Raw genomic sequence first — 114,698 nt, 5'->3', positions numbered from 1 at the left:
CGGCCGGCTGGGCCGCGCCCGACTCGACCAGGATCTCGCCGACCGGCTTGCGCTGGTTCTCCACCGGCTCCGGCGCGGGCCGGACCGGCGTCTCGGCGATCGGCTCAGGCGCCTCGGCCTCGGCTTCGGGCGCGGCTTCCGCGGCTTCCGCGGGCTCGGCGGCCGGTGCGGCGGCGGCCGGCTCGGCGCCGGCGTTCATCTGCGCGTGGACCTGCGCGATGATGCTCTCGATGTCGACGTCGCCCTCGTTGCTGTTCTCCTCGATGGAGGCGAGGATCGAGCGCACACCGTCGATCGTGGCCAGCAGCGTGGTGATCGTCGACGGGGTGACCGGCATGACGCCGTCGCGCAGCTTCGACAGCAGCGACTCGCCGGCGTGGGCGAGGGTCTCCAGGCGCGTGAACGCCAGGAAGCCACTGGTGCCCTTGATCGTGTGAATCGCCCGGAAGATTCGGGAGATCAGATCGCGGGAGTTGGGCTCCTGCTCCAGATCCACCAGGTCACGGTCGATCTGGTCCAGGTTCTCGTGGCTCTCCATAAGGAATTCGCCGACGATTTCACCAAGGTCTTCCACGCTTACTACCTCCTGCTCGCCTTCCCACAGCCCTCATCGACGGTTAGCCGCGTCACCTGAGGACACCCGGAGGTCGACCGAATGGGAAATTTCAGCCCTCTCCGCCCGGACGGCGGTAGCGGTAGCCGAACCCGCGAACGGATTCGATGGGTGAGTCGTCGGGATCGGACCAGCCGAGCTTGCGGCGCAGCCGCAGCACGGCGAACTTCACCCGTTCCTGCCCGATGCCGGTGGGGTCGTCCCACGCCTGCGTCAGCAGCTGATTGGGGCTGAGGACCGCGCCGGCGTGCCGGACCAGCGCGTTCAGCAGCCGGAACTCGGTCGGCGTCAGGCGCTTCTCGTCGCCCTTGACATAGACCCGGCGCTTGGTCGGGTCGAGGTGCACCAGCCCGTCGTCGTAGACCTGGCTGGCCCAGCTGTTCTGCCCGCTCGAGGAGCGGCGCAGCAGGGCCTCGACCCGGGCCAGCAGCTCGTTGTTGGCGAACGGCTTGGTGAGGTAGTCGTCGGCGCCGCCGCGCAGACCGCGCACCTTCTCGGCCTCCTGGCCGTGCGCGGTCAGCACCAGCACCGGGACGTCGGAGACGTCGCGCAGCCGCTCGAGCACCTGCCAGCCGTCCATCTCGGGCAGGCCGACGTCGAGCACCACCAGGTCGGGGTGTTCGGCGTACGCCTCCTTGAGACCGGTCCGGCCGTCACCGGCGTGCGCCACCTCGTAACCCGCACGGCTGAAAAGCAGCCGCAGGGCGAGCGCGATGTCCGGATCGTCCTCGACCACGAGTAGGCGACTCATGCTGTGCTCACCCTGCCCCCACTCCTCGCTCGCGCTCTCGTCCGGACACGACCGACCGACCGGGCACGCCGGGTTCGGCGTCCGGGGACAGATCGATGTCTTGCTCGGCGTCACTCGCGACCGCGAGCTTCGGAATCAACCGCGCAAACCCACGATAGCGTGATGTCACGGCCTATTTACGGACAGTGACAGTTTAGCGGGCTAATCGCCCGCCGGGGCGGGTTCTCCGCGCGATCCGGACGACCCGCGCCGCCCCCGCCCACGCTCGCAATCCCCTCAGCGTGACACGGAATCCGACGTGCATTCCCGTTTCGGGCAAATAAGGGACGTACGCCCGATAACCGGATGCGATAGGCCTGGTGGGCGACTCGGCCCGCGCATTCGGGGATTGGGGGCAACCGTGCCGCGACGTCTCTTACCGCTCGCCGTCACTCCGGCTCTACTGCTCGCGACGGCCGGCGCGGCCCACGCGGTGGAGCCGGCACCCCCGGTGGCCCCGGCCGTTCTGATGTCCCAGGTGGTCACCATGACCAACCAGCAACGGGCGGCCAACGGCTGCGGGCAGCTCGCGGTCGACCGGGAGCTGATCGTCGCCTCGGTGCGGCAGAGCTGGTACATGGCCCGGACCGGCCGGTTCAGCCACGTCTGGAACGACGGGACCACCTTCGTGCGCCGCTCGCACCAGGCCGGATACGAGCAGCCGTCCGGCGAGAACATCGCCTGGGGATACCGGACCGCGAGCGAGGTCGTCGGCGCGTGGATGGCGAGCCCGCGGCACCGCGCCAACATGCTCAACTGCGGCGCCCACTCGATCGGCACCGGCGTCGTCTACGCCGCCAACGGAGTCCCGTACTACACCCAGGTCTTCGGCTGGGAATAGCTCCTAGATCGCGCAGTTGACCAGCACCGGCTCCGGATGCAGCTCCACCCCGAACTTGTCGCGGACGCCGTCGCGGACCGTGCGCGCGAGGTCGAGCAGCGCCGACGTCGTGCCCGTGCCGCGGTTGGTCAGCGCCAGCGTGTGCTTGGTGGAGATCGAGACGCCGTCGCCGGCGAACCCCTTCGGAAAGCCGGCGTTCTCGATCAGCCAGGCCGCCGGGATCTTCACCGAGCCGTCGGCGGCCGGCCAGTGCGGCGCCTCCAGCCCGAGAGAGGCCCACTCGGCCGCGCTCACCACCGGGTTGGTGAAGAAGGAGCCGACCGACCAGGTGTCCCGGTCGTCGGGGTCGAGCACCATGCCCTTGCCCGCGCGCAGCTTCAGCACGGTGTCGCGAGCCTGGCGCAGCGGCACCCGGTCGCCCGCCTCGACGCCCAGGTTGCGGGCCAGCTCGGCGTAGCGGATCGGCGCCGACTCGTCCGAGCGCTCCAGGCGGAAGTCGACCTCGAGCACCACGTAGCGGTCGTTGTGCTTGAAAACGCTGGCCCGGTAGGCGAAGCCGCACTCCTCGGGCGTCATCGCGCGGACCGTGTCGCTCTTCCGGTCGTACGCGTGGACGGCGACGATCGTGTGCGCGACCTCCGCGCCGTACGCGCCGACGTTCTGGATCGGGGTGGCGCCGGCCGAGCCCGGGATGCCGGAGAGGCACTCGAGACCCGAGTAACCGTTCTCCACGGCGTACGAGACGAAATCGTCCCAAGGCTCGCCCGCGGCAACCCGCAGCACCGAGGGCTCCACCTCGCGAATGCCCCGTGTCCTGATGAGCACGACCGGGCCGTCGAAGCCCCCGTCGCCGATGACGACGTTGCTGCCGCCCGCCAGAAGGAGGATCGACGCGGCATTACGCACCGAAGCCACCAATTGGTCCGTTTCAGTGGCCACCGTGAGGTCGCCGGGTGGCCCGCCGAGGCGTAGCGTCGTGTACGCCGACAGGTCGGTTTGCGGTGCGGCACTAAGGTCATGCACGGCACCAACCCTAGGCTCAACGGTTTCGGGGCATCTCATCGGCGGTCCGGTGGAGCGGAGAGCATCGCGATGAACAGGCTGCACGCGACGAAGGACTTCTGGCTCGCGGCGCTGCGGGCGGACAGCCCCGCGCTGCAGGACGCGGTCGCCCAGGCGGGCCCGGAGGCAGCGGCGCCCCTGGTCGAGCAGGTGACCTCTTTCCTGCGCTTCGTCCGCGACTACACGCCGCGCGGCGTCACCACCCGGCCCGAGGAGCTGCCGCTCCCGCCCCGGCCCGACTGGGAGACCCAGCTCGACGGCCTGCGCCGCGAGCTCACCGGCACGATCGAGACCCTCGACGCGCTCGAGGCCGACCTGCCCGCCTGGAACTGGGCGCCGCAGGCCAAGACGGCCGGCTTCTGGCACCGCCGCACGGCGCACGAGATCTCGCTGCGCCGCTGGGACGCCGAGACCGCAGCGGGCCGGCCCACCCCGATCGAGACCAAGCTGGCCGCCGACGGCATCGGCGAGGTGCTCGACACCTGGCTGCCGGCCGGCCGCCGCCAGGGGCCGACCGATCTGCACGGCGTGGTCCACCTGGTCGCCGGCGACGCCGGACATGAGTGGTTCGTCCGGTTGCGCGGCATGGGCGTGGCGTTGCTCGACACCAGCACGATCCTCGACGACGACGATCACCACGCCCGCGCTCAGGCCACCGGCACCGCCAGTGACCTGCTGTTGGTGCTGATGGGGCGCCAGCGCACGGACCGCCTGGTAGTGACCGGAGACCCTCGGCTGATCTCCGCACTCCAAGCTGGGTAGCGGCTTAAATTCGACTTACGGGCGATCCAGGGACCGATTCCGTCCCTATGATGAACCGGTTAAGTTCGGATTTCGAGCACACCCAGGAAGCGGGGAACGCATGACGGCCACCGTCACCTCCACGTCGGCCCAGCCGGCCCTCGCCGGGATCACCTTCCCCGACGGCTTCATCTGGGGCGCCGCCACGGCGTCGTACCAGATCGAGGGCGCGGCGCGGGAGGACGGTCGCGGCCCGTCCATCTGGGACACCTTCAGCCGTACGCCGGGACGCGTCTACCGCGGGCACACCGGCGACGTCGCCTGCGACCACTACCACCGCTACCCCGACGACGTGGCGCTGATGGCGGATCTCGGCCTGAAGTCCTACCGGTTCTCGGTCGCGTGGCCGCGGATCCAGCCCGACGGCAGCGGCCCGGTCAACGCCGCCGGCCTCGACTTCTACGACCGCCTCACCGACGAGCTCCTCGGCAAGGGCATCGACCCGGTCGTCACGCTCTACCACTGGGACCTGCCGCAGACCCTCGAGGACCGCGGCGGCTGGCCCAACCGTGAGACCGCGGAAGCCTTCGCCGAGTACGCCCAGATCGTGTACGGCCGGCTCGGCGACCGGGTCGGCACCTGGACCACGCTGAACGAGCCGTGGTGCTCGGCCTACCTCGGATACGGCAGCGGCGTGCACGCCCCCGGACGGCAGGAGCCCACCGCGGCTCTCGAAGCGGTGCACCACCTGCTGCTCGGCCACGGCCTGGCGGCCCGGGCCCTGCGCTCGGCCGGCGCGCGCAACGTCAGCATCACCCTCAACCCGGCCGTCGTCTTCCCGGTCGACCCGGAGAACCCGACCGACCGCGAGGCGGCCCGGATCATCGACGGCCTCTCCAACCGGATCTTCTTCGACCCGCTGCTCAAGGGCGAATACCCGGCCGACGTGCTCGAGCACATCTCCCGGTTCACCGACCTGTCGTACATCAAGGACGGTGACCTGGAGACGATCAACGCACCGATCGACGTGCTGGGGATCAACTTCTACCAGCCGGCGTACGTCTCGGCGAAGCCCGGCACCCCGGCCTCGCTCGACCAGCCGGGCAGTGAGGGCATCGCCTACCGCGCGCCGGACGGCCCGGTGACCGACATGAACTGGCTCATCGAGCCGGCCAGCCTCACCAGCCTGCTCGAGCGGATCCACCGGGACTACCCCGGCACCCCGGTGATGATCACCGAGAACGGCGCCGCGTACCCCGAGGGACCGTCGGCCGACGGCGAGGTTCACGACACCCGCCGCGTCGAGTACCTCGACGGCCACCTGCGTGCCTGCCATGATGCCCTGGCGGCCGGCGTCGATCTGCGCGGTTACTTCGTCTGGTCGCTGATGGACAACTTCGAGTGGGCCGAGGGGTACCGCAAGCGCTTCGGGGTCGTGCACGTCGACTACGCCACCCAGCAGCGCACGCTGAAGGACAGCGCGAAGTGGTACCGGGAGGTGATCCGGCGCAACGGCATCGCGGCGCCGGGTTCTGACGAAGGGTGATCTTTTGTGGTGACGCGGGAGCGGCCGACCCTGGAAGCAGTGGCGCGCCGCGCCGGGGTGTCCCGGGCGACCGTCTCCCGCGTCGTCAACGGATCGACCTCGGTGGCCGCCTCCATCCGTGAGGCGGTCAACCGGGCCGTCGACGAGCTCGGCTACGTGCCCAACCAGGCCGCCCGCAGCCTCGTCACCCAGCGCACCGAGTCGATCGCGTTGATCCTGCCGGAGACGGCGAACCGGGTCTTCTCCGACGACCTGTTCTTCCCCGCGATCATCCGCGGCGCCGGCGTCGAACTGGAGGCGGCCGACAAACAGCTCGTGCTGATGATGGCCGGCTCGGCCCGCAGCCACGACCGGGTGGAGAGGTACGCGGTCGCCGGCCACGTCGACGGCGTCATGTTCGCCTCGATGCACGGCGCCGACCCGCTGCCCGGCACCCTGGTCCGCCTCGGCATCCCGGTGATCTGCAGCGGCCGCCCGATCGGCGCCGCCGATGTGCCCTATGTGGACGTCGACCATTTCGGCGGCGTCGCCGCGGCCGTACGCCACCTGGTCGCCCAGGGCCGCAAACGCATCGCCACCATAGCCGGCCCGCAGGACATGGTGGCCGGCATCGACCGGCTGGCCGGCTACCGGGCCACATTGGAGGAAGCCGGCCTCCCCCAGCGCACGGCCTTCGGCGACTTCACCCGCGAGTCGGGCCTGGCCGCGATGCGCTCACTGCTCGAGGCCGACCCGACCTTGGACGCGGTCTTCGCGGCCTCGGACATGATGGCCCACGGCGCCCTGGTCGCCCTGCGCCAGGCCGGCCGCCGCGTCCCCGGCGACGTGGCCGTGATCGGCTTCGACGACTTCGAGATCAGCCGCTACAGCGACCCACCCCTGACCACCGTCCGCCAGCCCATAGCCGACATGGGCCGCACGATGGCCCGCCAGCTCCTCGGCCTCATCAACGGCGACCCGGCCCTCCCCGACGCCGTGGTCCTGCCGACCGAGCTGATAGTCCGCGACTCCGCCTGACGCCGCACGATGAAGTCACTGGTTCGGCTTTATCGCGTGTTCCGCCGGCAGCGGAACAAGTGACGTCCGATCCGGACCGACGGCCCTCCCGGGCGCTCCCCGTTCCACTCCATCACCAGGCCCGGACGCAGCCCGGAACGGTCACGTGAGCTCGTCGTCCCGGGATCAACGCCCGGGCTGGTGGCCCGCGAGTCCACGGGAGGGCGCCACGGCTGATGTGGGATGGCCCAGCACCTCGCGGGAGAGCAAAGTGGCGCCGGCGATGGCGGCGGGCATGAGGAGGATGGCGCCCAGCGGGATCAGGAAGCAGCAGAAGACGGCGACGCCGAAGCCCAAGGCCAGGGCCTTGTTCTGCTTCAGGATCGCTCGGCGGTGACGCAGGCGCCGGCCCCGGCGCTGGAACGGGACGCCGGTCAACTCGACCGCCAGCAGCCAGCCGCCGACCGCGCCGCCCAGGACCGGGATCACGGTCTGGCCGACCAGCGGGAGGAAGCCGAGCAGGAACAGCGGGATGCCGACCAGGATGGACAGGCCGATCAGGCGCAGCGAGTCGACCAGGCTGCGGGCCAGCGACGGCCAGAAGCCGGCCTCGACGCCGTCGGGGACGCCGCCGAACTGGTCCTCGACCAGTTCGGAGATGCGCTCGTAGAACGGGTCGCCGATGAGCAGCGTGACCGCGGTGAAGGAGAGCACGCCGATGACCACGGCCACGCCGAGCAGGCCGGCGCCGGCGAGCACCTGCACCAGGTCGCCCCACGTCTCGCCCCAGTCGTCGGCGAACCAGGTGACCGCGTCGGAGAGCTGGGGCAGGAAGTCGATGAGGAAGAAGAGCGCGGTCGCGTAGAGCACGCCCGCGATCAGGGCCGGGATCAGGCCGAGGGCGAGCAGCTTGGGGCGGCGCAGCAGGATGCCCAGGCCGCGGGCCAGCAGCCCGGCCCCGATCAGGAACCTGCGGGCCGCTCCGAGGGGCTTTCCGGCGTCAACGTTCACGACCCGGCATTTTAGGGCCTGCGATCACGTCGCGCCCGGGCCGGCGATCACGTCGCGCCCGGGCCTGCGATCACGTCGCCGCCGGACTCGGGCTCTCGCTCGGGCCGCCCGACTCGGTGGGCGGCGGCGTCGTCGTGGTGATCTCGGTCGGGGTCGGCACCGGCGGCAGCGTCAGGGGCGGCAGCGGCGGGTCGGACGTGACCGTGGCGGGCGCGGGCGTCGTCGTGGTGGCGGGGACGACGGTGGTCGCGCTGGGCGGCGCCGCGGCGGAGGCCGTGGAGGCGGACGGGGTGACCGTCGCCGACGTGGCCGGTGCCGGGCGGTTCGGCCGGGGCGAGTAGCGGACCGTGGTCATCGGCGTGGTCTGCGCGGGCCGGGGGGCCGAGCCGAGGGCGCCCTCGCCGCCGGGGAGGCCGACCGCGGCCGGGCGCTTGGCCGGGGCGGCCAGGGACCACCCGATCGACACGGCGATCGGCAGGCCCAAGGCCACGAGTCCGAAAAAGACTGATTTAGGGGATAACCGCACGCTGTGAACAACAGGCGCACAGGCGCGAAAGGTTACGGCCCAGCAGCCAGAACAGGGTTGATCAATACCGGTCGGTGCCGGTACTGTCCGCTGGCTCCCCTCTGTCGAGACGGGAGAGCACGCCCACGGGGGTACACATGAAGATCGCATCACTCCTCTCCCTGACCCTGGCCGCCGGCATCGTCGGCGTGGCCACTCCCGCGCTCGCGGCCGGCGCCGCGCCCGTCGGCAGCTACACCCTGGACAGTCTGGCGATCTGGCCCGGCCAGACGGTCACGCTGACGCAGACCGCGCTCGCCGACGACGACGTCACCGACCCGGCCCTGCTCACGCAGACGATCAACTGGGGCGACAACACCACGACCGTCGCCACCGGCGCCGTCACCTCGTGGACCCACACGTACACCACCGCCCGGAGCTACCCGGTCGAGGTCGCGCTGACCGACGGCGAGGCGACCGGGACCGGCACGTTCCCGGCCGGCTCGACGGTCGCCGTGGCCGCGCCGACCGGCACGTACTCCTGGAAGAACTCCACGGTCTGGACGTACGAGTCCTATCAGAACCTCGCCGTCTGGAACGCCAGCAACGTGCCGGTCAACTCCGACGCCACCTGGACCAGCTGGGGCGACGACACCCGGACGCTGCTGCGCGACGGCACCTCGACCACGGTCGAGCACTGGTTCGGCCCGGGCACCTGGCGGCCCCAGGTCACCGTGAAGAACAAGCAGGGCAAGGCGACCCCGACGACCGCGCCGGCGCTTTCGGTGGTCACCGACGCGACCCCGCCGTCGATCGCGCTGACCTATCCGGCCAGCCCGAACAAGGCCAGCTCGTGGGCGACGATCCGGGGCACCGCCGGCGACACCCAGTCGGGGGCGGACATCGCCGCCGTCTTCCTGTGGAAGTACAACACCTCGGGCGTCGAGTACTACTACAACTTCGGCGCCCGCAGCTGGGTCCGCTACACGGGACAGAACCTGAACACGCTGCCGGACAGCGTCTTCGGCATGTCGGCCGTCTCCGCGTCGGGCACCTGGTCGGTTCCGGTCACGGGCCTGACCAAGGGCTGGATCATCGAGCCGCAGTACCAGGCGGCCGACAAGGTCGGTAACTGGAGCGACCTGAGCTGGCGTCAGATCACGCTCAACAGCTGATCTTCCGCACGGAGGAAGGGGGCCCTCGGGCCCCCTTTTTCTATGCGTTCAGGAACTGGGAGATGCGCTCGCGCAGCTCGCGGCGGTTGTTCCAGAGGACCGCCGGCCGGTCGTAGACGTGCAGCTCGGCGCCCGGCAGCAGCTCCGCGACCTGCGACGCCCAGGCCACCGGGTGCACCTCGTCGCCCAGACAACCGATCACCAGCGCCCGGCCGGAGAACGCGCGCAACGTCTCGGGAGCGGCGACCGCGGGCTCGTGCCACAATGTCGTCAGCTCGGCCGCCAGGCCGTCGCGCTGCAACTGCTCGACCCGCTGGCGAAGGTACGACCAGCCGGTCGGTGTGTTGCGCACCGACGGCGGCAGCTCGCTCTCGGCGGCCGCGGCGATCGACGCCGCCTCGCCCGACTCCACGGCGGCCAGCAGCCGCTCCACCCGCTCCTCGGCCGCGGCCGGTCGGGTGCCGTCGAGCGACGCCGGAAGGTAGAGGACCACCCGCTCGAAACGGTCGGGGGTGTCGCTCAGCAGCCGGCAGAGCGCCGCCGCGCCCATGCTGACGCCGACCGCGCGGGTCGCGCCGGAGAGATCGGCCACCGAACGCAGGTCGCTGGCCAGGTCGGCGAAGCTCCACGGGCCCGCCGGCGCATCGGACCGGCCGTGCCCGCGGAAGTGGAAGAAGACCCGCCGGCCCGCGACCGCCGAGCCCAGCGGGCGGGTGCCGGAGATGTCACCGGCCAGCCCGTGCGCGAACACGGTGACCGGGTCGCCGACGCCCGTGGTGAGCAGCTCCAGGCGTACACCGGAAGGGGTTGAAATGATCTCGGTCGGCGGACCGGGAAGCGTCGGGCGGCCGGAGCGCGGACCCGTCGAATCGGCACGCAGCAGGCGAGGCCCGCCGTCGGGCGGGGGCGGGCCGAACCGCCTCACCAGAAGCCTTTGCCGTCCGACAGATCCTTGAGGCCGGGACGGACGTCCAGCAGGTAGATCAGGGCGGCGGCGATGCCGATCAGGCTGAAGATGCCGGTCGCGCCGCTGCCCAGCAGCAGAGTCAGCACGATGCAGACGGCCAGGATCGCCGCCCAGGCGCCTTTCGGCAAGGTCCCGATGGCCTGGAACCCGTCACCGCGCTGGGTCAGGCAGTGAATCAGCGCCACCGCCTGCACGACCAGCGAAAGGATGAGCAGGAGCAGGCCGAGATAGACGAGCACGTCGTCGTAGAAGATCGGCGCGGAAGAGGCCATGAGGAGAAGTCTATGCCGCGGGGCCCAGCATCTGCCGGGCCCCGCGGATCATGTCGTGCTGGAAGATCACTCGGCCGGCTTCGCCTTGGGGGCGCGCTTGCGCGGCTTCGGCGTCGCGGCCGCGATCTCCTTGGTGGCGTCGGCGGCCTCCACCTTGGGCTGCTCGGTGGTCTCGATGTCGGCGTTGACCACGTCGGCGGCCTCGACGACACCGGCGCCGACGACGCGCTCGCCGCGGGCGACCAGGGCCGTGTACGCCGCGAGGGCCCGGTCCTGGGCGATCTGGGCGAACGAGGTGGCCACGCTGGCCGCGTTGCCCCGCAGGGCGTCGAAGTCGGTGGTGGCGGCCTTGTCGCGCAGCTCGGCGGCCTTGGTGCCGGCCTGCTCGTTGTAGGTGCGCAGCGAGGCGGCGGCGCGCTCGCTCAGCACGTTGACCACGGCCGGCAGCTTGCGGAGCTGCTGGTAGGCCAGGTCACCGGCGCCGGCGGCGGCGTAGACGGGGGCGGGGAAGCGGGTCTTGGTCTGCTCGGTCATTTCGTCTCCTCGACGGTCTCTTCGGCCGGCGGGTTCTCTTCGGCCGGCTGGTTGCGCAGGTTCTCGTTACGGAACGTCTCGTAGATCTGTGACAGCGACTGCTTCTGCGCGATCGTGAGCTCGGGATCGGCGGCGATGGCGGCCAGCACCCCTTGCTGGCCCTCGCTGTCCAACAGGCCGGCGCGCAGGTACATCGCGGGCGTCGACACCCGCAGCGCGCTGGCGATCTGCTGCAACACCTCGGCACTGGGCTTGCGCAGGCCGCGCTCGATCTGGCTCAGGTACGGGTTGCTGACGCCGGCCTTGTCGGCGAGCTGCCGGAGCGAGATCTTGGCGGTCTGCCGCAGGTCACGGATGAAACCACCGATGTCCTGAGGCAGGTCCTTGGGTGCGGCCATGCGTTCGAAGGTAGCGCGGAGTGCTAGCTCTTGCAAGCAAAGTGCTAACAAGAGCTAGCGTGAACTCGCTCACCGAACGGCGCGAACCTCGCCGACCGGCTCCCCGCCGCCCAGAACGAGCTCGGTCATCACCGGCACCGTGACGCCGAGCCGGCGCAGCTCGTCCAGCAGGACAGGCGTACGGGCCCGCATCCCGCCGTCGTCGACCTTGATGGCGATCGCGCCGGCACCCGGCACGGCGGCCGCCACCACACCCTCGGCGCCGCCCTTGGCCAGCAGACCCGGCACGGCGCCCATCAGCACGGTGTCGTCGGCCCCGGTGCCGGCGACCAGCTCCGGATGGGCCCGCATCTCGTCGGCCACCCGGCGCTCCGCGCTGCCCGGCTCGGCCTCGACCAGCCGCTGGAACGCCCGGGCCAGGCCGGTCAGCGACACGGCCAGCACGGGCGCGCCGCAGCCGTCGACACCGGTCGCGGCGACCGGCTCGCCGGCCAGGTCGGCCACCGCCTCGGCGATCGCGACCTGCAACGGGTGCTTCGGGTCGAGGTACGTCTCCAGCGGCCAGTCGTTGGCGGCGCAGGTGGCGAGCATGCCGGCGTGCTTGCCGGAGCAGTTCATCAGGACGCGCTCGGGGCCGCCGCCGCTGCGTACCCAATCATCGCGGTCCTTCTCGGCGATCGGCAGCGCTGCCGGGCAGCGCAGGTCGGCCACGGTCAGGCCGGCGCCCTCGAGGATCTCCCGGACCCGCCGCGCGTGGAACGGCTCGCCGTAATGGCTGCCGCTGATCAGGGCCAGGTCGGCGCCGTCGCGCGGCACGAGCCCGGCGCGGAGCATGCCGACGGTCTGCATCGGCTTGTTGGACGACCGGGGAAAGATCGGGCTGAGCACGTCACCGCGGCTCTGACCAGTGAGAACAGCGACCGATCCGTGGTGCACGCTCTCGACGAAACCGGAGCGCACTACTTCGGCGATGATCATTTCAGCCTTTAGTCCGATCAAGGGCGGCGGCGGGGTGGTTGGACGGGGGGACTCCCAGCAGCTCGCGGGTCTCGGCGGTGGTCAGCGGCGGGCGCTGCGCGAGCTGGGCGAACGCGGCCGCCCGAGCCACCAGCTGCATGTTCGACTCGACGGGACGGCCCTTGGCGTACGTGACGGTGTCCTCCATGCCGACCCGCAGGTGACCGCCGGCCGACAACGAGGCCAGGATGACCGGGATCGCCGTACGGCCGATGCCGGTGGCCGAGAACGTCGTGCCCGCCGGCAGATCACGGAGGGCCTGCTCGCAGGCGACCAGCGCGGCCGCCGTGCCCGGCATCCCGCCCGGCACACCCATCACCAGGTCGACGTGCACGTGACCGCCGAACGGCAGGCCGTGCTGGGACAGCAGGCGCTGCAACGTGGTGAGCTGGCCCAGGTCGAAGATCTCGTACTCGGGCACGATGCCCCGATCCTGCATGCGGGTGTGCAGGTCGACGATGAACTCCCAGCGGTTGAGGAAGACGCCGTCGCCGAAGTTGACCGTGCCCATCGTGCACGAGGCCATCTCGGGACCGGCGTCGAGCACGGCCAGGCGGTCCGACTCCGGATCGGTGACGGCGCCGCCCGAGGAGAGCTGCACGATCAGGTCGGTCGATTCGCGCAACGCGGCGACGGTCGCGCGGAGCCGGCCCTGATCAAGGGTCGGCTCGGCGCGGTCGTCACGGATGTGCACGTGGATGATGGAGGCGCCCAGCGCCTCGCACTCCTTGGCGGTCGCCACGAGCTCGTCGAGGGTCACGGGCAGCGCGGGTACGGCTGCCTTGCTGCTCTCGGCGCCGGTCGGAGCGACGGTGATCACGGTACCGGTCATGGCACCGATCCTGCCTCAGGCGACGTCGATGGCGACGGCGGACTCCCCTACCGTCAGTTCGGCGTCGTCGGCGACGTTGCGCTTGAGCACGGCCAAGGCGATCAGGCCGAGCTCGTGGTGGCGGACGGCGGTGCCGACGAAGCCGACCTCACGGTCGCCGCTGACCACTGGCGTGCCCTTGGCCGGCGGCTGGTCGGTGGCGACGCCGTCGAAGTGCAGCAGGACGAGGCGGCGCGGCGGGCGGCCGAGGTGGTGCACCCGGGCGACGGTCTCCTGACCGCGGTAACAGCCCTTGTCGAGGTGGACGGCGGCGGCGATGAAGTCGGCCTCGGCCGGGATCGTGCGGTGGTCGGTCTCCCAGCCGAGCCGGGGCATGCGGTGCTCGACCCGGATCGCCTCATAGGCCCACAGGCCGGCGAGCGGCACCCCAAGTTTCTCGATGACGGCGGTCTTCTCGGCCTTCGGAACCAGAAGATCGATTCCCAGGGGTACGCGTCGAGCCAGGCCCCCGGCGTAAGGCGTCACCGCGTACACACTCGTGGAATGACCCGGCACCTCACCGGCGGCGAATTTCGCGCCCGGAACTTCGCTGATCTGTGCCGCCGCCAGCGTGGGGAACAGGTCGGCGGCACCCGGGCCGACCAGCGACAGAACGGCCATCTCTTCACCGGCGTCGCGCGGCTCGACGCGAGTGAAGAACCGCATCATCTCCAGGTATTTCAGCAACCCGGCGCCGGCGCCCGGCTCGGTGTCGAGCCAGGCGGTGGTGCCGTCCTCCGTCACGTACGCGTGCTGCTCGACGTGGCCGTTGGGCGAGAGGACGAGCAGTTCGGTGCCCTGGTTTTCCGACAGATCCGACAAATGCTGAGTTGTCAGGGTGTGGAGCCAGGAGGCGCGCTCCTCGCCCGGCACCGCGATCACATCACGGTTGGACCGGTCGACCAGGCCCACGGCGGTGGCCAGGGTGCGCTGCTCGCGCATCGGGTCGCCGTAGTGCACGGGCACACCGGCATCGGTGGACGTGGGGTCGAGATCCTCGGCCATCACGACGGTCATCTCACAGCTCCTTGCAGTCCCCGCAGACCCCGAAGAGCGAGACGTGGCCGACATCGACCCGGAAATCCCGCTCGGCGAGCAGCCGGTCGGTGACCGGCCTCATCACCGACGGGTCTACCTCAGAAATCGACCCGCATCCACGGCAGACCAGGTGAACGTGCTGATCCTCACCCGCCGTGTGGTAGGTCGGCGACCCGTGCGACAGGTGGGTGTGGTTGACCAGCCCGAGCTCCTCGAGGAGCTCGAGCGTGCGGTACACCGTCGTGATGTTGACGCCGGCCGCCCGCTCGCGCACATGGTTGTGCACCTGCTCGGGGGTGGCGTGGCCGAGCTCGTGCACCGCTTCCAGGATGAGCTGGCGCTGCGGGGTGAGCCGCAGGCCGCGCTCCCGGAGCATGGCGGCTAGCGAAGTGGCGGACACGTTACGAAGATTACGCCCTTTTCTCAACCACCTATGCGCAGCAACCGCGCCGACATGTGCGGGCGCAGACCGCTCTGGCCCACCGCCTGCTCGTGCGCGTAGAGCAGCGCACCGTCGACGATGCCGAAGAGCCGCTGGCCACCGGTGACGGCCAGACCGGACGGCACGTACGCGATCGCGTCGGCCTCCATCTCCAGCCGCGTGGTGCCGATGACCTTGCCGACGTAGAGCTCCGCGACACCATCCGCGGTGATCATCGTGGCTTCCATCTCGTCGGTGGCCCGGCCGTCGTCGAGCACCGGCCGCCAGAAGCCCGACTCGACGATCCACTCACCGGTCGCCTCGGACGCGTCGTTCAGCAGCCACGACCGCGAATCCCAGCGCAGGAACGGACGGCCGTCATGGCTGATCCGCACCTCCTGGGCGAAGTCGTAGTCGTTCTCCTCGGGGAAGCCGCCCTGCCCGCGACCGCGCCACAGGCCGATGAAAGGCAGCAGGCCCAGCAGGGCGGGGTGCAGGTCGGGGCCCGAACGCAGGTCGTGGGTGTCCTCGTAGGGATAGGCCTCGACCGGAGGGGCGTTCAGCCAGGGCGGCGGGCCCAAAGGATTCTCACTCACCAACGCCCCCTAGAAACGCGCATGGCCAAATAGCCGAAACCGCCCGCCAGGCCGCCCAGACCGGCGACCAGCAGGCTCACGAACCCGATTTCCGTAAACATGACCGGCCCATCTTATGCTGGCGCTCATGGCACGCTTGTTGGTCGTCAAGGCAACCGCCGGGGCCGACGCCCCCGAGCGCTGTTCGCAGGCATTCACGGTGGCGTCCACGGCCGCCGCGTCCGGCGTGGACGTCTCGTTCTGGCTGACCGGCGAGTCGGCCTGGTTCGCCCTGCCGGGCCGGGCCGCCGAGTTCGAGCTGCCCCACGCGGCCCCCCTGCCCGACCTGCTCGACCTACTGCTGGAAAGCGGCAAGGTGACAGTCTGCACGCAGTGCGCCGCCCGCCGCGACATCACCCCGGACGACGTCCTCCCCGGCATCCGCATCGCCGGCGCCGCCGCCTTCGTCGAGGAGATCATGGGCGAGGGCGCCCAGGCCCTCGTCTATTGAGCGACGGTACGTCTCCGGCCTGCACCGCCGGCGGCCACGCTCCAACCCGCGCGGGCGGCACGCTCCTACCCCCGCGCAGGCCACGCTCCTATCCCGCGCAGGCGGTGGTGACGCTGACCCGCAGCAGATCGCCGTCCGGGCTGACCACCAGCGAGTCGGCGCCGATCCGGTAGGCGCGCACTGACTTGTCGGCCCGGATCACCTCGGCGCCGTCGGTGACCGTGGCGAGCGCGGCGGCCAGATCCTTGGACATCGGCACACCCGCGGCAACATGAGTCGCCACGATCGATTTATCCGGACATAGGGCGGCGAAGGTCTCCGGGGTGTCGCCCTGGCCCAGCGCCTGCACGGCCCGTTGGAAGATCGCCGGGGCCGGCCCGGCCTGCGGATCTTCGCGATCGAGGTCATCCGATCGAGGGCGGCAGCCGGTCGACAGCCGCAGTGTCAGCGCCTGGGCGGTCGCCTCGGCCGTCCCGTCGACCCCGATGAAGTCGCCGGCGTCGGAGTGGAACGACAGCCGCGTGCCGCCGCGCCCCTCCCCCAGCTCGGTCCGGTAGCCGCCGGGCAGCGCCTCGCTGATCGCCTCCATCGAAGCTTTCATCTCGCCCTGCGGCACGTACACGGTCACATCCCGGGCCCCGGCCACCCCCTCGCGCACCGGAGTCACCCGGCAGCCGTCGACCAGCTCCAGCTCGCCGAGAACAACCGCGCGCCCCGGCCCTTCGGCCGCCGCCACCACGGCACCGGCCGCCCGCTGAAGATCGGTCACGGCCAGCGCGATGTCCCTCTGCTCGGGCACGGTCGCCCGCTCATGCCCCACCGACCAGACCGCCAGCACCGCAACCACCACGATCCACGCAGCCACCGCCCCGATCAGCCACCACCGCTTTTTCGCCCGCTCACCCGAAGGAAAATCACCCCTCGGATAAGGGTCGCCGCCCGCAGGAAGGCCACCTGACGGAAGCCCGCCCATTGGAAGGCCGCCCGGCGAAAGGCCGCCCGGCGAAAGGCCGCCCGGCGAGAGGCCGCCCGGCGGAAGCCCGCCCGGCGAGAGGCCGCCCGGCGGAAGCCCGCCCGGCGGAAGCCCGCCCGGCGGAAGCCCGCCCGGCGGAAGCCCGCCCGGCGGAAGCCCGCCCGGCGGAAGCCCGCCCGGCGGCTCGGCCCCCAGACTGAAGCCTGCCCCTTGCGCACCGGCCCTCGAAGAGGAAGAAGGCTCGTAAAGAGCGCCAGCACCCGAAGAAGGCGAAGGCTCTGGATGGGAGCCAGCACCTGAAGAAGGCGAAGGCTCTGGATGGGAGCCAGCACCTGAAGAAGGCGAAGGCCCTGGATGGGCGCCAGCGCCCGAAGAAGGCGAAGGCTCCGAAGGACGGTCGGCGCCGAAAACAGGCACAGACCTCGGGAAGGGAACGGACTCCGAGGAAAGGTCCCTCGCGGAAGAGGCGAGATCCGCAGAAGTAGCGAAATCCGCGGAAGAAATGGCATCCGCAGAAGAAACAGGCCCGGTCGAAGAAGCGGCATCCGCAGAAGAGCCAGAACCGGAACCTGCAGAAGAAGCACGCCCCGCGGAAGAGGCGGGATCCGCGGAAGAAGCCGCGCCCGCAGAAGAAGCCGCGCCCGCAGAAGAAGCCGCGCCCGCAGAAGAAGCCGCGCCCGCAGAAGAGCCCGCGCGAGAGGCCGCCCCCGCGGGGGAAGCGGGATCCGCGGAAAGGCCATCCCCGGGTGGGGAACCCATTGTCGGCGGCTCGGTCATCGGCGGAGGGCCGCGTATTCGGGGGAGGCCAGGAAGCGGTCGAGGATCTCCGCCGTGCCGGGGGTGAACGGGCGGGCCAGGGCCTCGGCCGCCGGGATGAACAGCATTGCCGCGCCCTCGCCGAGGACCACGTCGGCCTGGGTGGCGTCGGTGGGGGCGTAGAAGTAGTTTTTCACCCTGCTCTCGGAGGGCAGCTCCTGGCGGGCGAAGAGCCGCACCGGCGACGACGGGCTGATCGACGCCTCCTCCCACAGCTCGCGCACCGATGCCTCGGCCGGTGTCTCGCCCTCTTCGACCGAGCCGCCGGGCAGGCCCCAGACGTTCGGGTGGTACGGCGCCTTGTCGTCCCGCAATTGCAGGAGCAGGGCGCCGGTGGCGTCGACGACGAACGTGCAGGCGATCTGGATCATTTGCCGGCCAGCCTTTGCAGGGCGCCGACGGCTACGTCGGTGCGTGTCGTGTACCAGAACGGGGGCAGTGACTTGCGCAGGAAGGCGCCGTAGCCCCGGGCCGTCTCGAGCCTCGAGTCGAGCACCGCGACCACGCCCTTGTCGCCGGTCGCGCGGATCAGGCGGCCGACGCCCTGTGCCAGGCGGATCGCGGCGATGGGCACGCTGACCGAGGCGAAGCCGGAGCCGCCGTTCGCGTCGACCGCGGCCGAGCGGGCCGCGGCCAGCGGCTCGTCGGGGCGCGGGAACGGCAGCCGGTCGATCACCACCAATTGGCACGAGTCGCCCGGCACGTCGACGCCCTGCCAGAGCGACATCACGCCGAACAGGCAGCTTTCCTTCTGCTCCCGGAACTTGCGGACCAGGATCGGCAGCGACTCCTCGCCCTGGAGCAGGATCGGCAGGTCGGTGCGGGCGCGCAGCAGCTCGGCGGCCTGGGTGGCCGCCTTGCGGGACGAGAAGAGGCCGAGCGTGCGGCCGCCGAGCGCCTCGACCAGCTTGACCAGCTCTTCGCCGGCGGCGTCGGGCAGGCCGGACATCTGCGGCCGCGGGAGGTGCGCCGCCACGTACAGAATGCCCTGTTTGGGGTAATCGAAGGGTGATCCGACGTCGAGCGAGGTCCAGCCGTCGCCCGAGGCCGAGGGTGCCTCGGCGGCCGGTGTCGGCGCCGAGGCGGCGACCGGCAGGCCGAGCGAGCGGGCGACCGTGTCGAAGCGGCCGCCGAGGGTCAGGGTGGCCGAGGTGGCGACGACCGTGCGGTCCGCGTAGAGGCCCTGTGAAAGCGTGCCGGCGACCGAGAGCGGGGCGACCACCAGCGCGCGGCGGCCGGAGCCCATGTCGGATTTCTCGACCCACGCGACGTCGAAGGCGTCCTCCTCGAGAAGGCGCTGTGAGGTGTCGCTGAGGTCGCCGATCGCGGCCTTGGCCTGCTGCTTGCGCACCGGGTCGGAGTCGTCGGACTTGACGTCGCCGATCGCGGTGAGCGCGGCCCGGGTGGCCGACTCGAGCAGGGTGAGCGCGTGTCGCAGCGGCTGGGGCAGGCCCGACGTGATGCGGCCGGCCGGCACGTCGGCCAGGCCGACGGTCAGCGCGTCGGCCGCCTCGGCCAGCGACTCGGCCACCGCGGGCGGGATCAGGGTGCGGGCCCGGCGGGCCGAGCGCTCGACCGCGTCGGGGGTCAGCTCGGCCTGTGAGGCGGCCGAGACCCGGTCGGCCAGCTCGTGGGCCTCGTCGATGACCAGCAGTTTGTGCGGCGGGACGATGTGGCGCTCGGCCAGCATGTCGACCGCGAGCAGGCTGTGGTTGGTCACCACGATGTCGGCCTCGCGGGCCCGGGCGCGGGAGGCCTCGGCGAAGCACTCCGCGCCGTACGGGCATTTGGCCGCGCCGACGCAGTCGCGGGCCGGCATCGAGACCTGGCGCCAGGCGGTGTCGTCGACGCCCGGGTCGAGCTCGTCGCGGTCGCCGGTCTTCGTCTTCTCGGCCCAGGCCTGCAGCCGCTGGATCTGCTTGCCGAGCCGGCCCGCCTCGCCGAGCCACTGGGTGGCCCGCTGGGGCGGCGCGTCGTCGAAGAGCGTGTCGGTCGGCGCCTCCTCGTCGGCGTGTTCCATCTTGGCCACGCACAGGTAGTGGTGGCGGCCCTTGAGCACGGCGAAGGTGGGCTTGCGGCCGAGGACCGGCTCGACCGCGGCGGCCAGCCGGGGCAGGTCGTGCTCGACGAGCTGGTTCTGCAGGGCCAGGGTGGCGGTGGAGACCACCACGGGCCCGTCCACGAGCAGCGAAGGGGTCAGGTAGGCCAGGCTCTTGCCCGTGCCGGTGCCGGCCTGGACGAGCAGGTGCTCACGGTCGCGTATGGCTTTGTCGATGGCCGCCACCATGGCCTGCTGGCCGGGTCGGGCGGCTCCGCCGGGTACCGCCCCGACGGCTGCGGCGAGGAGTTGCTCGGCGGTGGCCTTCTTCTTCGTAGCTGCGGGCACGCGGAGACGGTACCCGCCACCACCGACAGAAGCCGACCACCGTTAGGGTTCTCGCATGCCGAACGAGACGGTCCGGGTCGTCTACACGAAGTACGACGGTTCGGCCCACCGGGACTATCCGGCCCGCCGGTTCGACGAGGACGACCTCGGCGTGTGGGTGGGTGTCACCCGCGGCACGTCGTCGGTCTACCACGGCCGGCCGAGTGTCGAGCAGATCCCGTTCGTCCTGCTCATCCCCCATCACGCCTGGTGGACGGGCATGTTCAACCCGCCGCCGCGGACCAGTGAGGTCTACTGCGACATCACCACGCCGGCGCGGTGGGAGGGCGACACGGTGCACATCGTCGACCTCGACCTCGACGTGGTGCGCCGTCGCTCGACCGGCGTGGTCGAGCTGCGCGACGAGGACGAGTTCGCCGAGCACCGCGAGCTTTTCGGATACCCCGATGATCTCGTACGGGAGGCCCGCGCGGCCGCCGACAAGCTGCTGGTGGCCCTGGGCGACGGTAGCGAGCCGTTCGCCCACCACTTCCACAAATATCTACAGAAGGTCGCTGACTAGCACCTTCGTGGGGTTGAGCTGCTGGAACATGCCGGTGATGCGCCCGCCTTCGACGGTCAGCCCGAGGGCGGCCCGCAGTGGCCGCCCGTCGGCGTACCGGCCGGAGGCGTAGACGCCGGGCATCCCGTTGACCAGGGCCGGGGTGAAGACGGCGTCGTCGCCGAGCCGCTTGCCGGTGATGACGCCGAGGAAGAAGCGGGCCACGTGGTCGGCGCCGACGACCGGGCGCCGGGCCGTGTTGAACCAGCCGCCGCCGTCGCTGATCGACACCACGTCGGGCGCCAGCAGGGCGGCCAGCTCCCGCACGTCGCCGCCGTCGACCGCCTCCAGGAAGGCGGCCAGCACCCGGCGCTGCTCGGCCTGGTCGGTGGTGTGCCGCACCTGCCCCTCGGCGACCGCCCGCCGGCCGCGTGAGGCGTGCTGGCGCGCGGCCGCCTCGGTGCTGTTGAGGACGAAGGCGATTTCTTCGTACGGCATGGCGAAGGCGTCGTGGAGCACGAGGGCGACCCGCTGCTCGGGGGTGAGCCGCTCGAGCACCACGAGCAGGGCCAGGCCGACCTGGTCGCGCCGCTCGGCCTGCCCGGCCGGGTCGCCGTCGGGGTCGACGAACAGTTCGGGCAGCCACTGTCCCGGATAGGCCTCGCGGGACACCCGGGCCGATTTGAGCACGTCGAGGCATAGCCGCCCGGTCACCGTGGTGAGCCAGCCGCGCGGATCGCGGATGTCGTCGGCGTTTCTCGCGTAGCGCAGCCAGGCCTCCTGCACCACGTCCTGCGCCTCGGCCGCGCTGCCGAGCATCCGGTAGGCCACCGAGAACAGGTGCGGACGGTGGGCCTCGAACTGCTCGGCGGACGGCATGGGGGAATTCTCACGGAGATTGCCCGGCGGCGGGTAGCACATGTGACACAGTAAAAACGCACATTTAGGACTAATACGGATGGTGCGCTGTGAACGACGCCGTGACGATCGCGAGTGGCCTCGTCGGGGTCGCGGCCGTGGCCGGAGCGGTCACGGCCGCGGTACGCCTCCGCCGGCCCCGCCCGTACCAGGCCACCGGGCACGCCCTGGCCCGCCCGGCCGACCTCGACCCGCTCCCCGCGGTGCTGCGGCATGGCCTGGGCGGCCTCACGGTGCCGGTCACCCCGGGGCCGCACGGCGAGCTCTTCCTCGGCCCCGGAGCGCCGCAGCCCGGCCGCACGCTGCGCCGGCTGGTGCTCTCCCCGCTCTTCGGGCGGATCCGGGCCCACGGCGGCCGGCTCGCCCGCGGGCAGCAGGTGCCGTTCCGGCTCGTCGTGGAGTTCACCGGGGCCAACCGCGACGCCGAGACGCTGCTGCAGGCCTATCGCATGCTCGACCAGCAACTGCGGGACCACGCCGCCCTGCTCAGCCACTGCGACGGCGAGGAGCTGACGCCCGGCGCGGTCACCGTCTCGATCGCCGGCATCGTCGACGTGCGCGAGCTGCTGGCGGCCGACCGGGTGCGGTACGCGTTCGCCGAGGGGACGTTCGACGACATCGGCTCCCAGGCCGCGCCGCCCGGACTGGTCCCGATGATCAGCGAGCCGTGGAGCCGCCGGTTCGGGTGGGACGGGCGCGAGCCGATCTCGGCCGAGGAACGCCATCTGCTGCACGCGATGGTGCGCTCGGCCCACGAGGACGGCCGTACGGTGAGAATCTCCGGTCTGCCCGAGGGATCAGCCAAAGCCCGGCGGGCAATCTGGACAGAGCTGGCCGACGCCGGTGTCGATGTCATCGCCGACAGTGACCAGCGCGGGCTCGCACGGCACCTGAGCCGCCACCCGGTCAGCGAATGGGTGGCCCGCGAGCCGCTGCCGACCCGGGCCGTGCGGCGCGGCTCACCCCGGCCCACCGCACCCCGTGGCGATCGTCGCCACGAGCCCGTTTAACAGGCGAACGAAAGGTAAACCACGGGAGGCCTTAGCATTCCTGGAGATCCATCCCCAGCTTGCCGATCGAGGTCGCCGCGTGAAGTTCTCATTCCGTCCCGTCGAGGGAGCCTTCTACGAGCTGTTCACGAAGGCGGCGCACAACCTCGTGAAGGGCACCGAGCTGCTCAACGAGCTGGCGCTGCCCGGTGTGGACGTGCAGTCGGTGAGCGACCGGCTCACCGACGTCGAGCACGACAGCGACCAGATCACCCACGATCTCTACAAGAAGATCAACTCCACCTTCATCACGCCGTTCGACCGCGAGGACATCTACTCGCTGGGCTCACAGCTGGACGACGTGATGGACCATCTCGAGGCGGTCGGAAATCTTCTTTACCTGTACGGGCTGACCGAGCTCCCGTCACTGCCACGCGAGATGCACGAGCTGGTGAACGTGCTCGACCAGCAGGCGAAGATCACCGCCGAGGCGATGCCGAAGCTGCGCGCCATGAAGGGCCTCGACGAGTACTGGATCGAGATCAACCGCCTCGAGAACGAGGGCGACCGGGCGTACCGCATGCTGTTGGTCCGGCTCTTCTCCGGCGAGTACGACGCGCTGACCGTCCTCAAGATGAAGGAGGTCGCCGACGAGCTCGAGGCCGCCTGCGACGCCTTCGAGCACGTGGCCAACACGGTCGAGACCATCGCGGTCAAGGAGTCCTAGGCCTTGTCGCCCGAGCTCATCGCCGTCCTGGCGGTCATCATCGCCGCCATGGCGTTCGATTACACCAACGGCTTCCACGACGCCGCCAACGCCATCGCCACCAGCATCAGCACGCGGGCGCTGACCCCGCGGGTGGCGCTCACCATGGCCGCCGTCGGCAACTTCATCGGCGCCCACCTGGGCAGCGAGGTGGCCAAGACCGTCGGCGACGGCCTGGTCACCCTGAAACCGGGCGTGCCCAGCCTCGGCGTCGTCTTCGCCGGAGTCGTCGGCGCCGTCACCTGGAACCTCATCACCTGGTATTTCGGCCTGCCCTCGAGCTCGTCGCACGCCCTGTTCGGCGGACTGGTCGGCGCCACCCTGCTCGCGTCGTCGCTGGGCAGCGTCCAGTGGGACAACATCGTCACCAAGGTGCTGATCCCGATGGTCGCCTCGCCGATCGTCGGCCTGATCCTCGGCTTCGTCGTGATGGTCGCCATCATGTGGATCTTCCGGCGCGGCAATCCGGGCAAGCTCAACCGCGGCTTCCGCCACGCACAGACGCTGTCGGCCGCCGCCATGTCCGTCGGCCACGGCATCCAGGACGCGGCGAAGACCATGGGCATCGTCGTGCTGGCCCTGTACACGGGTGGCTTCCAGGACAGCCCGTCCGACATCCCGTGGTGGGTCTACATCACCACCGCGACGATGCTGGCCCTGGGCACGTACTCCGGCGGATGGCGCATCATCCGTACCCTCGGCCGAAAGATCATCGACCTCGGCCCGGCCGAGGGCTTCGCCGCCGAGACGGTCGCCAGCTCGGTGCTCTTCTTCAACGCGTACGTGCTGCACGCACCCATCTCGACCACCCACACGATCACCTCGGCGATCATGGGAGTGGGCGCCACGAAGCGCCTGAACGCGGTCCGCTGGAACGTGGCCGGCAACATCGTCATCGCCTGGGTGACCACGTTCCCGGCCGCCGGCCTGATCGCCTGCGGCATCTACCTGCTGGTCCGCCCGCTGTTCGGCTAACTGCCGTCCGGGGCCTCGTCGCCCAGATCGGCCCGGAGCCGGTCGTTGGCCCGCTCGAGGGCGCTGAGCACGATGGCCCGCTCGGCCACGGTGGCCGACCCGATGATCTGGTCGGCCAGGTCGTTCCAGGCGTCCTCGATGCGGGGGATCAACTTCAGCCCCTCCTCGCTGATCACGATCCGCACCTGCCGCCGGTCCCCCGGCACCGGCTCCCGCCGGAACCACCCACCGGCACCGAGCCGCGCCAGGCTGCGGGTCGCGGTGGGCGGCTCGACCCCGAGCCGGGTGGCCAGCTCGGTCACGGTGATCCCGTCCGGCTCCTGAGCCAGCTGCCAGAGCAACACGTCCTGCCCGGGGTGCAGCCCGAGCTCACCGAGCCGCCGGGCCTTGGCCACCCGGTACAGCTGGCTCATCTTGTTCAGCGCCGCATTGACGCGCATGACCTCGACGCTCTTCACCATCGAAGGATAGCCAGCTAACGATCTTGCCGCAGCGCAACCCGATAGCCGGCTAACGAGCCTGGGGCTCCGGCCGCGCGAGTAGGTTCCCTGCCACAACGGTCGCCACGGAAGGGACAACGGGGAATGGACGCCGGTACCGAGGAATTGCGGGACGCGCATGACGTGCTCTCGGAGTGGTACGCCGAGAAGCTGACCGGCGTGCTCGAGAGCATGCCCGTCGAGCGGGCGATGCTCGACTTGTTCGCCGAGCTGACCTTGGCGGTGGGCACGGAGGTCGCTGATGTGGGCTGCGGCACCGGCCGCCTTCTGCCCTACCTCGCGGGCCGGGGCCTGTCGCCGCGCGGCGTGGATCTCTCGCCCAGGATGGTGGAGGTGGCACGACGGGACAACCCCGGCTTCGACTACGCGGTCGCCGAGCTGCGCGAGCTGCCGTTCACCGACGCGTCGCTGGCCGGGGTGGTGTGCTGGTTCTCGCTGATCTTCCTGGCGCCGGACGCCCGGGTTCCGGCCTTCGCCGAACTCGCCCGGGTCGTGAAGCCGGGCGGATATCTGGTGGCCGCGTTCAAGCACGGCGACGGCGCCCGGCACCGTAACGCTCCGGGCAGCGTCGTCGCGAGCCTCGGCATCGACTTCGACCGGTACTGGCTCTCCGCCCGGGAGATGGAGGACCGCTTCGCCGCGGCGGGATTCACCTTGGTCTTCGAGGGCCGCACTCCGCCCGAGGGATCGGATCCGCCGTACGGCTACATGCTGGTCCGCCGGACCGCGTCCGGCCGATGAGAGGCGCCAGGCCGGGACCGACCCCCGGCCTGGCGAGTTCTCTCAGATCTGCCACCACACCGTGGTGTCCGGGGGGAGCTCGATCTCGGTGGGCGTGCCGCCGATCGGGCCGCTCGTCAGCAGCAGCTCGCCCGGCGGGGTGAAGCGGACCGGGGCCGCGCCCATGTTGACCGTGCAGCGGAAACCGGGGCCCCGGTCGAGCACGAGCAGGCCCTCGGGGGCCTCCGGCCATGCCAGGTCGTCGCCCGACAGGAGCTTGCGGCGCAGGGCCAGGGCGTCCCGGTACAGGGTCAGGGTGGAGCCGGCGACGCCGTCCTGGGCCTCGACGCTCAGCGACGCCCACGAGGCCGGCTGCGGCAGCCATGAGGGGCCGCCCTCGGGGCCGAAGCCGTACGGGGCCGTCGTGCCCGACCAGGGCAGGGGGACGCGGCAGCCGTCGCGGTAGCCGTCCTGGCCGGTCGCCCGGTGGAACGCCGGGTCCTGGCGTACCTCCGGCGGCAGGTCGATCACCTCGGGCAGGCCCAGCTCCTCGCCCTGGTAGAGGTAGGCCGAGCCGGGCAGGGCCAACAGCAGCAGCGAGGCCGCCCGGGCGCGGCGCAGGCCGGCCACCGGGTCGACCTCGGTGGGCTTGCGGCCGGCGACGTCTCCTTCGTTCTTCTGAAGGAGACGGTTGGTGTGCCGGACCACGTCGTGGTTCGACAGCGTCCACGTGGTGGGTGCGCCGACGGCCCGCATCGCCGCCAGGGAGGCTTCGATGACCGAACGCTGGGCGGTGGCCTCCCACGGGGTGGCCAGATAGCTGAAGTTGAACGCCTGGTGCAGCTCGTCGGGGCGGACGTAGTCGGCCACCCGGGCCAGGCTGGGCGCCCACGCCTCGGCCACCGCGATCCGCTCGCCCTGATATTCGTCGAGGATGCGCCGCCAGCTGCGGTAGATCTCGTGCACGCCGTCGCGGTCGAAGCAGGGGCTCTCGCCGACGTCGAGCAGGTGCCATTCGGTGGCACGGCCGATGTCGGGCAGGCCGGCCTCCTTGACCAGGCCGTGCGCCACGTCGATGCGGAAACCGTCGACGCCCAGGTCGAGCCAGAACCGCAGGATGGTGCGGAACTCGTCGGCCACCGCGGGGTGGTCCCAGTTGAAGTCGGGCTGCTCGGGGGCGAACAGGTGCAGGTACCACTGCCCGTCGGGCACCCGGGTCCAGGCGGGGCCGCCGAAGATGGAGGGCCAGTCGTTCGGCGGAAGATCGCCACGGCCGTCGCGGAAGTGGTAGCGCTCGCGCAGGGGCGATCCCGGGCCTTCCGCGAGGGCCTGCTGGAACCACGCGTGCTGGTCGGACGAGTGGTTGGGCACCAGGTCGACGATCACGCGCAGGCCGAGGTCGTGCGCGTCGGCGACCAGGTCGCGCGCGTCGTCGACCGTGCCGAACAGCGGGTCGACGACCCGGTAGTCGGCGACGTCGTAGCCGGCGTCGGCCTGCGGGGACAGGTAGAACGGCGAGAGCCAGACCGCGTCGACGCCGAGGTCGCGCAGGTAGGGCAGCCGGCTGCGGATGCCGGGCAGGTCACCGACGCCGTCGCCGTTCGCGTCGGCGAAGCTGCGCGGGTAGATCTGATAAATGACAGCGGACCGCCACCACGAATCACTCATGACCGTGACCGTAGCAGGATTACTAACTCGTGTTACATCACCGGTTTAGCCGTTGAATCGCGGACGATCAGCGTGGTACCGAGCACCTGGTGCGGATGTTGGTCCTCGCCCCGGATGGCCGAGATGAGGAAGTCGGCGGCGGTCCGGCCCTTGGTCACGATCGGCTGCCGTACGGTCGTGAGCCGCGGCCGGAACCACGCCGACTCGGCCAGATCGTCGAAGCCGGTCACCGCCACGTCGCCCGGCACGTCCAGCCCGAGCTCGGCCAGCGCGTCCACCGCGCCGTAGGCCAGCACGTCGGACAGGGCCAGGATCGCGGTCGGCCGGGGGTCGCGGCTCATCAGCTCGCGGGCGGCGCGGAAGCCCTCGGTGCGCGACACCGGCACCTCGGCCAGCGCCACGTCGTCCATGCTCAGCCCGGCCTCGGCCAGGGCGTCGCCGATGCCGGCCAGGCGGCGCCCGAGCGGGCCGCGGTAGCCGCGGGTCAGCGGACCGGGGTCGATGGAGAGCACGGCCAGCCGCCGGTGGCCCAGCTCGAGCAGGTAGCGGGCCACCTCGTACGCCCCGCCGCGGTCGTCGACGTCGACGCTCGGCGCGTTCTCGTAGCGGTCGCTGTCGATCAGGACGAACGGGGCGCCGCGCCGCTCGAGCTCGGTCACCTCGGCGCCCTCGGTCTGCAGGCCGCAGACGATGAAGCCGTCGGCCGCGGCGACCGGGATGGCCTTGAGCACCGAGTCCTGCAGCGGCGGGCTGAGCAGGAGCGTGTAGCCCTCCTGGTCACAGACCTGGCCGACACCCATCAGGAACCGGGCGTAGTACGGGTTTTCCAGCACCTGGGCCAGTTTCTGCGGCAGCAGGACGCCGATCGAGTTGGTGGCGCCGGACTGCAGCATCTTGGCCAGCGGGCTCGGCGTATATCCGAGCTCGCCGGCGACCGCGAGGATGCGCTCGCGGGTCGCCGACGAGAGGCGCTGCGGATTGTTGAAGGCGAACGAGACGGCGGACCGGGAGACTCCAGCGGCCTTGGCCACATCGCTCGACGTCGGCTTGCCGCCGACCTTTCTCGACGGCATCAAGTCACCTTAGTAGACGACGCCGATCTCTTCGCGGATCGTGTCGAGCAGAGTCATGATCTCCAGCGTGGTGGCGTGCGGCATGAGCGGGCTCTCCTGCTCGCCGGCGATGATGGCGCGCTGCACCTCGGCCGCCTCGAACTGGTAGCCGCTGCCCTCGAACGGGAAGTCGTAGGTCTCCGGTGCCTTGCCCGCCCGGTGCAGCTGGAACGAGCGCGGCACGAAGAAGCCCGACGGCAGCTCGATGCGGCCCTCGGTGCCGGTGATCGTCGCGTTGTTGCGGCTCTCGCCGTTGATGCTGCATGTGATCGCGGCGACCGCGCCCGGCTGGTAGCCGAGCAGGACGCCGGTGTTCTCGTCCACCCGCTCCGGGGTCAGGTGGGCCCAGGCCTGCACCGAGGCCGGCGCGCCGAGGATCAGGTGGACCAGGTTGATCGGGTAGACGCCGAGGTCGAGCAGGGCGCCGCCGCCCAGCTTGGGGTCGCGCAGCCGATGCTCGGCGTCGAACGGGCCCTGAAGGCCGAAGTCGGCGTGGATCGCGCTGACCCAGCCGATCGCGCCCTCCTCGACCAGCTCGGCGATCTTGCGGATGGCGGGGTTGAGCCGCATCCACATGGCCTCCATGAGGAAGACCCCTTTGTCCCGCGCGGCCGTGATCACCTCGGCCGCGGTGATCAGGTCGAGCGTGATCGGCTTCTCGACCAGGACGTGCTTGCCGGCCTCGATGCAGAGCAGGGCGGCCTCGGCGTGGAAGGCGTGCGGCGTGGCGATGTAGACGACGTCGACGTCCGGGTCGGCGGCGAGGTCGGCGTACGAGCCGTGCGCGCGGGCGAAGCCGAACCGCTCGGCGAACGCGGTGGCGGTCTCCGCCGAGCGCGATCCGACGGCGGCGAGCTCGGCGCCGGGCACGAGCGGCAGGTCGGCGGCGAACGTGGCGGCGATCCCGCCGGGGCCGAGAATGCCCCAGCGAACCTTCTGTGCGGTCATGATCGCTACGGTATCGTCCGCGCCTGCCTCGGTGGGAGGATCGCGTGGTGACCGACTCGACACCATTCAGCCTTCCGCCCGCAATGGTTCAAAGGGCACGCGAGTTCCGCGGCACTCCGGCTCCGGTCCGCGACGCGGCCACCGTCGTGCTTCTGCGCCCTTCGGGCGATTCCTTCCAGCTGTACGTCCTGAAGCGCGCCACCACGATGGTCTTCGGCGGCCTCTACGCGTTCCCCGGCGGCGGCGTGGATCCGTCGGACCGCCCTCTCACCATCCGCGACGACTGGTCCCGGTTGCTGGGCGTGCCCGACGAACAGGCCCGGGCGGTCGTCGGCGCTGCGGCGCGGGAGCTGTTCGAGGAGGCCGGCGTCCTGCTGGCCGGCCCGATCGAGCAGCCCGACCGCACGATCAGCGATGTGAGCACCGCCGAGTGGGAAGCGGAGCGAGCCGCCTTGGCCGCGCGCGAGATCACGCTGACCGAGCTCCTCCAGCGTCATCACCTGCGCCTGCGCGACGACCTGCTCTTCCCGTGGGCCCGCTGGATCACGCCGGAGTTCGAGCCGAAGCGGTTCGACACCTGGTTCTTCGTCTCGCTCCTGCCGGAAGGCCAGACGGCCCGCGACGTCTCCGGAGAGAGTGACGGCACCCAATGGTCCGGCCCGGCAGCCGCGTACGGCCTGGCCATGCTCCCACCGACGCGCTCGACCGTTGACTCGTTACGACCGTACAAAAAAATAGCGGAAGTCATCGCCGCCTCGAGCCGCCGCAATGCCGCGACGCCCGTCCAGCCTCGCGTCGAATTCACCGAAGACGGCGGCGCCCTGCTGCACATTCCGTAGCAGCAGGGCGCTTTTCACCAGAAGAGGAGATCAGCCGAAGCGGCCGGTGATGTAGTCCTCGGTCTTCTTCTCCGACGGATTGCTGAAGATCTTCTGCGTGTCGTCGTACTCGATCAGGCGGCCCGGGTCGCCGGTCTTGTCGATCGAGAAGAAGCCGGTCTTGTCGCTGACGCGGGCGGCCTGCTGCATGTTGTGCGTGACGATGATGATCGTGAAGCGGTCCTTCAGCTTGAACATCAGGTCCTCGATGGCCAGCGTCGAGATCGGGTCGAGCGCCGAGCAGGGCTCGTCCATCAGCACGACCTGGGGCTCGACCGCGATGGTGCGGGCGATGCAGAGACGCTGCTGCTGACCACCGGAGAGGCCGGCGCCGGGCCGGTTGAGCCGGTCCTTGACCTCGTTCCAGAGGTTGGCCGACTTGAGCGACTGCTCGGCCGCGTCGTCCAGCACTGACTTCTTCTTGACGCCGTTGAGCTTGAGGCCGGCGACCACGTTCTCGTAGATCGACATGGTCGGGAACGGGTTGGGCCGCTGGAAGACCATGCCGATCAGCCGGCGGACCGCCGTGACGTCCACGTCCGGGTCGTAGATGTTCTGGTCGTCGATGGTGAGCCGGCCCTCGATGCGGGCGTTCGGCAGCACCTCGTGCATGCGGTTGATGGACCGCAGGAACGTCGACTTGCCGCAGCCCGACGGTCCGATCAGGGCGGTGATCGTCTTGGGCTCGACGGTCATCGAGATGCCGTCGATCGCCTTGAAGTTGCCGTAGTACGAGCTGACGTTGCTCGCCTCGATGCGCTTGGCCATGGGGGATACCTCTTAACGGAGACTCGAGCGGCGGGCGAGCAGCTTGGCCGCGATCGTCAGGACGAGAACGAGAGCGACCAGCGTGAGCGCGGCGGTCCAGGCGCGGGCCGGCGCGTACCGCGAGGCGTCGGCCGCCTGCTGGTACACGAAGAGCGAGAGCGACTGCTGACCGCCCGAGAACGGGTCGAAGTTGATCGCCGCGGCGCCGCCGGCGACCAGCAGCACCGGAGCCGTCTCGCCGGCCGCGCGGGCGATGGCCAGCATGACGCCGGTGACGATGCCGGGCAGCGCGGTCGGCAGGACGACCTTGACGATCGTCTTCCACTTCGGCACGCCGAGCGCGTACGCGCCCTCGCGCAGCGGGCCGGGCACCAGGCGCAGCATCTCCTCGGTGGACCGCACGATCGTCGGCAGCATCAGCACCGTCAGGGCCAGCGAGGCGGCGAAGCCGGAGAACTGCGGCGTCCCGTTGTTGAACCACGGGCTGACGATGAGCACCCAGAACGACAGGACGAAAAGGCCGGCCACGATCGACGGGATGCCGGTCATGACGTCGACGAAGAAGCGGACCGTACCGGCGAACTTGCCCTTGCCGTACTCGACCAGGTAGATCGCGCCGAGCACGCCGAGCGGCACGGCCATCAGCGCGGCGATGCCGACCTGCTCCAGGGTGCCGATGATGGCGTGGTAGGCGCCACCGTTCGGGTCCCGGGCGCCGATGTTGTTCATCGAGCTGCCGAAGAAGTCACCGTCCAGGCGGGACACGCCCTTGGAGACCAGCGTCCACACCACCGAGGCGAGCGGCAGGATCGCCAGCACACAGGCGCAGTAGATGGCCGCCTGCCACATGCGGTTGCGCGCGGCGCGCGGTCCCTCGATGCGGCCGGCGATGACCTGGAGGCCGATCAGGTAGAACACGACGCCGAGGACGACGACGAGCACCCAGTTGCCGATGCCGGTGGGGAACACGATCGCCGCGGCGATGGCCAGAGCGGCGACGGCGATGCCGATGTTGTAGGCGACCGGCAGCTTCCTGGTCCGGATGTTGTCCGGCGTCATGACGACGTCGGACGCCTCGTTCTGCAGAAGGGTCATGCCGCACTGTCCCGGAACTCGCGCCGACGGTAGATGATCGCCCGAGCCGCCATGTTCACCACGAGGGTGATGGCGAAGAGGACGAGACCCGAGGCGATCAGGGCGCCGCGGCCGGTCTCGTTGGCCTCGCCGAAGGCGTTGGCGATGTTGGCGGCGATGGAGTTACCGCCGTTCTCGATGACGTTGAACGAGATGTTGAAGACCACGCCGAGGGTCAGCGCCAGGGCGATCGTCTCGCCGAGCGCGCGGCCGAGGCCGAGCATCACGGAGGCGATGACGCCGGGCTTGCCGTAGGGCAGGACCGCGGTGCGGATCATCTCCCACTTGGTGGCGCCCAGGGCGAGGGCGGCCTCCTCGTTCATGCCGGGGGTCTGCAGGAAGACCTCGCGAGAGAGGGAGGTGACGATCGGCAGCACCATGATCGCCAGCACCAGGGAGCCGAGCAGGACGGAACGGCCGAACGGGCCGTCGCCGCCGAAGATCGGGATCCAGCTGAAGTACTTGTTGAGCCACTCGGAGAAGTTGCGGACCGGCTCCATGAAGACGTCGCGGCCCCAGAGGCCGAAGACGACACTGGGCACGGCGGCCAGCAGGTCGATCACGAAGCCCAGCGGCGTGGCCAGCCGCTTGGGCGCGTAGTGCGACAGGAACAGAGCGATGCCCAGGGCGATGGGAACCGCCACCAGCAGGGCGATCACCGAGGTCAGCACGGTGCCGAAGGCCAGGGCCAGGATGCCGAACCGCGGCTCGGTCTCGTTCGGGAACCACTGCTTGAAGGTCAGGAAGTTCTCTTTGTCGGCGCTGATGGCCGGCACGGCCTTGGAGATCAGGAAGACCGCGATGGCCACGATGATGACCAGCACCATCGCGCCCGCACCCACGGAGAGACCCCGGAAGCCGCTTTCCATCGAGAAGCGCTTCTTCTTGGGGAGGGCGCCACCGCCGCCGAACGGGGGTTCTTCGTAACTGCTCGGTGATACGCCGAGGCCGGCGGCCCGGGTGTGGCTTTCTGTCACACCCAGGTCGCCGGCGGTGGCGTTCTCCGAGCGGGAGGGGTAGTCACCCATCTGCTCGCTCGCTGTCGTCTCGGAGGGATTTAAGGCTGACGATCAGGAGATCGAGGCGACGGCGGTCTCGACCTTGGACCGGATGGTCTCCGGCAGCGGGGCGTAGCCGAGGTCGGTCAGCGCGTCCTGGCCACCCTTGCTCGAGGTGTAGGTGAAGAAGGCCTTCAGCGAGGCGGCCTTGGCCGAACCCTTGCTGCAGACGATCTCGTAGGTCGCCAGGACGATCGGGTACGCGCCGGCCGTGGTGGCGTTGTAGTCGATGCTGAGGGCGAGGTTGTTGCCGGTGCCCTTGATCGAGGCGCCCTCGATGCCCTTGCCGGCCGACTCGGCGGTCAGCTCGGTGTACTCGCCGGCGCCGTTCTTGACCTTGGCCTTCTGGAGGTCGCTGTTCTCGGCGAACGAGAGCTCGACGTACGAGATCGAGCCCGCCGTGCTCTTGACCGCGCTGGCCACACCGTCCGACTTGGCCGCACCGGTGCCGCCCTTGGCCTTCCAGGCCTTGGCGTTGCCGTAGGTCCAGTCCTTCTCGGCGGCCTTGCTCAGGTACTTGGTGAAGTTGTCGGTCGTGCCCGACTCGTCCGAGCGGTGCACGGCGGTGATGGTGGTGTCCGGCAGCTTGGCGCCCGAGTTCTGCGCGGCGATGGCCGGGTCGTTCCACTTGGTGATCTTGCTGTCGAAGATCTTGGCGAGGGTCGGCGCGTCGAGCTGGAGGCCGTCGACACCGTCCAGGTTGTAGACGACCGCGATCGGGCCGACGACCATCGGGAGGTTGAGGGCGGTGCCACCGGCGCACTTGGCGTCGGCCTGCGGCTGCTCCTCCTCCTTGAGGGCCGAGTCGGAGCCGGCGAAGTCGGCGGTGCCCGCGATGAAGGCCTGGATGCCGGCGCCGGAGGCGGTGGCCTCGTAGTTGATCTTGGCGTCGGAACACTGCGACTGGTACTTCTTGATCCACTCGGCCATGGCGTTCTTCTGGGCCGAAGAACCCTGGGCCGTCACGCTGCCCGCAACGCAGTTGGCGGAAGCAGCCGAAGCGCCGCTGTCACCCGACGGCTCGTTGTTGTCCGAGCCGCACGCGGTGAGAGCGAGCGTCGCAGTCAGAGCAATGCCGGCGATGTAACCGGACCGCTGGAGCTTCACAGTTTTCCCTTCAGGGGTGGGTGCTAGCCGGTGTCGCACCGGCAACACAACGAAAGCTAAGCAGGCGAGGTAGCCGGTTACCTGGCCATTGGTGAACTGGCGGTGAACACGTTTCCGCCGGAACATGGCCTTCCCCTGAGGGCGAGTTGTCCGTTGCGTGAACTGAGTGACTAGAGACCGAAATATCCGACTTATACGGGCGGTAGTTACCGCCCTGAGATACGGCCTTGTCCTGTTCGTGACTCGTGAGAATGCGCGTCAGTGACGCTGATAACTCACGTCGGTTTTGAAGATCTCGAAGCCCAGACGGCGGTACAAAGCGACCGCGGCGGCATTCGACTCGTCGACATAAAGGTTGGAAACAGTGAGCCCCTGCGCGGCCAGATGGCGCAGACCGGCCACGCTCAGCGCGGCGCCCAGGCCCTTGCGGTGACCACTCGGGTCGACGCCGAGCACGTAGATTTCGCCCAGCGCCGGATCGTCGCCGCTCGCCGGGTGAACCTTGGTCCAGTGGTAGCCGGCCAGCTTGTCCTCGTTGTCGACGGCCAGCAGGAAGCCGGCCGGGTCGAACCACGGCTCGGCCTCGCGCAGCGACAGGTCGTCGATGGTCCAGCGGCCCTGCTCGGGGTGGTGGGCGAACGCGCGGGCGTTCACCGCCAGCCAGGCGTCCTCGTCGGAGCCCACCCGGAAGCCGCGCACGGTCAGGCCGGCGGGCAGCGGGATGTCGGGCAGCGGCTCGAGCAGCGAGCGGCGCATCTGCCACAGGACGCGCACCCGTGCGAAACCGGCTTTTTCCGCGAAAGCCTGCGCACCGGGCTCGTCGCCGTGAGCCCAGAAGGTCAGCGGGCCGTCACCGGCGGCCGCGAGCAGCGCCGCGCCGTGGCCGCGCCGGCGCTGGGCCGGATGAACAAAAAGCTCGCCGGAGGCGTCCTCGAGGAACGCGTATCCGACGAGCTCGCCGTCCTGGGCGGCCAGGAGATGCCGCTGTGTGGCGGGGTCGCCCCCGCCTCGTACACGCAGAACCACATCCTCGGAGAGGGGATAGACACCGTCGGCCTTTTCCGCGGCGGCGGCCAGCGCGAGAACGCCGGCCGCCTCCGTGGACGTCAGCCGATCCGTGGAGCGGATCTCCGTCATGGGTGGTCTCAGACCGGCAGCGAGACCGGCTCGTTGTCCGGAAGCTGACGGCCGGACGGCGGGACCACGAACTTGTAGCCCACCTGGCGGACCGTGCCGATCATCGACTCGTACTCCGAGCCGAGCTTGGCCCGCAGGCGCCGCACGTGCACGTCGACCGTGCGGGTGCCGCCGAAGTAGTCGTAGCCCCAGACCTCACGCAGCAGCTGGTCGCGGGTGAAGACCCGGCCCGGGTGCTGGGCGAGGAACTTGAGCAGCTCGAACTCCTTGTACGTGAGGTCGAGCGGGCGGCCCTTGAGCTTCGCCGCGTATGTGTCGGGGTCGATGTTGAGCTCGCCGGCCCGGATCGACCCGCCGGCGCCGGCGGTCGCGTTGCTCAGGCGGCCGACGCCCAGGCGCAGCCGCGCCTCGACCTCGGCGGGACCGGCGCTGGCCAGGATGACGTCGTCGACGCCCCAGTCGGCGTTCAGCGCGATCAGGCCGGCCTCGGTCACGACCGCCATCAGCGGAACGCCGATGCCGGTCGCGTGCAGCATGCGGCACGTGGCGCGGGCCTCGGAGAGCTCGGAGCGCGCGTCGACCAGGACCGCGTCGGGGCTCGGGCCGGACACCAGGGTGCGGACATCACGGGGGGCGGTGCGTACGGAGTGGGGAAGCAGATCCAGCGCGGGCAGCACGGCGGAAGGCTCACCGGCACGTGCCGTCACCAACAGAAGGATTTCCACACTCACCTCCGTCCTTGCGGCTTTCTACGGCCGCACAGGGTGACTCATCGGCGTAGTTGTTCCCGGCGTCACCGACGGGTGGGCTGCGCTTACCTTAACCGATCCACCGCCTCGAACACCTCGATCGTTTGCCCGAGTGACGTAGTGAACGCTCCCACGGTGGCCCCGTAACCGGCCTTTTACCTTCCGGGCCCGGGTCTGGAAGGATCGCTGCCGTGTTCCCCTCCATGCCGCAGGACGACCCCTGGGACGCCGACGCGTCGCGCGAGATCGCGCGCTCCGGCGGCAAGCGGCCGCCCTCCGGCGTCCACCCCGACGACGAGCCGATCCACGACGACGAGCTCGAGGACGACGAGTTCGAGGAGATCGAGGTCGTCCCGGTCCGCCGGCAGCTCTCGCTGGCCATCGCCGGTTTCTCCGGCCTGCTGGCGATCGGTCTGATCCTCGGCGCGCAGACCTCCGCACCGGACGCGCGCCTGCCGTACGCCATCGTCCTGTTCGGGGTCCAGGCTCTTTATCTGATCGCCTGGATCATGGCGCTGCGCCCGGCGCAGGCCGCGATCACCGCCGGCGTCAGCGGCGTGGTCGCGCTGATCGCCGACTATCTGGCCGTCACCCGGGCCGAACCGGAGCTGCTCCCGCTCTTCTGGGTGCTGCTCGGCGGGTTCGTGGTCGCGTTCATCGCCCAGCTGATCCGCTCCGACGACCGGGCCCGGGCCCGCGACTCGTGGCGGGCCACACTGGCCATCGTGGCCGGCGTGGTCGCGTACGCGATCCCGATCCTGCTCACCCGGCAGGAGTCCGGCGCACAGACGCTGACCATGTGCGTGACCGCGGCCGGCGTGGCCCTGGTGGTCGCCCGGGCCACCGACGCCGTGCTGCCCAAACCCCGCATCGCGGCCCAGGTGCCGCGCGGCGCGGCCGGCGTGGTGCTCGGCGCGATGCTGGGCACGCTGGCCGCGGCCGCCCTCGGCAGCGTGCTGGTGCTGCCCTTCACCCCGGCCAAGGGCGCCGTGATCGGCCTGATCGCCGTGGTCGCGGCCCACCTGGTCGACCTGGCCGTCAACTTCGGGCAGGCCGGCCGCCGCCTGGCCGGCGACGCGCCCACCTTCTGGGTGGCCCGGCACATGCAGGGCCCGCTGGGCGCTTTCGCCCTGATCGCCACCATCGCGTACGCGGTGACGCACTGGTACCTCACCTGACCGTTTCGCGGGCCGGTGGAACGGGGCATGTACCTTTTCGTCGTCGCTTCTGAGGAGGTCCGGTGGGCGAGGTGTACGGGACGCAGCAGCGGCCCCGCAAACGGCGTGGGCGCCGCCTGCTCATCGGCCTCATCGTCTTCCTCGTCCTGATCGGCGTGCTCCTGGTGGTGGCCGACCGGGTCGCCGCCTCCTACGCCGAACGCGAGATCAGCGACCGGGTGACCGAGCAGGTCGCCCAGCAGCAGGCGACCAGCGAGAAGCCGGACGTGACGATCGAGGGCGTGCCGTTCCTGACCCAGGTGCTCGACGGCAACTACCAGGAGATCCACATCAAGCTGCCGAACTTCTCCGGCCCCGCGGGCAACGGCGGCACGATCAAGACCGACCTTCTTGATGTACGGGCGACTGACGTGAACGCCCCGCTCGACACGCTCCGCAGCGGCAACGGCGACATCGTGGCCGGCGCGGTCACCGGCACCGGCACCATCGACTACGACCAGGTCGCCCAGCTGATCAACCAGCCCGGCCTGAAGCTGGCCGAGCAGAACGGCAAGCTGGTCGGCACCGCGCCCGTGCAGGCGCTCGGGCAGACCTTCGACGTCTCCGGCGCGGCCACCGTGGAGGTCAAGGGCGACGTGGTGCAGATCCGGTTCTCCGACGTGACCGCCGAGGGCCTGCCCAACGTGCCCCTGGTCAAGAACCTGATCGCCTCGTACGTCCAGAAGCTCGCCGTCGACCTGCGGGTCCCGGCGCTGCCGCTCAACCTGAAGGTGCAGAAGGTGGAGCCGCAGCCCGACGGCCTCCGCTTCACCGCCGGGGCCACCAACGTGTCACTGAACACCGGCGGACTGTGAGCCCGGCCATGTTCCCGGATGGTGGTCGAGTCTGTTACCACCCCGTGAACCGCTGGTAGGGTCACATTTCATGAGCCCCTTGCTCACCAAGAGGCGCGCGGTCGACCTGTGCCGCGTGGCCGCCTGCCTGTGTTGCTCCGTCCTCTGACGGAGCCACTAGTGCTGAGCAACTTCTAGCTCGTTTCATCGGCAGTGGCGCCGTCGCACGACAGCACGAGATCCCTTTTCTTCTCCACTTGGGTCCCGCGCGCGGTGCGACACGCTCGTGCGCTGACTCTCCCCCATCTCCATCGACAGGGAGTGAACCGATGAGTCGCGACACCGCACTCGTTTCGGCCGACTGGGCCGAGCAGAACCTCGACACCCCGGGCATCGTCTTCGTCGAGGTCGACGAGGACACCACCGCCTACGACGGCGGCCACATCCCCGGCGCCATCAAGATCGACTGGAAGAAGGACCTCCAGGACCCGGTCCGGCGCGACTTCGTCAACCAGGAGCAGTTCGGCGCGCTGCTCTCCGAGCGGGGCATCAAGAACGACGACGTCGTGGTGCTCTACGGCGGCAACAACAACTGGTTCGCGGCGTACGCGTACTGGTACTTCAAGCTTTACGGCCACGGCGACGTCAAGCTGCTCGACGGCGGCCGCAAGAAGTGGGAGCTCGACGCCCGCCCGTACACCAAGGACGTGCCGGTCCGCGAGAAGACCAGCTACACCGCGTCGGCCCCCGACCTGTCGATCCGCGCCTTCCGCGACGAGGTCGTGCAGGCCATCGGCGTGAAGAACCTGGTCGACGTGCGCAGCCCCGACGAGTTCGCCGGCCGCCTGCTCGCGCCGGCCCACCTGCCGCAGGAGCAGTCGCAGCGCGGCGGCCACATCCCGACCGCGATCAGCGTGCCGTGGAGCAAGGCGGCCAACGAGGACGGCACCTTCAAGTCCGACGAGGAACTCGCCAAGATCTACGGTGAGGCCGGCCTCGACGGCAGCAAGGACACCATCGCCTACTGCCGCATCGGCGAGCGCTCCTCGCACACGTGGTTCGTGCTCAAGGAGCTGCTCGGCCAGCAGAACGTGAAGAACTACGACGGTTCCTGGACCGAGTACGGCTCGCTCATCGGCGTGCCGATCGCCCTCGGCGACGAGCCCGGAAAGGCCTGACCATGACTTCTCCGTCCAACACGGCGGCCGGCTGCGCCGCCCCCGACCAGTCGGCCCCGCTGCCGGCCGGCGTCGACCTGACCCGCGAGACCGTGATCACCGGCATCGTCAGCACCGCCTCGGGTGAGGCCGTCGCCGGCGCCTACGTCCGGCTGCTCGACGGCTCCGGCGAGTTCACGGCCGAGGTCGTCACCTCGCCCGAGGGCGCGTTCCGGTTCTTCGCCGCCCCCGGCTCGTGGACGCTGCGCGCCCTGTCGCGCGGCGGCAACGGCGAGGTCATCGTCGACGCCACGGTCGGCGTCAACGAGGTCGGCCTGAGCGTCGCGCCCGCCTGATCTTCGCTTCGCTTTTCGCGGCCCCCGGTTTCTCCGGGGGCCGCTTTCCTTTACAGATAGAGGCCAGTTCCATCGGACTCGACCCGGCTCGCCGCCACGGCGTGCACGTCACGCTCCCGCAACAGCACGTAGCCCTTGCCGTGCAGCTCCACCTCGGAACGGTCGTCGGGATCGAACAACACCCGGTCACCGACGACGATCGAGCGCACGTTCGGCCCCACGCCGACCGCTGTGGCCCAGGAGAGACGGCGGCCCATCGACGCGGTCGCCGGAATCACGATGCCCGCGGTGGACCGGCGCTCCCCCTCACCCCCGTCCTGGCGGACGAGGACGCGATCGTGCAGCATGCGGATCGGCAATCCGCTCTCGGTACGGGTGTCGGTGCTCACGAATGCAGACGGTACGCCTGGTTTTGCCGGTGCCGCCTGCGGGGATCTACCGGCGTCGGACTACTACGGTGGTGGTTGCTTACAGCAATCGCGAGGGGGTAGGCGGTTGAGCCGCTTGGAGCGAGTCCGGGAGAACCTCCGGAAGGCCTACGACTCCGGTCGCGAGTCGGTGCGCCAGGCGCGCGCCGACGACAGCGCGACCGAGTCCGACACCGAGGTCGAGTTCGCGCCGCCCCCGCCCGAGCCGGAGGACGTGCACTACTCGACCAACAGCCGCGACGACGCCGAGGTGCCACACTCGCTGCGCATCGCGGCCGCCTGGGGCTGGCGGCTGATCGTGGTCGGCCTGGTCGGCTGGGCGCTGCTGCGCTTCATCGGCATCATCAGCGTGGTCGTCATCCCGCTGTCGATCTCGCTGCTTCTCTCGGCCCTGCTCTCACCGGCCGTGGCCCTGCTGCGCCGCTTCCTGCCGGCCTCGTTCGCCACGTTCCTGGTGCTGATCTGCGGCCTGGCCGCCGTCGCGGGCACCCTCACACTGGTCATCAACCAGTTCGTGAACGGCCTGCCCGAGCTCACCAAAAACGCGAGTGAAGGCGTACGGCAAATTCAGGAATGGTTGAAGACGGGCCCGCTGCACCTGTCCGACGACCAGGTCAACCGGGCCATCGACAACGCGCAGACCTGGGTCAACGCGCACACGGCGCAGCTGACCTCGACGGGCATCTCCACGGCGGCCACGGTCTTCGAAGTGCTGACCGGCATGCTGCTGGTCCTGTTCTCGACGTTCTTCTTCCTCCGCGACGGCCGCAAGATCTGGCGCTTCGTCGTACGCCTCTTCCCGGTCAACGCCCGCTGGTCACTGGCCGACGCCGGCGACGCCTCCTGGACCACCCTGGGCTCGTACGTGCGGGCGACGGTCCTGGTGGCCTTCATCGACGCCGTCGGCATCGGCATCGCCCTGGTCATCCTGGACATCCCGTTCCCGTTCCCGCTGGCCGCCCTGGTCTTCCTCGGCGCCTTCATCCCGATCGTCGGCGCCAGCGTCTCCGGCGCGGTCGCCGTGCTGGTCGCCCTGGTCGACCAGGGCTGGGTGGTCGCCCTGATCGTGCTCGGCGCGGTCATCCTGGTCCAGCAGGTCGAAGGCCACATCCTCCAGCCCCTGATCATGGGCCGCGCGGTCGCCATCCACCCCCTGGCCGTGATCATCGGCATCGCCTCCGGCGTCGTCGTGGCCGGCATCATCGGCGCGCTCATCGCCGTCCCGCTGATCGCCGTCCTCAACACGGGCATCCGCCGCCTGGCCCGCCGCCGCCCCGAAATCCCCCCGGACGCGGTGGTGGTCACCGGAGGCAACGCTTAATTCGCTTGGCGTACGGACACGGCTCGCTCTACAACTCAGGCAATGAATCCTGACGACGTAACGCGAGCCGTGTCCCTTTCCATCGACACCCTGTCCGCCGCGCTGAAAGGCGACTGGAACGTTCCGGCCGGCCCTCTCACGTGGACCTGCTGGGAGACGGCCGAACACATGGCCGACGACCTTTTCACGTACGCGGCCCAACTGGCCCCACCCACCCCGTCGACCAGCACGTACCTGCGCTTCGGCTGGCAACATCGCCGCCCCGCAGGCCCCGGCCTGACCGTGTTCGTCGACCCCGCCGAGGGCACACCGGCCCTGCTGGAAGTCCTCGAGTCATGCGGCGCGATGCTGGCGGCGGTGGTCACCGCGGCCCCACCGGAAAAACTGTCGTTCCACAACTACGGCGCCTCGAACGCTTCCGGATTCGCCGCAATGGGTGTGGTCGAGGTCCTGGTGCACACCAACGACATAGCCCTCGGCCTCGACCTACCGTGGACGCCGCCGGCGGAACTGTGCGCCGGCGCCCTGGGGCGGCTGTTCCCCTGGGCCCCCACCGACACCGACCCGTGGCAGACCCTGCTGTGGGCGACCGGCCGCTCCGAACTGCCAGGACACGAGCCCCAGACGTCGTGGCGCTGGAACGGCGCCCCCGCTTGACCCAGCGCACCCCAGCTCAACGCACCCCCAGCACGCCGCACCCCAACTCGGCGTGCCCCAGCCCAGCGCACCCCAGCTCAACGCCCCCAGCGCGCCGTACCCCAGCCCAGCGCCCGCCCTCCCAGGGGGACCCCCACCTTCGAGGAACATCCTCGCAAAACTCGCAAGATCGGGTGTTCGGGCTGTGGACAACCGCAGACTGTGGAAAACCGGCGCCTCTACTGCTGCGTGTGCTCCGGCTTGTCAGGTGACGATTCCGGCGCTTGAGCCGGCTCGGTGGGAACCGGCGCGAACGGGGGCGGGCTCGGATAGCTGTACGGCGTGCTCGGCGCTGGAGACCCCGCCGGCGTCGGCTGGCCGGCTGCCGGCGGCGTGAGATAGCTCGACTGCACGGTCTGCCCGGTCGAATCGGGTTGACCAGTCGCGCCGGACTGGCTGGCCGAGTCGGACCGGGTGGGCGAGTCGGGCTGAGCGAGCGAGTCGCGCTGAGCGGGCTGCGAGCCGGACTGGCTGGGCTCCGATCCGGGGTGACCGGGCGGCGGGCCGTAGGGCTGAGCGCTGTACGGCTGCTGCGCTCCATAAGCCGGCTGCGCGCCCGACGTAGGCGGCTGACCGCCCGAAGACTGCTGGCCATCTGAAGGCTGCTGGCCACCTGAGGGCTGCTGGCCGTTGAAGGGCTGGCCTGAAGGCTGCTGGCTGTAGGAGGGCTGGCCTGAAGGCTCCTGGCCGTAGAAGGGCTGACCCGAAGACTGCTGGCCGTAGGAGGGCTGGCCGCCATAGCCGGGTTGGCCGCTGTAACCCGGCTGCGGCCCATAGCCGGGCTGGCTGCCGCCGTAACCGGGCGAGGCACCGTAACCCGGCTGCGCGCCGTATCCGGGCTGCGCGCCATAACCGGGCTGAGTGCCATACGCGGCCTGCGAGCTCTGACCCGGCTGGGCGCCACCATACGCGGGCTGAGCGCTCTGACCCGGCTGGGCGCCATACGCGGGCTGGGCACCATAACCGGGCTGGGCAGCGGCACCATAGCCAGGCTGGGCAGCGGCACCATGGCCAGGCTGGGCAGCAGCGCCATAACCAGGCTGACCGCCGTAACCAGGCTGGCCACCGGCACCATACCCAGGCTGAGCGCCATAGCCGGCCTGGTAGCCAGGCTGGGCCCCGTACGGCAGGGTTTGCGCGCCATACCCGCCCGGATAAGCCGGCGCGAACACCGGCTGTGGGGCCCGGACCGGGATCGGGACCACCGGCTCGGTGGGGGCGGGGACCGTGCGGGTCACGCCGTCCGGGAAGGTGATCTGGTAGGACTGGCCGTCCCAGAAGGCTCGTGGTGTCGCCGGGTCGCGGCCGGTGAAGACCGCCCGGTATTCCAGGATCTCGGTCAGCAGGCGCTGCTCCTCGGCCGTCGCCTTCTCGATCTCGGCCGGTTTGCGGTCGAGGCCTCTCTGCATGCCGTCGCGGAGCAGGGCCAGCTGGGTGGCCGCGAACTGGAAGCTGCGCATCGCCTTCTGGCCGGTGGCGCCGGACACCCGCCGGGCCCACTGCCGGGCCGAGTAGCGGCGGCCCAGGCTGCCCAGCGCCGCCACCTCGGGTGGGGAGAACCAGCCCGTATGGACGTAGAAGGGCAGGACTCTCTCGGTCAGGCGGCCTTCCCAGCTGCGGAGCGCGATCGCGAACCCCACCACCGCGAAGAAGAACGGCACCATGAAGCCGAGGTAGCCGTACAACATGATCAGGGGTTGGTCGAGGCTCACCGACAGCGTCGGCAGCAGGTTGAACGTGCCGTGCAGGATCATCGCCAGGAGCAGGCCGGCGATGGGGGCGAGCCAGCGGACCCGGCGGTCGCCGGAGCGGGCGGCCAGGCCGAGGCCGATGCCGGTCATCGAGCTGAACAGCGGGTGGGCGAAGCCGGTGAACAGGATGCGGACGATGAAGATCGCGAACAGGTTCTGCAGGCCGGTGGCCGGTCCGTACTGTTCGACGCCGGAGGCGTAGCCGTGGCCGCCCAGGTAGAGGATGTTTTCGACCATGGCGAAGCCCAGGGCGGACAACCCGATGTAGACGATGCCGTCGGTGATGCCGGACCATTCGGAGCGGCGGCGCCAGAAGAGCAGGAACGGGCCGAGCGCCTTCATCGACTCCTCGATGAAGGGGGCGACCAGCACCGCGACCAGCGCCTCGGGCAGGCCCCACTTTTCGAACAGCGACGCCGTCACCGTGTTGACGAACAGGGCCACCGAGGTGGCGATGGCCGCGCCCCACACGAAGCAGAAGGCCAGGTAGCGGATGGGCTCGGGCTCGTAGCGGTCGAGCCACAGGAACGCCGAGACCAGCAGCGGCACCGGCAGCACGGCGGCGGCCAGGCCGACCAGCAGGCTGGTGACGCCGATGTTGTAGCCGAGGTAGAGCAGCAGGCCGATCGCGGCCGCCACCAGGAAAGCGACGACGCCGGCGATGGGCAGCCACCGTCGCCAGCCCGTCCGGGGCTTGCCCGAGGTCACCACGGGCAGGTCGGAGGGCACAGGGGCGCCCGGCGAAAGGTCGGCCATGCCGCCAGCCTAGTCACACCGACAAGCGATCAAGAACGCGAGCGACGGCGACGCGGGCGCAGATGCCAGCCCACCGCCCGGCGTACCAGCCGCGGCGCTTCCGCGTGGTCGACACCGCTGGCGCGAAGCAGGTCGGTGGCGGCCGTACGGATCTGGGCCACGATCACACCGCCGGAGAAGCCCACGCCTTCTTCGTACGCCCGGCCGCACTCCGTCGCCGCCCGCAGCGCCCTCTCCCGGGCCGCCACCGGCTCGACCCCCTTGGCCCATTCCTGTTTGAGCAGCTCCACCGCGTCGCCCAGCAGCCCCACCGAGACCGGCAGGACCGCCGGGATCGGCTCGTCGTCGCCGAGGGCCGTGTCGACCCGGCGGCTGAGCACGCGGACGTTGCGGAGCATGTACGTGACCTGGTCGGCCCCGTCGACGTAGAGCGCCAGCGCTCCCCGGCTGCGCCACCGGGCCGGCGCGAAGGCCACGTTCTCCCGGGCCGCCGCCACCGCCGCCGAGAACGCCGCGAAGGTGCCTTCGGCCGCCCGCAGCCCGGCCAGCGCGTCCCGTACCTCGTCCCGGTCTTTGTCGCCCAGCCCGGCCCCGACCCGGTGCAGACCGTCGGCCAGGGCCTGCAACGCCGGGTCGGCCGCCCGGCGCACGACGCTGAGCGGGTTCAGCGGCAGCAGCAGGGTCATCACGATCAGCCCGATGCCGCCGCCCACCAGGGCGTCGAAGAACCTGGTCCAGGGCAGGCCGGTCGACGAGGTCAGGGTGGCCACCAGCACGGCCGACGAGGCGGACTGCACCACCAGCGGGGTGCCGCCGCCCACGGCCGTCGCGACCAGCACGGCCAGCACCACGATCAGGCCGATCTGCAACGGGCCGCTGCCGATCAGCAGGATCAGCGCGTCGCCGATGCCGATCCCGATGGCGACGCCGAGGACCAGTTCGCTCGTACGCTTGACGCGCTGCCCGACCGACGAGGCCAGGGTGATCACGGCGGCGATGGGCGCGAAGAACGGCGCCGGCCGGCCGATGAGGTCGTGCGCCACGAACCAGGCGAGCCCGGCCGCCACCCCGGCCTGCACGGCGAGCGCGAGCCCGCCGCGCACCCGCCGCAGGCCGGCCCGGAAGCCGGTGCGCGACCGGTCGCCGGCCTTGCTCAGGGTGCCGGAGAAGCTCGAGGTCACGTTCACGACCTTAAAGCCCCGCGTGCCAGGATGGGCGACGTGGAAGATCTCGTGGAGCGGTTCCGGGTGGCAGCGCGCACGGCCGGGGCCACGGCCGCGGACGGCGACCTGGACGCCGCCGGCGCCTACCTGCTGACGCGCTGGTCGGAGCCGCAGCGGCAATATCACACCGTTGCGCACCTGACCGACGTACTCAATGTGATTGATCTTCATGCTTCGTTGTCCCGGCATCCGGAGCGGGTGCGGCTGGCGGCCTGGATGCACGACGCCGTCTACGACCCGCGGGCCTTGGGTGACGCGAACGAGCGGGACAGCGCCGAGTTCGCCGAGGGGCTGCTGACCACGCTCGGGGTGCCCGAGGCGAACGCGGCCGAGGTGGCCCGCCTGGTCGGGCTGACCGCCGGGCACGCCACCGAGGCCGACGACCCGGACGGCGAGCTGCTGTGCGACGCCGACCTGGCCGTCCTGGCCGGCGACGACGAGCAGTACGCGGCGTACACCGCGGCCATCCGCCGGGAGTACGCGCATGTGCCCGACGACGCTTTCAAGGACGGCCGGGCCCAGGTGCTCAAGGCCCTGCTCGAGTTGCCGTCGATCTACCGGCTGGCCCCGCTGCGCGAGCAATGGGAGGCCCGGGCCCGCGCCAACCTGGAGAAAGAGCTCAACGGCTAGCGAGGTGCTTGGGCCGGCGCAGGCCGGCCACGCGCAACCGGGCGGCCAGGTCGCGGGAGGGCAGCAGCGTCGCGCCGAGCCAGATCGCGCTGCGGAAGCGCGTCTCCGGGATGTCGTAGTGGTCCCGGTCGAAGGCCCGCCGCGGCGCGCCCAGCATCTCGGCGAAGGCGTGCAGCTCGGCGTACGAGAGGTCGCTCACCAGGTGTGACCAGAGGCGGCCGCGCGCCGGCCAGAGCGGCTCGTCGACGAGGATCAAAGGTCGATCTGGAGCAGGTCGACCCCGCGGTCGGCGGCGAAGCCGCGGACGTCCGGCGCGCCGACCCGGGCCGCGTCGGCGGCCAGGTCGTCGGGCATCGTCTGTGATTGCCGCTCGGCCGCCACCCGGGCCTGGTAGTGCTCGACCTCGCGCTCGCGCACCGCCTTGTCCCAGCCCAGCACCTCGCCCATGATCTCGGCCGTGTGCTCGGCCGACTCGCTGCCCCGGTGCGGGGTCTCGAACGAGATGCGGGTGCGGCGGGTGAGCACGTCGTCGACGTGCAGCGCCCCCTCGGCCAGGGCCGCGTACGCCACCTCGGCCGCCAGGTATTCAGGCGCGCCCCGCAGCGGGACGGCCAGCGACGGGTCGGCCTTCATCATGGCCAGCAGGTGCACCGTCATCGACCCGTACCGCTCGAGGAGATGCTCGACCACCCCGGCCGGCACGCCGTGCCGGCGGGCGATGTCATGCCGGTCGCGCCACGCCGCCGCGTAGCCGTCGGCGCCCAGCAGCGGCAGGTCGGCGGTGGACGACGCGCGGGCCGAGCCGCCGAGGCGGCGGACCGCCCGATCGATGACGTCGGCCGCCATCACCCGGTACGTCGTGTATTTGCCGCCGGCCACCAGCATCAGCCCGAGCATCGGCTCGATGACGGCGTGCTCGCGGGACAGCTTGGACGTCGACTCGGCCTCGCCGGAGAGCAGGGGGCGCAGGCCCGCGTACACGCCCTCGATGTCGTCGGTGGTCAGCGGCCGGTCGAGGACCGTGTTGACCTGGTCGAGGATGTACCGGATGTCGCGGGCCGAGGCGGCCGGGTGCGACCGGTCGAGCTTCCAGTCGGTGTCGGTGGTTCCGATGATCCAGTGGCCGCCCCACGGGATGACGAACAGCACCGAGGTGGGCGTGCGCAGGATCAGGCCGACCTCGCCGGTGATGGCCGAGCGCGGCACCACCAGGTGGACGCCTTTGGAGGCGCGGACCCGCAGGCCGGGGCGGACGCCGACGTCGCTGAGCATCTGCGACATGTCGTCGCTCCAGACGCCGGTGGCGGCGACCACCGTGCGGGCGCGGACCTCGAACTCGGGCTCGTCGGGCGCCTCGAGGTCGCGGACGCGGACGCCGACCACCTCGCGGGCCTCGCGCAGGAAGCCCACCACGCGGGCGCTGGTCACGACGGCCGCCCCCATGCTGGCCGCCGTGCGGGCCAGGGTGACCACCAGGCGGGCGTCGTCGACCTGGCCGTCGTAGTAGCGGATGGCGCCGCTGAGCGTGTCGGCCCGCAGGCTCGGGAACAGGTGGCGCGCGCCGTCGCGGCTCAGATGGCGGTGCAGCGGCATGCCGCGGCCGGTGCCGAAGAGCCCGGCGAACACGTCGTACGCGGCCACGCCGAGCCCGTAGTAGGCACGGCGGCCGACCCGCGCGACCGGGTTGCCGGCCGGCAGCGGCACCATGATCGGCACCGGGCGGACCAGGTGGGGCGCGAGCCGGGTGGAGAGCAGCCCGCGCTCGGTCAGCGCCTCGTGCACCAGGTGCAGCTCGAGCTGCTCCAGGTAGCGCAGACCGCCGTGTATCAGCTTGCTGGACCGGCTGGACGTGCCGGCCGCGAGGTCACGGGCCTCGACCAGGGCGACCTTGAGCCCGCGGGAGGCGGCGTCGAGGGCCGCGCCGGCGCCGGTGACCCCGCCGCCGATGACCAGGACGTCGAACTGCTCGTCGCGGAGGCGCCGCAGATCGGCGACCCGGCGGATCGGGGAGAGCCGGCCGGCCGTGTACCGAGAGACGGAGGGATCGCGCACGACTCCCACGGTAGCGCTCGCTACCGAAGTGGCTCCCCGCTGCACCCGATCCGCACTCGCTGATTCCTAGCTTCAGTTCAGGCCCGGACCGCAGGAGTCCGCCGCCGCCGAATCACGACGGGGTCCCGCATGCACCGAGCCGTTCTACGTTCCCGGCCGTACCGGGCGCTTGTCCTGGTGGTGGTGGTCGCCGTGGCCCTGACGGTCGCGGTGACCCTGGTCGGCGGCAAGGCCGACGCCGCGATCACCACCGATTTCAAGGCCCGGTTCTCGGCCAACGTCAACGGCTCGATCATCCTGCGCGGCAACACCAACATGCTGTGCCCGGTCTCCACCGCCTGCACGGCGGCCCAGGCCGGCGCCTACACCGGCACCGACAAGGGTGTGCTGAACAACAACAACTACGTCATGGAGTACGCCGACGCGGACAGCGATCCGGACACGTTCAACCTCAGCACGACGAAGATCACCCTGCCCACCGGTGGCAGCAAGGTGCTCTTCGCCGGCCTCTACTGGGGCGCCGACACCAGCGCCGGCTCCGGCGGTCAGGGCGCGAAGACCCCGGGCGACAAGGGCAAGGTCATTTTCCGTACGCCCGTGAGCGCGGCCTGGCAGACGGTGACCGCCACACAGGTCTTCACCAACGCGACGAACTCGGCCTACCAGGGCTTCGCCGACGTCACGGCGCTGGTGTCGGGCGCCGGCGACGGCGACTTCTCGGTGGCCAACATCCAGGCCGGCACCGGCAAGGACCGTTATGCCGGCTGGTCGCTCGTGCTGGCGTACCAGAATCCGAACGAGGCCATGCACAGCCTGCGCGTCTTCGACGGCTTCGGCGTGGTGACCAGCAACGACACCAGCGTCAACATTCCCGTCACAGGCTTCCAGACCCCGGACCTGGGCGCCGTCAACGCCAAGATCGGCACGGTCGTGTACGAGGGTGACCTCGGCCTCGAGGGCGACAACCTGAAGCTGAACGACGTAGCCGTCAGCGACGCGGCCAACCCCGCCACCAACTTCTTCAACAGCACCGTGAGCGAGAACGGCACGCTGCTCAACAGCGGCCGCTCACCGGGCAACCGCAACCTGATGGGCGTCGACGTCGACCAGTTCGACGCCTCGGGCAAGCTGGCCAACAAGGCGACCACCGCCAAGCTGACGTTGACCACCGGCGGCGAGACCTTCTACCCCGGAGTGGTCACCTTCACCACCGACCTGTTCGCCCCCGACCTGGTCACGACCGTCAAGGGCACCGACTCCAACGGCGGCGACCTGCTGCCCGGCGACGAGATCGAGTACCGGATCGACGTGAAGAACAACGGCAGCGACCCCGCCGACAACACCGTGATCAGCAACGCGATCCCGACGCACACCACCTACGTGCCCGGCTCGATGACGGTCGAGGGCAGCCCGGTCGCGGACAGCGGCGCCACGCCCACCTGGAACCTCGGCTCGATCACGAACGGCAGCCCGACCTGGGTGACCTTCCGCGTGAAGGTCGACAACGACACCCCGGCCGGCTACGTGGTCACCGACGTGGCCAGTTCGTCGCTCAAGGCCCACTTCACCAACATGGACGTCGACGGGGTGCCCGCCACCGACAGCATGACCGTGCAGCAGCCGCACGCCGACCTGGCCGCCACGCTGACCGTCTCCCCCGCGACCGTGCAGCGGGCCGCCGCGCCGAACGCGGTCACGTACACCGCCGTGGTCACCAACAAGGGCTCCGACCTGGAGCCGGCGGCCACCGCGAAGCTGACCCTGCCGGCCGGTGTCACCGCCGGCACGCTCCCGTCCGGCTGTTCGGTCGCGGGCCAGGTCGTCACCTGCCCGGCCGGCGCTCTGGTCGCCTCCAGCCAGGCCGTTCTGACCATCCCGGCCACCGTCGCCGGCAACGCCGCCCGCTCGGCTCTGGCCACTCTGGACGTGTCCGGCACCGGCCTGGACTCTGTCGCCGGCAACAACAGCGTCACCGCCACGCTCACCGTCAACACCGCTCCCAAGGCCGTCGCCGACACCGCGATCACCACCAACGGCGTGCCGGTGAGGGTCGACGTGCGGGCCAACGACAGCGACACCGAGGACGCCGCGTCCGCTCTGAAGGTGACGATCGGCGCCGGGCCCGCGCACGGCTCGGCGGTCGTCGAGCCCGACGGCCGGATCGCCTACACCCCGGTCCTGGGCTGGGCCGGCGCCGACACCGTCACCTACGTCGTGACCGACTCCGACGGCGGCACCGCCACGGGCACCGTCACCGTGACCACCGCCAACGCGGCCCCGGTGGCCACCGACGACGTGGTCGCCACCGCCTCCGGCACCAAGGCCGACATCTCGCCGCTGGCCAACGACTCCGACCCCAACAGCGACCCGATCCACGTCGACTCGATCACGCAGCCGCAGGCCGGCGCGGGCACGGCCACGCTCGACGGCGACGTCGTCACCTACGTGCCGCCGGCCGGGTACAAGGGCACCGCCACCTTCACGTACACGGTCGAGGACAGCGCCGGCAAGCAGACCGTCGGGCAGATCCGCGTCACCGTGGGCAACGCCGCGCCGGTCGCCGCGCCCGACCACGCCGGCGCCGCGTACGCCGGGACCGTGACCGTCGACGTGCTCGCCAACGACACCGACGGCAACAACGACACCCTGAGCCTCGACTCGGTCGGCCCGCCCGACCACGGCACCGCCACGATCAGCGGCGGCAAGATCGTCTACAAGGCGCCGGGCGGCTTCTCCGGCGACGCCACGTTCTCGTACAAGGTCACCGACGGGACCGACACCGCGACCGGCACGGTCACCGTGACCGTCGCCAACGCCCTGCCCGTCGCGGCCGGCGAGACCGTGACCACGCCGTACGGCACGGCCGTGGTGGTCGACGTGCTGGCCGACGCCAAGGACCCGAACGTCGCCGACTCGCTGCGCGTCAGCGGGCTGACCACGCCGGCCGACGGCACCGCCGTGCTCGGCGCCAACGGCAAGATCACGTACACCCCGAAGGCGGGCTTCTCCGGCACCGACAGCTTCGACTACACGATCACCGACGACCAGGGCGGCTTCGACACCGCGACCGTCAAGGTCACCGTGGCCAACGGCGTGCCCGTGGCCAAGCCCGACTCGGTCACCGTCCCGGCCAACACCGTGGCCACGATCGACGTGCTGGCCAACGACGCCGACCCGAACGGCGACCCGCTGACCGTCACGGTCGACGTCGCCCCGGGGCACGGCACGGTGACCGTCGGCGCCGACGGCACGATCACCTACACGCCGGCCGACGGCTACCGCGGCACCGACTCGTTCCACTACACCGTCACCGACGGCAAGGGCGGCACGGCCGGCGCCACCGTCACCCTGGGCGTGGTCAACACCGCGCCGACCGCCCTCGACGACGCGGCCACCACCGACACCGACACCGCCGTGACGGTGCACCCGCTGGCCAACGACTCCGACCAGAACGGCGACGACATCCAGCTCACCGCCGTCACCACGCCGGCGCACGGCACCGCCGTGCTGGCCGCCGACGGCACTGTCGCCTATACCCCGGCCGCCGGCTTCCACGGCACCGACACGTTCACCTACTCGATCACCGACGCGTTCGGGAAGACGGCCTCGGCGCTGGTCACCATCACCGTGCGCAACGCGGCCCCGATCGCCGTGGCCGACCAGTTCGTCGTGCACCCCAGCACCACCGCCACGCTCGACGTGCTGGCCAACGACGTCGACCCGAACACCGGGCAGAAGCTCACCATCGCCTCGGTGACGCAGCCGGCCAAGGGCGTCGTCACGATCACCGCCGACGGCCGGGTCACCTATCGGCCGAACGCCATGACCAGCGGCACCGACACGTTCGACTACGTGGTCACCGACGACCTGGGCCGCACCGACACGGCCAAGGTCACAATCACCATCGACGCCGCGCCGACGGCGGTGGCCGACACGGCCACGACCACCACCGGCAAGGCCGTGGACATCGCGGTGACCGTCAACGACACCGACCCGGGATCGGCGCTGACCCTGGTCTCGGCCGGCGCCCCGGCTCACGGCACGGCGACGATCGTCGGCGGCAAGATCCGCTACACCCCGGCCGCCGGATACACCGGCACCGACACCTTCACGTACGTGATCAAGGACGCCGCCGGCAGCACCGCCACCGGGACGGTGACCGTCTCGGTCGGCAACGCCGCCCCGGTGGCCACCGGCGACGCGGCCGCCGTGCTCACCGGCAAGCACGTCGACGTGGACGTGCTGGCCAACGACACCGACGCCAACCCGGGCCAGAAACTGACCGTCATCGCGGCCGGCACCCCGGCCCACGGCACCGCGGCCATCGTCGACGGCAAGATCCGCTACACCCCGGCCGCCGGATACACCGGCACCGACACCTTCAAGTACACGATCAGCGACGGCAACGGCGGCACCGCCCAGGCGGCCGTCACCATCACGGTCAGCGACGGCTCACCCGTCGCGGTGGCCGACAAGCGCACCACCGCCTATCAGCAGCCCGTGGCCGTCGCCGTGCTGGCCAACGACCTCGACCCGGCCGGCACGCTCGGCCTGACCAGCGTGACCACGCCCGACCACGGCACCGCGAAGATCAGCGCCGGCAAGGTCGTCTACACCCCGCCGTCCGGCTTCTCCGGCGTCGCGACCTTCGGCTACACCGCCACCGACGGCGACGGGAACACCACCAGCACCACGGTGACGATCACGGTCGGCGCACCTCCGGTCGTCCCGAACCGGCAGCTCACCGCCAAGGCGGGCGCCCCGGTGCGGATCGTCATGCCGGCCACCGACGAGGCGGGCGATCCGATCACCGTCCTCTCGATCGGCAAGCCGAAGCACGGCACGGCCACGCTGAACAACGACGGCACCGTCACCTACACGGCGACGGCCGGCTGGTCGGGCACGGACAGCTTCACCTACCAGGCCGCCGACGCGGCCGGCAACCAGGCCGCGGGCACGATCAGCATCACCGTGGCCGGGGTCAACACCAAGCCGGTGGCCAAGAACGACGCGGTCACGGTGAACGCGGGCGACTCCGTGGTGATCCACCCGCTGGCGAACGACAAGGACGCCAACCAGGACAAGCTGCACATCACCAAGATCGGCCGCGCGCGGCACGGCACGCCGGTGCTCAACAAGGACGGCTCGGTCACGTACGCGCCGTACGAGAGCTACGCCGGTGGGGTGGACTCGTTCACCTACACGGTCAGCGACGGGCACGGCGGGGTCGCCACCGCGATCGTCACGGTCACGGTGAACGCGCCGGCCTCCGGCGCCGGCGACGGCAACCTGGCCAAGACCGGCCTGGACATCGTCTCGATGGTCACCGCGGGCGGCGCCATCGTCCTGGTGGGCGGCTTCCTGCTGATGGCCGGCCAGACCAACGGCCCCGGACGGCACCGCCCGGGACGTCACCGGATGTCCTAGCTCATTCCGGTCACGCTGGGCGCTTCGCGCGCCTAGCGTGACCTGGTGCGCGGACCGGCTCTTCTCCTCGCCATCGCGGTCACTCTGGCCACACTGGTCACCGGGCGGGCCGACGCGGCGATCTCGGACCAGTTCACGAGCCGGTTCGACGTCAACGCGAACGGCGCCATCATGTTGCGCGGCAACAGCAATCTGACCTGCTCGCCGCTCGTGCTCACTTGCGCGTCGGCCCGGAACGGGGGCGGGCCCGGCGTCACGGGCAACCTGCTGAACAACAACTCCTACGCCATGGTCAACACGGACGCCGACGGTGATCCCGTATCGACGTTCAACGACAGCAGCTCGACCGTGACCCTCCCGCCGGGAAGCTCCGTTCTCTTCGCCGGCCTCTACTGGGGCGCCCTGACCGACATGGACGTCGGCGTCCTTCCCGCACCTTCGCCGGGCGACAAGAACAAAGTCCGATTCCGCACGCCGGGCGCCACGTCCTGGAATGCGATCACCGCCGACGACGTGTACACCACCAGCAACTCGGCTTACGAAGGCTTCGCCGACGTGACCGCGCTGGTCGCCGGCGGCGGCAACGGGGTGTACTCGGTGGCCAACATCCAGGCCGCCACCGGCACCGGTACGTACGCGGGCTGGGCCCTGATCATCGCGTACGGAAACGCCGCCGAGGCCCTCCGCAGCCTGCGCGTCTACGACGGTTTCGGCTCGGTCACCAACACCGACGTGGACATCCCGCTGACGGGCTTCGAGACCCCGCACTCGGGAACCGTGCACACCGAGGTGGGGGCTGTCGCGTTCGAGGGCGATCTGGGCACCACGGGCGACAGCCTGAAGATCGACGGGCAGACGCTGAGCGACGCCGCGAACCCGCCCAGCCCGGTCAATATCTTCAACAGCACGGTCAGCGAGGACGGCGCGATCGTCGGCGGCCGGGACCCCAGCTACCGCAATCTGCTCGGGGTCGACATCGACCAGTTCGACGCGAGCGGGAAGCTCGGGCACGGCGTCACCCAGGCCAAGCTGACCATGTCCACGACCGGCGACGTCTACTATCCGGGCGTTCTCACGGTCGCCATCGACCTCTACGCCCCCAAGATCACCACAACCATGACCGGCACCGACGTCAACGGCGGCGACCTGGTGCCGGGCGACGAGATCGAATATCGGATCGTCGTCCGCAACGAGGGCAGCGACACGGCCGACGGCGTGCACCTCTCCGACGCGATCCCGACCTACACGACGTATGTGAGCGGCGGTCAGTACTCGGCCGGCGCCGTCACCTTCGACCTCGGCAGCATCCCCTATCTCGGCACCACCACTGTCACCTTCCGGGTGAAGGTCGCGCTCGACACCCCGGCCCTCTACGCGATCGCCAACATGGTCAACGTCACCTACACCGGGCGGACCACCAACGTGAACGTCGCCGCCGTCGGCGGCACCCTGGCCACGACGGTCCAACAGCCCCGGAACGACCTGTCGGCCGGCCTGGCCGTCAGCCCGGCCGACGTGCAGCGCGCCGCCGCCCCGAACCCGATCGCCTACACCGCCACGGTCACCAACCTGGGCCCCGATCCCGAACCCGCGGCCCGGGTCGAGCTCACCCTGCCGCCCGGGGTCACCCAGGGCACCCTGCCGGCCGGCTGCACCGTCGCCGCCCCGGTCGTCAGCTGCCCGGCCGGGCAGCTGGTCAGCGGCAGCAAGGCCACCGTGACCATCCCGGCCACCGCCTCGGCCGGCGCCGCCACCGCCGCGATGGCCACCCTGCGCGTCTCCGGCAGCGGACGGGACAGCAACGCGGCCAACGACACCGCCACGGCCACGCTGCGGGTCAACTCGCCGCCGGTCGCCGTGGCCGACACGGCCACCACCGCCCACGCCACGCCGGTCACCTTCGCGGTCCGCGACAACGACACCGACCCCGAGGACCCGAACACCGGCTTCACCGTCACGATCGTCACCCCGCCCGCGCACGGCAGCGCGGTGGTGCTGGCCGACTACACCGTCCGCTACACCCCGGTCACCGGCTGGGCCGGCCCCGACCCGTTCACGTACGCGATCACCGACGGCCACGGCGGCACCGCGACCGGCACGGCCACCGTGACCACGGCCAACGCTCCGCCGGTGGCCAACGTCGACGTGGTCGGGACCCCGCCCGACACGCTCGTGACCCTGCTCGTGCTGGCCAACGACACCGACCCCAACCCGGGCGACACGCTGCACGTCACCAGCCTGGGCACGGTCTCGCCGGCCTCGGCCGGCGTCCTGAGCCGGGCCGGCGACCTGGTCAGCTTCCAGCCGGCGAACGGCTTCTCGGGCCGGGCGTCGTTTACGTACACCGCCGACGACGGCCACGGCGGCCAGGCGACCGGCCAGGTCTACGTCGACGTGCAGAACGCCGCCCCGACCGCGGCCGACGACGTGGCCACGACCGCGTACCTCACCGGCGTCCTGATCAACGTGCTCGGCAACGACCGGGACCCCAACCTCGGCGACACGATCAGCATCTCGGCGGTCGGCACGCCCAGCACGGGCACCGCGGCCGCCGAGCCGGGCGGCATCCGCTACCAGCCGCCGGCCGGCTTCTCCGGTGTCGCCACGTTCCGCTACGACATCCGCGACAACGGCGGCCTGACCTCGTACGCCACGGTCACCGTGACCGTGGGCAACGCCCAGCCGGCCGCGGCCAACCGGGCCGCCACCACCGCGTACGGCACGGCCGCGGTGATCAACGTGCTCTCCTACGCCACCGACCCCAACCCCACCGACACGCTGAGCGTCACCGGCACCACCGACCCGGCGTACGGCTCGGTCGCGCGCAACCTCAACGGCACGCTCACCTACACCCCGGACGTCCGTTTCTCGGGCACCGACTTCTTCGACTACACGATCGGTGACGGCCACGGCGGAACGGCCACGGCCCGGGTCACGGTGACGGTGGCGAACGGCGTGCCGGTGGCCCGGGCCGACTCGGTCACCGTGCGCACCAACCTGCCCGAGGTCATCGACGTGCTCGCCAACGACGACGAGGACCCGAACGGCACCCCCCTGATCATCACGGTCAGCGCGGCTCCGGCCCACGGCACGGCCGCTGTCGGCCCCGGCAACAAGATCACTTACACGCCCGGGGCCGGCTTCCACGGCACCGACGCGTTCGACTACACGCTCAGCGACGGCCTGGACACCTCGACCGCGACCGTGACGGTCGGCGTGGTCAACTCGCCGCCGATCGCCCGCCCCGAGTCGGTCGCCACCGACACCGACACCCCGGTGATCATCGAGGTGCTGGCCAACGACGAGGATCCCAACGGCGACGCCCTGAGCCTGTCCGGCTTCACCGCGGCCGCGCACGGCACGGTGGACCGCGACTCCGACGACACGGTGGTCTACACGCCGTCCGCCGGCTTCTACGGCATCGACGCCTTCACCTACACGATCGAGGACACCGGCCGCCTGGCCGTCTCGGCCACCGTCACGATCACCGTGCGCAACGCGGCCCCGATCGCCGAGGACGATGCCTTCGTGGTCCGCCCGGAGATCGTCACGGAGGTGGACGTGCTGGCCAACGACCACGACCCCAACATCGGGCAACCGCTCGCGGTGTCGTCGGTCGGCCCGGCTGCCGAGGGCACCGCGGCGCTGACCGCGGACGGCACGGTGACCTATCGGGCGGACGCCGATTCGCCGGGCACGGACACCTTCACCTACGTCCTCACCGACGACTGGGGCCGCACCGGCACGGCCACCGTGCACATCGCCGTCGACTGGCCGCCGCTGGCAGTGGACGACGAGGTCACGACGCCGTCGCGCACGCCGATCGAGATTCCCGTGCTGGCCAACGACACCGACCCCGAGGGCCAACCGCTGACCGTCACCTCGGTCGGCGCGCCTTCGCGCGGCACCGCCACGATCCTCCCGGCGGGCTCGATCCGCTATCTGCCCCAGGGGAGCTCGGCCCAGATCGAGACCTTCGCTTATGCCGTACGGGACCAGGCCGGCAACACCGCAAGCGCCCAGATCACCGTCCACGTGGACCAGGCCGTCGTCCCGCCACCGGCCCCGACCACGGTTCCCCCCGCATCCCCGAGCCCCACCACGACCCCGACCCCGACCACCAGCCCCACCGCGACCACGAACCCCACCACGACCACCAGCCCCGGCAGCCCCACGGCGAGCACCAGCCCCACCGCGACCGCACGCCCGACCGCTACGAGCCCTTCCCCGCCCTCGCCGAGCCCTTACCAGCCTGTGGTGCCCGACAAGGTGGCCGCCGCCGCGCCGGGCCGCCCGATCGGCATCCCCCTACCCGCCACCGACAGGAACGGCCGCCCGGTCACCGTCCAGTCGGTCGGCAAGCCCGCACACGGCACGGCCGTCCTCAACGCCGACGGCACCGTCACCTACACCCCGCCCCCGGGCTTCACCGGCGTCGACAGCTTCACCTACGAGGTGATCGACGCGAACGGCAACATAGCCACGGCGACCATCACCGTGACCGTGGGTAAGCCCGACCAGCTCCCCGGCCCGGGCATTCTGCCGCTGCCGGCGACCGGCGACAACGTCCTGGCCATGATCGCCGCCGGAGCCGTCACCCTCACGATCGGCGGCGTCCTGCTCTGGCTCGGAAAGCCTCCGGGAAAGCAGAAAGGCGGGCCCGCCGAAGCGGACCCGCCCATCTAAGACTGGACTCAGAAGTCCATGTCACCGCCGCCCGGGGCGCCGGCCGGAGCCGGGTTCTTCTCGGGCTTGTCGGCCACGACGGCCTCGGTGGTGAGGAACAGCGCGGCGATCGACGCGGCGTTCTGCAGCGCCGAGCGGGTGACCTTGGCCGGGTCGATGATGCCCGCGGCCAGCAGGTCGACGTACTCGCCGGTCGCGGCGTTCAGGCCGTGACCCGCCTCGATGTTGCGCACCTTCTCGACCACGACGCCGCCCTCGAGGCCGGCGTTCACGGCGATCTGACGCAGCGGGGCGTCGAGCGCGAGCTTGACGATCTGCGCGCCGGTCGCCTCGTCGCCGACCAGGTCGAGCTTGTCGAACGCGGTCTTGCCGGCCTGCACCAGGGCGACGCCACCACCGGGCACGATGCCCTCCTCGACGGCCGCCTTCGCGTTGCGAACGGCGTCCTCGATGCGGTGCTTGCGCTCCTTGAGCTCGACCTCGGTGGCCGCGCCGACCTTGATGACCGCAACGCCGCCGGCCAGCTTGGCCAGGCGCTCCTGCAGCTTCTCACGGTCGTAGTCGGAGTCCGACTTCTCGATCTCGGCGCGGATCTGGTTGACCCGGCCCTGGATCTGCTCGGCGTCGCCGCCGCCGTCGACGACGGTGGTCTCGTCCTTGGTGATGACGATCTTGCGGGCGGTGCCCAGCAGGCTCAGGTCGGCGCCGTCGAGCTTGAGGCCGACCTCCTCGCTGATGACCGCGCCACCGGTGAGGATGGCGATGTCCTCGAGCATGGCCTTGCGGCGGTCACCGAAGCCCGGGGCCTTGACGGCGACGGACTTGAAGGTGCCGCGCACCTTGTTGACGACCAGGGTGGCCAGGGCCTCGCCCTCGACGTCCTCGGCGATGATGACCAGCGGCTTGCCGCCCTGCATGACCTTCTCGAGGATCGGGAGCAGGTCCTTCACCGCGGAGATCTTGCTGTTGGCGATCAGGATGTACGGGTCGTCGAAGACGGCCTCCATACGCTCAGCGTCGGTCATGAAGTAGGCCGAGACGTAGCCCTTGTCGAAGCGCATGCCCTCGGTGAGCTCGAGCTCGAGACCGAAGGTGTTGCTCTCCTCGACGGTGATGACGCCTTCCTTGCCGACCTTGTCCATGGCCTCGGCGATGATCTCGCCGACCGTGGTGTCGCCGGCCGAGATGGAGGCGGTGGAGGCGATCTGCTCCTTGGTCTCCACGTCCTTGGCCAGCTGCTGCAGGCCCTCGGAGACGCTGGCCACAGCGGCCTCGATGCCCCGCTTCAGGGCCATCGGGTTGGCGCCCGCGGCAACGTTGCGCAGACCCTCACGGACCAGCGCCTGGGCCAGGACGGTCGCCGTCGTCGTGCCGTCACCGGCAACGTCGTCGGTCTTCTTGGCGACCTCCTTGACCAGCTCGGCGCCGATCTTCTCGAAGGTGTCCTCGAGCTCGATCTCCTTGGCGATCGACACACCATCGTTGGTGATGGTGGGAGCGCCCCACTTCTTCTCGAGCACGACGTTGCGGCCCTTGGGGCCGAGCGTCACCTTTACGGCGTCGGCGAGCTGGTTCATGCCCCGCTCGAGGCCGCGACGAGCTTCCTCGTCGAATGCGATGATCTTGGCCATACGGCTTTGTCCTCCTGGACATACGCGGTGCCGGGCCTCGTCGGCCCCGCCCGTTGCGGAACTCTGCGGACGTCACCACCTGGCGTCGTGACGTCCTCAGGCCGAGCCGGATAGCCCGCGACGACCGGCCCCGTGCCCCGGCGCCGATGGCGACACCGTGACCGAGACCCCACCGTCCCGACCTGCTGGCACTCACCGCTAGCGAGTGCCAATGACTTGTTTAGCACTCTCAGGTGGCGAGTGCAAGGAAACTCCGGGCTGCCTAAGTCAGTCTTCAGGCACGTTCAGCTCAGCGCGCAACGACCGGCTGGTCACCGGTCCTTCCGAGCGACGACCTTGGGCGTACGCCACGAGCGCCGCGACCGCCCACACCTGGACCGTGACCACTCCGACGACGGTCGCCGCGAGGCCGCCGAACACCTCGTCCGCCACCAGCGGAAGACCCGACGCCGCCCCCGAGACGGCCACCATCCCCAGCGCCGGCCCCCGCCCCAGCAGGTGTGCCGCCCGCCGAATCCCATGACCGCGTTCGATCAGCACCACGCACCCGAACACCCCGGCCAGGGCCAGCACCGCGGTCGAGGCCACCACGGCCACGGCGGCATGAGCGACCAGTGACAGCCCACCCGACACCAGCCCCACCGCCGCGAACCAGATCCAGAGACCCCGCAGCCGGTACGCCACCGCTGCCCACACCTGACGCAGCCCCGGCCGCACCCCGTCGGCCGCGGACGGAACGGCCACCCCGACCGCCGCCGCCAGGCAGATGACGAAGGGCAGCGCCGACACCGTCAGATAGGCCAGCCACATGGTCGGCAGCAACAGCAGCCCGAAGCCACCGGCCAGATCGAAGAGCGCCGGCGCCGCGATCACCGTGTCGTCCAGCCGCCCGACGAAGAAGTGCATGGGCAGCGCGGCCAGAGCCATCCCCGGCACCAGCCGGGCCCCGTCGCGCCCCAGCACCGCCACGACCCGCCCGGCCCAGTGCCGCGTTCCGGGCCCCGGCACGAGCGGATCCCCCGGAATCACCGTTTCGGGTATGCCCCCACGCGGCAGCTCGGCCGTCCTCGACTCCGGATCGAAGGGGTCCGCAGCCGCCACCACCGGCGCTTCGACCACGTGCAGAGGGCCCTCGACCTGATCCATCGAAACACCTTGCCCCAGCACCCACCGACCCCGCCACCCGGGCGCACCCGGTCCGATTACCGCCAACAGGTTGCCGCGGGGATGGTCGACGGGTAGTCAGGACCACATGGACAGCTGGAGCGTGCACCGGGTCACCGTCGGCGACGCGGCCCGGATGCGGGCTCTGCGGCTGGAGATGCTCGCCGACAGCCCGCTCGCCTTCCTCGAGACGCTCGCCCAGGCCGCCGCCCGGTCGCACGAGGGCTACCGCCAGCGCATCGCCCAGTCCGCCGCCGGGGACGAGGTCGCCCAGTTCGTCGCCGATCCCGGGCCCGGCCGGCGGCTCATCGGCCACGCCGGCGGCACCGTCGCCCACGACGGCTCGCCCGAGACCGTGGTCTTCGCCGTCTATGTCACCCCGGCCTACCGGGGCGGCAAGGTCCTGCCCGAGCTGATGGAGGCCGTCTTCGACTGGTCGCGGCGGGCCGGGCGGCGCCGGACGATGCTCGAGGTGGTCGTCGGCAATGACCGGGCCGTCCGGGCGTACGAAAAACTCGGTTTCGAAGACACCGGCGAGCGCGTGCCCCACCCGGTGCTGCCCGCGCTCACCGAGCTGCGCATGCGCCGGCGGATCTGATGGCCCGGCGGCATGTGGCGCGCAGCCTGATCACCGCGGTGAACGGCACCACCGCGGTCGGCCTGATCGTCGCCAAGCTGGGCGGGGCGAAGCTGCGCCGGGGTCGTGACGGCGTGCTGATCGCCGAGGGATACCGGCTGCGGGTGCCGCCCGCGACGTGCTTCACCGTCGGCTCAGTGATCATGACGAGGCGTACGGCCGACTGGTTGCTCTCGGAGGAGAAGCAGGCGCTGTTCGGTCACGAGAGCAACCACGCCACCCAGTACGCGGTGCTCGGCCCTCTGTTCTGGCCGGCCTACTGGGTGGCCTGCGGTTACTCGTACGCCATGTCCCGCACCTACGGCTCGCGCAACGTTTTCGAGCGGATGGCCGGCCTGGAGGCGGGCGGATACCGGCGGCACGTCAGGCGACGGTCTTCTGCCACTGGATCGTCGACTCCACCGGCTGGAAGCCCATCGCGCGATTGACCCGCAGCATGTGCTCGTTGCTCGCCGCGTTGAACGTGTCGATCACCTCGGCCCGCGGCTCGTTCTCCCGGACGTGCCGGAGGTTCTCCAGCTTGACCAGCAGCCCGAGCCGGTGGCCCCGGTGCTCCGGGTCGACCAGCGTGATGTTCTGCCAGACCTGCGCCGGCTTCTCGTTCTCGACCGCGATGGTGGTGACCGCCACCAGCCGGCCGGCGTGCAGCGCGCCGGCGTGGTAGCTGGTGCGCCCGCGCCGCAGCCGTGACCGCTCGTCCTCGCGGATCCGGTCGGCGTCGACCTTTTCGGCCTCCCAGGCCAGGTCACCGACGGGCGCGTCGCCGACGAGGCGGCCCTGCAGGTAGGCCACGTCGTCGATGATCTCGTCGGGCGCCACACCGGTCCACCGCACCAGCTCGTAGCCGCCGGCCCGCGCCCGCGCTTCGGCCAGCAGCCCGTCGAGGTGTGCCTGGTCGAGGGTGCGGATGTCGAGCCGGCTGCGGATCTCCTCGAGCCCGGCCGTGGCGCCCATCGCGGTGGCGAAGGCGCCGCCGTCCGGATGCCGCTGCACGGTCGGCCCGATGAGGTGGCGGCGGCCGAGCGCGTGCGTACGCGCGACGGCCGCCTCCCACAGCGCCCGCCCGACACCGTGCCGCCGCGCCGAGGGCAGCACCGCGATCCCGATGTTGACCGTGTCCAGGTTGTCGTCCTGGGACATGTCCAGTTCCATCAGCCCGACCGGCTTGCCGTCGAGAAGACCCAGGCTGCGCTCGTACGTGTAGCCGGGCCACCCGTTGGCCTGGGCGACCCGATAGCCCTCCAGCGTGGAGAACGGGATGTCCGGCTGGTCGTGCTCCTGGCAGACCCGGGCGATCTCGTACGCCGTCTCCACCGCCCCGCCGAGCGGCTCGACCCGCACCCGCCCGCTCACAGGTCGTGCTGCCATTCGGTGGAGATGTCGACCGCGCGGAAGCCCAGCGCCCGGTTGATCCGCAGCATGTACTCGTTCTGCGAGGCGTTGAACGTGTCGATCGCCTCGATGCCCGGCCGATGGCGCCGGACGTTGTCGAGGTTGGCCAGTTTCACCAGCATGCCGAGCCGGTGGCCGCGGTGGTCGGGATCGACCAGCGTGGTCTGCTGCCAGGCCTGCGCGGGCTGGGCCAACTCGCCCGCGATGACCGTCCAGGCGACCACCTTGTCGCCCCGGAGCGCGGCCGCGCAGTAGCTGAGCCGGCCGCGTTTCTGCCGGGCCAGCTCGTCCGCGCGGAGGCGCTCGGCGTCGATCTTCTCCGCTTCCCAGGCGATGTCGCCGGTCGGCGCGTCGGCCATCAGCCGGCTCTCGAGATAGGCCACGTCGTCGATGATCTCGTCGGCCGGCACGCCGAGCCAGTCGATCACGCGGTAGCCCTCGGCGTGAGCCAGCGCCTCCTCGCGCAGCTTCGCGTGGTGGGCCGCGTCGATCCGGGTGAGGTCGAGCCGGCTGCGCGTGTCCTCCAGGCCGGCCACCGCGCCCATCGCCGTGGCGAAGGCCGTTCCGTCCGGGTGTCTGTCCACGGTCGAGCCGATCAGGTGCTTTCGGCCGTGCGCGGCGCCCCGTTCGAGCATGCGCTGGTAGAGGGCACGGCCCACGCCCTGGCGCCGGTGCTCCGGCAGCACCTCGAGCAGGATCTCGGCGCTGGACAGGTTGTCCAGTTGGAACACTTCCAGTTCGAGGTAGCCGACCGGCTCGCCGTCGAGCAGGCCGAGGTACCGCTCGAACTCCAGGCCCGGTGGCGGATGGATCAGTCCCGCTTTGAAGGCGTCTTCGGTCATGAAGGGAATGTCGGGAACGTCGTGCTCGTGAACGGCCCGGCGGATCCGGTACCCGTCGGCGGGAGAGTCGAAAGGCTCGATCGATACACGCATGGCCGCCACCCTTCCGGGCGACGGCCATGAACGCGAACGAATTTGGTCGGGAGAACGGACGCACACCGCCTCCGGCAGTGGGTCGTTGGGTCCCTCGAGAGATTGTCGCCAAGCTCGAGAGTGAGGGACCGCGTACGGCGTCGCGCCCTCCCGCGTAGAGCATCCTGCCGACCCGGAGATCTGTTCGCAAGTCCTCGCGGGATGGAATTCTCACTTGCTGGCAGATTGCCGACTACACAGCGTTATCCGAGCAGGCCGGCCTCGCGCGCGCCCTTCAGCGACGGCTTGATCGTGTGAGTCGGCCCGACCTGGCCCGCGACCGCGTCCAGGGTCTTGAGCCCTTCGCCGGTGTTGTAGACGACGGTCTCTTTCTCCGGGTCGAGCTTTCCGCTCTCCACAAGCTTCTTGAGTACGGCGACAGTGGTGCCGCCCGCGGTCTCGGCGAAGATGCCGGTCGTCTCGGCCAGCAGCCGGATGCCGGCCCGGATCTCGTCGTCGTCGGCGTAGTCCATCCAGCCGCCGGTGCGCTTGACTGCCTCGATCGCGTACGCGCCGGCCGCCGGGTCGCCGATGTTCAGCGACTTCGCGATGCCGGTCGGCTTGACCGGGATGATCTCGTCGGTGCCCTTCTGGAGCGCGGTGGCGATCGGGTTGCAGCCGGCCGACTGCGCGCCGAAGACCGTCCAGCCACCCTCGGGCGCCTCGGCCAGGCCGATCTCGACCAGCTCGCTGAACGCCTTGTCGACCTTGGTCAGCAGCTCGCCGGAGGCCATCGGGATGACCACCTGGGCCGGGATGCGCCAGCCGAGCTGCTCGGCCACCTCGTACCCCAGCGTCTTGGAGCCCTCGGCGTAGAACGGGCGCACGTTGACGTTCACGAACGCCGTGTCCTCGAACTCGTCGGTCTCCACGAGCTCGCCGCAGAGCCGGTTCACGTCGTCGTACGAGCCCTCGATGGCCACCAGCTCGCCGCCGTATACAGCGGTGGTGATGATCTTGCCCTGCTCGAGGTCGTGCGGGATGAAGACGATGCTGGGGGCGCCGGCCCGGGCCGCGTGGGCGGCCACCGAGTTGGCCAGGTTGCCGGTGGAGGCGCAGGCGAAGCGGGTGAAGCCGAGCCCGCGGGCCGCGGTCAGCGCCACCGAGACGACCCGGTCCTTGAACGAGTGGGTCGGGTTGGCCGAGTCGTCCTTGACGTACAGGGGCGCCCGCAGGCCGACCGCGGCGGCCAGAGCCGGAGCGCTGACCAGCGGCGTCAGGCCGGGATCGAGGGTCACCCGGGTGGCCGGGTCCTGCCCGGCCGGCAGCAGCGCCGCGTAGCGCCAGATGTTCTGCGGGCCCGACTCGATGTCGGCCCGGGTCACCCGCGCGAGCGCCGCCTGGTCGTAGGCGACCTCGAGCGGGCCGAAACACTCGTAACAGGCGTGCTGGGCCACCAGCGGGTATTCGGCGCCGCAGGCACGGCACACGAGACCCTTGGCGGGCGAGGTGGTGGTGGTAGCACTGGGTGCACTGACGGTAGACGTCATCGAGGCCTTTCCCTCTCATCTTTCCCCGCGGCGACCTGCCGGCCAGGGACGGAATTAGCACCTGCCGCGCTCGGCCTCGTCATCGAGACTGCGTGGTGGTTGCCGGGGCTTCATCGGGCCGTTCCCTCTGCCCCTCTGGATGAGGTATTCAGTTGTTGTCCCAACACCTTACGACGAAATCCCGCAAAGTAGCTCGCGGGTTCCCGAGGTGTGAGCCAGACCGTAGCCGCTGGGTGAGCTTTGGCGCTCATGCGGCTGTCCTGCCTTTCGGCCGGACAGTCCCGGTCTGACCCGCCGGGGCGGTGCCGGGTTGACGCTTCACGGCCTCCTGCCTCGCGGGCGAGGTCTTCTGGATGGCTCCACGTCCTGCCACCGGGCCACTCCCGGCGGTGATCAACTCAGCCGTCAGCGCGGCGAGATTGCGTGCGGCGTTCAGATCCCGGTCAAGAACCAGGCCGCACAAGGTGCACTTGTAGGTGCGCTCGCGCAGGGTGAGCTTGGTTTTCACCGCACCGCACGCTGAGCAGGTCTTACTCGACGGATACCAGCGATCGGCGACCAAGAGCCAACCGCCGTTCCACTCGGTCTTGTACGCCAACTGCCGGCGGATCTCACCGAACCCGGCATCCGCAATATGCCGGGCGAGACGTCGATTCTTCAGCATCCCGGCGACGCTGAGGTCCTCGACCACGATCGCGGTGTGGTCGCGGGCGAGGCGGGTGGTGAGCTGGTGCAGGCCGTCGCGGCGCAGGTTCGCTACCCGCGCATGGGCTTTCGCGAGGCGCCCTGAGGCTCGTTTCCACCGGTTCGACGGCTTCTGCCGCGTCCGCCGGTCGGAGCCTTGCTTACGCGACAATGCCCGGCCGAGCGCCCGCAACCGCGATCGGGCCGCATCGAAATGTCTCGGGTTGGGAACGAGTTCACCCGTGGACAGCACCGCCAGATGCTTGATGCCGACGTCCACGCCGACCACCGACTCTGGCCGGGCGGCCGGGATCTCACGCTCGATCTCGACGGTGAACGCCACGAACCACCGCCCGCCGTCGCGGCGGACGGTTGCCGACATGATCCGCGCGGTGCCGGCCTCGAGGCGGCGGGCCAACTTTCGCGCGGACTCGTGCAGTTTCAGCCGGCCCAGCCGCGGCAGCACCACGTGCATCCGATCGGGCTCGACCCGGATCGTCCCCGTCGTGAAGCGAATCGACGGGGTGCAGCGGTGACGGGACTTGAACCGGGGGAACCCGCACTTCCTACCTACGCGCTTGCCGTTGCGGGAGTCGGACCAGTTCTTCAGCCCACGGGCGAGAGCGTCCAGGCCGGTGTTGAAGGCTTCCTTCGACACCTGCCGCCACCACGGCGCAACCACCTCCTTCTCGGCGTTCCAAACCTTCCGCAAAGCGGGCAACGACCAGCCCATCCGCGGGGTCAACAGCTCGTCGTCCACGCCGTAGGAGCGTTCCGCCGTCCGCTGGTCCATCACGGCTTTCACCCGGGCGAGCGCCCAATTGTGCGCCTTGCGAGCTGCGCCGGCATGCGCGAGAACCGATCGTTCCTGGCTTGGAGTGAGGTCGAGCGCGAAGCGGTACGCCTGTATCGACTTCATCACTCACCCCGCTTTACGCCGCTTCGAGGCCAGTATCGGTCCGGGGTGCGACATTCTCGGATAGGGCCCCAGCTGCGCGCACGCCAGAGAGCGTTCAGTGATAACGGGCGATCATCGTACGGACGGCCTCGGTGACCGCTTTCTCATTCGCGGCCGCGCCCGGCGCCCAGTCCGTGAGCAGCAGCGACGGCCAGAACACGAAGTTGGAGATCATGCCGAGGAACTGCGTGGCGGCCATCTCGGGATCGTCGATCTTCGCGTCGGACAGGTAGCTGCGTACCGACTCGAAGTAGGGCATCTTCCCCCGGCTGAACTGGGCCTCGCCCAGCTCCGGGAAGCGCGGCAGCTCGGCGATCACGATCCGGAAGAGCGCGGTCATGCCGGGCCGGGTGAGCAGCTCGACGTAGCGGCGGCCGATCGCCGTGAGCCCCGCCTCCAGGTCGTCGAGCGGCAGCTCGGGACCGCCGGCGTCCTCGACCTGCCATGACTCGGTGACGATCGCGTCGAAGAGCGCGGCCTTGGTCGGGAACTGCTTGAACAGCGTGGCCTTGGAGACCCCGGCCGCCTCGGCGATCTTGGCGAGCGACGTCCCGTCGTAGCCGGCCGCGAGGAACAGGCCGGTGGCCGCGTCCAGAATCGCCGCGCGCTTCTGCTCGGCGATCCGCTGGTGGTACGTGCTCATGCCCTCAGTATGCCGAATAGCGAGGTGAGTCACTTGACTCACCATGTCTGACAATGGTGAGGTGAGTCGGTCAGCTCACCACCGAGTCGAAGGAAACCTCATGCGCTTCACCGACCACACCGTTCTGATCACCGGCGGCACCGGCGGGATGGGCGAGAGCCACGTCCGCGCCTTCCACGCCGAAGGTGCCAACGTCGTCATCGGCGGCACGGCCACCGGATCGGCCAGGGCCACCGAGCTCGCCGAGGAGCTGGGAGCCCTTCCAGTACGCCTCGACGTCACCAGTGAGGACGACTGGACGACCGCCGTGGCCGCCGCCGAGAAGGCGTACGGAAAAGTCACGATCTTGATCAACAACGCCGGAGCGCAGAACCCGGCCACACCGATCGAAGCCACCGGCCGAGCCCTCTGGGAGCGCACCTTCGCCGTCAACGTGACCGGCCAGTTCCTCGGCATCAAGGCGGTCACCCCGGCGATGCGGCGAGCGGGCGGCGGCGCCATCGTCAACATCGGATCGACCATGGCGTACGGGGGCACGGCCCTCTACGCGTCCTACACCGCCGCCAAATGGGCGCTGCGCGGCCTCACCCGCAGCGCCGCCCTCGAACTGGGCCGCGACAACATCCGCGTCAACGCCCTGCACCCCGGCGTCATCGCCACCAAGCTCATCACCGAGCCGGCCGAGCCCGGCGGCCGCCCGATCGCCGACTTCTACGACCCTTCCCCGTACGCGATCCCCCGCCTCGGCGAGCCCGCCGACATCACCGCCGCCCTGCTCGACCTGGCCGCCGCCCGCTTCACCACCGGCACCGACGTGGTCGTCGACGGCGGCCTCCTGCTCGGCCCGGCCCTCTGACATGCCCACCGACGCCGCGATCCGCCGCGCCCTCGAACTGACCCCCGCGTCACCCACCCGCGCCCGGATCATCGACATCACCACGACCGGCCGGTCACCGACTCGGACGAGCGCCGCCGGGTCTTCAGCGCGATCGTCGACGACCTCAACCAGCCCAGCAATCCCGGCACCATCGCCCAGCCGGCCCACCTGGACGACTGGCTGCGCCTGAGCCGTCTCGTCGAGGTCACCTTCCCCGGCTGACTCCGGTCCTCACCTACTGGCAACCGGGGAGTGCTGCCGCGGCGCGAGCCGCATGCCGATCTCCGCACTGTCTGATATTTCGGCGGTGACGGGGAGTTCCGGATGGTGGACGAGATGGGCTCGGCCCGGCGGGGTGGGCTGCGGCGGCTGGTGGCCGACCGGCGCGTCGGCACGAAGGTCATGGCCGCGGTCGGCATCGTGGCGGTCATCGGCGTCGCCGACGGGCTGTTCGCGCTGGATCGCCTCGGCGCCATGAACGAGCAGGTCAAGACCGGTTATCAGATGAGCCAGCAGCTCAACACCATCGGCAACCTGCGCGCGGCGGTCAACCGCTCGTGGCTCGCCATGGACGACTACCTGCTGGCCACGAACGACACCGACCGCGCCACCGCGGACCAGGCCCTCACCACGGCCGAGAGTGAGGCCACCGGCTACGCGAAGGCCTACCAGGGCTTCCCCCTCGGCGCCGAGGCCGCCACGACGATCGTCTCGTTCGAGGCGGACTGGAAGAAGTACGCCGAGCTCGTCGACGACCGTACGGCGCTGAAGGACATCGACGCGGCCGACATGGCCGCCGTGAAGAAGTCGGTCCGGGCCGACCTGACCTCCCTGGCCGACCTCTCGGTCGAGGCCGGCGCCGACGAGCAGGCGACCGCCGAGGCCAGCTACCACTCGACCAAGTGGTGGGTGATCGCCCTGCTGATCGCCGGCGCGGCCGTCGGCCTGGCCCTCGCCGCCGGGATCGCCCGGATGATCGTCAAGCCGCTGTCGCGCTGCGTGGCCGCGCTCGACCGCATCGCCCAGGGCGACCTCACGGCCCGGGTGCACGTGGACAGCGCGGACGAGGTGGGCCGCATGTCGGCGGCGCTCAACGACACCGCGGAGGCGATGGGCGGCATGGTCGGCCGGATCACCACGAGCTCGTCGCTGCTGGCCGAGGCCTCGGAGGAGCTGTCGGCCGTGTCGCTCCAGCTGTCCGCGTCCGCCGAGGAGACCTCCGTGCAGGTCGGCGCGGTGTCGGATGCGGCCGGTCAGGTGTCGTTCGGCGTCCGTACGGTCTCCGACGGCGCCGACGAGATGGGCCTCTCGATCCGGGAGATCTCCAACAACGCCAACGAGGCGGCCGGTGTCGCCGCCGGCGCCGCCCAGGCCGCGGAGTCGACGAACGCCAGCGTCGCCCGGCTCGGCGCGGCGTCGGCCCAGATCGGCTCGGTCGTCGCCATGATCACCTCGATCGCCGAGCAGACCAACCTGCTCGCGCTGAACGCCACCATCGAGGCGGCCCGGGCCGGCGAGGCCGGCAAGGGTTTCGCCGTGGTCGCCAGCGAGGTCAAGGACCTGGCCCAGGAGACGGCCCGGGCCACCCAGGAGATCACCGCGCAGGTGTCCGCGATCCAGGCCGAGAGCGGCACCGCGGTGGCCGCGATCCAGGAGATCGGCAAGGTCATCGCGACCATCAACGACTACACCACGACGATCGCGGCCGCGGTCGAGGAGCAGACCGCGACCACCGCCGAGATCTCCCGCAGCGTCGGCCACGCGGCCGAGGGTGCGGCCAGCATCGCCGACACGATCGCCGGCGTCGCCGAGGCCGCCCGCCACGTCACCGAGGGCGCCACCGAGACACAGCAGACCGCCGCCGAGCTGGCCGACACGGCCGCCAAGCTTCAGGCCACGGTGGCCGCGTACCAGATCTGAGCCCTCTCACAGCCCCACCATCGGCCGGCAGGCCGGCACCCCTTCGACGTCGAACGGGGGCCGGACCTGCCCGGCCCAGCCCTCCCGGGTGAGCCGCAGCCGGTCGGACACCAGAGCCTCCCCGTCCCGGGCGTCCACGGAGATCCCGTCCCGCACATAGCCGAGCTTGCGCGACACCCGTTGCGACGCGTGGTTGTCCTGAAACACCTCGGTCAGCGCGGCCTCGGCCCCGAGATGATCGAAAGCCAGCGTCAACAGGCCGCTCCGGGCCTCGGTCCCGTACCCCTGCCCTTGATGCTCCAGCCCCAGCCACGACCAGGTCTTGACCTCACGGACCACCGCGAAGTCCCGAGCCCGGAGCCCGACCAGCCCGATCGGCTCCCCACCGCGGAACACCCCGAACCCGAGCTCCCAGTCCTCGGGCCGCCACGAGGCCAGAGCGCCCCAGTGCCCCCGCAGGACGGCCCGCTCCCGGTCCTCGGCGCTCCCCTCGGTCCACGGCGTGAGAAACGGCCGCTCCCCGTCCCGGTGAACCCCTTCACCGGCCAGCCGCGCCAGCCGCCCCAGCTCTTCCTCACGGGGAAGCCGCAACTCCACCCGCTCCCCGGAAAGACGAAGCCCGAACGGCGGCCAGAGATCGGAATCCATCCCCAGATCCTCCCGGCCACCCCGATTCGACGTCACCGCCATGGCGCTCCTATAAGTCAGGAGCCGTGCTCAACAGCCAGGCCAGCGGCTGAACACCCTCGGCCTCCAACTGGTACTCACGGGTGACGCCATCGAGGTGATGACGGTGAACGGTCGTTACGCCGTCCCTTTCGACGACCCAGTAGTTCGGGATCCCCGCCTTGGCGTATTCGATCTTCTTGACCACCCGGTCGACGACCTCAGAGCCTTTAGACACGACCTCTACGGCGAGCAGCAGCCCGGCCGTGCCCGCATGGCTCGATCGAGCCGGGCGCGGCGGCTGGCCCTTGGCCCACACAGTGAGGTCCGGCACTCGGCCGCCACCGACGTCGATGCCACAGTCCGTCACTACTTGTTCCGGGCCATAGCCGTTGATCAGGAACCAGGCGAACATCCGCGAGACCAACAGTGCGCGTTCGGGGTCGGCGGGGGCACGACGGACAACACTCCCTCAGGGCTGAGTTCGTAGCGATGGTTCTCATCGGCCGCAGCCATCACCGCAAGGTCATCCAACGTCACCTGCGCCGGCATCCCAGCACCCACAGCCTCGGCGCTCATCATGCCTCCCTCAGCAGTGCACGTTCCCCACCCGCCGTACCCCACCAACGTACCGGCCCGAACGACCTCGGAGGGCAATCACCACTCGGAGTGGATTTGCGGCTGCGGACGGTCACTGGAATGGCGGAAGGGCTTCGGGATATTGACGGGGGTGCCTAAAGTCTCGCGGGTGACTGCCGTTTTGGAGATTGCCGGGCTGCAGAAGACCTATCGCAGCCGCAAAGGGACGCGAAAGGCGCTCGACGGGTTCGACATGGTCGTCGAGGCGGGTCAGGTGCATGGCTTTCTCGGGCCCAACGGGTCGGGAAAAACCACCACGTTGCGGACGCTCCTGGGGCTGATCAAGCCCAATGGCGGCCGCATGGCGATTCTCGGCAAGGAGGTTCCGCGGCATCTGCCGGAGACGGCCGGGCTGGTCGGGGCGATCGTCGAGAGCCCGCAGTTCTTCGGCAATTTCAGCGCCCAGGACACGCTGTCGCTGCTGGCCGACGCCGGCAACGTGAAACGGCAGCGGGTGACCGAGGTGCTGGAGCTCGTCGGGCTTCGTGATCGCGGCAAAGACCGGGTGAAGACGTATTCGCTCGGCATGAAGCAGCGCCTCGCGGTCGCTTCCGCTCTGCTCAAGCAGCCGAAGCTGCTGATTCTCGACGAGCCCGCCAACGGCCTCGACCCGGGCGGCATCCGGGAGATGCGCTCGCTGATGCGCAACCTGGCCGAGTCGGGCATGACCGTCGTGCTGTCCAGCCACATTCTCGGCGAGATCCAGCTGATCTGCGACGAGGTCACCATCATCTCGGCCGGGCGCCGGGTCGCGTACGGCTCCGTCTCCAGTGTTCTGGCCGGTCACGGCAGCGGGAAGACGAAGGTGCGGCTCGAGCCCGGCGTCGACATGCGGGCCGCGGTCGAGATGCTGCGGGCCAACGGCGCCCAGGTCACCGTCGAGGTCGACCACTTCACCGTCGGCAACGCCGGCAACCCGGCGCAGATCACCCGGATCCTGGCCGAGCGGCAGATCTACGTCAGCGAGCTGACCCCGGTCTCGGCCGACCTGGAGAGCGTCTTCCTGGAGCTGACCGGCACCGCGCCGGTCGAGGGGCAGAACCGCCAGGTGGATCAGACCGCGAGCGTCGGAGGGTGGGGACAGTGAGCCTCTACAAGGCGGAGACCCGGCGGCTGTTCAAGCGCCGCTTCACCAAGCTTTTCCTGCTGGGCGCCGTGGCTGTGCTGGCCGCCGTCGCCATCGGCATCTTCTTCTCCAACCAGAAGGTCGGCCCGGAGCAGATCGCCGCGGCCAAGGCGGACGCGCAGGCGCAGTTGGAGCGGGACGCCCAGCAGACCGAGAAGGACAAGGCGTCCTGCGAGGCGGCCAAGGGCACTCCGCAGGCGGGCAACTGGCCGCCCGACTGCGAGCAGCTGACCCCGCCGAGCCAGGAGAACTACAACTACGAGTGGTACATGCCGCCGACGTTCATCCTGCGGGAGAGCTTCCCCGACATGGCGACCACCCTGGCGGCGCTGCTGGCGCTGGCCGCCTTCATCATCGGCGCGTCCTTCGTGGGCGCCGAGTGGAGCAGCGGCGGCATGATGAACCTGCTGCTGTGGCGGCCGCAGCGGCTCAAGGTGCTGGGCACAAAGCTGCTCACCCTGCTGCTGTCGTTCACTGTCATCACCGTGGTGGCGTCGGCGATCTGGACCGGCGTCTTCTATCTGATCGCGGAGGCTCGCGGCAGCACCGACAGCATGACCTCGGGCGTCTGGCAGTCCTTCGCGATCATGGAGCTGCGCGGGCTGGCCCTGGTGCTGGTCGCGGGGGCGGTCGGGTTCGGGCTGGCCTCGCTGGGGCGGCACACGGCGATGGCGCTGGGTGTGACGATCGGCGCGGTGATCGTGTTCCAGTTCGGACTGGGTGTGGTGCTCGAGCTGGCCAAGGTGAAGTTCGTGCAGGCCTATCTGATCCCGGCCTGGATCACCGCCTGGATGAACAAGGAGGTCACGATCCAGGACTACAACTCCTGTGACTTCTCCTCGGTCAACGGCTGCCAGCCGGCCGAGCTGACATTGACCTGGCCGATGGCGGCCGCTCTGCTCGGGGGCGTTTTCGTTGTTGTCACCACTGCCGCAATGTGGACGATGCGTAGTCGAGACATCACGTGACGTAAGAGCTTATGCTGACGACCATGTCCGACGAGCAGCCCGCCATCCCGGCGCCCCGTGAGCCGGACAGGTCTGAATTGTCCGAGCGTGATCGCGAGATCCTCTCCTTCGAAGCCCGCTGGTGGAAACACGCGGGCTCCAAGGAGCAGGCGATCCGGGACACGTTCGAGCTCTCCTCGACGCGCTACTACCAGCTGCTGAACGCCCTGCTCGACAACCCGGCGGCCCTCGAACACGATCCCGTGCTCGTGGGCCGCCTCCGTCGTCTCAGATCCACCAGGGCCCGCACCAGAAGACGTTAAGGCCGGTGCGTTTCCGCGTACGCCTCGAGCCAGGCGACCTGGGTCGGGTCAAGTGACGCCCGCACCCGTCGCCGAGCGGCCGCCACGTTGCCGGCCGTGACCGTGGTCGCCTCCAGCGAGTCCCGCATGGCCGCCAGCGCCGCCTCGCGGATCAGTGCCGCGCAGTCGGCCGCCGAGAAGCCCTCCAGCTCGCCCGCCAGGACTTTGAGATCGACCGCTTCGTCCAGCGGCACCGCCTTGGCCGACGCCTCCAGGATCGCGGCGCGCGCGTCGGCGTCCGGCGGCGGCACGTAGACCAGCCGTTCCAGCCGCCCCGGCCGCAGCAGGGCCGGGTCGATCAGGTCGGGCCGGTTCGTCGCCCCGATCACCACCACGTTGCGCAGGTCTTCCACCCCGTCGAGCTCGGTCAGCAGGGCCGCCACCACCCGGTCGGCCGTGCCGCCGTCGGTGGCCTGCCCGCGGGTCGGTGCCAGCGCGTCGACCTCGTCCAGGAAGACCAGCGTGGGCGCCGCCTCACGGGCCCGGCGGAACAGCTCCCGTACCGCCCGCTCGCTGTCGCCGACCCACTTGCTCAGCAGCTCGGCGCCCTTGACCGACAGCACGTTGGCCTTGCCGGTGCCGGCGATCGCCTTGACCAGATACGTCTTTCCGCAGCCGGGCGGCCCGTAGAGCAGGACGCCGCGCGGCGGCGAGACGCCGAGCCGGGCGAACGTGTCCGGATAGGTCAGCGGCCACAGCACCGACTCGGTGAGCACCTGCTTGACGTCGGCCAGGTCGCCCACGTCGTCGAGGGTCACGGCGGCGACCTCGAGCGTCGAGTCGGCCATCGAGGTGGGCCGCACGACGTCGAGCGCGCCCTCGAAGTCGGCCATCGTCACGGTCGGCGACTCGGCGTCCTTCTGGCGCAGCGCCGCCCGCACGCCGGCCTCGCGGGCCAGCGCTCCGAGGTCGGCCGCGACGAAGCCCGGTGTGCGGCCGGCGATCTCGTCGAGGCGTACGTCCTCGGCCAGCGGCACGCCGCGGGTGAGCACCCCGAGTTGCTCGCGGCGGAGCGCCTGGTCGGGCAGGGGCACGGCCAGCTGGACAGCGAGCAGGTCGGGCGCGCGCAGCGACGGGTCGACCGACTCGGGACGGCTCGTCGTGCAGACCACGGCCGCGCCAGATCGGACGACCTCTTCGAGGACCTGGCGGAAGACAGTGGCGATCGGCTTGGGCTCGTCGCGCGGAGCGAGCGCGTCCACGTCCGAGAACAGCAGAACGGCCGGTCCGCCGGAGCGGGCATCGCGCGCCAGCTCGCGCAATCGGGCCGCGGCCGAGTCGGCGGCCAGCGCGGCCAGCTCCGGCGCCCATGTGGGCAGGACCCGCGCGCCGACCTGCGCCGCCACGGCCCGTACCAACGCGGATTTCCCTGATCCGGCGGGACCCGAGATCAGCACGCCCAGCGAGACCTTGGTGTTGAGCCGGGCCAGCACCTCGCCGTGGTGGAAGCCGAGGTCGAGCAGTTCCTGAAGCTCCTTGGCCTGGGCCCGCAGCCCGGGCAGGTCGTCGATGCTCGGCGGCGGCACGTCGGGATCGGTCGAGGCGGGCTCCTGAGCCCGCACGGCCGGACCGGGCACGGGCGATGAGCTCTGCCCGTCCTGCCAGCCGACCACCGTGTCCATGGTGACGACCGCGGCTTCGGCCCCCTCGACCGCGACGACCGTCAGCAGAGCTGTCGTCCACTGGTAGCCGAGCCGGTTGCGCAGGTTGCGGCCGATGTCCTGCACCGGCGGGCGCTGGCCCTCGCGCAGCGGCACGTCCTGCGGGTAGAGCGAGACGTTGTCGCCCTCGCTGAGCACCTTGCCGAGCAGGGCCAGGCGCAGGATCTCGGGCGAGACCAGCGCGACCACGTCGGCCGGGCCGGCCAGCGTGACCCGGCGCGCGGCCACCGCCGGCAGCTTGGCCACGGTGACCCGGGCGCCGTCGCGGATGCCCAGGTTGCCCAGGGTGAGGTCGTCGGCGTAGAGGAACTCGCGGCTCGCGGACGCCTCGGCCTTGGCGGCCAGCGCCGCGGTCGTGCGGCTGCCGGTCAGGCGTACGGGATCACCGGGGTTGATCGTCAGGGCCGTCATGACCGCCGGATGCAGCCGGACCACACCGCGGCGGTTGTCGAGAGCGGCCAGCCGGAGGGTCGCCGTCAGCGTGAGTTCTTCGTCCACCGGGACCACGCTATCGTCCGATCGCTCCTGAGAGGTTTCACAGCCGCCGCTCAGACGCGGCCGGATAGCGTTTCGGCATGTCTTGGTCATCACGGCTGCCCCGGCTCACCCGCAGCCGCGTCATCGCCGGCGCTGTGGTCCTCGTGCTCGTCGCGGGGCTGGTCGGGTGGGCCGCGTGGCCGGAGAGCAGGGACTGGACCTCCGAGGACCAGATGATCACCGTGCCGACCGGGCCCGGCGGCTCCGGGTCGGTCTCTCTCGACACCCGGCTCTACCTGCCGAAAGACCACGACGACAAGGTCCCGGCGGTGCTGCTCGCGCACGGCTTCGGCGGCACCAAAGAGTCGGTCAGCGACGACGCCGAGTCGCTCGCCGGCCGCGGCTACGCCGTGCTGACCTGGACCGCGCAGGGTTTCGGCCGCAGCGGCGGGCAGATCCACCTGGACAGCCCCGACTACGAGGTCCGCGACGCGCAGGGCCTGCTCGACTGGCTCGCCGCGCGCAAGGAGATCCGCACCGACGCCACGGGCGACCCCCGCGTCGGGGTGGTCGGCGGCTCGTACGGCGGCGCCCTGGCCCTGATGCTGGCCGCCCAGGACCCCCGGGTCGACGCGATCGTCCCGTCGATCACCTGGAACGACCTGAGCAACGTCTTCCTCCAGCAGTCGGCGTCCACCGAGGCCACCGGCGTCTTCAAGAAGGGCTGGGCCGGCGTCTTCTTCGGCAACGGCGGTTCCGACGCCTCTTCCGAGGCACTTGCGAATCCCGCCTGCGGGCGCTTCGCGGCCGACATTTGCGCCGCGTACCTGCAGGTCGCCACTACCGGCGTACCCGATCAAAAGACCCTGGATCTTCTTCGCAAGTCGAGCCCGGCACCGGTCCTGAGCAAGATCAAGGCGCCCACGCTGCTCGTGCAGGGCGAGGTCGACACGCTCTTCCCGCTCTCCGAGGCCGACGCGAACGCCAAGGGCATCGCCGCCGCCGGCACCCCCGTGCGGGTCGCCTGGTTCACCGGCGGCCACGACGGCGGCGCCGGCCCGCAGACCGACCAGGACAGGGTGAAATTCCTGACCGTGCAGTGGCTCGACCACTACGTGAAGGGCGAGGGCGACAAACCGTCCGACAGTTTCACGTATTCGCGGGTGGCCGGCTTCAGCGCGCTCGACCGGGGCCTGGTGACCAACGGGTACTCCACCGACGCGTACCCCGGACTCGGCGGAACCGGCAGCACCCAGATCTCCCTGCAAGGATCGGCGCAGCCGATCGCGAACCCGCCGAACGGCAACCCGGGCGCGCTGTCGTCGCTGCCCGGCACCGGCGGCCGGCTCAGCACGCTGCTGGCCGGTGTCGCGGCCGACATCCCCGGCCAGTTCGCGGCCTTCGATTCCGGGCCGCTGCCCGAAGCGGTCGACGTCGCGGGCGCGCCGGCCGTGCGGCTACGCGCGGCCTCGCCCACTGGTGAGGCCACGCTCTTCGTCAAGCTCTACGACGTCGATCAGCAGGGCGCCGAGACGCTGAGCGCCGGCCTGATCGCCCCGGTCCGGCTCACCGGCCTGCCGTCGTCGATCTCCGAGGCCGAACCGGTGACGGTCACGCTTCCCGCGATCGTCCGTCAGATCGACAAGGGTCATTCCGTACGGGTCGTGGTGGCCACCACCGACCAGGCGTTCCTCTCGCCCACCGAGCCCGCCACGTACACCGTCGCGGTCGAGCCGGCGTTGACCCTGCCGACGGTCGTGGGCGAGCCGATCGCCAACCCGCAGACCGTGTGGCGCTACGTGCTGGCCGGGCTCCTGCTGGCCATCGCCCTCGGCCTGGCGGTGGTCCTTCTGATGCGGCGCCGCCGGCTTCGGCGGCAGCACACCCCGACCGAGTTGGAGTACGCGGACACGCCGCTCGTGGTCAAGGGCCTGCGCAAGGCGTACGGGGACGGGTTCGTGGCCGTCGAGGAGATCAGCTTCACGGTCGAGCGCGGCCAGGTGGTCGGCCTGCTCGGCCCGAACGGCGCCGGCAAGACGACCACGCTGCGCGTGCTCATGGGCCTGACCATGCCGACCGCCGGCGAGGCACTGGTCTTCGGCCACCGCCTCGTCCCCGGCTCGCCGGTGCTGTCCCGGGTCGGCGCGCTCGTCGAGGGCCCCGGCTTCATGCCGCACATGACCGGCTGGGAAAACCTCCAGGCGTACTGGAAAGCCACCGGCCGTCCCGTCGAGGACGCCCACTTCGACGAGGCCCTGGCCATCGCCGGCCTCGGCGACTCGGTGCACCGGCGCACCCGCAAGTACAGCCACGGCATGCGCCAGCGGCTCGCCATCGCCCAGGCCATGCTCGGCCTGCCCGAGCTGCTCGTGCTGGACGAGCCGACGGATGGCCTCGACCCGCCGCAGATCGCCGAGATGCGCCGGGTCCTGAAGCGCTACGCCACCGACGGCCGCGCGGTGCTGGTCTCCAGCCACCTGCTGGCCGAGGTGGAACAGACCTGCACGCACGCCGTGGTCGTCAACAAGGGCCGGATCGTCGCCTCCGGCCCGGTCGAGGACATCGTCGGCGAGTCCCCGTCGGTGCAGATCGAGGTGTCGGACGTGCCCGCGGCGTCCCGGGTCCTCAGCGACCTGGGCGTGCGCTCGGTGACACCGGACGGCCCCAGCGGCCTGATCGTGGACGTGAACGGCACCCCGCGCTCCGAGGTGATCGCCTCGCTGGTGCGGGCCGGGGTGGACGTGGACAGGGTGGTGCCACGCCGGCGCCTCGAGGACGCTTTCCTGGCCCTGGTCGGCGAGAGCTCGGCAGGAAGTGGAGACCGATGAGCGTGCTTTCTTCTCCCCCGTCAGCCGGCGCGACCGGCTACCGGCCGTCCCGCACCCTGCCGATCTGGGCCGAGGTCCGCCGGCAAGCCTCCCGGCGCCGTACGCAGGGCGCGCTCGGCTTCATGGTCCTGCTCCCGCTGATCGTCCTGGTGGCGTTCGCCTTCGGCGGCAACGGCGACGACGAGTCCGAGGGCAGCGCCTTCGGCAGCCTGGTCGACCTGGCCACCTCCGGCGGCCTCAACTTCGCCCTGTTCTGCCTGGCCGTGTCGGCCGGCTTCCTGCTGGTCGTGGTGGTCGCCCTGTTCTGCGGCGACCCGGTGGCCAGCGAGGCCGGCTGGGGCAGCCTCCGATATCTGCTGGCCATTCCGGTCCCGCGGGCCCGCCTGCTGGCGGTCAAGCTGATCGTGGCTCTGCTCTACTCCCTGGCCGCCCTGCTCACCCTGACCGTGACGGCCCTGATCGCCGGCACGATCCGCTACGGCTGGCACCCGCTGGGCAGCTCGGTGGCGGCCGAGATCCCACCCGGACAGGGCCTGCTGCGCATCCTGGGCGTGGCCGGCTACCTGGCCGTCTCCATGCTGATCGTCGCCGGCATCGCCTTCCTGCTGACCGTCCTGACCGACGCCCCGCTGGCCGCGGTCGGCGGCGCGGTGATGCTCTGGATCCTGTCCAGCATCCTCGACCAGATCACCGCCCTGGGCGGCATCCGCAACATCCTGCCCACCCACTACAGCGACGCCTGGATGGGCTTGCTCTCGACCCCGGCCCAGGTCGACGACCTGGTCAAGGGCGCCATCGCCGCCATCTGCTACGCCACGGTCTGCTGGTCCCTGGCGTTCTGGCGCTTCACCCGCAAGGACGTCACTTCCTGAACGCCGCAACCTCACCCCGGGTCGCCTCATCCAGCTCGGCCAGGTCGACGGCTTCGGCAACGCCCCGAAGCCGCGCGGCCTGCTCGGCATGCCCCTGCCAGTAGCTGTGCGGCACCCGCACCACCGCGGCCAGCAGGTCCCCGGGGTAGAAGTCCCCTTCGGCCAGCGGATCCCGCTCCAGCTCATCGAGCGCCAGCGGAACGAGGGTCTCGAGCCCTTCCTTCTGCCCGATGAGCACCCGAAGCCCTTCAACCCCCAGCGTCCCGACCGGCTGCCGCCGCAGCGCGTAGACCGTCGTCATCAGCCGCGAGGCATCCGCCGGCGGCTCACCCCAGGCCTTCCCCTCGATCTCTTCCAGCGACTGCTGCACGTCTGCCTCCTAAAGGCGGGGTACGAACTGCTCCGAATGATCGAGCAGACGGCTGGCTTCGGACAACTCACTCTGATACGCGGCGCGTTCCGCTTCCGTCGTCCGGGAGTCACCCAGCAGCCGCTTGAGCTGATCTATCCGGCGCGTGAGACCCCGCTGCGCATTGCGCACCTCATCCACGTGATCCCACGGCTGGCCGGACGGCTTCCGGGCGACGACCTCACCGTTCAGCTCGCGCCGGGCCGCGTCCAGATCCCGGTCGGTCAGGTGTTCCTTCATCCGGTCGGTCTTGCTCGGTACCGACCGCGACGGCTGGCTGCCGCTCATCGGCGAGACCGCGTCCTCACCCGCGGCGTGCTGCATGAGGGATGTCGTGGCGGCTCCGGTGATCGCCACCCCGGTCGTGATGCCGGCCGCGGAGACCACATTCAGCGGCACGCCGGCGACCGCACCCACGCCGGTCGCGTCGAGTGCGAATCCCACTCCCTCCCCGCCCGCGCTGACCGCGGTGAGCAGGAGCCCGCCGGCCAGGGCGGCGGTCTCGCCCGGGTGCTGGATCATCGCGTTGCCGAACGAGGCGAGCCCGTTGACGACATCCGCGCCCACATCCAGCGCGAAGTCCCCGACAGCATCGAGCCAGCTCGACTCCTCCGGCGCGGCGTCCGCTTCCGCGTTCAGGAAGCGCGCCGCGGCGTCACCATCCTGGACGACCTGGTCACGCGCGTTCTTCAGAGTGTCCCGCGCGGCCTGCCGGCCGGCCTCTCCGCTGTCCACGAAGGGAGCGACGACCTGCCCCGGAACGGCCTGTGCCACCTGCTGGTCATAGGCCTGCCGGGCCCGCGCCGACGCGGCCTCACCCTCGTCCCACAGCCGGATCGCCTCGGCCGCCTGACCCTGCGCCCACCGCAGCGTGCCCGCGTAGACGGCCAGGCCGTCGGCGGCCGTCGCGAGCGAGTTGGAGGCTTCATACCACTTGTTGGGCTCGTAACTGAACTTCTCCCGGAACGCGTCGCCCGCCTCGCCGGTCCAGGCGCCGGTGTCGATGTCGACCAGGCCATCGCCGGCCTTCTCCGCGTTCGCCGCCCTGTCCCGCAGCGCCCGGACGTTGCCCTCCACCGCCGCCGGGTCACCCGGCACCAATGCCAGTGGGTCACGGGTCTGGCCGAGCTCAGTCATCGACGACACCCCGGCCCGGGTCGGTGGTCAGGCGCCCGGCCGAAGCGGCGTCCGCCGACCGGTAGGCCTTCGCGGCCTCGTCCAGGATCTTCCCGATCGCCTCGGCGTCCTCCACGAGGATGTCGAGGCCCTCGTTCCACCGATCGCAGAAACTCTCCATCGCGCGGTGCAACCCCGCGTGCCCGTAGGCGCCGGCCGCCCGGTCCAGATCCTCCAGAGCGGAGTCGCGCTGGTCTGCCACGCTTTGCCTGATGCCCGCCGAGGCCGCTTCCAGGACCTCGATCTCCACGTGAAACCCGGCACCGTCCATCGTCTCTCGCCTGCCTTCACCCCGTGTCGGCGGTCCGTCGAACGTCGCTCCCGCGAGGCTAGACCCCGCCCGCAATATCGACGCTGATCAACTTTTGACGGCGGACGAGCCACGTGAGGGAGACTTGCTGGCGGATGCAATGAGATGCGATGTCGGAGGCTGCCCGTATGACTGCTGTTCAGGACATTCCGCTGCGGACCATCGAAGGGGAGGACACGTCGCTGGCCGCGTATGACGGGCAGGTTCTGCTTGTGGTCAATGTGGCCTCCAAGTGTGGGCTGACGCCTCAGTACGACGGGCTGGAGAAGCTGCACGAGCGGTTCCGGGACAGCGGCTTCAGTGTGCTCGGGTTTCCGGCCAACGACTTCATGGGGCAGGAGCCGGGGACCGACGAGGAGATCGCCGAGTTCTGCCGGAGCACTTTCGACGTGCAGTTCCCGATGTTCTCCAAGATTGTCGTCAAGGGCGAGGGGCAGCACCCGCTCTACGCCGCGCTGACCGAGGCCGTCAAGCGCGAGGACGGCAGCGTCGACGTGCAGTGGAACTTCGAGAAGTTCCTCATCTCGCGCACCGGCGAGGTCGTCGGCCGGTTCTCGCCGCGGGTCACGCCCGAGGACGAGACCCTCGTCGAGGCCATCCAGAAGCAGCTTTAGGCGCAGATGACCTGCACTCCGGCGTCTCTGAGCGCGGCCACCACGTCGGCCGGGGCGCCGGAGTCGGTCACCAGGGTCTCGACCTTGCTGATCGGGCAGATGCGGGCGAAGGCGTGGCCGCCCAGCTTCGACGAGTCGGCGATCACCACGACTTTTTTCGCCCGCGCCACCATCAGGCTGTTCATCGCCGCCTCGCCTTCGTGGTGGGCCGCCGCGCCCAGTTCCACGTCCAGCGCGTCGACGCCGAGCAGCACGATGTCCAGCGTCACTTCCTTCAGCAGCGCGCCGCCCAGCGGGCCGACCAGTTCGAACGACTGGGGGCGGACCACGCCGCCGGCCACGACGATCTTCATGCGGGAGCGGACCAGCAGCTCGTTGGCGATGTTCAGGGCGTTGGTCACCACCGTGAGCTGGGCGCCTTCGCCGCCGGCGTTCAGGTCGGGGCGTACGGCCAGGGCCCGCGCCACCTCGGTCATCGTGGTTCCGCCGTTGAGGCCGACGACCGTGCCGGGTGTGACCAGGCGGGCCGCGGCCTCGCCGATGCGCTGCTTCTCGGCGGAGTGCTTGGCGCTCTTGTAGCGCAGCGGCAGGTCGTACGAGACACCGTTGGCGACGGCGCCGCCGCGGGTGCGGGTGATCATCTGTTGCTGGGCGAGCTGGTCGAAGTCGCGCCGGATGGTGGCCTGGGAGACGTCCAGGCGCTCAGCCGCGTCCTCCACGCTGACCCGGCCGCTCTCGGCGAGTAACTCGAGCAGGGCATTCCACCGCGCGTACCGGTCCACCGAGACTCCCCGATGAGCGTTCCATGATAAGAGTGTGCACATTAGTGAGCGAAAGCCCGGGAAGCAAACCTCGGCGCTGCGCGGTAGGTCAAAGCGGCTGGTCACCAATGCTTGCGTCCCCGGCGGCCTTCCACGCAGAATGGCGCTCGAAAGTGCCTAAAACCGAGCGCATATGCGCAGCGACGCACGGTGTGAAGGGTGTCCCATGAGCTACGTCAAGGTGGAGATCGCGAGCCAGCCCGAGTGCTGGCGCAAGGCCGCCGAGCTGGCCGACTCCCCGGGCCTGCCCGCGAAGGGTGAGCGGGTCGCAGTCGTCGGCTGCGGCACCTCGTGGTTCATGGCCAAGGCGTACGCCTCCTTGCGCGAGCGGGCCGGCCACGGCGAGACCGACGCCTTCCAGGCCTCCGAGTTCCCGCGAGGCCGGCAGTATGACCGAATTGTCGCCATCACCCGCTCGGGCACGACGACCGAAGTGCTGGACTTGATCAAGCGGGAAAGCAACGTCACCGTGATCACGGCCGACGGGACGCAGCCCGCCGCCCAAGAAAACACAGCCATCGTGCTCGACTTCGCCGACGAGCAGTCGGTCGTGCAGACCCGCTTCGCCACCAGCGCCCTCGCGCTGCTGCGCTCGCACCTCGGCGAGGACATGGACCCGGTCGCGGCCGACGCCGAGGTCGCCATCCGCCTGCCGCTGCCCGTGCACCCGGCGCTGGCCGAGCAGATCACCTTCCTGGGCCGGGGCTGGACCGTCGGCCTGGCCGAGGAGGCCGCCCTGAAGTGCCGGGAGGCCGCCGGATATTGGGCCGAGGCGTACCCGGCCATGGACTACCGGCACGGCCCGATCGCGATCGCCGCCCCCCGCCGCGTCGTCTGGGCGTTCGGCGAGATCCCGGCCGGACTGGCCGACGACGTGGAGGCCACCGGCGCCTCGTTCGTGCACAGCCGCCACCACGGCGGATATGCCGCGCTGGGCAGCTGGTGCGGCGGCCGGGCCCCGCTCGACCCGATGGCCGACCTGATCGTCGCCCAGCGCGTGGCCGTGCTGCTCGCCACCAGCCAGGGCCTCGACCCCGATCGCCCTCGCAACCTGACCCGCTCGGTCATCCTGGGATGAAAGACGTCGTCGTCGCCCTCGACGTGGGCGGCACGGGCATGAAGTGCGCCCTGGTCGGCACCGACGGCGTGGTCCGCCACTCCGAGCGCCATCCCACCCTGGCCGAGCGCGGCCCCGAAGCCGTCCTCGACAACATTGTCGACATCGCCGACGGGCTGGCTCGGACGGCGAAGGCCGAAGGTCTGACGCCCATCGCCACCGGCATCGCCGTGCCCGGCGTGGTCGACGAGGCCAACGGCATCGCCGTCTGGTCGTCCAACATCGGCTTCCGCGACGTTCCGGTGCGGGCCCGGCTGGAGGAACGGCTGGGCCTTCCGGCCGCGCTGGGTCATGACGTACGCGTCGGCGGCATCGCCGAGGCACGCCTGGGCGCCGGCCGGGGCCGCGGTCACGTGCTCTTCGTGGCGATCGGCACCGGCATCGCGGCCGCCCTGGTCGTCGACGGCACCGGCTATCCGGGCGCGCACGGCGCGGCCGGCGAGCTCGGCCACATCGTGGTCCGCCCGGGCGGCAACCCGTGCGGCTGCGGCCAGCGGGGCTGCCTGGAGGCGCACACCTCGGCCAAGGCGGTCGGCCGCCGCTACGCGGAGCTGTCCGGCGAGCCCGGCGCGACCGCGTTCGACGTGGTCAGCCGCCTGGAGACCGACGAGCTGGCCCGCACGGTCTGGCTCGAGACGATCGACGTGCTGGCCGACGGCCTGGTCATCGCCCAGGCCCTCTACGACGTCGACGTGCTGGTGCTCGGCGGCGGCCTGGCCGAGGCGGGCGAGGCGCTGCTCGGCCCGCTGCGCGAGGCGTTCGCGGCCCGGGTCACCTTTCACCGCACCCCCGAGATCGTGCGCGCGGAGCTCGGCGACGAGGCCGGCTGCCTCGGCGCGGCCCTGCTCGCCCTGGACCACCTTCAGGAGTCACAGTGACCCGCATCGGCGGCCGCATCGTCCGTCCCGGCGCCGTCGTCGAGGGTTACGTCGAGGTCGACGGCCCCACGATCCTCGAGGTCGCCGCCGGCAACGACGCCGGCGACGACGTGATCGTGCCCGGCTTCGTCGACATCCACTGCCACGGCGGCGGCGGGCACACCTTCACCACCGGCGACGCCGAGTCGGCCCGGTCCGCGGCCGCCTTCCACCTCGGCCACGGCACCACGACCATGCTGGCCAGCCTGGTCAGCTCCCCGTTCGAGCTGATGCGCGACGCGACCGCGGCCTATCTCCCGCTGATCGAGGCGGGCGTCATCGCCGGCGTGCACTACGAGGGCCCGTACCTCTCCGAGGTCCGCTGCGGCGCCCAGAACCCGGACTTCCTGCGTGACCCGTCGATCGGCGAGCTGCAAGAGCTGATCAAGACCGCGGCCGTACGTCTCGTGACGATCGCCCCCGAGCTTCCGGGCGCCCTGGAGGCGATCGCGTTCCTTCGTGAGAACGGCGTGGCCGCCGCGGTCGGGCACACCGACGCCACTTACGAGCAGACCCTGGCCGGCGTCGCGGCCGGCGCCGCCGTGGGCACCCACCTGTTCAACGGCATGCGCCCGCCGCACCACCGCGAGCCCGGCCCGGTGATCGGCCTGCTCTCCTCGCCGGCGGTCTGCGAGCTGATCGCCGACAACATCCACCTGCACCCGGGCATGCTGGCCTTCGCGGCGCGGACCGCCGGCCCCGACAAGGCCGCGCTGATCACCGACGCGATGGACGCGACCGGCATGGCCGACGGCACCTACGACCTGGGCGGCCAGGAGGTGACGGTGGCCGAGGGCGTGGCTCGCCTGGCCCGCAACGGCTCGATCGCCGGCAGCACCCTGACCATGGACGTGGCCCTGCGCAACGCGGTCGCGGCCGGCATCAGCCTCGAAAACGCCGTCGCCATGGCCAGCACGACCCCGGCCCGGGTCCTCGGCCTCGCCGATCAGACCGGCGCGCTGGAGGCCGGCCTGAGCGCCGACCTCGTCGTCCTGAATCCGGACTTAACGGTGAAGCGCGTCATGCGGCGCGGAGTCTGGGTATAACGGCCGCTCCCAACCCCCGAGCCGCGGCAGAGGTACCGAGTCCCAGCTCACGCGCGAGATCAACCGCGCCAACACCAGCCCGAGCAGCAGCCCGGCCACCGAGTCGGTCAGCCAGTGGAAGCCGGTGTACACCGTCGTGCAGAAGACGATCACGACCGGCACAACCCGAAGCAAGATCGTCTCGCGTGGACTCAAAGATCGCCGTAGAAGCGCCGCGATCAGGATCGCCAGCACCGCGTACCAGACCAGCGAGTTGCCCAGGTGCCCCGACGGGTAGCTCATCGCCTCGGCCCCGGACGCGAACGGATTGTGCATGACCGTCTTGTCCGGCCCGTCGAAACGCGGGGCCGCCCGGTCGGCCCAGATCTTCAGGGGCCCGATCGTTACGTACGTCAGCAGGAAAGCCGCCACGAAAGGCAGCACCGCGCGCACCGACCGGGTCCGCCACGTGAGCACGCCGGTCAGGATCAGCGCGACCGGCATCAGCACCTGGCCGCCCTGCCCGAAGTAGTTGAGCACGCGGGCCGTCCAGTAGACCGGATCGGGCTGATGCGCGAACGCCCAGTCGGCCACCCGCTGGTCGAGCGTCAGCAGGTGGCCGTTGATCAGGGCGACGGTGAGCGCGACGAACGCCGCGAGGAACGCGACGTCGGGCCACCAGCTCTTCGGTTTACGCACGCCCTCAAAACTAGATGTACGCGCGCAACTTCGCGGCCAGCAGGTCGCCGCGGACGCCGGAGTTGGGGCAGCCGCCGAAGTGGTGCAGGGCCACCACCTTGTCGGTCTTGCGGGACAGCACCGGCGAACCGGACGAGCCGCCCTCGGTGTCGCAGTAGTAGGCGACGTCCGACTGGGTCGCGTACCCGTTGTAGCCGGGGTCGACCACCGAGCAGTTGCCGGCCTTCTCACCGAGCGACCCGGCGATGCGGGTCGGCTCGCCGGCCGGGTGCTGCGGGACGTAGAGCTCCTGGTTCCGGGCGGGGCGGGCGGTGTCCAGGGTCAGGTAGCCGAATTTGCGTACGGCCGCGAAGTTGGAGACCGAGAAGAGCGTGTAGTCGTAGACCCGGTCGGTCGTCAGGACCGAGGCGCCCCACACCTTGGTCGGCTTGTAGACGTCGTAGCCGCCGCACCGCGCGCACTGGTAGTTGAACCAGACCTCGGTGTCGTGGGCCTCGGCCGTGCTGGTGAAGCAGTGGTTGTTGGTGAGCATGCGGTTGTTCGTGCCGACCCGCCAGCCGGTGCACAGCTCGGTCCCGTTGATCAGGAGCCGGGCGATGGCCTTCGACTTGGTGTAGGCGACCGGGTCGGACGAGCGGTAGCAGACCGCGTCGGCCGAGGTGTCGCTGCCACAAACAGATTCTTCTTTGCCCGTACGCCCGGGCACCGTCAGCTGCTCCTCGGGCTGCTCGCGCTGCTCGGAGCGGCTGAAGCCCTTGGCCACCCGGTCGACGTCGACGCCGAGCGTGCCCAGCAGCTCGCCCAGCCGCAGCGGGTCGGCCGGGCCCCGGTGCATCTCCAGCACCGCGGTGTCGCCGGTGACCGACATGGCCCAGCGGTCGCTGTCGTGGTCGCCGAGCTCGGGGGCGTCGTAGCGGTAGGACTCGGTCCCGTCGGCGTTGGAGACGGTCACGTAGTCGCCGGGCAGCATCTCCATGCGGGAGAAGTGCAGCTTCACATAGGACGCGCCGGGGTAGCGGAACGTCTCCTTCGCCGGCTTGCCGCCCAGGTAGCCGAGCAGCCGGCGCACGTTGAGCAGCTCGCCGACCTTCTGCCGCCCGTCACCCTTCACGGCGGACGCCGACTCGTGCCGGCCTTCCTGGTCCAGCAGCTGCTCATCCGTGGCCTCCGAGGCCGACGGGACCGGCGGGACGGATGAGGCGCCGGGTGCCGCCGCCGCGTCGGGCGCCTCGGGCACGCCGGCCATCGGCGCGGCTTCTGCTTCGGCGGTCTGTTCCGCTGCGACGGGTGTGCGCTCCACCGGCGAGGGCGCCTGCTGCCAGGTGCCGACGGGCTGTGAGTCGCCCGCGGCCTTCCACGCGGTCGCGCCGGCCGTGCCGGTCAGGGCCAGAGCCGCGCAGGCCGCGACTGCTATGCCTGCCTTACGTCGCATTTAGTTCAACCCGCCATTCACGTCATATCAGGGACATATGTGCTAATCAGGCGTTCTCGCTTGTGTGTAACGAGCCACCTGCGGCAGCGACGCGCCGGGGAGAGCGTGCACACTGGTTCGGTGCGAATCACTTCCGCCGTCGTCGACCCAGCGCTGCTGGAACTGCCGTGGGGCATTCCGCTGGAGGAATGGCCCGCGGATCACCTGGTCGCCCTGCCTCAGGGCATCTCCCGCCACATCGTGCGGTTCGTGAAACTCAACAACGTGGTGTACGCCCTCAAGGAGACCCGGGAACGGATCGCCGAGAAGGAGTACGACCTGCTGCGCGCGCTCGAACGCATCGACTTCCCGTCGGTCGAGGCGGTCGGCATCGTCACCGACCGGGAGGACGCGAACGGCGAGCCGCTGGAGAGCGTGCTGATCACGCGGCACCTGCAGTTCTCGCTGCCCTACCGCGCGCTGTTCTCGCACGTGCTGCGGCCCAACACGCTCAACCGCCTGCTCGACGCGCTGGCCGCGCTGGTGGTGCGGATGCACCTCACCGGCTTCTCCTGGGGCGACTGTTCACTGTCGAACACGCTGTTCCGCCGCGACGCCGGCGCCTTCGCGGCCTATCTGGTCGACGCCGAGACCGGCAACCTCTACCCCAAGCTCTCCGAGGGTCAGCGCAGCGAGGACGTCGAGATCCTGCGGCTCAACATCTTCGGCGAGCTGCTCGACCTCGAGGCGGCCGAGCTGCTGCACGAGTCGATCGACCCCGAGGCCGTGGTCGACGACATCGTGGCGCGCTACGAACGGCTGTGGCACGAGGTGACGTACGAGCAGAAAGTGCCCCGTGACGACGCCCGGCACGACATCGAGGGCCGCATCCGGCGTCTCAACGAGCTCGGCTTCGACGTGGCCGAGGTGGCCATGTCCACGACCGACGGCGGCTACCGGGTGCGCCCCAAGGTCGTCGACGCCGGCTACCACACCCGGCGCCTGCTGCGCCTGACCGGCCTCGACGCCGAGGAGAACCAGGCCCGGCAGCTGCTGAACGACCTGGACACCTACCGGGCCGAGAGCCTGCTCACCGACGAGCAGCAGGCCGCGCACCGCTGGCTCACCGAGGTCTTCGAGCCGGTGGTCCGTGCCGTGCCGCCCGACCTGCGCCGCAAGCTGGAGCCGCAGGAGATCTTCACCCAGGTCATCCAGCACAAGTGGCTGCTCTCCGAGCAGGCCGGCCGCGACGTGGGCATGGCCGCGGCCGTGCAGTCCTACCTCAAGGACATCCTGGCCAAGAAACCGGACGAGCAGGCCGTCCTCGGGGTCGAGGTCGGCTCACTCGCCGCCGGTCTCTAGCGGCCGCGCCGCCCGCTCCAGCAGCACCCGCAGGCCGGCCCGGCGGGCCACCACCACGATCTCGTCGCCCGGCGCCAGCACGCGCCGGGCGTCGGGCACCCAGTCGACCCACTCCGAGCCGGCCGCGGTCATCCCGAGCACCCGGGCGCTCTCGGGCCGGTCGGCGCTGCTCAGGGCGGCTCCGTCCAGGGCCGAGCCGGGCATCACCTTGACCGCGGCGACCAGCAGCGCGTGGCGCTCGACCGGGATGGTGGCCAGCACCTCGCGCTCCAGCATGGCGGCGGCGAAGGCAGGCGCGCACAGGCGCGAGACGCTGCGCGAGATGTCGATGTTGAACGCGTCCTGGACCCGCCGCGCGAAGTCGTCGTCGTAGAGCCGCAGCACCACCCGGATGCCGTCGCGCGCCTGCCGGGCGTGCAGGGCGGCCTGGAGGTTGACCGCGTCGTCGGTGGAGACCACGACCAGCGCCTGGCAGCTCGCGATCGAGGCCGAGCGCAGCGTCGCCTCCAGCGCCGCGTCACCGATGATGACCGGGACGTCCAGGTCTTCGGCGACCTTGACGCCGCGGGCCTCCGGGTTGCGGTCGATCGCCACCACGTCGAGGCCGAGATCGATCAGCTGGCGCAGCACCCGGGTGCCGACGTTGCCCAGCCCGACCAGCACGATGTGGCCCGAGTAGACCTTGATGATCTCGCCCCGGTCCAGGGCCAGCCGGGTCTTGACCACGCCGTCGACCACGGCCGCGGTGACCAGCGGCAGCAGCGCCACCCCGGCCAGGGTCAGCACGAGCTGGGCGGCCTGGGCCGCGGGCTCGTTGTTCTCCTCCACATCGGACGAGCCGACCATGGTCAGCAGCGTGACGTAGATCGACCGCCAGAAGCCCTGCACGCCGGTGAAGTGGGTCAGCAGCGCACCCGAGACGAGGGTGAGACCGAGCGCGACCAGCACGGCGATGCCGAGCTTGCGGCTCAGGCCGACCCGGATCGCCCGGCCGACCGACAGCCACGGACGGCGGCGCCGGCCCTCACGCGACAGCCGGCGGGCCGCCACCGCCTGCGCGGCCGGGCGGCGGCCGGCCTCGGCCAGCACGAGATCGGCCGGCTTGGCCTCGGAGGCCGGCGGCAGCACGGTGGTCTTGCCGTTGCCGTCCGATGTGGCCAGTGTGAGCAGCACCGCGTCGTCCGGCACGTCGGCCCGCTGGGCCACGTTCATGGTGCGGGCCGCGTAGCGGAAGTGGGTCGGCGCCACCTCGCCGAGCGCGGCCGCGACGAAGGCCGGCGCGGCCATCGCGGCATCGGAGAGCACCGCGCAATCGGCGAAGAGCCGCCTGACCCCGTACGCCAGACCGGTGTTGAACATCCTCATGACGAGCCGCAGGTCGCCCTCGACCGCGCGGGCGCAGAGAGCGGCGTGCAGGTTGACCATGTCGTCGGGCATCACCAGGGCCAGCGCGTCGGCCCCGGCCAGCCCGGCGTCGCGGAACGTGCGCTCGTCAAGCCGGGTCGCGGTGATCACCTTGACGCCGCGGACCCGCAGGTCACCCAGATCGGGGACGGCCGTCTTCAGCTCGGGCGGGGTGATCAGGGTGAGCCGGACCCGGTGCCCGGACCGGGCCAGTTCCTCGGCCAGCGTGTAGACCAGGGCGTCCGACCCGCAGATCACGAGGTGCGGGCGGGCGTCGTTCGTGCGCTCGCGCCACCGCGCCATGAGGGATCTACCTTGATCGGTTGCCACGCCGCGATCGTAACCAGCCGGAACCGGCCACAGGGGCCGCTCGTTGCCCCATCCGAGCCTTTAGTCCGAATTGGGGCTAAAGGTCAGCATCCCCCAGTCGCCAGGAGGAGTTCAGTGCGCAAAACGATCGTCGCCGGAGTGGTGCTCGCCGGAGGGATCTTCCTGTTCGGGGCCACCCCCGCGCAGGCCGATCTGATTCCGGGCGCGGGTACCGACACCGCCGAGCAGCAGCTCGACCAGCGTCTGGCCGACCTGCTCGGGCAGAGCAACGGCGTCAATGTGGACAATCCGCTGCGCTACAGCTCGCTCAACGACAGCCCGCTCGCCCAGAACCCGGTCGTGGGCTTCAAGGCGCCGACGGGCACGCCCGACCTGAACCCGCTGCTGCCCGGCAACGCCGCCAACGAGCCGAAGCCGCAGCTCCCGGCGGCCGACGTGGTCGGCGGCACCCTGCAGCGCACCCGCAACGGACAGGCCCTCGACCGGCCGCTGCGCGACGTCCCCCTGCAGGGGAACCCGATGCAGGACCTCCCCCTCCAGCAGCTCCCGCTGCGCCAGCTCCCGCTGCAGAACCTGCCGCTGCTCAACAACGCCGGCGGCGGCCTGCCGCTGGTCGGCGGCCTGCTCATGCCCGACGGCCGGCCGTCGCCCGGCCTGACCCGGCCGATCGCCCGCAAGGCGGCCGGCGACCCCGACACCCCGGACGTCAGCGGCCTTCCCGCCGGCGGCATGGCCATCATCCCGGCCGCCGACGCCGGTTTCGCGCAGCCGAAGCCGAACAAGCGGCCCAAGCCGGCCCCCGCGGCCGCCGCACCCGCAGCCGCCGCACCGGCCGCCGCGGCGCCCGAGGACCCGCGCCTGCACGAGGAGCCCATCGACGAGCACCGCCAGTTCTCGCCGAACGGCCGCCCGGTCGCCGGGATCGACCAGCAGTACAAGTAAGACAGACAGAAGGCCCGCCCCAGTGGGGCGGGCCTTCTGCTGGAAACCGCTAGCCGGCGATCGAGGCCACGACGACCGTGGCCCGGCCGACGACCGCGCCCTCGTCCGTGACGATGGCCAGGTCACCGAAGAGCTCCCGGTCGGCCGGCGGCGTCGAGGCCACCGTGACCGCGCCGGTCACCGTGGTGCTCGCCCCGTTGGCCAGGGTGGTCGCCGTGCTCGGCACGGTGACCGTGCCCAGCGCGGTGCTGTAGTACACGTCCAGGTAGTCGTAGGCCGTCGTGCCCGCGGGCACCGAGTAGCCGTCGACCACGACCGTGTAGTCACCCGCCGGCGGGTTCACCAGCGAGATCGACTCCTCCGAGTCGCCGTCCGCGTCCTGTCCGACCAGCGTTTCACCCTGGTACAGGCTCAGGTCGAGGTCGGCCGCCGCGTCGGCCGGGTTGCCGATCTTCACGTTCAGCGAGGCCGAGCCGGCCGGCAGGGTGAACGTGAACTCCTGGCTCTCACCGTCGGCGATCGTCGGCCGCTGCCGGTTGGCGCTGCCGAGCGGTCCGCCCTGCGGGGTGACCTTCACCGGGCCGAAGTTGTTCTTCACGGTCCAGGTGACCGGGTTGGCCGCGCCGACCGTCACGTTCGACAGCGTCGTGGTCTCCGGGGTCACCGTGACGCCCTGCACCTTGGCGGTCAGGGTGAACGGGTTGCTCAGCACCGGGGTGGTGCGGCGCGACTCGACCTCGAGCTCCCAGATGCCGGGGATCGGGTTCTCGTACGCCCGCTCGCTCGGCTTGCAGGCCGCCTCGTCGCTGTAGTTGCTGTAGCAGGCCGTCGACGCGGTGTCCTCGACCGGCACACCGTACGGGTTGATGCCGATCCAGCGGGTCTGCGAGCCGGCGGCGAGGCCGGACAGGTCGACCTGCAGCGCCTTCGTGCCGGCCGGCACGTTGACGTAGAACGACGTCGTCGAGCTGCGGTCGACCGCGCCCTTGAAGGTGTTGGAGTACGCCGGCTTCGGCGACTCGACGCCGGCCACGACCGTGTTCAGCACCTCGAAGTCGACCACCGGGGTGCTCGGGTCGTCGACCTGGAGCAGGCCCGCGGTGACGCCGTTGTTGGCCCGCACCACGACCGGCACGGTGACCGTCTTCTTCAGCGGGAGCACGACCAACGGCGACGACAGGAAGTTGGCCCGGTCGCCCTTCCAGCTGAGCTTGTGCAGCACCGGGTAGCTCGGTCCCGACGTACGGGTGAGCTTGATGTTGACGATCTTGGTCTGCCCGGGCTTGAAGCCGCCGGCCGAGGCCGCGCACCGGTTGTAGATGCCGACGCCCTGGCCGTCGGTGGCCAGTAGGTCGTCGAGCGGGGTGCAGACCGGCGCCGACGAGGTGTAGTCGCGGGTCGGCGACTTCTTCTTCAGCAGCGTCCACGCGCTGGGCACGTCGAGCTGGCCGTAGCCCTGCTCGTTGACCTGCTCGCCGGGGATCGTGTCGGCGGTCGTGTAGATCGCGCGGCGCAGCGACGCCGGCGAGACCTTGATGCCGTTCTGCTTGGCCGCCGAGAGCAGCAGCGCCGCACCACCGGCGGCCTGCGGGGAGGCCATCGAGGTGCCGTTCTGCATGGAGTAGCCGGGCGGCAGCGTGTACGGCACGGTGGCCAGGCCGGGCACGACCTCCCAGGTCGGGCTCAGCGAGACGGCCGAGCCGGGTGCGGCGATGTTCGGCTTGAAGCCGCCGTCCTCACGCGGGCCGCGCGACGAGAACGGGATCAGCTGCTGGTCCTTGCGGGTGACCGCGCCGTAGTTGGAGAGCCAGGTCTCCTTGGTGATGCTGGCGGCCACGCTGACCACGTCGGAGGCCACTGACGGGTCGCCGATCGTGTTGACACCCGGGCCGCTGTTGCCGGCCGAGATGAACATCTGCACGCCGTACTTGCGGATCAGGTCGTTGTAGAGGTCGGCCCGCGCGTTGTTGCCGTCGTTGAGCGCGGGCAGGCCGCCGATCGACATGTTGATCACGTCGACGTGCCGGTTGATGATCAGGTCGGACATGCCGGTGGTCAGCGCGGCGGCGGTGCAGCCGCCACCCCACGAGCAGGCCCGGGACGAGACGATCTTGGCGCCGGGGGCCTGGCCGTCGAAGTTGGCGTTGCCGAGCAGGTCGTTGCCCGCGGCGATGCCGGCCACGTGCGAGGCGTGCAGGCTCTCCGGGATGCCGATGTTGACGAAGTCGGCGACCGTGCCCTCCGGATATCCGGCCGGCTCGATGTCGACGTCCTCGCGGTACTCGACGACGAACGGCATCCGCTCGGCCACCGCGGTGGCCGGGTTGTCGGTGCCGAAGTAGTTGACGTCGTACTTCTCCTTGTACGGCCGCATCACGGCGTCGTCGGTGAAGTCGAGGTTCTGGTTCACGTCGACGCGGATGTCGTGCGACTCCGGGTCGTAGAGGATGCCCCACGTGTCGGTGGTGTCGCCGTCGCGGTTGACGTCACCGGCGGCGTCGCTGGCCGCCGTGATCGACTCGCTGAAGCGGTTGACCCGGTAGGTGCCGGCCGGCGCCTTCCAAGTCGCGCCCGCGTACGTGAACGAGGGGCCGGCGACCGAGGTCAGCATGGCCCGCCACGAGCCGTCGCCCTCGAGCAGCGGGTCAGTGGCGGTGACCCAGTCGACGATCTTGCGCTCGCCGGTGGTCGTCTTCTGGAGGGCCGGGTGCGCGATGTCCACACCGGAGTCCATGATGCCGATGGTGATGCCGCGACCGTCGTACTTCGGGTTCTTCTTCTTGAAGTCCACCGAGCCGGTCTCGTCGGTCGGCAGGTACGGGTTCGCGGCCGGCGTCTGCGGTCCCGGAGGCGCGAGCGGCGCGGCCGGCTTGGACGACTGCGTGCCGGCCAGGTCGGCCTCGGGCAGCTTGATGGTCTCGTCCAGGTCGACGGCCTGGATGCCGGCGAGCTTGGCGGCGGCGACGACCTGGCCGGTCGGCACCGAGGCGAGCACGTAGCCGATCTGGTCGAAGCGCCGGGTGACGACGCCACCGAGAGCCTTGATCTTGGCAGCGACGTCGGCCGACTTGCCCTCCTCGGCCGCGATGATGACCGTGACGTTCTTCTTCTTGGCCGCTTCGGCCTGGGCCAGCAGCTCGGCGTCGTGCGAGCCGAGCGTGTCGGCCGGCGACTCCTTGGGGGTGTCGGATGCGTTCTGCTGAGCGGCGGGCAGAGCGCCCGAGCCGGGCTCCGCCGCGGCCGGGATCGATCCGGTCATCGTCGCCGCACCGGTGGCCAGTCCGGCCGCGAGCACAGAGATGAACGTTCGACGGCCCCAAGTGGATTGTTGTCTCACGTACGGGTCCTCCGGAAGGAAGGCGCTCAGCGGGGGTTCACCGAGCGCATCTCCCCGGAATCTTCCGATCGATCTGAATAGAAGTCACTACGGTCGATGACGTCGTGACTAGGCCGTGACATTTCGTTCGACGCATGGAATCGAACAGATTTCCTGCGGGTTACCAGCGAAAACTCCCGCTATGGGCCCATCGATATCAACCCATGCGAAGCAAATTGCCCGCCGCCAGCAGTTCGTCGACTGACCATTGGTCGTAGGCATGATGCCCGAACTTGCTCGCCACCGTGTGCCCGTCGGGGGCGATCAGGAAATCGGCCGGCAGCCCGAGCCGCCCCTGCGGCTGCGTCCCGGCCGGTCGCGACTCCTTGCGCCGCAGGACCATCACCGAGCTGCGCGCGATGGCCCGCACCACCGGCACCCACGCCCGCGGGTGCAGCAACGACCGCGGCGACACCTGCACCCCGTACTCCCGATAAAGCTTCTTCTCCGGATCGGGGATGACGGCGAACGGCAGGTCGTACTCCCGCAGCTCCTCGGCCGGCGAGTGGAAGACGACGACCTCGCGGATGCCGGCCGCCTCGATCTCGGCGTGCCGCCGGACGATCGACTGGAGATGCAGATTGCAGATGGGACAGCCGGCGAACCGGCGGAACTGCAGGTGAACGAGGCGCTCGGGATCGGGAATCGGTACCACCGCACCATCGGCGGCGATCAGTTCACGCATGACGCTTCCCCTCGTAGGCGTACGTCGTACACCTAAGGGTGTAGGCGTACCGCGTACGCTGTCAACCCGTGCCCCGTGCCCGATCCCTTCACCCCGACCGCCTGGCCGCGGCCGCGCTCGCCGTCATCGACCGCGACGGCCTGGCCGGGCTGACCATGCGCGCCGTCGCCACCGAGCTCGCGATGAGCACGATGGCGCTCTACCGCTACGTGACCGACCGGGCCGAGCTCGAACTGCTCGTGGCCGACTGGTGCCTGCGCGACCTCGACACGTCCGTGCCCGCCGATCCGCAATGGACAGATCAGGTCAAAACCCTTGCTTTGCGCGTACGGGCCCAGGTCGGCGCCCACCCGCAGGCGGTGCCCCTCCTGATCGCGAACCGGCAGCGCAGCCGCCCGCTGCTGCGCTGGGCCGAATCGGTGGTGACCGTCCTGGCCGCGGCCGGCTTCACCGGAACCGGCCGGGTCATCGCGCTGCGCGCGCTGGTCGGCTACCTCAACGGCGCCCTGCTGCAGGAGCAACTGGGCGCCCTCGGCGGCCCCGGCACCGAGGCCATCGCGTCACAAACGGACTTCCCGGTCATGCGCGAGACCGCCCGCGCCGCCCTCGGCGTCACGCCCGAGCAGGAGTTCACGGGCGGGCTCGACATCGTGCTGCGCGGCCTCAGGCGATCGGATCCGGAACCCGGCGGGCCCCCATCGAGTTGACCGCGACCAGCACGACCAGCAACACCGCGAGCACCTCGACCGACCCCGGCACCAGCGGCGTCAGCAGGCACAGCACCACACCCACCGGGTACGTGGCGAGCAGCAGCCCTCGCTGGTGCGGCCGGATGTGCAGCAACCAGACGAAGAACAGGTAGACGGCCACGGGCACGGCGATCGCGTACGCGGCCACGGTCCGCGAGATCTCCGCGTGGTGGGTCGCGTAGTCGACGTTGACGCCGATGCCGGCGCCGACCGCGGCCGCCGCCGCGAAGATGAAGTAGTGGCCGTAGCCCCACATCAGCGACGTCCGCAGCCGGGTGATCAGGTTGTGGGCCGACCGGTCGAAATAGGTCCACCACAGCGCGAAGACGATCACGATGCCGGAGATCGCCAGGCTGATCAGGGGGAACTCGTGCTCACCCTCGTCGAAGGCGCTCTGGAAGGCGACCGTCGCCGACAGCACGGCCTCACCCAGCACGATGATCGTGAACAGGCCGTACCGCTCGGTGATGTGGTGCGGGTGATAGGTCGTCGGCCCGCCCGGCGCCGCCTCGGCCCACACCGGCACGGCCAGCTCCAGGATCGCCAGCGCCACGAAGGCCGGCGTGATCCACGGCGAGTCGTGCGGAATCAGCAGGCGCAGCAGCCAGAGCACCTGGACCGCGGTCACACCGACCGCGTAGCGATAGGCGGTGGCCCGGCGCGGCGGATCGGAGCGGGCCGCGCGCAGCCACTGCGACACCAGGGCCAGCCGCATGATGACGTAGCCGACGGTGATGACCAGGAAGTCGGTGCGCTCGAAGGCCGCCTCGACGCCGGCCGCCAGCACCAGGGCGCCGGCGATCTGCACCAGCGTGGTGATCCGGTAGACGTCGTCGTCGGTGTCGTAGGCGGAGGCGAACCAGGTGAAGTTCATCCACGCCCACCAGATCGCGAAGAACACGGTCAGATAGCCGTACAGACCGTGGCCGACGTGATGCTCGGCGATGCTGTGGTGCAGCGGCAGGGCGGCCTGGGCCACCGCCACCACGAAACAGAGGTCGAAGAAGAGCTCCAGCGGCGTCGACACGCGGTGCGGCTCGTCGGCCGAACGCGCGCGCATCGGCGCCAGGAAGGTGCGGACCGGACTCGTCATGCGCGCTCTCCGTCTATGAAATCCCAGTTCAACAGCGTGAACGGCGCCTCCTCGGAAGCACCGGCCCGCCGATAGGTGGCGCGGGCGGCGACGTTGTCCGGCTCCGTGCCGACCCACATGCCGTAGCAGCCGTTGCGCCGGGCGATCCGCGCCAGTTCTTCGACCAGACGGGTGGCCACTCCGTGACGGCGCGCGCCCTGGGTCACACCCAGCTCGTACACGAACATCTCGGTGCCCTTGTCCGGATGGGTCATCTCCACCCCCGACACCATTCCCACGGGTACGCCTTCGTCGTCGTACGCCAGGAGCAGATGATGCCCCTCGCTGGCCAGGAAGCGCTCGGTCGCGGCCGGGATCGGCGGCGTGTCGAACAGCGCCGCGGCGGCGTGAACCGCCGAGGCGTCGATGATCCGCTCGATACGCATGGCGACCACCATACGGTCGATGGTTTCGTCGTAGCCGGGTCGTAGCATGACGCGCATGACCGACGGCTTCGTGCTCGGTGTCGACCTCGGCACGTCGCACACGGTGGCTATGCTCCGCCGGCCCGACGGGCGCACCCGTCCGCTGCTGTTCGACGGCCGCCCGCTGCTGCCCTCGGCGGTCTTCCTCGACCCCACCGGCCGCCTGCACGTCGGCGCCGACGCCCTGCGCCTCGGCCAGGCCGACCCCGGCCGCCTCGAGCCCCACCCGAAACGCCACGTGGACGAGGAGTCGGTGATGCTCGGCGACGGCGCCACGGTGCCGGTCGCCGACCTGCTGGCCGCCCTGCTCGACGCGGTGGCCCGCGAGGCGGTGGCCACCGCCGGCTTCCTGCCGCCCGCCGTCGTCACCTACCCCGCGTCGTGGGGCGCCCGCCGCCGGGCCGTCCTGACCCGGGCCCTGAGCCAGGCCGGCTGGCCGTCCGACACTCTGGGCCAGCCCGCCGAGACCACCCTGGTCACCGAGCCGGTGGCGGCCGCACGCTACTTCGCCGACGTCCTGCGCCGCCCCCTCCCCGAAAAGTCCTCCCTGGCCGTCTTCGACTTCGGCGGCGGCACCCTCGACGTGGCAGTGGTCCGCCGCGATGGCGGCTCCTACGCCGCGACGGCCTCCGGCGGCGCCTCCTACTCCGTGACGGCCTCCGGCGGCGCCGACGACCTGGGCGGCCTCGACATCGACGCGGCCCTGGTCGACCATCTCGGCAAGTCGCTGAGCGGCGCCGAGCCCGCGGCCTGGCAGGCCCTGACCGAGCCGGTCACGCTGGCCCAGTGGCGGGCCCGCCGCCAGTTCTGGGAGGACGTGCGCGGCGCCAAGGAGATGCTGTCCCGCAGCTCCTTCGCCCCCGTCCCGGTCCCCGGCGTCGAGGAAGCGGTCCACCTGACCCGCGACGAGCTGGAGGCCGCCGCCGACCCCCTGATCCGCCGCGGCGTGTCCGAGGCGGCCGCCGTGATCGCCGCCGCCGGCCTGTCCCCGATCGAGCTGGCCGGCCTGTTCCTGGTCGGCGGCTCCTCCCGCGTCCCGCTGGTGGCCCGCCTGCTGCACAGCGAGCTGGGCATAGCCCCCACAGTCCTGGAACAGCCCGAACTGGCCGCAGCCGAGGGCGCCACCCTGGCCGCCGCCCTGCGCTACGCCGCCGGCGTCTCCACCGCCGCCACCCCCACTCCCACACCGACCACAGCCCCCGACTTCCCACCCCCGATCACCGACACCCAGGCCGCAAGCACCCCGGTGGACCCGATCTCCCCAGCCGCCGGCCCACCGGCCGCCACCGCCTCCGCCGGCCCACCCAACGCCGCCGCCTCCGCCGGCCTACCCGACGTCGCCTCCCGCTCTGCCGGCCCAGCGGCTTCCCCCGCCACCGGCCCGCCGACCTCCCCGGCCGCCCGGCCTTTCAACCCGGATTCCGACCCTCCTTACTCAACGGACAAAACGGACGAGCGCGAATCCATCGAGGCCGTCGACCCCTGGGCCACCGCCGAGGCCGCCGCGATCGCCGCCGGCCACGTCACGCCCACCTCGGCCACCCCGTCGTCGGCCGCGCCCTGGCAACCCCCGGCGCCGCCGCCCACGTACTCCCCCGAAGCGCCACCCGCCGCCAAGAGCGCCAAGCGCCGCACGTGGATCATCGCCGGCGCCGCGACCCTGGCCGTCGTCCTCGCCGCCGGCACGGCCCTGGCCTGGACCCTGTGGCCGCGTTACCCCGCGCTCGACTACCACCCCCTCGCCGACCTCCAGCACCTGCCGGCCGCCGTGCCGATCGGCTCCTCCTGGTCGGACGCCGCCGTGATCGGCGATCGCGTCTATTTCGCCAGCACCGACTACGACACCGGGGACCTCGGTGTCGTGGCGTTCGACGACGGGGCGAAATCCGCCGCCTGGAGCCAGAAGCAGACCGGCATCGCCAAACGCTGGCGGCAGATGGTCGCCCTCCCCAGCGGCGTCGCCCTCTTCAGCGACACCGACCTCGACAAAGACACCCGCGAGGTCGTCGTCCTCGACGCCGGCAAGGGCGCCAAACGCTGGCAGCGCACAGTGGGCCGCGACGACCTCGTCTACTTCGCCGGCGACCACGCGATCGTCGCCGACCGCGCGGGCCGGCGCCTCGTCGGCCTGAAACTCGAAGACGGCAGCGAAGACTGGACGCGCCCCGACCCCGGCGACTCCACCTCGGCCACCGCCGTCCACGTGGTCACCACCCCCGGCGACCTCGACGGCCCGGCCGGGCTCACCGGCCGCCCCTTCGACGCCGACCTCGGCGACGACCCGCGGCTCGTCCAGATCACGCCCGACCGCGAGGCCCGGCTCATCGACGCCGGGACCGGCAAGGTGATCGCCTCCCGGCAGAGCGTGGCCGGCCCCGACGACGAGGTCGTCGCCCACAACGGCCGCCTGTTCGTCCGCGAGGACGAGGACGCCGACCGCATCGTCACCTATCAGCTCGACAAGCTCGGCGAACCCGACGTCACCTACACGGCCGGCAGCGCCACCGCCCGGCTGACCGGCCTCATCCCCTGCGGCGACGACCGTGTCTGCGCGATCGAAGGCACCGGCTACGGCGACGACAACGCCACCGTCGTCGCCCTCGACGCGGCCGAAGGCGGGAAGGTCTGGGAGCGCAAGGTGGCCAAGGCCGAGACGCTGGTTCCGGTCGGCGAGGCCGTCCTGGCCCGTTCCACCGCGCCCGAAACCACCCTGATCGACGCCACCGGCAAGCAGATCTGGACAGGCAAGTCCGACGCCGTACGCCTCGACGCCGCGAACATCCTCGAATTCAGCAAGCCGCTCGTCGGCTACGTCGACGACCCCGCCGTCGCCGGCCGGCACCTCGGCGACGACCCGGTGCAGCTCGGCCCGCTCCAAGGCGTCCGCACCAGCTCCTGCGCCTGGAACACGACACTGCTGGCCTGCGTCGCCGACAAAGACTTCGTGGTGACCAGCTTCGCCGGCTAGGAACACAAAAAAGCGGCCCCCCGATCGGGAGGCCGCCTTTCAGCTAAGACAACGTCAGATACGGACGCCGGTCTCCGCGTTGAACACGTGGAGAGCGTTCGCCTGCGGCTTGACGTAAACCGTCTCACCCATGTTGGGCATGTGGCGCCGGTCGGTGCGGACCGTGAAACGCTCCGAGCCACCCTCGAGCTCGGCGTGGCCGTACACGTTCGCGTCCGAGCCGAGGTCCTCGACCAGGTCGACGACGATCGGGAAGCCACCCTCGGTCTCCGACACCAGGTCGGCCGCCTCCGGACGGAAACCGATCGTGACCTTGCCGCCGCCGCTCTGCGCGGCCGTGACCTGCTCGCGGGTCAGCGGCACAGCCAGCGAACCGAAGTGGCCGCCCGCCTCGGTCAGCGGAACCGTCTTGATGTTCATGGCCGGCGAGCCCATGAAGCCGGCGACGAAAACGTTGCCGGGGGTGTCGTACAGCGCACGCGGGGTGTCCACCTGCTGCAGCACACCGTCGAGCATGACGGCCACACGGTGACCCATCGTCATGGCCTCGACCTGGTCGTGCGTCACGTAGACGGTGGTGACGCCCAGCTTGGCCTGCAGCGTCGCAATCTGCGAACGGGTCTGGACACGCAGCTTCGCGTCAAGGTTCGACAGCGGCTCGTCCATGAGGAACACCTGCGGCTCACGCACGATCGCGCGGCCCATGGCGACACGCTGACGCTGACCACCGGAAAGCGCCTTCGGCTTACGCGACAGGTACTCGTCGAGCTGCAGCAGAGCCGCGGCCTCCTTGACCCGGCGGTCGATCTCCGCCTTCGAGGTCTTGCGCAGCTTCAGAGCGAAGGCCATGTTCTCGTACACCGACATGTGCGGGTAGAGAGCGTAGTTCTGGAAGACCATCGCGATGTCGCGCGACTTCGGAGGAAGGTTGGTGACGTCCTTGCCCTCGATCAGAATGCGACCCCGGTCGACATCCTCGAGCCCCGCCAGCATGCGCAGCGAGGTGGACTTGCCACAACCGGAAGGACCGACCAGAACGAGGAACTCCCCGTCACCGATCTCGAGGTTCAGCTCGTTCACCGCGGGGCGCTCAGACCCCGGGTAGATACGAGAGGCCTTGTCATAGGTAACCGTAGCCATGGTGCAGCGACTTCCTTTCCACCGGCAGGAACGTGCCGGACGATCCGAGTGGAAACAGCCCCGTAAACGTAAAGCTTTTTACACGTCATGCCAAGGGCAGCCCATAAGCCCACAGCAGATATGCTGACACCCGCACGCCCCTGTAGCTCAGATGGCCAGAGCACCCGTCTTGTAAACGGGAGGTCGTCGGTTCGATCCCGACCGGGGGCTCAGCGGAAGCAGGAGTCTGTCTGCGGAGAGCGCAGACCGGGTCGCTTCGCGTATCTACCTGGGGGCCGAGCCCCCAGACCCCCACGGTGCGGTGGTTGCGGTGGGGGAAGCGGTCACGGCCGTGTCGACCCCACAGCCCCACACCCGGCGGTCGCGCTGAAGCAAGCGGTCCGCCCGGGCCGACCCCACACCCCCACAGCCCCGCGGCCGCGGTGAAGCAAGCGGTCACGGCTGGGCTGGCCCCGCACGCCCGCAGGCCGGCGGCCGCGGTGAAGCAAGCGGTCACGGCCGCGCGACCCCACAGCCCCACAGCCCGGCGGCCGCAACGGTCATGGCCGGGCCGACCCCGCGGCCCCGCGGCCGCGGTGAAGCAAGCGGTCACGGCCGCGCGGCCTCACATCCCCACAGCGTGATTGTTGTGCTGAAGGAATGAGCCCTCAGACCCCGCAAAGCGGTGGTTGCTGTGAGGGGGCAGTAGGGCGTGCCGACTCCCACGCCCCACCCCCACAGCGCGGTGGTTGCGTTGAAGGAAGCGGTTTGGCCCTGCCGAACCCGAACCTGACGGCGCGGCGGCTGCGGTGACGGAAGCGGTAGGCCGCGCCGTGCCCCTTCCCCAGAGTGGGCCCCGGCTTGGGGGATCCCGTTGCGACGACGTGTGGGGTTTGATCGCGATGTGTGGGGGTGCGCAACCGGGTTTTGGTTGCGCACCCCCACACATCGTGATTGCCTCGCTCGGCGTGGCAACGGGATCCCCCAAGCCCCCAACCTGATCCCAGCAGCGATGACCGGGGTCTGGGGCGGAGCCCCAGGGTCTCCCCCTCGTTGATCAACAAGTGAAGATCAAGTTGTATGCGGCGGTAGCTGCCCTGGTCATGGTCCCTACGCCGGCGGCGGCGAGTCCCGCTCAAAGCTGGCCACAATCCGGCTACGGCCCCGGCAACACCTACTACAACCCGGCCGAGACCCGGCTCAACGCCTCCACCATCACCCACGTCAAGCAGCGCTGGAAGCTCGCCACCAGGACCTCGAACTGCGACACCGGCGTACGTCCCGTGCTCGACGGCAGGAGCCTCTTCTCCAACGACCCCGGCGGCATCGGCGCCTACGACCCCGCGACCGGCAAGCGCCGCTGGCACGTCGACCTTCCGCAAACCACCGTCTCCCGCCTGGCCCTGGCCGACGGCAAGCTGCTCATGCTGTCCTCCGAATGCCGCGTCCCCGCCGCCTTCGAGAGTCATTTGACCGCCTTCGACCCGGCCCGCGGCAAGCGGCTGTGGTCGAAGGGCCTCGAGAAGTTCAGCTACGACATGCGGATCGACCGGGGCACCATCGTTCTCGACAGCAACCAGAACGGCCTGGCCTCGACCATCGCTTTCGGCGTCGACGACGGCGAGCAACGCTGGCTGCGCCTGGGTGACCGCGGCGACGGCCTCGTCTCAGCCAACGGCCGCCTGTTGTTGCGCAAGGCGGACGGCGGCGCCGCCGCGGTGGAGACGAGGACCGGCAAGACCCTCTGGGAGACCACAAACAACTGGTACGCCGGCGGCACCGACCCGGCCGGCACCCGTTTCTACGTGGGCAGTTCGGCGGGCCTGACCGCCGTCGACGCCGCCACCGGCAAGGCGATCTGGTCGACGAAGCTCCAGGTCAGCGACGTCACCACCGACACCACGCACGTCTTTTTCAGCCAGTACCGCAGCGCCACCGCCCTGGACGCCCGGACCGGCCGCAAGCTCTACTCCGTGCACACGCCGAGCGCCGCCGGCCGCACGTCGCGCGCCGGTGGGTTGCTCTACACGCCGACCGATGACGGCCTCGTCGTGGCGAGCGCCGCGACAGGCGTACCCCTGAAAAAGGAGATCCCGGCCGACCGCGACCACCCGCCCGTGATCGCGGGCGGGTGGCTCTATGTGTCCGACGGTGGCGTGCTGCGGGCCTATTACTGACCGTGGGTGCGGCGGCGGGTGACCTCGGCCAGGGTGACCGCGGCGGCGACGCTGGCGTTCAGCGACTCGACGTCGGAGGCCATCGGGATGCTGACGCGCAGGTCGCAGGTCTCGCCGACGAGGCGGGACAGGCCGCGGCCCTCGGAGCCGACGACCACGAGCAGCGGGCCGACGGCGGCTTCGAGCTGGTAGAGGTCGGTTTCGCCGTCGGCGTCGAGGCCGATGGCGGTGAAGCCGGCTTTCTGCGCCGCCTTGACCGCGCGGGTCAGGTTGACCACCTGGGAGACCGGCACGCGGGCGGCCGCGCCGGCGCTGGTGCGCCACGCGGTCGCGGTGATGCCGGCGGCGCGGCGCTCGGTCATGAAGACGCCGTGACCGCCGAAGGCCGCCACGGAGCGGATGACCGCGCCGAGGTTGCGCGGGTCGGTGATGCCGTCGAGCGCGACCAGCAGCGGGGTGGGCTGCTCGAGGGCGGCGGCGATCAGGTCGTCGAAGTCCTCGTACGCGAACGGGGGCACCTGCAGGCCGATGCCCTGGTGGAGGACACCGCCGGTCATCCGGTCGAGCTCGTTGCGGCCGATCTCGAGGATCGGGATGCCGCGGTCACCGGCCGTGCGGACGATCTCGGTGACCCGCTCGTCGATGTCGATGCCCTGCGCGACGTAGAGCGCCGTGGCCGGCACCGCGGCGCGCAGCGCCTCGACCACCGGGTTGCGGCCGAGCAGCAGCTCGGGGCCTTCCTTGGTCGGGTTGGAGCGCCGGCCGGGGGCGACCCGCGGGCCGCCGCGGCTGTTGAACTTGCCGCGCTGCTGCGGGCCCCGCGCCGGGACGCCGCGGCCGCCGCCGCGACCCCACGTGGTGTCTTTGCTGCCGGGGACGCCGACCTTGGGCGCGCGGCCCTCGGCGGCCGCCGCGCGGCGCTCCTTGTCCTGCTTACGGGCGGTCTTCTCGGGCAGTTTCTCGGTGCCGGAGTAGCCCTTGTGCCAGGGACGCTCGTCGGCGGGCAGGGTGCGGCCCTTGCCCTTGAGGCCCGAGCGGTTCTTGCCGCCCGAGCCGATCGACGCGCCCTTCTTGGAGGTGGCCCGCTTGCTCGCGTTCTGTGAATTGCCCGGCATCAGTGCTCTCCTACCGTCCATCGCGGCCCGGCCGGAGTGTCCTCCACCTGAATTCCCGCGTTCTTGAGCTGGTCGCGCACCGAGTCGGCGGCCGCCCAGTCCTTCCGTGCCCGTGCCTGCGCGCGCTGCTCCAGCGCGAGCTTGACCAGCGCGTCGACGACCGGCTTGAGGTCGCTCTGCGTGGCGCCACCGGTCCATTTCTCGTCGAGCGGGTCGAGGCCGAGCACACCCAGCATCGCGCGGACGGCGGTGAGCGCCCCGCGGATGCCGGCTTCGTCGTTGGCCGTGAGGGCGGTGTTGCCCTCGCGGATGGTGTCGTGCACGATCGCCAGCGCGGCCGACGTGTTGAGGTCGTCGTTCATGGCGGCGGCGAACGGCGGCGGCACGTCTTTCGGACGGCCGGGCCCGACGATCTCGGCGGCGCGCTGCACAAAACCTTCGATTCGGCGGTACGCCGTCGCGGCCTCCCGCAGCGCGTCATCGGAATAGTCGATGCGCGAACGGTAGTGCGGCGTGGCGAGGTAGTAGCGCACCTCGACCTCGCGGATGCCCATGGCCCGCACCGCGTCGAGGTCGATCACGTTGCCCAGCGACTTGCTCATCTTGGCCTCGCCGAGGTTGAGCAGCGCGTGGTGCACCCAGTAGCGCGCGAACGGCAGGCCGGCCGAGTGGGACTGGGCGATCTCGTTCTCGTGGTGGGGGAACGTCAGGTCGACGCCGCCGCCGTGGATGTCGAACTCGTCGCCGAGGTAGCGCCGGGCCATCGCGGAGCACTCGATGTGCCACCCCGGGCGGCCGCGGCCCCACGGCGACGGCCACGACGCGTCGGCCGGCTCGTCGGCCTTGACGCCCTTCCACAGGGCGAAGTCGCGGTAGTCGCGTTTGTCGGGCTCGCCGCCGTCGGACGGCGGGCGCATGTCGTCCGGGTTCTGGCCGGAGAGGGCGCCGTACTCCGCGTACGACGGCACGTCGAAGTAGACGTCGCCGTTGCCGCCGGCCGCCGGGTAGGCCCGGCCGCGCTCGATCAGCGTGGTGATGAGCTCGTGCATCTCGGGGATGTGCGCGGTGGCCAGCGGCTCGTAGGTCGGCGGCAGCACGTTGAGGTCGCGGTAGTTCGCGTCGAGCACGAGCTTGTTGGCGTACGCGATCGACCAGAACGGGCGACCCTGCGCGTGCGCCTTGTCGAGGATCTTGTCGTCGACGTCGGTGACGTTGCGGACGAAGGTGACCTCGTAGTTGGTGTGCAGCAGCCAGCGGCGCAGCACGTCGTAGTTCACCGCCGAGCGGAGGTGACCGATGTGCGGCACTGACTGCACGGTGAGACCACACAGGTAGATACCGACCTGACCGGGCGTCAGCGGGACGAAATCCCGGACGGATCGGGTCGCGGTGTCATACAAGCGCAAACTCACCTGACAAGGGTACCGGCCCTGCCAAGCGGGTAACCGCCCCGCCCGAGGGACCGGGCGGGGCGGTTTTCCACACGTTATCCACAGGCCCTAGGGGCGGGTCATCCTCAGCACGTCGAGCGCCTCGTCGAGCTGCTTCTCGGTCAACTTGCCGGATTTGAGGTGGCCGCGCTCGATCACCACGTCGCGGATCGACTGGTTCGTGGCGAGGGCGGTCTTCGCGATCGCGGCCGCCTCGTCGTAGCCGAGGTAGCGGTTGAGCGGGGTGACGATCGAGGGCGACCCCTCGGCGTACGCCAAAGCGATCTCGACGTTGGGTTGCAGACCGTCGATGCAGCGGTCGGCGAGCAGGCGGGACGCGTTGGCCAGCAGGCGGATCGACTCGAGGATGTTGCGGGCCATCACCGGCAGCATCACGTTGAGCTCGAAGTCGCCCTGCGTGCCGGCGAAGGCGACCGTCGCGTCGTTGCCGATCACCTGGGCCGCGACCTGGCGGACCGCCTCGGGAACGACCGGGTTCACCTTGCCCGGCATGATCGACGAGCCCGGCTGGAGGTCGGGCAGGCGCAGCTCGCGCAGGCCGGCCCGCGGCCCGGAGCCCATCCAGCGGATGTCGTTCACGATCTTGTAGAGCCCGACCGCGATCGTCCGGAGCTGGCCGGACGCCTCGACCAGGCCGTCGCGCGCGCCCTGGGCCTCGAAGTGGTCGCGCGCCTCGCTCAGCGGCAGCCCGGTGACCTCGCGCAGCCGGTCGATCACCTTCGGGGCGAAACCGGGCGGGGTGTTGACGCCGGTGCCGACCGCGGTGCCGCCGAGCGGCAGCTCGGCCAGCCGCGGCAGGGTCGAGCGGAGCCGCTCGATGCCGTTGGCGACCTGCCGGGCGTACCCCGAGAACTCCTGTCCGAGGGTGACCGGCGTGGCGTCCATGAGATGCGTGCGGCCGCTCTTGACCACGTCGTCCCAGTCCTCGGCCTTGGCCCGCAGCGCGGTGTGCAGGTGCTCCAGGGCCGGGATCAGGGTCGAGGTCACGGCCTCGGTGGCGGCCAGGTGGATCGAGGACGGGAAGACGTCGTTGCTCGACTGCGAGGCATTGACGTGGTCATTCGGGTGTACGGGGCGGCCCAGCTCCCGCGAGGCGAGGGTGGCGATGACCTCGTTGGCGTTCATGTTCGACGAGGTGCCCGACCCGGTCTGGAAGACGTCGATCGGGAACTGGTCGTCGTATCCGCCCTCGGCCACGTGGGCCGCGGCCGTCGCGATCGCCTTGGCCAGGTCGTCGTCGAGCACGCCGAGCGACGCGTTCACCTGCGCCGCCGCGCCCTTGATCTGGGCCAGCGCCTTGATGTGGGCCGGCTCCAGCCCGCGCCCGGAGAGGGGGAAGTTTTCCACCGCCCGCTGCGTCTGCGCCCGCCACAGGGCCGCGGCCGGCACCCGGACCTCGCCCATCGTGTCCTTCTCGACCCGGTAACCGCTCTCGTCTGTAGTCGTCACGCCCTTATCGTCTCTCCACCGGAGCCGCTACGCAGATGATCCTCGCCACCGACTTGGGCGAGCAGCTTCTCGACGTCGCGCAGCTCGGGCGCGCCCAGGGCGGCCAGCCCGGCGCGGGCCAGGCCGAGCAGCCGCCGGGCCTCGTCCGGGTCGCCCGCGGTCAGGCAGTCGCCGAGCGCGGCCTGGGCCAGGGCGATCCGATAAGGCATCCGGGCCTGCCGGCCGAGCCGCAGCGATCGTTCGAACATGGCCCGGGCGGCCACGTCGTCGCCGCTCAGCCGATAGGTCCGGCCCAGGCCGTGGCAGAAGCGGGACTCCTGCTCGCGGTTGTGCGCCTGCTCGGCGAACTCGATGGCCCGCCAGTGGCCGGCGACCGCCTCGGTCAGCTGCCCGTCCGCGGCCAGCAGCAGGGCCAGCTCGTGCTCCGTCTCGGCCTGGCCGTGCGGATAGCCGGCCCGCTGGATCAGCCGCCGGGACACGCGCATCTGCCGGATGGCCGCGGCCACGTCGACCAGGCCCAGCCGGTGCTTGAGGACGGCGATGTTGACCAGGCTGTCGCCGATCCGGGCGAGGTCGCGGATCTCCCATTGCGCCATCAGGCGCAGCCGGTGGTAGCGCAGCGCCTCCCGCTCGTCGCCGATCCGCTGATAGCCGTTGGCCAGCGCGTTGAGCTCGTTGTGGTTGTGCCGGGCCCGGCCTAGCCGGCGCACGCCGAGCGCGACCTCGATGCTCTCGGCCCACCGCCCCGACTCGTGGTGCACCATGGCCAGATTGGCCATGGCGCGGCCGAGCCCGTCCCGGTCGCCCAGCTCCCGGCAGATCTCGATGCACCGCTGGAGCAGCGGGACCGCCTCGTCGTTGCGGGACCGGCGGCAGTGCACCGAGGCCAGATAGTTGAGCATGGTCGCGGTGGCGGCCCGGTCGCCGTCGCGTTCGAGCACCGCCAGGGCTTGCTCGTGCAGGCTGTGCACGTCGTCGAGATAGGCCCGGTGGTAGAGGTGCCGCCAGGCCGCCCGCGGCAGCCGCCAGGCGTAGCCGGCCAGCTCGGGCACGGCGGCCGCGGCCTCCACGTACGCGCCCAGGTGTGTCCGTTCCCGCTCGATCCGGTCCCGCGGGTCACCCACCGCCTCGAGCAGGTCGGGCCGCAGCGGAGTGAGCGCGCCGATGTCGCGTTCCAGCACCTCCCGATAGACCGACAGGTTCGTCGCCGCCACCGCCTGGAGCTGCTGGTCGAGCACCCCGCGCAGCGCCTCGGCGCGCTCGGCGGGCGCGATCTCGGCCGCGAGCACCGCCGCGAACTCCCGCAGCAGGTCGTGCATCCGGTAGACGCCGGGCTCGGGCTCGTCGACCAGGTTGACGTCGACCAGGTCGTCGAGGACGTCGCGCGCGCGGTCCAGCTCCAGGCCGCTCAGGGCGGCCGCGGCGAGCGCGTCGAACTCGGTGCCGGGGCAGAGCCCGAGCAGCCGGAAGACCCGTTGGACAGGATCGGGCAGCTGGCTGTACGACACCGCGAAGGCGCTGGCCACCGACCGGTCCTCGGCGGCCAGCTCGGGCAGCGCCGACTCGCCGAGCCGGCGGACCAGGTCGGCGACCCGCCAGCGCGGCCGGTGGGCCAGCCGCGAGCCGGCGAGCCGGACAGCCAGGGGCAGGCCACCGCAGCGCCGGGCCACCTCGGCCGCCGCCTCCGGTTCCGCGTCCACCCGGTCGCCGACGATCCGGGCCAGCAGCGCGACCGCCTCGGCGTGCGGGAGGACGGCCAGCGACTCGGGGTGCACGCCGTCCAGCCCGATCAGGCGCCGCCGGCCGGTGACCAGGGCCAGGCTGCCGGGCGCGGTCGGCAGCAGGTCGGACAGCTGAGCGCTGGAGGCGGCGTTGTCGAACAGCACCAGCACCCGTCGCCGGGCCAGCTCGGTGCGCCACATGCCGACCCGGTCGACGAGTTCGGGCGGGATCCGCTCGGCGGCGACCCCGAGCTGGCGCAGCAGCACGAGCAGCGCCGCGGCCGGTTCGAGCGGCCGTTCGGCGCTGTGCCCGTGCAGGTCGACGAAGAGATGCGCGTCCGGATAGCGCTCGCCGAGCAGGGCGGCCACGTGCAGGGCGAGCGTCGTCTTGCCGCTGCCGGCCATGCCGTCGATCACCGCGACCACCGGCCGGCTGTCGTCCGCGGCCTCGATCGCGGTCACCAGGCGGCGCACGGTCGCCTCGCGCCCGGTGAAGTCACCGACCGTCCGGGGCAGGCACCGGACCTTCTCCTCGGCCACCTTCTCCGCCGCCGGCACCTCACCGGCCAGGATCGCCTGGTGCAGCCGCTGAAGCTCGGCGCCCGGCTCGATGCCGAGATCGTCGCGCAGCACCTGACGAGCCCGGCGGAACTCGGCCAGGGCGTCGGCCTGCCGCCCGGACCGGTAGAGCGCGGTCATCAGTTGCCCGCGCAGCCTTTCCCGCAGCGGATAGCGCTCGACCAGCCCGGCCAGGACGACGGCCATCTCCGGCCCGTTGCCGGCGCCGAGCTCGAGCTCGGCCCATTCCTCGGTCGCGGCCAGGCAGCGCTCGTCGAGCATCACGCCGGCCCCGCGGACGGCCTCGCTCTCGGTCTCGGCGAGCGAGGGTCCACGCCAAAGATCAAGCGCTTGGGTGTACGCCCGGCGCGCGGCACCCGGATCATCGGCCGACCGCGCCCCGGCGACCAGACGGTCGAAGGCGGCCACGTCGAGATCGTCCGGCCCGGCGTCGATCCGGTAGCCGGCCGGGTCGGTGCGGATCGCCCCCGGCGGCAGGATGCGGCGCAGGCGGGAGACACACGTCTGGAGCTGGCCGCGGGCCGTGGCCGGCGGATCGGCGCCCCACACCGCCTCGGCCAGCACGCCGACACCGAGCACCCGGCCAGGGTGAAGCAACAGCATGGCCAGCACGATGCGATCACGGCCCGCCGTAACGGTGACGTCGTGTCCATCCACGGTGACGGACAGTGGCCCGAGAATGCGGTACCGCATGCCCGTTCTCCCAGCCCTCCGGTTCTCCCAGCCCTCCGGTCGAGACATCGAGCTTAGTCGAGCGGCGAGAGCGGAACGACAGCGAAACAACAGCGACGTTCGGCAACCTGGGGTTCGCCGTCGCATCGGGGATGTAACCCATCGCCCCAGCCCGATGCGGCGGCGTCGGCTCGACGGGGGGCCGACAGCCCGTCCGCGGCGGCAAGCGCGGGCGGGCTGTTCGTACGGTCCGGGTATCTCGGTGATCACTGTCGGTTGGACGATGCGCCGAGCGGAACGTAACGTCGGCGGGGCCTACGCCCCCGGACGAACAGGATCCCCTCTCATGCGACGCGCCCTCCTGGCCGTGATCGCCGTCGGCACCCTGCTGACCGGCGCCGCCTGCGACAGCGACGCGAAAAGCTCCGACGCGGCCGCCGCCCCCGCGACGAGCGCCACTCCGAGCGCCACCCCGGAGCCCGACTACTCGGCGAACACCCAGCTGGTCTGCGGAAACCTGCAGAAGCTGTACTCGGCCGAGCTCAAGGACTTCGGCGCCGCCCTGGGCAAGATGATCACCTACAAGGAGGCGAAGCAGGCCGCCGAGGCCAAGAAGGCCGAGAACGCCGCCACCGCCAAACTGAAGGCCGTCGCCACGAAGATCCGCACCGACACGGCGACCGCCGAGGACCCCGAGTTCATGGCCGCCGGCCAGACCTCGGCCGCCAAGGTCGACGCCAGCGTCACCGACCGTAAATACATCACCAAGATCAAGAGCATGAAGGACCTCAACAGCACGATCGAGGCCCAGTTCACCGAGTGGCTCAGCCCCGTCGCCGGCTACTGCGCCCCCAGCTAGTCACTTCCAGCGCCTGCCCCGCCGCCACCGTCGCCGGCTTCGGCACCTCACGCGAGGTGCGGGATGAGGCTCGACCAGGCTTCTTCGGCGGCCCCGGCGATCGGGCCGTCCGCCCCCAGGGCGGCCGGAAGGATCGGCGGCGGGCTGCCGCGGCGGATAGCCATCAGGCCCGCACGGTAGGAAGCCTGGATCTCATCCTCGGCCGCCGACAGGAGATCGGCGCCCACCCCACCAAGAGTGACGAGGTCGGCGTCGAGGGCGTTGACCAGCCCGGCTATCCCGCGCCCGAGAGCAGCGGCCACCAGCCGAACGGCACCCAACTCGGCCGCGGCGCCGACGACCACGCGAGCGCCGGCGCCGACATCAACGGACGCCGGAGTCCCGGACCGAGCATCGCCAGACACGGGAGCCCCGGACCCGGCATCGACGGACGCGGGAGTGCCAGCGCGGGCATCGGCAGTGGGCACATCGGCTGGCCCGGTGACGAACACAGGGGCATCGGCTGCGATGGGAGCGGCAGGAAAATCCCCCGGCGCCCCTGAGGCGACCGCTGCCGGGGAGGCTGCTACCGCTGAGGCGATGATGCGGCGGGCGTAGGTGACCGGGTCTCGTGGGGGGCGGTGGCCCAGGTGGCGGGCCAGGGCGGTGCCGTCGACGGCGGTGCCCCAGCAGCCGTGGGCGCCGCATGGGCAAGGGATCGCGGGGTCGCCGAAGGGCATGTGGCCGAACTCGCCGGAGAAGCCGGAAGCGCCGTTCAGCAGGCGGCCCTGGTCGACCACGGCGCCGCCCAGGCCGCCGGCTATGAGCAGGTGCAGGGCCACGCGGGCGCCGCTGGCGGCGCCTCGGGCCGACTCGGCGGCGGCGGCCAGGCTGGCGTCGTTGCCGGCCACGAAGACGGGCTTCGGGTCGGCGGTGGGTGGCCAGAGGGCGGTCAGGTCGACGTCGTGCCAGCCGACGTTGGTGGCGTCGAGGCGAAGGTCGCGGGAGACCGTGCCGGGCACCGAGACGCCCAGAGCGCGCAGGCGGCCGGGGTACTGCTCGCACAGCCGGCCGATCGCCGAGTGGATGGCGGCGACCACCGCCGGCCAGGCGGGAGCCTGCTGCTGGGCCAAGGCGAGGTCCCCGGAAGCCGAGCCGGCGGCGGCCGAACCGGAGACGGCCGAGCCCGAGGCGTCCGGGCCGGAGACGGCCGAGCCCGAGGCGTCCGGGCCGGAG

The 114,698-nt window shown here is 70.8% G+C and carries 100 protein-coding genes, 1 tRNA gene, 2 pseudogenes and 1 riboswitch (1 of these 104 only partly in view); of the genes and pseudogenes, 42 read left to right on the top strand and 61 right to left on the bottom strand.

Annotated features, from left to right (window positions below):
- On the bottom strand, positions 1-574 hold the beginning of the coding sequence (locus tag CRP55_RS01890; protein ID WP_097317691.1) for a chemotaxis protein CheW. It extends 1,799 nt beyond the left edge of the window; the window shows 574 of its 2,373 coding nt (coding positions 1-574); it begins with the start codon at positions 572-574; its stop codon lies beyond the left edge, outside the window.
- Between the two features lie 91 nt (positions 575-665).
- On the bottom strand, positions 666-1,364 hold the full coding sequence (locus CRP55_RS01885; RefSeq protein ID WP_097317690.1) for a response regulator transcription factor: 699 nt from the start codon (positions 1,362-1,364) through the stop codon (positions 666-668).
- 400 nt (positions 1,365-1,764) lie between these two features.
- Here CRP55_RS01885 and CRP55_RS01880 point away from each other — a divergent pair, with 400 nt between their 5' ends.
- Positions 1,765-2,244 carry a CAP domain-containing protein gene (locus CRP55_RS01880; RefSeq protein ID WP_245922736.1) on the top strand — a complete coding sequence of 160 codons (480 nt, stop codon included), beginning with the start codon at positions 1,765-1,767 and terminating at the stop codon, positions 2,242-2,244.
- Between the two features lie 3 nt (positions 2,245-2,247).
- Here the strand turns inward: CRP55_RS01880 and CRP55_RS01875 are convergent, their stop codons facing one another.
- A complete protein-coding gene (locus CRP55_RS01875) occupies positions 2,248-3,267 on the bottom strand; it encodes a UDP-N-acetylmuramate dehydrogenase (RefSeq protein WP_281260745.1) in 1,020 nt (339 codons plus the stop codon).
- 69 nt (positions 3,268-3,336) lie between these two features.
- On the opposite strand from CRP55_RS01875, the gene CRP55_RS01870 reads away from it, so the two are divergent.
- The 3 genes from CRP55_RS01870 to CRP55_RS01860 all read left to right on the top strand — a co-directional run bounded on the left by CRP55_RS01870 (position 3,337) and on the right by CRP55_RS01860 (position 6,610).
- Positions 3,337-4,068 carry a maleylpyruvate isomerase mycothiol-dependent enzyme family protein gene (locus tag CRP55_RS01870; protein WP_097317688.1) on the top strand — a complete coding sequence of 244 codons (732 nt, stop codon included), beginning with the start codon at positions 3,337-3,339 and terminating at the stop codon, positions 4,066-4,068.
- Positions 4,069-4,168: 100 nt separating this feature from the next.
- Positions 4,169-5,593, top strand: coding sequence for a GH1 family beta-glucosidase (locus tag CRP55_RS01865; RefSeq protein WP_097317687.1), 1,425 nt, complete (start codon positions 4,169-4,171; stop codon positions 5,591-5,593).
- Positions 5,594-5,599: 6 nt separating this feature from the next.
- Positions 5,600-6,610, top strand: coding sequence for a LacI family DNA-binding transcriptional regulator (locus CRP55_RS01860; RefSeq protein ID WP_097317686.1), 1,011 nt, complete (start codon positions 5,600-5,602; stop codon positions 6,608-6,610).
- A 165-nt stretch (positions 6,611-6,775) separates the two neighbouring features.
- Here CRP55_RS01860 and CRP55_RS01855 read toward each other — a convergent pair whose 3' ends face one another.
- Together CRP55_RS01855 and CRP55_RS52725 are read right to left on the bottom strand one after the other, a co-directional pair.
- The gene (locus tag CRP55_RS01855; protein ID WP_097317685.1) at positions 6,776-7,600 is read right to left on the bottom strand and encodes an EI24 domain-containing protein; all 825 of its coding nucleotides are present in this window, start codon (positions 7,598-7,600) and stop codon (positions 6,776-6,778) included.
- A 70-nt stretch (positions 7,601-7,670) separates the two neighbouring features.
- On the bottom strand, positions 7,671-8,090 hold the full coding sequence (locus CRP55_RS52725) for a hypothetical protein (protein WP_097317684.1): 420 nt from the start codon (positions 8,088-8,090) through the stop codon (positions 7,671-7,673).
- Positions 8,091-8,263: 173 nt separating this feature from the next.
- Here CRP55_RS52725 and CRP55_RS01845 point away from each other — a divergent pair, with 173 nt between their 5' ends.
- Positions 8,264-9,280: a hypothetical protein gene (locus CRP55_RS01845; protein WP_097317683.1), complete on the top strand. Its 1,017-nt coding sequence runs from the start codon at positions 8,264-8,266 to the stop codon at positions 9,278-9,280.
- Positions 9,281-9,320: 40 nt separating this feature from the next.
- Here CRP55_RS01845 and CRP55_RS01840 read toward each other — a convergent pair whose 3' ends face one another.
- The 10 genes and pseudogenes from CRP55_RS01840 to mtfM form a co-directional block, all read right to left on the bottom strand.
- Positions 9,321-10,205: an alpha/beta fold hydrolase gene (locus CRP55_RS01840; protein ID WP_097317682.1), complete on the bottom strand. Its 885-nt coding sequence runs from the start codon at positions 10,203-10,205 to the stop codon at positions 9,321-9,323.
- Complete coding sequence (locus CRP55_RS01835) at positions 10,202-10,519, bottom strand: DUF2516 family protein (RefSeq protein ID WP_097317681.1); 318 nt, start codon at positions 10,517-10,519, stop codon at positions 10,202-10,204. The genes CRP55_RS01840 and CRP55_RS01835 overlap by 4 nt, the downstream gene beginning before the upstream one ends.
- A 66-nt stretch (positions 10,520-10,585) precedes the next feature.
- Positions 10,586-11,053 carry a hypothetical protein gene (locus tag CRP55_RS01830; protein WP_097317680.1) on the bottom strand — a complete coding sequence of 156 codons (468 nt, stop codon included), beginning with the start codon at positions 11,051-11,053 and terminating at the stop codon, positions 10,586-10,588.
- A gap of 20 nt (positions 11,054-11,073) precedes the next feature.
- Positions 11,074-11,451: pseudogene (locus CRP55_RS01825) on the bottom strand (helix-turn-helix domain-containing protein); the annotation flags it as partial.
- Positions 11,452-11,520: 69 nt separating this feature from the next.
- Positions 11,521-12,429, bottom strand: coding sequence for an asparaginase (locus CRP55_RS01820; protein WP_097317678.1), 909 nt, complete (start codon positions 12,427-12,429; stop codon positions 11,521-11,523).
- Between the two features lies 1 nt (position 12,430).
- Complete coding sequence (locus CRP55_RS01815; protein WP_097317677.1) at positions 12,431-13,300, bottom strand: beta-keto acid cleavage family enzyme; 870 nt, start codon at positions 13,298-13,300, stop codon at positions 12,431-12,433.
- 15 nt (positions 13,301-13,315) lie between these two features.
- The gene (gene ygfZ, locus CRP55_RS01810; RefSeq protein WP_097317676.1) at positions 13,316-14,356 is read right to left on the bottom strand and encodes a CAF17-like 4Fe-4S cluster assembly/insertion protein YgfZ; all 1,041 of its coding nucleotides are present in this window, start codon (positions 14,354-14,356) and stop codon (positions 13,316-13,318) included.
- Between the two features lies 1 nt (position 14,357).
- Positions 14,358-14,753: a Fur family transcriptional regulator gene (locus CRP55_RS01805; protein ID WP_097317675.1), complete on the bottom strand. Its 396-nt coding sequence runs from the start codon at positions 14,751-14,753 to the stop codon at positions 14,358-14,360.
- Between the two features lie 47 nt (positions 14,754-14,800).
- Positions 14,801-15,397, bottom strand: coding sequence for a heme-binding beta-barrel domain-containing protein (locus CRP55_RS01800; RefSeq protein WP_097317674.1), 597 nt, complete (start codon positions 15,395-15,397; stop codon positions 14,801-14,803).
- The gene (gene mtfM, locus CRP55_RS55525; RefSeq protein WP_281260744.1) at positions 15,391-15,495 is read right to left on the bottom strand and encodes a small membrane protein MtfM; all 105 of its coding nucleotides are present in this window, start codon (positions 15,493-15,495) and stop codon (positions 15,391-15,393) included. The genes CRP55_RS01800 and mtfM overlap by 7 nt, the downstream gene beginning before the upstream one ends.
- 14 nt (positions 15,496-15,509) lie before the next feature.
- On the opposite strand from mtfM, the gene CRP55_RS01795 reads away from it, so the two are divergent.
- On the top strand, positions 15,510-15,884 hold the full coding sequence (locus CRP55_RS01795; RefSeq protein ID WP_218854011.1) for a DsrE family protein: 375 nt from the start codon (positions 15,510-15,512) through the stop codon (positions 15,882-15,884).
- A gap of 88 nt (positions 15,885-15,972) precedes the next feature.
- Here CRP55_RS01795 and CRP55_RS01790 read toward each other — a convergent pair whose 3' ends face one another.
- The 3 genes from CRP55_RS01790 to CRP55_RS01775 all read right to left on the bottom strand — a co-directional run bounded on the left by CRP55_RS01790 (position 15,973) and on the right by CRP55_RS01775 (position 20,059).
- Positions 15,973-16,749, bottom strand: a complete 777-nt coding sequence (locus CRP55_RS01790) for a hypothetical protein (RefSeq protein ID WP_143234364.1) — start codon at positions 16,747-16,749, stop codon at positions 15,973-15,975.
- Positions 16,750-17,630: 881 nt separating this feature from the next.
- The gene (locus CRP55_RS01780; protein WP_097317672.1) at positions 17,631-18,044 is read right to left on the bottom strand and encodes an NUDIX hydrolase; all 414 of its coding nucleotides are present in this window, start codon (positions 18,042-18,044) and stop codon (positions 17,631-17,633) included.
- Positions 18,041-20,059 carry an ATP-dependent DNA helicase gene (locus tag CRP55_RS01775; protein WP_097317671.1) on the bottom strand — a complete coding sequence of 673 codons (2,019 nt, stop codon included), beginning with the start codon at positions 20,057-20,059 and terminating at the stop codon, positions 18,041-18,043. Before CRP55_RS01775 ends, CRP55_RS01780 begins: the two co-directional genes overlap by 4 nt.
- Before the next feature lie 55 nt (positions 20,060-20,114).
- On the opposite strand from CRP55_RS01775, the gene CRP55_RS01770 reads away from it, so the two are divergent.
- Complete coding sequence (locus CRP55_RS01770; protein WP_097317670.1) at positions 20,115-20,621, top strand: DUF402 domain-containing protein; 507 nt, start codon at positions 20,115-20,117, stop codon at positions 20,619-20,621.
- Here the strand turns inward: CRP55_RS01770 and sigJ are convergent.
- Complete coding sequence (sigJ, locus tag CRP55_RS01765) at positions 20,601-21,479, bottom strand: RNA polymerase sigma factor SigJ (RefSeq protein WP_097317669.1); 879 nt, start codon at positions 21,477-21,479, stop codon at positions 20,601-20,603. The two genes, CRP55_RS01770 and sigJ, sit on opposite strands and share 21 nt — an antisense overlap.
- A gap of 89 nt (positions 21,480-21,568) precedes the next feature.
- On the opposite strand from sigJ, the gene CRP55_RS01760 reads away from it, so the two are divergent.
- The 3 genes from CRP55_RS01760 to CRP55_RS01750 all read left to right on the top strand — a co-directional run bounded on the left by CRP55_RS01760 (position 21,569) and on the right by CRP55_RS01750 (position 24,248).
- Complete coding sequence (locus CRP55_RS01760; RefSeq protein WP_097317668.1) at positions 21,569-22,528, top strand: PI-PLC domain-containing protein; 960 nt, start codon at positions 21,569-21,571, stop codon at positions 22,526-22,528.
- 79 nt (positions 22,529-22,607) lie between these two features.
- Complete coding sequence (locus CRP55_RS01755; RefSeq protein WP_097317667.1) at positions 22,608-23,234, top strand: DUF47 domain-containing protein; 627 nt, start codon at positions 22,608-22,610, stop codon at positions 23,232-23,234.
- Positions 23,235-23,237: 3 nt separating this feature from the next.
- On the top strand, positions 23,238-24,248 hold the full coding sequence (locus CRP55_RS01750) for an inorganic phosphate transporter (protein WP_097317666.1): 1,011 nt from the start codon (positions 23,238-23,240) through the stop codon (positions 24,246-24,248).
- Here CRP55_RS01750 and CRP55_RS01745 read toward each other — a convergent pair.
- Positions 24,245-24,706 carry a MarR family winged helix-turn-helix transcriptional regulator gene (locus CRP55_RS01745; RefSeq protein ID WP_097318679.1) on the bottom strand — a complete coding sequence of 154 codons (462 nt, stop codon included), beginning with the start codon at positions 24,704-24,706 and terminating at the stop codon, positions 24,245-24,247. The genes CRP55_RS01750 and CRP55_RS01745 overlap by 4 nt on opposite strands.
- A 126-nt stretch (positions 24,707-24,832) precedes the next feature.
- Here CRP55_RS01745 and CRP55_RS01740 point away from each other — a divergent pair, with 126 nt between their 5' ends.
- Positions 24,833-25,489: a class I SAM-dependent DNA methyltransferase gene (locus CRP55_RS01740; protein WP_097317665.1), complete on the top strand. Its 657-nt coding sequence runs from the start codon at positions 24,833-24,835 to the stop codon at positions 25,487-25,489.
- 42 nt (positions 25,490-25,531) lie between these two features.
- On the opposite strand, the gene CRP55_RS01735 is transcribed toward CRP55_RS01740, so the two are convergent.
- From CRP55_RS01735 to CRP55_RS01725, 3 genes are read right to left on the bottom strand one after another with little or no spacing between them, the layout of a single operon-like run.
- Positions 25,532-27,136 (bottom strand): glycoside hydrolase family 13 protein, encoded by a 1,605-nt coding sequence (locus tag CRP55_RS01735; RefSeq protein WP_097317664.1) that lies wholly within the window; start codon positions 27,134-27,136, stop codon positions 25,532-25,534.
- A 32-nt stretch (positions 27,137-27,168) separates the two neighbouring features.
- The gene (locus CRP55_RS01730; protein WP_097317663.1) at positions 27,169-28,209 is read right to left on the bottom strand and encodes a LacI family DNA-binding transcriptional regulator; all 1,041 of its coding nucleotides are present in this window, start codon (positions 28,207-28,209) and stop codon (positions 27,169-27,171) included.
- A 9-nt stretch (positions 28,210-28,218) separates the two neighbouring features.
- Positions 28,219-29,196 (bottom strand): Gfo/Idh/MocA family protein, encoded by a 978-nt coding sequence (locus CRP55_RS01725; RefSeq protein WP_097317662.1) that lies wholly within the window; start codon positions 29,194-29,196, stop codon positions 28,219-28,221.
- Positions 29,197-29,240: 44 nt separating this feature from the next.
- Between CRP55_RS01725 and CRP55_RS01720 the strand changes: the two genes are divergently transcribed.
- Positions 29,241-30,035, top strand: coding sequence for an NUDIX hydrolase (locus tag CRP55_RS01720; RefSeq protein ID WP_438865745.1), 795 nt, complete (start codon positions 29,241-29,243; stop codon positions 30,033-30,035).
- 30 nt (positions 30,036-30,065) lie between these two features.
- Here the strand turns inward: CRP55_RS01720 and pstB are convergent, their stop codons facing one another.
- From pstB to CRP55_RS01690, 6 genes are all read right to left on the bottom strand, one after another.
- A complete protein-coding gene (gene pstB / locus CRP55_RS01715) occupies positions 30,066-30,842 on the bottom strand; it encodes a phosphate ABC transporter ATP-binding protein PstB (protein ID WP_097317660.1) in 777 nt (258 codons plus the stop codon).
- A gap of 12 nt (positions 30,843-30,854) precedes the next feature.
- On the bottom strand, positions 30,855-31,937 hold the full coding sequence (pstA, locus tag CRP55_RS01710; protein WP_097317659.1) for a phosphate ABC transporter permease PstA: 1,083 nt from the start codon (positions 31,935-31,937) through the stop codon (positions 30,855-30,857).
- Positions 31,934-33,004 (bottom strand): phosphate ABC transporter permease subunit PstC, encoded by a 1,071-nt coding sequence (pstC, locus tag CRP55_RS01705; protein ID WP_097317658.1) that lies wholly within the window; start codon positions 33,002-33,004, stop codon positions 31,934-31,936. Before pstC ends, pstA begins: the two co-directional genes overlap by 4 nt.
- A 42-nt stretch (positions 33,005-33,046) precedes the next feature.
- Positions 33,047-34,141 carry a phosphate ABC transporter substrate-binding protein PstS gene (pstS, locus tag CRP55_RS01700; RefSeq protein WP_097317657.1) on the bottom strand — a complete coding sequence of 365 codons (1,095 nt, stop codon included), beginning with the start codon at positions 34,139-34,141 and terminating at the stop codon, positions 33,047-33,049.
- A gap of 258 nt (positions 34,142-34,399) precedes the next feature.
- Positions 34,400-35,278 carry a mycothiol synthase gene (mshD, locus tag CRP55_RS01695; RefSeq protein WP_097317656.1) on the bottom strand — a complete coding sequence of 293 codons (879 nt, stop codon included), beginning with the start codon at positions 35,276-35,278 and terminating at the stop codon, positions 34,400-34,402.
- Positions 35,279-35,286: 8 nt separating this feature from the next.
- Complete coding sequence (locus tag CRP55_RS01690) at positions 35,287-36,009, bottom strand: winged helix-turn-helix transcriptional regulator (protein WP_179854978.1); 723 nt, start codon at positions 36,007-36,009, stop codon at positions 35,287-35,289.
- Between the two features lie 221 nt (positions 36,010-36,230).
- Between CRP55_RS01690 and CRP55_RS01685 the strand changes: the two genes are divergently transcribed.
- From CRP55_RS01685 to CRP55_RS01670, 5 genes are all read left to right on the top strand, one after another.
- Positions 36,231-37,205: a hypothetical protein gene (locus CRP55_RS01685; protein WP_097317654.1), complete on the top strand. Its 975-nt coding sequence runs from the start codon at positions 36,231-36,233 to the stop codon at positions 37,203-37,205.
- A gap of 62 nt (positions 37,206-37,267) precedes the next feature.
- Positions 37,268-38,059: an LmeA family phospholipid-binding protein gene (locus CRP55_RS01680; RefSeq protein ID WP_097317653.1), complete on the top strand. Its 792-nt coding sequence runs from the start codon at positions 37,268-37,270 to the stop codon at positions 38,057-38,059.
- Positions 38,060-38,129: 70 nt separating this feature from the next.
- Positions 38,130-38,207, top strand: coding sequence for an Ms5788A family Cys-rich leader peptide (locus CRP55_RS56155; RefSeq protein WP_360248245.1), 78 nt, complete (start codon positions 38,130-38,132; stop codon positions 38,205-38,207).
- Between the two features lie 160 nt (positions 38,208-38,367).
- Positions 38,368-39,216 carry a sulfurtransferase gene (locus tag CRP55_RS01675; RefSeq protein WP_097317652.1) on the top strand — a complete coding sequence of 283 codons (849 nt, stop codon included), beginning with the start codon at positions 38,368-38,370 and terminating at the stop codon, positions 39,214-39,216.
- Between the two features lie 2 nt (positions 39,217-39,218).
- Positions 39,219-39,551: a DUF1416 domain-containing protein gene (locus CRP55_RS01670; protein WP_179854977.1), complete on the top strand. Its 333-nt coding sequence runs from the start codon at positions 39,219-39,221 to the stop codon at positions 39,549-39,551.
- A gap of 50 nt (positions 39,552-39,601) precedes the next feature.
- Here CRP55_RS01670 and CRP55_RS01665 read toward each other — a convergent pair whose 3' ends face one another.
- Complete coding sequence (locus tag CRP55_RS01665) at positions 39,602-39,898, bottom strand: GroES family chaperonin (RefSeq protein ID WP_097317651.1); 297 nt, start codon at positions 39,896-39,898, stop codon at positions 39,602-39,604.
- 157 nt (positions 39,899-40,055) lie between these two features.
- Here CRP55_RS01665 and CRP55_RS01660 point away from each other — a divergent pair, with 157 nt between their 5' ends.
- Both CRP55_RS01660 and CRP55_RS01655 read left to right on the top strand, forming a co-directional pair.
- Complete coding sequence (locus tag CRP55_RS01660) at positions 40,056-41,300, top strand: AI-2E family transporter (RefSeq protein WP_438865757.1); 1,245 nt, start codon at positions 40,056-40,058, stop codon at positions 41,298-41,300.
- Between the two features lie 42 nt (positions 41,301-41,342).
- Positions 41,343-41,957, top strand: a complete 615-nt coding sequence (locus CRP55_RS01655; protein ID WP_097317649.1) for a hypothetical protein — start codon at positions 41,343-41,345, stop codon at positions 41,955-41,957.
- A gap of 218 nt (positions 41,958-42,175) precedes the next feature.
- On the opposite strand, the gene CRP55_RS01650 is transcribed toward CRP55_RS01655, so the two are convergent.
- On the bottom strand, positions 42,176-44,503 hold the full coding sequence (locus CRP55_RS01650; protein WP_097317648.1) for a PrsW family glutamic-type intramembrane protease: 2,328 nt from the start codon (positions 44,501-44,503) through the stop codon (positions 42,176-42,178).
- Positions 44,504-44,532: 29 nt separating this feature from the next.
- Positions 44,533-45,684 (bottom strand): FUSC family protein, encoded by a 1,152-nt coding sequence (locus tag CRP55_RS01645; protein WP_245922734.1) that lies wholly within the window; start codon positions 45,682-45,684, stop codon positions 44,533-44,535.
- Between the two features lie 30 nt (positions 45,685-45,714).
- On the opposite strand from CRP55_RS01645, the gene CRP55_RS01640 reads away from it, so the two are divergent.
- Positions 45,715-46,356 carry an HD domain-containing protein gene (locus CRP55_RS01640; RefSeq protein ID WP_097317647.1) on the top strand — a complete coding sequence of 214 codons (642 nt, stop codon included), beginning with the start codon at positions 45,715-45,717 and terminating at the stop codon, positions 46,354-46,356.
- Here the strand turns inward: CRP55_RS01640 and CRP55_RS01635 are convergent.
- Positions 46,346-46,612: a DUF4031 domain-containing protein gene (locus tag CRP55_RS01635; RefSeq protein ID WP_097317646.1), complete on the bottom strand. Its 267-nt coding sequence runs from the start codon at positions 46,610-46,612 to the stop codon at positions 46,346-46,348. The two genes, CRP55_RS01640 and CRP55_RS01635, sit on opposite strands and share 11 nt — an antisense overlap.
- Positions 46,609-48,408 (bottom strand): glycerol-3-phosphate dehydrogenase/oxidase, encoded by a 1,800-nt coding sequence (locus CRP55_RS01630; protein WP_097317645.1) that lies wholly within the window; start codon positions 48,406-48,408, stop codon positions 46,609-46,611. Before CRP55_RS01630 ends, CRP55_RS01635 begins: the two co-directional genes overlap by 4 nt.
- A gap of 129 nt (positions 48,409-48,537) precedes the next feature.
- Between CRP55_RS01630 and CRP55_RS01625 the strand changes: the two genes are divergently transcribed.
- Together CRP55_RS01625 and CRP55_RS01620 are read left to right on the top strand one after the other, a co-directional pair.
- On the top strand, positions 48,538-53,835 hold the full coding sequence (locus CRP55_RS01625; protein WP_097317644.1) for a beta strand repeat-containing protein: 5,298 nt from the start codon (positions 48,538-48,540) through the stop codon (positions 53,833-53,835).
- A gap of 45 nt (positions 53,836-53,880) precedes the next feature.
- A complete protein-coding gene (locus CRP55_RS01620) occupies positions 53,881-58,521 on the top strand; it encodes an Ig-like domain-containing protein (RefSeq protein ID WP_097317643.1) in 4,641 nt (1,546 codons plus the stop codon).
- An 8-nt stretch (positions 58,522-58,529) separates the two neighbouring features.
- Here the strand turns inward: CRP55_RS01620 and groL are convergent, their stop codons facing one another.
- Positions 58,530-60,152: a chaperonin GroEL gene (gene groL / locus CRP55_RS01615; RefSeq protein WP_097317642.1), complete on the bottom strand. Its 1,623-nt coding sequence runs from the start codon at positions 60,150-60,152 to the stop codon at positions 58,530-58,532.
- A gap of 267 nt (positions 60,153-60,419) precedes the next feature.
- On the bottom strand, positions 60,420-61,298 hold the full coding sequence (locus CRP55_RS01610; RefSeq protein WP_097317641.1) for a hypothetical protein: 879 nt from the start codon (positions 61,296-61,298) through the stop codon (positions 60,420-60,422).
- Between the two features lie 106 nt (positions 61,299-61,404).
- Between CRP55_RS01610 and CRP55_RS01605 the strand changes: the two genes are divergently transcribed.
- Both CRP55_RS01605 and CRP55_RS01600 read left to right on the top strand, forming a co-directional pair.
- On the top strand, positions 61,405-61,914 hold the full coding sequence (locus CRP55_RS01605) for a GNAT family N-acetyltransferase (RefSeq protein WP_097317640.1): 510 nt from the start codon (positions 61,405-61,407) through the stop codon (positions 61,912-61,914).
- Entirely contained in the window at positions 61,914-62,381 is a 468-nt protein-coding gene (locus CRP55_RS01600) for a hypothetical protein (protein ID WP_179854976.1), read from the top strand. The genes CRP55_RS01605 and CRP55_RS01600 overlap by 1 nt, the downstream gene beginning before the upstream one ends.
- Here the strand turns inward: CRP55_RS01600 and CRP55_RS01595 are convergent.
- The 5 genes from CRP55_RS01595 to CRP55_RS01575 all read right to left on the bottom strand — a co-directional run bounded on the left by CRP55_RS01595 (position 62,317) and on the right by CRP55_RS01575 (position 68,094).
- Entirely contained in the window at positions 62,317-63,321 is a 1,005-nt protein-coding gene (locus CRP55_RS01595; protein WP_097317639.1) for a GNAT family N-acetyltransferase, read from the bottom strand. The genes CRP55_RS01600 and CRP55_RS01595 overlap by 65 nt on opposite strands.
- Entirely contained in the window at positions 63,303-64,280 is a 978-nt protein-coding gene (locus tag CRP55_RS01590) for a GNAT family N-acetyltransferase (protein ID WP_143234362.1), read from the bottom strand. The genes CRP55_RS01595 and CRP55_RS01590 overlap by 19 nt, the downstream gene beginning before the upstream one ends.
- Positions 64,281-64,522: 242 nt before the next feature.
- The gene (gene thrC / locus CRP55_RS01585) at positions 64,523-65,809 is read right to left on the bottom strand and encodes a threonine synthase (protein WP_097317637.1); all 1,287 of its coding nucleotides are present in this window, start codon (positions 65,807-65,809) and stop codon (positions 64,523-64,525) included.
- A 12-nt stretch (positions 65,810-65,821) separates the two neighbouring features.
- Positions 65,822-65,955, bottom strand: a riboswitch (SAM riboswitch).
- Positions 65,956-66,056: 101 nt separating this feature from the next.
- Positions 66,057-67,412 carry an IS607 family element RNA-guided endonuclease TnpB gene (gene tnpB, locus CRP55_RS01580; RefSeq protein WP_097317636.1) on the bottom strand — a complete coding sequence of 452 codons (1,356 nt, stop codon included), beginning with the start codon at positions 67,410-67,412 and terminating at the stop codon, positions 66,057-66,059.
- A gap of 94 nt (positions 67,413-67,506) precedes the next feature.
- The gene (locus tag CRP55_RS01575) at positions 67,507-68,094 is read right to left on the bottom strand and encodes a TetR/AcrR family transcriptional regulator (RefSeq protein ID WP_097317635.1); all 588 of its coding nucleotides are present in this window, start codon (positions 68,092-68,094) and stop codon (positions 67,507-67,509) included.
- 100 nt (positions 68,095-68,194) lie between these two features.
- Between CRP55_RS01575 and CRP55_RS01570 the strand changes: the two genes are divergently transcribed.
- Both CRP55_RS01570 and CRP55_RS01560 read left to right on the top strand, forming a co-directional pair.
- Positions 68,195-68,950, top strand: coding sequence for an SDR family NAD(P)-dependent oxidoreductase (locus CRP55_RS01570; protein ID WP_097317634.1), 756 nt, complete (start codon positions 68,195-68,197; stop codon positions 68,948-68,950).
- A 345-nt stretch (positions 68,951-69,295) separates the two neighbouring features.
- Positions 69,296-70,891 (top strand): methyl-accepting chemotaxis protein, encoded by a 1,596-nt coding sequence (locus tag CRP55_RS01560; protein WP_245922733.1) that lies wholly within the window; start codon positions 69,296-69,298, stop codon positions 70,889-70,891.
- Between the two features lie 6 nt (positions 70,892-70,897).
- Here CRP55_RS01560 and CRP55_RS01555 read toward each other — a convergent pair whose 3' ends face one another.
- Positions 70,898-71,539 (bottom strand): GNAT family N-acetyltransferase, encoded by a 642-nt coding sequence (locus CRP55_RS01555; RefSeq protein WP_097317633.1) that lies wholly within the window; start codon positions 71,537-71,539, stop codon positions 70,898-70,900.
- 49 nt (positions 71,540-71,588) lie between these two features.
- The gene (locus CRP55_RS01550; protein WP_245922732.1) at positions 71,589-71,972 is read right to left on the bottom strand and encodes a Uma2 family endonuclease; all 384 of its coding nucleotides are present in this window, start codon (positions 71,970-71,972) and stop codon (positions 71,589-71,591) included.
- Between the two features lie 333 nt (positions 71,973-72,305).
- Here CRP55_RS01550 and CRP55_RS01545 point away from each other — a divergent pair, with 333 nt between their 5' ends.
- The 3 genes and pseudogenes from CRP55_RS01545 to CRP55_RS01535 form a co-directional block, all read left to right on the top strand.
- Positions 72,306-73,283: an ATP-binding cassette domain-containing protein gene (locus tag CRP55_RS01545; protein WP_097317632.1), complete on the top strand. Its 978-nt coding sequence runs from the start codon at positions 72,306-72,308 to the stop codon at positions 73,281-73,283.
- Positions 73,280-74,290, top strand: a complete 1,011-nt coding sequence (locus CRP55_RS01540) for an ABC transporter permease subunit (RefSeq protein WP_097317631.1) — start codon at positions 73,280-73,282, stop codon at positions 74,288-74,290. The genes CRP55_RS01545 and CRP55_RS01540 overlap by 4 nt, the downstream gene beginning before the upstream one ends.
- Before the next feature lie 83 nt (positions 74,291-74,373).
- Positions 74,374-74,592, top strand: a pseudogene (locus tag CRP55_RS01535) (DUF3263 domain-containing protein); the annotation flags it as partial.
- Here the strand turns inward: CRP55_RS01535 and CRP55_RS01530 are convergent.
- On the bottom strand, positions 74,589-76,790 hold the full coding sequence (locus CRP55_RS01530) for an AAA family ATPase (protein ID WP_245922730.1): 2,202 nt from the start codon (positions 76,788-76,790) through the stop codon (positions 74,589-74,591). The pseudogene CRP55_RS01535 and the gene CRP55_RS01530 overlap by 4 nt on opposite strands.
- A gap of 77 nt (positions 76,791-76,867) precedes the next feature.
- Here CRP55_RS01530 and CRP55_RS01525 point away from each other — a divergent pair, with 77 nt between their 5' ends.
- Positions 76,868-79,597 (top strand): alpha/beta fold hydrolase, encoded by a 2,730-nt coding sequence (locus tag CRP55_RS01525; RefSeq protein ID WP_097317629.1) that lies wholly within the window; start codon positions 76,868-76,870, stop codon positions 79,595-79,597.
- Complete coding sequence (locus CRP55_RS01520; RefSeq protein ID WP_097317628.1) at positions 79,594-80,469, top strand: ABC transporter permease; 876 nt, start codon at positions 79,594-79,596, stop codon at positions 80,467-80,469. Before CRP55_RS01525 ends, CRP55_RS01520 begins: the two co-directional genes overlap by 4 nt.
- Here the strand turns inward: CRP55_RS01520 and CRP55_RS01515 are convergent.
- The 3 genes from CRP55_RS01515 to CRP55_RS01505 are packed head-to-tail and all read right to left on the bottom strand — an operon-like array spanning position 80,459 to position 82,304.
- Entirely contained in the window at positions 80,459-80,839 is a 381-nt protein-coding gene (locus CRP55_RS01515) for a contact-dependent growth inhibition system immunity protein (RefSeq protein WP_097317627.1), read from the bottom strand. The genes CRP55_RS01520 and CRP55_RS01515 overlap by 11 nt on opposite strands.
- A 9-nt stretch (positions 80,840-80,848) precedes the next feature.
- Positions 80,849-82,015: a putative T7SS-secreted protein gene (locus tag CRP55_RS01510; protein WP_097317626.1), complete on the bottom strand. Its 1,167-nt coding sequence runs from the start codon at positions 82,013-82,015 to the stop codon at positions 80,849-80,851.
- Complete coding sequence (locus tag CRP55_RS01505) at positions 82,008-82,304, bottom strand: hypothetical protein (protein ID WP_245922729.1); 297 nt, start codon at positions 82,302-82,304, stop codon at positions 82,008-82,010. Before CRP55_RS01505 ends, CRP55_RS01510 begins: the two co-directional genes overlap by 8 nt.
- Before the next feature lie 188 nt (positions 82,305-82,492).
- On the opposite strand from CRP55_RS01505, the gene CRP55_RS01500 reads away from it, so the two are divergent.
- Positions 82,493-82,978: a glutathione peroxidase gene (locus CRP55_RS01500; protein ID WP_097317624.1), complete on the top strand. Its 486-nt coding sequence runs from the start codon at positions 82,493-82,495 to the stop codon at positions 82,976-82,978.
- Here the strand turns inward: CRP55_RS01500 and CRP55_RS01495 are convergent.
- Positions 82,975-83,760 carry a DeoR/GlpR family DNA-binding transcription regulator gene (locus tag CRP55_RS01495; protein WP_097317623.1) on the bottom strand — a complete coding sequence of 262 codons (786 nt, stop codon included), beginning with the start codon at positions 83,758-83,760 and terminating at the stop codon, positions 82,975-82,977. The two genes, CRP55_RS01500 and CRP55_RS01495, sit on opposite strands and share 4 nt — an antisense overlap.
- A 205-nt stretch (positions 83,761-83,965) precedes the next feature.
- Here CRP55_RS01495 and CRP55_RS01490 point away from each other — a divergent pair, with 205 nt between their 5' ends.
- From CRP55_RS01490 to nagA, 3 genes are read left to right on the top strand one after another with little or no spacing between them, the layout of a single operon-like run.
- Positions 83,966-84,877 (top strand): SIS domain-containing protein, encoded by a 912-nt coding sequence (locus CRP55_RS01490; protein WP_097317622.1) that lies wholly within the window; start codon positions 83,966-83,968, stop codon positions 84,875-84,877.
- Positions 84,874-85,794, top strand: coding sequence for an ROK family protein (locus CRP55_RS01485; protein ID WP_097317621.1), 921 nt, complete (start codon positions 84,874-84,876; stop codon positions 85,792-85,794). Before CRP55_RS01490 ends, CRP55_RS01485 begins: the two co-directional genes overlap by 4 nt.
- Complete coding sequence (gene nagA, locus CRP55_RS01480) at positions 85,791-86,879, top strand: N-acetylglucosamine-6-phosphate deacetylase (protein ID WP_097317620.1); 1,089 nt, start codon at positions 85,791-85,793, stop codon at positions 86,877-86,879. Before CRP55_RS01485 ends, nagA begins: the two co-directional genes overlap by 4 nt.
- On the opposite strand, the gene CRP55_RS01475 is transcribed toward nagA, so the two are convergent.
- Both CRP55_RS01475 and CRP55_RS01470 read right to left on the bottom strand, forming a co-directional pair.
- Positions 86,838-87,557 carry a phosphatase PAP2 family protein gene (locus tag CRP55_RS01475; protein ID WP_097317619.1) on the bottom strand — a complete coding sequence of 240 codons (720 nt, stop codon included), beginning with the start codon at positions 87,555-87,557 and terminating at the stop codon, positions 86,838-86,840. The two genes, nagA and CRP55_RS01475, sit on opposite strands and share 42 nt — an antisense overlap.
- Positions 87,558-87,567: 10 nt before the next feature.
- Positions 87,568-88,989 carry a trypsin-like serine peptidase gene (locus CRP55_RS01470; RefSeq protein ID WP_097317618.1) on the bottom strand — a complete coding sequence of 474 codons (1,422 nt, stop codon included), beginning with the start codon at positions 88,987-88,989 and terminating at the stop codon, positions 87,568-87,570.
- Positions 88,990-89,109: 120 nt separating this feature from the next.
- On the opposite strand from CRP55_RS01470, the gene CRP55_RS01465 reads away from it, so the two are divergent.
- Entirely contained in the window at positions 89,110-90,330 is a 1,221-nt protein-coding gene (locus tag CRP55_RS01465; protein ID WP_097318674.1) for a DUF4032 domain-containing protein, read from the top strand.
- Here the strand turns inward: CRP55_RS01465 and CRP55_RS01460 are convergent.
- Positions 90,310-92,064 carry a potassium channel family protein gene (locus CRP55_RS01460; RefSeq protein ID WP_245922728.1) on the bottom strand — a complete coding sequence of 585 codons (1,755 nt, stop codon included), beginning with the start codon at positions 92,062-92,064 and terminating at the stop codon, positions 90,310-90,312. The two genes, CRP55_RS01465 and CRP55_RS01460, sit on opposite strands and share 21 nt — an antisense overlap.
- A 114-nt stretch (positions 92,065-92,178) precedes the next feature.
- On the opposite strand from CRP55_RS01460, the gene CRP55_RS01455 reads away from it, so the two are divergent.
- Positions 92,179-93,006, top strand: coding sequence for a hypothetical protein (locus CRP55_RS01455; protein ID WP_097317616.1), 828 nt, complete (start codon positions 92,179-92,181; stop codon positions 93,004-93,006).
- 49 nt (positions 93,007-93,055) lie between these two features.
- Here the strand turns inward: CRP55_RS01455 and CRP55_RS01450 are convergent, their stop codons facing one another.
- Both CRP55_RS01450 and CRP55_RS01445 read right to left on the bottom strand, forming a co-directional pair.
- A complete protein-coding gene (locus tag CRP55_RS01450; RefSeq protein WP_438865744.1) occupies positions 93,056-96,343 on the bottom strand; it encodes a S8 family serine peptidase in 3,288 nt (1,095 codons plus the stop codon).
- 196 nt (positions 96,344-96,539) lie between these two features.
- Positions 96,540-97,067, bottom strand: coding sequence for a peroxiredoxin-like family protein (locus tag CRP55_RS01445; RefSeq protein WP_097317615.1), 528 nt, complete (start codon positions 97,065-97,067; stop codon positions 96,540-96,542).
- A gap of 68 nt (positions 97,068-97,135) precedes the next feature.
- Between CRP55_RS01445 and CRP55_RS01440 the strand changes: the two genes are divergently transcribed.
- Positions 97,136-97,774 (top strand): TetR/AcrR family transcriptional regulator, encoded by a 639-nt coding sequence (locus tag CRP55_RS01440; protein WP_097317614.1) that lies wholly within the window; start codon positions 97,136-97,138, stop codon positions 97,772-97,774.
- On the opposite strand, the gene CRP55_RS01435 is transcribed toward CRP55_RS01440, so the two are convergent.
- Positions 97,731-98,909 (bottom strand): low temperature requirement protein A, encoded by a 1,179-nt coding sequence (locus CRP55_RS01435; protein ID WP_097317613.1) that lies wholly within the window; start codon positions 98,907-98,909, stop codon positions 97,731-97,733. The genes CRP55_RS01440 and CRP55_RS01435 overlap by 44 nt on opposite strands.
- Entirely contained in the window at positions 98,906-99,391 is a 486-nt protein-coding gene (locus CRP55_RS01430; RefSeq protein ID WP_245922727.1) for a GNAT family N-acetyltransferase, read from the bottom strand. Before CRP55_RS01430 ends, CRP55_RS01435 begins: the two co-directional genes overlap by 4 nt.
- Between CRP55_RS01430 and CRP55_RS01425 the strand changes: the two genes are divergently transcribed.
- A complete protein-coding gene (locus CRP55_RS01425) occupies positions 99,390-102,341 on the top strand; it encodes an Hsp70 family protein (protein ID WP_179854974.1) in 2,952 nt (983 codons plus the stop codon). The genes CRP55_RS01430 and CRP55_RS01425 overlap by 2 nt on opposite strands.
- Before the next feature lie 54 nt (positions 102,342-102,395).
- On the opposite strand, the gene CRP55_RS01420 is transcribed toward CRP55_RS01425, so the two are convergent.
- Positions 102,396-103,481: an ABC transporter ATP-binding protein gene (locus CRP55_RS01420; protein ID WP_097317611.1), complete on the bottom strand. Its 1,086-nt coding sequence runs from the start codon at positions 103,479-103,481 to the stop codon at positions 102,396-102,398.
- A 136-nt stretch (positions 103,482-103,617) separates the two neighbouring features.
- Here CRP55_RS01420 and CRP55_RS01415 point away from each other — a divergent pair.
- Positions 103,618-103,691, top strand: a tRNA-Thr gene (locus CRP55_RS01415).
- 833 nt (positions 103,692-104,524) lie between these two features.
- Positions 104,525-105,637 carry a PQQ-binding-like beta-propeller repeat protein gene (locus tag CRP55_RS01410; protein ID WP_097317610.1) on the top strand — a complete coding sequence of 371 codons (1,113 nt, stop codon included), beginning with the start codon at positions 104,525-104,527 and terminating at the stop codon, positions 105,635-105,637.
- Here CRP55_RS01410 and rlmB read toward each other — a convergent pair.
- From rlmB to CRP55_RS01390, 4 genes are all read right to left on the bottom strand, one after another.
- Entirely contained in the window at positions 105,631-106,752 is a 1,122-nt protein-coding gene (gene rlmB, locus CRP55_RS01405; protein ID WP_097317609.1) for a 23S rRNA (guanosine(2251)-2'-O)-methyltransferase RlmB, read from the bottom strand. The genes CRP55_RS01410 and rlmB overlap by 7 nt on opposite strands.
- On the bottom strand, positions 106,752-108,164 hold the full coding sequence (gene cysS, locus CRP55_RS01400; protein WP_097317608.1) for a cysteine--tRNA ligase: 1,413 nt from the start codon (positions 108,162-108,164) through the stop codon (positions 106,752-106,754). The genes rlmB and cysS overlap by 1 nt, the downstream gene beginning before the upstream one ends.
- An 87-nt stretch (positions 108,165-108,251) precedes the next feature.
- Positions 108,252-109,607: a class II fumarate hydratase gene (locus CRP55_RS01395; RefSeq protein ID WP_438865756.1), complete on the bottom strand. Its 1,356-nt coding sequence runs from the start codon at positions 109,605-109,607 to the stop codon at positions 108,252-108,254.
- Between the two features lie 41 nt (positions 109,608-109,648).
- On the bottom strand, positions 109,649-112,645 hold the full coding sequence (locus CRP55_RS01390; RefSeq protein ID WP_097317606.1) for an AfsR/SARP family transcriptional regulator: 2,997 nt from the start codon (positions 112,643-112,645) through the stop codon (positions 109,649-109,651).
- A gap of 325 nt (positions 112,646-112,970) precedes the next feature.
- Between CRP55_RS01390 and CRP55_RS01385 the strand changes: the two genes are divergently transcribed.
- Positions 112,971-113,483 (top strand): hypothetical protein, encoded by a 513-nt coding sequence (locus CRP55_RS01385; protein ID WP_097317605.1) that lies wholly within the window; start codon positions 112,971-112,973, stop codon positions 113,481-113,483.
- Between the two features lie 47 nt (positions 113,484-113,530).
- On the opposite strand, the gene CRP55_RS01380 is transcribed toward CRP55_RS01385, so the two are convergent.
- On the bottom strand, positions 113,531-114,698 hold a 1,168-nt coding region (locus CRP55_RS01380; RefSeq protein ID WP_218853995.1), incomplete at its 5' end, for an ROK family protein.

The organism is Paractinoplanes atraurantiacus, from assembly GCF_900215205.1.
Lineage (GTDB): Bacteria > Actinomycetota > Actinomycetes > Mycobacteriales > Micromonosporaceae > Actinoplanes > Actinoplanes atraurantiacus.
The sequence above is the reverse complement of the archived record's forward strand: the minus strand, read 5'-3'. Positions and strand labels throughout refer to the sequence as shown.

Excerpts from the sequence above, each read along its gene's own strand:
- CRP55_RS01885 (WP_097317690.1), bottom strand. The coding sequence starts at position 1,364 with ATGAGTCGCCTACTCGTGGTCGAGGACGATCCGGACATCGCGCTCGCC.
- CRP55_RS01870 (WP_097317688.1), top strand. The coding sequence starts at position 3,337 with ATGAACAGGCTGCACGCGACGAAGGACTTCTGGCTCGCGGCGCTGCGG.
- CRP55_RS01865 (WP_097317687.1), top strand. The coding sequence starts at position 4,169 with ATGACGGCCACCGTCACCTCCACGTCGGCCCAGCCGGCCCTCGCCGGG.
- CRP55_RS01845 (WP_097317683.1), top strand. The coding sequence starts at position 8,264 with ATGAAGATCGCATCACTCCTCTCCCTGACCCTGGCCGCCGGCATCGTC.
- CRP55_RS01835 (WP_097317681.1), bottom strand. The coding sequence starts at position 10,519 with ATGGCCTCTTCCGCGCCGATCTTCTACGACGACGTGCTCGTCTATCTC.
- CRP55_RS01830 (WP_097317680.1), bottom strand. The coding sequence starts at position 11,053 with ATGACCGAGCAGACCAAGACCCGCTTCCCCGCCCCCGTCTACGCCGCC.
- CRP55_RS01820 (WP_097317678.1), bottom strand. The coding sequence starts at position 12,429 with ATGATCATCGCCGAAGTAGTGCGCTCCGGTTTCGTCGAGAGCGTGCAC.
- CRP55_RS01815 (WP_097317677.1), bottom strand. The coding sequence starts at position 13,300 with ATGACCGGTACCGTGATCACCGTCGCTCCGACCGGCGCCGAGAGCAGC.
- ygfZ (WP_097317676.1), bottom strand. The coding sequence starts at position 14,356 with ATGACCGTCGTGATGGCCGAGGATCTCGACCCCACGTCCACCGATGCC.
- CRP55_RS01805 (WP_097317675.1), bottom strand. The coding sequence starts at position 14,753 with ATGCTCCGGGAGCGCGGCCTGCGGCTCACCCCGCAGCGCCAGCTCATC.
- mtfM (WP_281260744.1), bottom strand. The coding sequence starts at position 15,495 with ATGTTTACGGAAATCGGGTTCGTGAGCCTGCTGGTCGCCGGTCTGGGC.
- CRP55_RS01795 (WP_218854011.1), top strand. The coding sequence starts at position 15,510 with ATGCTGGCGCTCATGGCACGCTTGTTGGTCGTCAAGGCAACCGCCGGG.
- CRP55_RS01780 (WP_097317672.1), bottom strand. The coding sequence starts at position 18,044 with ATGATCCAGATCGCCTGCACGTTCGTCGTCGACGCCACCGGCGCCCTG.
- CRP55_RS01770 (WP_097317670.1), top strand. The coding sequence starts at position 20,115 with ATGCCGAACGAGACGGTCCGGGTCGTCTACACGAAGTACGACGGTTCG.
- sigJ (WP_097317669.1), bottom strand. The coding sequence starts at position 21,479 with ATGCCGTCCGCCGAGCAGTTCGAGGCCCACCGTCCGCACCTGTTCTCG.
- CRP55_RS01740 (WP_097317665.1), top strand. The coding sequence starts at position 24,833 with ATGGACGCCGGTACCGAGGAATTGCGGGACGCGCATGACGTGCTCTCG.
- CRP55_RS01735 (WP_097317664.1), bottom strand. The coding sequence starts at position 27,136 with ATGAGTGATTCGTGGTGGCGGTCCGCTGTCATTTATCAGATCTACCCG.
- CRP55_RS01730 (WP_097317663.1), bottom strand. The coding sequence starts at position 28,209 with ATGCCGTCGAGAAAGGTCGGCGGCAAGCCGACGTCGAGCGATGTGGCC.
- CRP55_RS01725 (WP_097317662.1), bottom strand. The coding sequence starts at position 29,196 with ATGACCGCACAGAAGGTTCGCTGGGGCATTCTCGGCCCCGGCGGGATC.
- pstB (WP_097317660.1), bottom strand. The coding sequence starts at position 30,842 with ATGGCCAAGCGCATCGAGGCGAGCAACGTCAGCTCGTACTACGGCAAC.
- pstA (WP_097317659.1), bottom strand. The coding sequence starts at position 31,937 with ATGACCCTTCTGCAGAACGAGGCGTCCGACGTCGTCATGACGCCGGAC.
- pstC (WP_097317658.1), bottom strand. The coding sequence starts at position 33,004 with ATGGGTGACTACCCCTCCCGCTCGGAGAACGCCACCGCCGGCGACCTG.
- mshD (WP_097317656.1), bottom strand. The coding sequence starts at position 35,278 with ATGACGGAGATCCGCTCCACGGATCGGCTGACGTCCACGGAGGCGGCC.
- CRP55_RS01685 (WP_097317654.1), top strand. The coding sequence starts at position 36,231 with ATGCCGCAGGACGACCCCTGGGACGCCGACGCGTCGCGCGAGATCGCG.
- CRP55_RS56155 (WP_360248245.1), top strand. The coding sequence starts at position 38,130 with ATGAGCCCCTTGCTCACCAAGAGGCGCGCGGTCGACCTGTGCCGCGTG.
- CRP55_RS01675 (WP_097317652.1), top strand. The coding sequence starts at position 38,368 with ATGAGTCGCGACACCGCACTCGTTTCGGCCGACTGGGCCGAGCAGAAC.
- CRP55_RS01670 (WP_179854977.1), top strand. The coding sequence starts at position 39,219 with ATGACTTCTCCGTCCAACACGGCGGCCGGCTGCGCCGCCCCCGACCAG.
- CRP55_RS01665 (WP_097317651.1), bottom strand. The coding sequence starts at position 39,898 with ATGCTGCACGATCGCGTCCTCGTCCGCCAGGACGGGGGTGAGGGGGAG.
- CRP55_RS01655 (WP_097317649.1), top strand. The coding sequence starts at position 41,343 with ATGAATCCTGACGACGTAACGCGAGCCGTGTCCCTTTCCATCGACACC.
- CRP55_RS01650 (WP_097317648.1), bottom strand. The coding sequence starts at position 44,503 with ATGGCCGACCTTTCGCCGGGCGCCCCTGTGCCCTCCGACCTGCCCGTG.
- CRP55_RS01640 (WP_097317647.1), top strand. The coding sequence starts at position 45,715 with ATGGGCGACGTGGAAGATCTCGTGGAGCGGTTCCGGGTGGCAGCGCGC.
- CRP55_RS01625 (WP_097317644.1), top strand. The coding sequence starts at position 48,538 with ATGCACCGAGCCGTTCTACGTTCCCGGCCGTACCGGGCGCTTGTCCTG.
- groL (WP_097317642.1), bottom strand. The coding sequence starts at position 60,152 with ATGGCCAAGATCATCGCATTCGACGAGGAAGCTCGTCGCGGCCTCGAG.
- CRP55_RS01610 (WP_097317641.1), bottom strand. The coding sequence starts at position 61,298 with ATGGATCAGGTCGAGGGCCCTCTGCACGTGGTCGAAGCGCCGGTGGTG.
- CRP55_RS01605 (WP_097317640.1), top strand. The coding sequence starts at position 61,405 with ATGGACAGCTGGAGCGTGCACCGGGTCACCGTCGGCGACGCGGCCCGG.
- CRP55_RS01600 (WP_179854976.1), top strand. The coding sequence starts at position 61,914 with ATGGCCCGGCGGCATGTGGCGCGCAGCCTGATCACCGCGGTGAACGGC.
- CRP55_RS01595 (WP_097317639.1), bottom strand. The coding sequence starts at position 63,321 with ATGGCAGCACGACCTGTGAGCGGGCGGGTGCGGGTCGAGCCGCTCGGC.
- CRP55_RS01590 (WP_143234362.1), bottom strand. The coding sequence starts at position 64,280 with ATGCGTGTATCGATCGAGCCTTTCGACTCTCCCGCCGACGGGTACCGG.
- thrC (WP_097317637.1), bottom strand. The coding sequence starts at position 65,809 with ATGACGTCTACCGTCAGTGCACCCAGTGCTACCACCACCACCTCGCCC.
- tnpB (WP_097317636.1), bottom strand. The coding sequence starts at position 67,412 with ATGAAGTCGATACAGGCGTACCGCTTCGCGCTCGACCTCACTCCAAGC.
- CRP55_RS01575 (WP_097317635.1), bottom strand. The coding sequence starts at position 68,094 with ATGAGCACGTACCACCAGCGGATCGCCGAGCAGAAGCGCGCGGCGATT.
- CRP55_RS01570 (WP_097317634.1), top strand. The coding sequence starts at position 68,195 with ATGCGCTTCACCGACCACACCGTTCTGATCACCGGCGGCACCGGCGGG.
- CRP55_RS01560 (WP_245922733.1), top strand. The coding sequence starts at position 69,296 with ATGGTGGACGAGATGGGCTCGGCCCGGCGGGGTGGGCTGCGGCGGCTG.
- CRP55_RS01555 (WP_097317633.1), bottom strand. The coding sequence starts at position 71,539 with ATGGATTCCGATCTCTGGCCGCCGTTCGGGCTTCGTCTTTCCGGGGAG.
- CRP55_RS01550 (WP_245922732.1), bottom strand. The coding sequence starts at position 71,972 with ATGTTCGCCTGGTTCCTGATCAACGGCTATGGCCCGGAACAAGTAGTG.
- CRP55_RS01525 (WP_097317629.1), top strand. The coding sequence starts at position 76,868 with ATGTCTTGGTCATCACGGCTGCCCCGGCTCACCCGCAGCCGCGTCATC.
- CRP55_RS01520 (WP_097317628.1), top strand. The coding sequence starts at position 79,594 with ATGAGCGTGCTTTCTTCTCCCCCGTCAGCCGGCGCGACCGGCTACCGG.
- CRP55_RS01510 (WP_097317626.1), bottom strand. The coding sequence starts at position 82,015 with ATGACTGAGCTCGGCCAGACCCGTGACCCACTGGCATTGGTGCCGGGT.
- CRP55_RS01500 (WP_097317624.1), top strand. The coding sequence starts at position 82,493 with ATGACTGCTGTTCAGGACATTCCGCTGCGGACCATCGAAGGGGAGGAC.
- CRP55_RS01490 (WP_097317622.1), top strand. The coding sequence starts at position 83,966 with ATGAGCTACGTCAAGGTGGAGATCGCGAGCCAGCCCGAGTGCTGGCGC.
- CRP55_RS01485 (WP_097317621.1), top strand. The coding sequence starts at position 84,874 with ATGAAAGACGTCGTCGTCGCCCTCGACGTGGGCGGCACGGGCATGAAG.
- CRP55_RS01470 (WP_097317618.1), bottom strand. The coding sequence starts at position 88,989 with ATGCGACGTAAGGCAGGCATAGCAGTCGCGGCCTGCGCGGCTCTGGCC.
- CRP55_RS01445 (WP_097317615.1), bottom strand. The coding sequence starts at position 97,067 with ATGCGTGAACTGATCGCCGCCGATGGTGCGGTGGTACCGATTCCCGAT.
- CRP55_RS01435 (WP_097317613.1), bottom strand. The coding sequence starts at position 98,909 with ATGACGAGTCCGGTCCGCACCTTCCTGGCGCCGATGCGCGCGCGTTCG.
- CRP55_RS01425 (WP_179854974.1), top strand. The coding sequence starts at position 99,390 with ATGACCGACGGCTTCGTGCTCGGTGTCGACCTCGGCACGTCGCACACG.
- CRP55_RS01430 (WP_245922727.1), bottom strand. The coding sequence starts at position 99,391 with ATGCGCGTCATGCTACGACCCGGCTACGACGAAACCATCGACCGTATG.
- CRP55_RS01420 (WP_097317611.1), bottom strand. The coding sequence starts at position 103,481 with ATGGCTACGGTTACCTATGACAAGGCCTCTCGTATCTACCCGGGGTCT.
- rlmB (WP_097317609.1), bottom strand. The coding sequence starts at position 106,752 with ATGCCGGGCAATTCACAGAACGCGAGCAAGCGGGCCACCTCCAAGAAG.
- CRP55_RS01395 (WP_438865756.1), bottom strand. The coding sequence starts at position 109,607 with ATGGGCGAGGTCCGGGTGCCGGCCGCGGCCCTGTGGCGGGCGCAGACG.
- CRP55_RS01390 (WP_097317606.1), bottom strand. The coding sequence starts at position 112,645 with ATGCGGTACCGCATTCTCGGGCCACTGTCCGTCACCGTGGATGGACAC.
- CRP55_RS01385 (WP_097317605.1), top strand. The coding sequence starts at position 112,971 with ATGCGACGCGCCCTCCTGGCCGTGATCGCCGTCGGCACCCTGCTGACC.